The organism is Gemmatimonadota bacterium (assembly GCA_041390125.1).
Lineage (GTDB): Bacteria > Gemmatimonadota > Gemmatimonadetes > Longimicrobiales > Gaopeijiaceae > JAGQIF01.
This window is the reverse complement of sequence record JAWKQN010000011.1, coordinates 1-114,932: the sequence shown is the minus strand read 5'-3', so window position 1 is coordinate 114,932 and position 114,932 is coordinate 1. Positions and strand designations below refer to the sequence as shown.

The window sequence follows — 114,932 nt, the reverse complement described above, 5'->3', positions numbered from 1 at the left end:
AGCGTCTGGGCGAGCAGTTCGGCACGCTGAGCGTCATCCGTGAAGTGGACCGGGCGGCGCTCGGCGAGGCGGAGGGCCGGGATCTGATCGACCCGCTCCTGCGCGGGATGCGTTCCGTGGTCCGGACCGACCTCATCTCCGTCTGTCTGCTCGACACGGAGGATCCCACCCAGGGCACCGTGTACACGGTGCTCGGCGGGGAGGGCGAAGCGCTGGTGGATGCGATCGGGCTGGCCCGTTCCGACCTGCAGTCCCTGGAGCGCAGCCCCGAGCACATCGAGACCCCGGCGGGAGCCGTCCGGCCTTCATGGCTCATGGCCCCGGTCCTCCTGGAAGCGCCCGACCACGGCTTCGTATCGTTGCCGCTGGTCCTCAAGGGCGGGCCGGCCGGCGTGGTGTCCTTCGCGGCCGCGGGCGAGATGCCTGCAGGCAGCGCGCATCTGCTGCGCGCCCGCCAGGTGGCCGACCAGTTGGCGCTCGCGCTCTCCAACGTACGACGCCTGCGCGCGCTCGACCGCTTCAACTGGGGAGCGCTCACCGCGCTCGCGCGCACCATCGACGCGAACTCGCCGTGGACGGCCGGTCACTCCGAGCGCGTGTGCGAGCTGGCGCTGCGGATCGCCGGGAAGCTTCAGCTCGGCGAGACGGACATGGAGATCCTGCGCCGCGGCGCGCTCCTGCACGACATCGGCAAGATCGGCGTGCCGGTGGAGATCCTGAACAAGCCGGGCCCGCTCTCCGAGGAGGAGATGGCCGCGGTGCGCGAGCACACGGTCATCGGCGCACGCATCCTGGAGCCGATCGCCGAATACGCGGAGCTGCTGCCGATCGTGCTGCACCACCACGAGCGCGTGGATGGCCGCGGATATCCTGGTGGCCTGCGCGCCGATGCGATCGATCTCAAGGCGCGCATCCTCGCGGTCGCCGACACCTTCGACGCCTTGACGTCCGACCGGCCCTACCGGCGCGGTCTGCCCCCGCGCACCGCGGTCGAGGTGGTGCGCAACGCGGCGGGGACGCAGCTGGATCCGCGCGTGGTGGAGGCGTTCCTGGCGCTCCATGATGCGGGCGCCCTGGACGACCTCACCACGAAGGAGAAGCGCTCCCGGAAGAGCGCGAACGCCGAGCCGCTGCTGGCCGCGGCCCGCGCCTGACGCGCGGGACCGCGCGGGCTCAGGGTTGGAGCAGCACCTTGATGGCGCCGCTCGTGCGCCGATCCTCCGCCGCGGCCAACGCCTCACGGACCTGCTTCAGCGGATAGACGTCGGTCACCATGCGCTGTACCGGCGCGGCCGACTCCAGCAGGAGCCGCTGCGTGACCTCGAAGGTGTGCAGCACCTCCCCCCGCCACTGCTCGGCCCCGTACCCGACGAAGCCGTGCACCTCCAGCTCGTGCGCCCACAGCAGGGTGAGATCCACCTTCTTGATCTCCGCCACGCACCCGAGCATCACCACGCGTCCGCGCGCCGACGCGTACGACAGCGACTGGGCGAGGGTGGCCCCGCTCCCCACGCAGTCGAAGATCACCGGGAAGCCGCCCCCGGCGTACACCTCGGGTCCCACGATCGGCTGGTAGGCCTGCGCGCCCGTGGCGATCAGGGCGTCGCGCGCCTCGTCTCCGGGCCGGACCACGCTGCTCGCCCCCAGCGCGCGCGCCAGCTCCACCTCGGGCGCGCGCTTGGCCTGCGCCACCAGCTCACCGCCGTACCCGGCCGCGCGCAGCGCCCAGATCGTCGCGAAGGCGATGGGTCCGCTGCCGATCACGAGGACGGGCCCGGAGCCGACGGGCGTGTTGAGCACGGCGTGCATGCCGATGGACAGCGGCTCGATGAGCGCGGCGACCCGGTCGTCGATGGCCTCGTCCACGGGGAAGAGCTGCGACTCGTGCGCGATCATCCGCTCCCCCCACCCCCCGGGCAGGTCGGCGTGGTAGCCGATGGTGAGCCCCCGCGCGAGCGGGGTGCCGTCCACGAGCGTGCGTCCCTCCTCCCCCGCGTTGCCACACGTGGAGTGACGGCCGACCGCACAGGAGCCACAGACCTCGGTGCCCGTGAACCCCCGGACGCCACACGACAGCATGGGATCGACCGCCACCCGGTCGCCCGGCCGCACACGTGTGACGGCGGACCCGACCTCGTCCACGCGCGCCACGATCTCGTGGCCCAGCACGGCGGGGAAGGAGCCGAACGGCTCCATCAGGGGGCTGCTGGTGAAGGACAGGTTGCCCAGATCGCTCCCGCAGATCCCCCCGTAGAGCACGGAGAGCTTCACCCAATCCGGACCGGGGAGCACCGGCTCGGGCCAGTCCCGCAGGCGGAGACCGCTCAGGACCCCGTGGGTGGCCGACCGGCTGACCCGCCCCACGGAGCGCGCCAGCAGGAAGCCCGGAACGGTGACCCCGAAGACGACGGCGCGCATGGCTCCCGGGAGCGGGCGGATCGGAATGGCCGCCGCGGATCGCCGGGGCCGGATGCGGCCGGAACGTTACGGGAAGGCCGGAGGTAGGTCCAGCGCGCGCCGGGGGCGCTCCGCCCGCGGGGGACCGAGGGGTGCGGGTCCGCCACGGCACGCACCACCCGAGGGGGAGGACCGCATGAGAACCGCCATCGTGGCCGGCGTACGCACGCCCTTCGCGCGCTCGGGCACCGTCTTCGCCGACCTGACCGCCATCGAGCTGGGCAAGACCGCGGTGCGGGAGCTGGTGGCGCGCTCCGGTGTCGATCCCGACCAGGTGGACCACCTGATCTATGGCACCGTGGTGCACGATACGCAGGCCCCCAACATCGCGCGCGAGGTGGGGCTCGGCACGCTCCCCAAGACCGTGCCGGCGGTGACGGTCTCACGGGCCTGCAGCTCCTCCAACCAGGCCATCGCGGACGGCGTCAACCTGATCGGGCAGGGATACGCGGGCCTCGTGGTGGCGGGCGGTGCCGAGTCCCTCTCCCATGTGCCCATCACCGTGAGCGACCGCCTCTCCAAGCGGCTGGTCCAGGCCTCCAAGGCGCGCTCGCTCGGGGCGCGGGTCGCGGCGTTCAAGGGACTGAGCCCCAAGGAGCTGATCCCGGTCCAGCCCGCCATCGCCGAGCCCACCACGGGCGAGACCATGGGCCAATCCGCCGAGCGCATGGCCAAGGAGAACGGGATCTCGCGCGAGGATCAGGACCGCTGGGCGCTGCGCTCGCACCAGCTGGCCCAGGCGGGCACCGAGGACGGGCGGCTCCTGGAGGAGATCGCGCCGGTCTACGTCGGCAAGTCCTTCGAGACGGTCGTCGACCGCGACAACGGCATCCGGGCGGATACGAGCCTGGAGGCGTTGGCCAAGCTCAAGCCGGTGTTCGACCGGAAGTTCGGCTCGGTCACGGCCGGGAACGCCTCTCCGCTCACGGACGGCGCCTCCGCCGTGCTCCTGATGTCGGAGGAGGCCGTGAAGGCCCACGGGGTCACGCCGCTCGGCTGGGTGAGGAGCTATGCCTTCACCGCGTTGGACCCGTCCCAACAGCTCCTGCAGGGCCCCTACTACGCCGCGCCGATCGCGCTCGAACGGGCGGGGGTCACCATGGCGGACATCCAGCTCTTGGAGATGCACGAGGCCTTCGCGGCCCAGGTGCTGTCCAACCTGCGCTGGTGGGAATCGGACGAGATCGCCGAGCGCGAGCTCGGTCGCTCGCAGGCGGTGGGGCACCCGCCCGAGGACGTCATCAACGTGATGGGGGGCTCCATCGCCATCGGTCACCCGTTCGGCGCCACGGGCGCGCGGGTGACCACGACGCTGCTGAACGAGATGCGGCGCCGCGACCTGGAGCTGGGTCTGGTCACCGTCTGCGCCGCGGGCGGGCTCGGCTTCGCGATGGTGCTCGAGCGGGCCTGAGCCGCACGCGCGCCGGCAGTGACCCCTGACCGCCGGGCTTCTCGCCACCTGGGGTGGGACGTTCCCAGGTCGGGCGCACCCGCGCGCACGCGCCGCCACCCACCCCGTTCGGGAGGCACCCATGTCGGTCACACGCACCCGCTCCCCCGCCGAGATCTACCAGGAGGACTTCGTTCCGGGGTTCTTCGGTCCCTGGGCGATGCAGATGGCCGGTCTGGCGCGCGTCACGGCCGGACAACGCGTGCTGGACGTGGCGTGTGGCACGGGCGCGCTGGCACGCGCGGTGGCCGAGCGCGTGCATCCGGGCGGCACCGTGGTCGGGGTCGACCTGAATCCCGAGATGCTCGAGGTGGCCGCCCGGGTGTCCCCGGGTCTGGAGTGGACGGAGGGAGCCGCGGAGTCGCTGCCGTTCGCGGACGCCGGCTTCGACGCGGTGGTGAGTCAGTTCGGCTTCATGTTCTTCGAGGACCAGGCGCAGGCGCTGCGCGAGATGATGCGGGTGCTCCGACCCGGCGGTCGCCTGACCGTCGCGGTCTGTGACGCCCTCGACCATTCGCCCGGCTATGCCGTGCTCACCGTCCTCTTGCAGCGGCTGTTCGGCGACGACGTGGCCCGGGCCTTCGCCGCACCGTTCGCGAGCGGTGATCGCGCCCTCTTGCGTCGGCGCTGCGCCGAGGCGGGGATCGCCGACGCCGACGTGCGACGCGTGGAAGGCTCGGTGCGCTTCGCCTCCATTGCGGACCTGATCTCCACCGAGCGCGCGTGCGCCTGGACCTTGGGGGGCGTGCTCGACGACCGGCAGTTCGAGGTGTTGCTGGAGGAGGCGGAGGAGTCTCTGCGTCCGTTCGTGACCGGCGACGGGCGTCTGGCGCTGGACCTGCCCTGCCTGGTGATCACGGCGCGCAAGGCGGAGTAGGAGGGCAGGCGCGGGACCGCCCGCGCCGCCCTGCCCACGCCGTCAGCGCAGCGCGGCCACCGCCTCGGCGATCTCGTCGAACGGCGGCATGATGGACGAATCCTCCTCCATCCATGCGTAGCGGATGATCCCGTCCCGGTCGACGACGAACGCGGAGCGCTTGGAGACGCCCCTCATCCCGAAGAAGTCGTCGTAGAGCACGCCGTAGGCCGTGCTCACGTCCTTGTTGAAGTCCGACAGGATGGGGAACGCCGCGCCCGTCTCCTCCGCGAACTTCGCGTTGACCCACGGCGAATCGATGCTGATCCCGAGGATCTCGGCGTTCAGGCCGGTCCAGCGCGAGTAGTCCTCCGCCACCTGACACATCTCGGCCGTGCAGACGCCGGAGAACGCCAGGGGAAAGAACAACAGGACCACGGTGCGCTCACCGCGGAAGTCGGACAACCGGACGGGCGCTTCGCGCACGCGGCGGGTCAAGGAGAAGTCGGGTGCTTCGGTGCCCACGGACAGCATGTGGCGGGATTCCTTTCGTGTAGGGGTTGGATCGTGCCGGGCAGTCGCGGAAACGGTTCCGACCTCGAGGCCTTTCGCACGCGTTCGCACCCGATCGAGGGGTCGCTGCCGTCGGACGCGCAGGGGGATCGGCGGCGACGGACGCACGCCGACCCACGCACGAACCCGACGGACGCGCCCGCTCCGTCAATCTTCGCGATGTTCCTCCGCGGCCAACGCCTGCCGTACCTCGCGCCGGCGGCGGGCCTCGGCCCAGCGCTGACGCTCCTCCGGCGTATGGGGCTCCAGAGGGGGTACGGCCTGCGGGCGTCCGTGGTCGTCGATGGCCACGAACGTGAGGAAGCACGTGTTGGTGTGCCGCTTGGAGCCCGTGAGCAGGTTCTCGGCCTCCACACGCACGCCCACCTCCATGGACGAACGGCCTACGTAGTTCACGCGGGCTTTGCACGTCACGAGCTCGCCGGCGTAGATGGGCTCGCGGAAGTCCACCCGGTCGATCGAGACGGTGACACAGGTCTGGCCCGCGTGCCGCATGGCGGCCACCGCGGCCGCCCGGTCTACCATGGACAGGATGGCTCCGCCGAACACGTTGCCCAGGTTGTTCACGTCCTGGGGCATCATCAGCTCGGAGACTTGGGACTCCGATGCCGCGGGGGAGCGTGGCGTGTTGTGCAGCGGGGTCCGCGGGCGGCTCACGGCACGACTCCGGACGGCGTGGCCCATTCCGGCACCGTCGTGGGATCCATGTCGAAGACCACCGGCCCGATCGCATAGAAGAGACTGGCCACGATGACGACTCCGATCAGATTCAGCACGATCCCCGCCCGTGCCATCTCGGCGATGCGGACGCGTTCACTCCCGAACACGATGGCGTTGGGCGGCGTGGCCACCGGCATCATGAACGCACAGGACGCGGAGAGCGTCGCCGGGACCATGAGGAGCAGGGGGTGCAGTCCGGCCGCCACCGACACCGAGGCCAGGATGGGCAGGATCATCTCGGTGGTGGCGAGGTTGGAGGTCAGCTCGGTCAGGAAGGTGATCACCAGGCAGATGAGCAGCACGATCAACAGGGGCGGCGCCTCCGAGAGGCCCGCGAAGCGCCCCCCGATGACGTCGGACAACCCGGTGACGCGGAAGCCGTAGGCCAGCGCGAAGCCGCCGCCGAACAGCAGCACGATGTCCCACGGCAAACGCCGGATGACGGTCGCGTCCAGGATCATGCCCTTGCCTTCGCCCCGGTCCCGGGCCGGGATCAGGAACAGCAGCGCGGACAGGGCGATGGCGACGGTGCCGTCGTCGAAGAGGCTCGGGTCGGGGAAGAACTCGGACCAGCCCGGGATCTCGAGGAACCCCAGGCTGATGCGGACCCGGAACACCCACAGCAGCGCGGTGGTGGCGAAGATCGCCATCACCACCTTCTCCTCGAAGGAAGGGCTTCCCAGCCGCGCCCGCTCGTCGGCGACCACGCTCGGATCGGCATGCACGTGGTCGGGGGTGCGGAAGAACACCCGCGTCAGCACGATCCAGGTCACGAACAGCATCGTGGCCCCGATGGGGAGGCCGAGCAGGAACCACTGGCCGAAGCCGATCGGGGGGGCGTCCGGGTAGGTGACGGCGAAGATGCGCGAGAAGGACAGGTTGGGCGGCGTCCCCACCAGCGTGGAGATCCCGCCCATGGAGCACGCGTAGGCGATGCCCAGCATGACGGCCACGGTGAAGGGGTGCGTGTCCTCCGTGCCGAACGTCTCCTCCATGGTGACCACGATGGCCAGCCCGATGGGGACCATCATGATGGCGGTGGCGGTGTTCGAGATCCACATGGACAGGAAGCCCGCGGCCAGCATGAAGCCCAGCACCAACCGGTTGGGCGTCCCGCCCACGCGCTGGATGATGCCCAGCGCGATCCGGCGGTGCAGGTTCCAGCGCTGCATGGCCAGCGCGATCAGGAAGCCGCCCAGATACAGCACGATGGTGCTGTTGAAGTACTGCGTGGCCGTCTCTCCACCCCCGGAAAGGCCCAGCAGGGGGAAGAGGGCCAACGGGAGCAGCGCGGTGGCGAACAACGGGACCGCGTCGGTGATCCACCAGGTGGCCATGAGCAGCGCCACGGCGGCCATGCGGCTGGCGGCGGGCTGATCGGGCGCCACCTGGACCACCAGCAGCAGGAAGAAGAAGACGGGGCCCAGCACGAGTCCGATCCGACGGAGGCGGTCTCCTCCGCGCGGGGTGTGTTCCAAAGCGGTCCTCCCGGAAAGCGGGTCGCCCGCCAACCTTCACCTCGGCGGCCGGTCCCGAAAGGGGCGGCGGGGGTTCGTCAGAGCGCCGCGCGCGTCACGTCGGCGAGGAGACCCACCACCGCCTGATGCACCGGAGGGCGCTCCAGCAGGCCCATGTGATCCGCATCCTCGATCCGGAGCACGGGAAGATCCAGGATGCGCGCGAGCCGCTCCGCGTGCTCCGGAGGCACCCGCCGGTCCTGACCTCCCTGCACGATCACGGTGGGCACGCCCACGTCGCCCAGCCGGCTCTCGGGCCTCAGGCGCAGGCCCGGCTCCCCGGTCTGGAGGCGCCAGAACGGCACCAGGAGGGGGATCAGGAACTGGCCGGGCAGGCCCTTGTCCCGCATCCACCCCCGGGTGACCTCCAGCACGTCCGCGGGGCAGGCCAGGAGGGCCAGACCCTGGACGGGGTGGCCGTCGGCGGCGACCAGCGCAGCGGCCGCGGCCCCCATGGAGTGGCCCACCAGGACGGTCGGGCGGCCGGGATGGCGCTCCCCGGCGTGGCGGACGGCCGCCGCGACGTCGTCCCGGTAGTGCCGGACCGTGCACACCGGGGTCGGGTCGCTCCGGCCGTGGGCGCGCACGTCGAAGGCCAGCACGGGGTGACCGGCCTCGGCCAGCGCGGCCGCCAGCGGGAGCATCATCCCGGCATTGGCGGTCCAGCCGTGCGTCAGGACGGCCAGGGCGTCGCGGGCCGGCCCCACCGGCTCGATCCACCAGCCCCGCAGCGTCAGCTCCCCGGAGGCGAACTCCACGTCCTCGTGCTGCAGTCCCAGGTCGGTGGGGGTCCGCTCCACGGGCCGGGAGGGCGGCCGCAGCGTGGCCAGGGCCACCCGGTTGAGCGCCCACGCGCCACCGCCCAGGGTGCCCACGACCGCGCCCGTGAGCGGCAGGATCATGCGCGCGCGTCCTCCACCCAGGCCTTCCACTCGCGGGGCGCATCGCCCACGGTCAGCCGGTTCTGGTTGCGCACCAGGGGCTGCTTCAACAACAGCGGCTCGTCCACCAGCCGCTCCAGCCAGCGCTCATCGGAGTAGGCGGCCGACCCCAGGCCCAACTCGGAGAAGCGCTTGGACCCCTCGTCCACCAGCGCCCGGGCTCCGAACTTCTGGGCGAAGCGGGAGAGCTCTCCCTTCGAGGGCCCCTTCACGGCGAAGTCCACGAAGTGCACGGCGATCCGCCGGTCGGAGAAGAACCGCAGCGCGGCCCGGGTCTCCTTGCTCTTCTTCGTGCCGAAGATCTGGATGTTCATGGGTCCGGGGTCGAGGGATCCTGCCTTCCAGTATCGACGGGCCGGGCGGGCGTCGGAAGGGCATGGATCAAGCCGTCGGGCCGGCGAGCCGATACTCCGGGTATGGACGCGCAGCCCGATCCCACGGGTCCGGCCATCCCCCACGCGGCTGATGGTCCCCCTGAGACCCTTCTTCAGCTCGTCTACGTGAGCGCTGCGCGGCAGCACTTCGAGCAGTCCGAGCTCGAGACCCTGCTGGAGGGGGCGCGCGCCACCAACACCCGCCTGGGGGTGACGGGTCTGCTCCTGTTCCACGAAGGCTCGTTCATCCAGGTGCTGGAGGGCCCGCCGGACGTGGTGGAGGCGCTGTATGCGCGGATCGAGACGGACCCGCGCCATGGCGGGGCCCTGGTCCTCAGCCGCGGCCTGGTGGAGGAGCGCTCGTTCGGCGAGTGGCGCATGGGTTTCGTGCGTCCGGACCCGTCCCTGTACGCCCGCCTGGGAGGGCTGAGCGACTTCCTGCGGACGGGGCAAGCGGACGAGAGCACGTCCGAACGGGTGCTTCGCATCCTGCTCCAGTTCCGCGAGGGCCGCTGGCGGCGGTACGTGAACGGAGGCCGCTGAGGCGTCCTCGCTCTGGCGGCGCTACGTGACCGGAGGCGGCTCAGGGGTCCTCACGCCGCCGTCGCGCGATCGGCGTCGCCGGCAGCCTCCCGCACCTGCGCCTCTCCCGCGCGCCGCCTCCGCTGGCCGCCCGCCCGCTTCCCGCCCATGATGGTCGGCATCGTCGACCGCCTGCAGGGGAAGCCTCATGCGCCGCCTCGTCCCAGCCCTCCTCCTCACCCTGATCTGCGTCCCCGCGCCCGCGCTCCGGGCGCAGGCCCCGTCGGCCGCGCAGACCCTCCGCGCCGAGGGGCTCACGGCGCCGGTCGAGATCCTGCGCGACCGGTGGGGCATCAACCACATCTATGCGGAGAACCAGGCGGACCTGTTCTTCGCCCAGGGCTACGCGGCCGCACGTGACCGGCTCTTCCAGTTCGAGCTCTGGCGCCGGCAGGCCACGGGCACGGTGGCTGAGATCCTGGGCCCGGACGAGGTGGACCGGGACCGCGGCACGCGGCTGTTCCTGTTCCGGGGCGACCTGGAGCGGGAGCTCGCCTACTACCACCCGGACGGCGTGGAGATCTTCGAAGCCTACGTGGCCGGGGTGAACGCCTGGATCGCCGAGACGGAGCGCGATCCCTCCCTGCTGCCCATCGAGTTCGAGCTGCTGGGCATCGAGCCCGGCCGCTGGACCCCCGACGTGGTGATCTCCCGCCACCAGGGCCTGCTGGGCAACATCGGCGCGGAGCTCAGCTACGGTCGGGCGGTGCACGCGATCGGCGCGGACCGGGTGCGGGCGCTCGAGTACTTCCACCCCGTCCAGCCCGGAGATCCGGACCTCACGCTCGATCCCGCGATCGACGGGTCGCTGCTCTCCCAGGACATCCTGCGCCTCTACAACGCGTTTCGGCGCGGCGTGCAGTTCCGGCCCGAGCACATCGTGGATCCCGCGCTGCGCAACCGGGCGGACGCGGACGCCGAGGACGGGTTCGAGCAGCTCGCGGCCGTGCAGAGCGCCGAGCGCCTGCACCTGGAGACCGAGGCGCGGGCCGACATCGGCAGCAACAACTGGATCGTGGACGGCACGCGCAGCCTGTCCGGCTTCCCCATGATGGCCAACGATCCGCACCGCGCGCAGGGCGCGCCGTCGCTCCGGTACTGGGTACACCTGGTGGCGCCGGGCTGGGACGTGATCGGCGGCGGGGAGCCTACCATCCCGGGCGTGTCCATCGGCCACAACCAGCACGGCGCCTGGGGTCTGACCGTCTTCAGCACGGACGGCGAGGATCTCTACGTCTACGAAACCAACCCGTCCGATCCGGATCAGTACCGCTATCAGGGCCGCTGGGAGGACATGCGCGTCATCGTGGACACCATCCGCGTGAAGGGCGCCGCTCCTGAAGTGGTGGAGCTCAAGTACACGCGGCACGGCCCGGTGGTGCATGAAGACCCCTCCAACCAGGTCGCGTACGCGGTGCGCGCCGCCTGGATGGAGATCGGCGGCGCCCCGTACATGGCCAGCCTGCGCATGGACCAGGCCCGCACGTGGGAGGAGTTCGTCGAAGCCAGCAACTACCTGAACATCCCGGGCGAGAATATGATCTGGGCCGGGCGCGACGGCACCATCGGCTGGCAGGCGGTGGGGATCGCGCCCATCCGCCGCACGTGGAGCGGGCTGGTGCCCGTCCCCGGAGACGGCCGCTACGAGTGGGACGGCTATCTGCCCATCAAGTCCAAACCGCACGTCGTCAATCCACCGGAGGGCTACTTCGGCACCGCCAACTCCAACCTCACGGCGCTCGACTATCCGCATCGGCGCGAGGCGATCGGCTGGGAGTGGGCCGATCCCTTCCGCTGGGCGCGCGTGAACGAGGTGTTGGACGGCGGACGCAAGTTCTCCATCGGCGACATGATGCTCCTGCAGACGGACTACACGTCGATCCCGGCGCGTACGCTGGTGCCGCTGCTGCGCGAGGTGTCCTCCAGCAACGCCACGGCCGAGACGGCCCGCCGGATGCTGCTCAACTGGGGATCGAGCACCACGCGGGATCCCGAATCCACCGGTCCGTTCGTGCTCGATCCCACGTCCATCGAGGCGGGCATCTACGTGGCCTGGGAGCGTGCGCTGCGTGACGCCGTGCGAGAGGTCATGACACGGCCGGCGGAGCGCGAGCACGTGGGCTCGCTTTCGCTCAAACGCACCATCGACTGGCTGATCGCGCCTCCGGGCGAGTTCGGCCGCAGGGACCCGGCCGTCGCGGCCGGTCGCACCGGGATGGGGGATCCGATCGCGGGCCGGGACGCGGTGCTCGTGGGCGCGCTGGAGGAGGCCGTCGCCAGCCTGCGCAACACGCTCGGCTCCGACATGAAGGGATGGCGCTACGGACAGGAGCGCTACAAGCACGCGCTGATCCGCCACCCCCTGTCGGCCGCGGTCAACGCGGACCTGCGCGCGCGCCTGGACGTGGGTCCGGCGCCGCGCGGCGGGGACGGCTCCACGGTGGGCGCCACCGGCGGGGGCAACAACCAGACGTCCGGCGCGTCCTTCCGCATCATCGTGGACACCGAGAACTGGGACAACGCGGTCGGCACCAACACGCCCGGCCAGGCCGGAGACCCCGACGATCCCCACTACCGCGACCTGTTCCCGCTGTGGGCCGCGGACCGCTACTTCCCGGTGGCCTACAGCCGGGAGCGCGTGGAGTCGGTGACGGAGCGCCGGGAGCGGTTGGTGCCACGCTGAGTTGGGTCTGCGCGCCGTCCGGCGAGCCCGATGCCGCCCCGCCGCCCGCGGCCGGGCGCCGCCCTACCTACGGGCGGGTTCCGCACCCGACACCGTGACGCAACGCGTCGGTCCGGGACCCGCAACGGTCACGGCCATGTGACCTGGACGTCACACACGCCCCGCACGTTGTCCTCCGAGTGGCGGCGAGCCCGAACCCGGGCGCCGCCTTCCCCTGCCTCGGAGATCCGCCATGCGACGTTCCGCTCTCGCCTGCCTGACCCTCGTCGCGCTCGCCGCCTGTTCGGACGAGATGTCCTCTCCCTCCGCGCTCGACTCGGCCCCCGCGCTCGAGTCGTCCGCCAGCTCCGTGGTGAGGGTGGTGGACGCGGACGAAGCGTCGTTGCGTGACGCGCTGGCCCAGGCCAGCGTGGATGCCGGCATCACGCGCATTCGCATCAAGGGGCCCGACCTCATCGCGGTGAGCGAGTCACTCGTCTTCACCGGCACCCAGGCGCTCGAGATCGTGGGGGATGGGGTGATCCTGGACGGGACCGGCTCCACCGGGGACGGGCTGGTCTTCACGGGCGGCGGCGACGTGCGCCTCCGCAAGCTCACCGTGCAGAACTTCCCCGGCACCGGTGTCGTGGTGGCGATCCCCGCCGCCGCCACCGGCACCGTGCATGTGGACGTGCGGGACGTGCAGATCCTGGACAACGGGCTGCACGGTCTGTGGGTGGATGATCAGCTCACCAACTCCGATGCCAGCCTGGACGTGGAGGTGCTGCGCTCGGCGGTGCTGCGCAACGGATTCGGCGGCGTGAGCGACTTCGACGGCATCCGCGTGAACGAAGGCGGAGTGGGCAGCATCACCTACCGGATGCGGAACTCGGACGCCAACGAGAACGGTGCGGACGGGCTGGAGTTGGACGAGACCGGCGACGGCGACGTGCTCTTCGACATCGCCCAGAGCCATCTGGATCGCAACGGCCCGCAGGACCCGAACGACCTGGATGACGGCTTCGATGCGGACGAGATCGGTGCGGGCAGCCTGCGCGGGCGGATCGTCCAGACCACGCTGAACGGCAACTACGATCAGGGCCTCGACCTCGACGAGGACGACGACGGCGACATCGACGTGGAGCTGCGCAACGTCACGGCGATCGGAAACATCGGCGAGAACGTGAAGTTCTCGGAGACCGGCACCGGCAGCATCCTTACGCGGATGGTGCTCGTGGATGGATCGGGCAGCGTGGAGGAAGAGGGCATGGTCCTGGAAGAGGAGGATGATGGGGATCTGCACGCCCGGATCACCCGCTCCGAGTTCAGCAACAATGACAAGGAGGGCGTCCAGCTCGATCAGTTGGATGCCGGCATGGGCGAGGCGACCCTGATCCGCGTGGAGCTGAAGAACAACGGCGGCGGTCCGCTGGACACGGATGGGGTGAGCGTCACGCAGAAGCCCTGAGCGGCGAACGGGGGGGCGACGCTTCTTCTCCGTCGTCATCGCAGCGAGAAGCGGGGCCCGGTCCGATTGGACCGGGCCCCGCGTGTCTCCCACCGCGGGCCTGCGAGCAGGAGCGGAGCCGGCGTCTACCGGCCGGCTCGGCCCCTCAGAACGACAACCGGTACGCCAACCGCACCTCGCGGCCCGGCATCGGGGCCAGGTCCTTGAGCAGCGACGTATGCACGCGCGCCTCCTCGTCCGTCAGGTTGCTCGCGCTGAGCGTGAGGTCGTGGGCCACGGCGCCCTGGATCAGCCGATACGAAACCGAGCCGTCCAGCAGCGTGTAGCCGTCCGTCTCCGTCTCGAACGCCGCCACGCGGTCCTGGCGTGCGACGTGGCGCGCCTCCAAGCCGGCGCGCAGCGGGCCTGCGTCGAACTCGAAGCCGCCGCGGAGCGACAGCGGCGGGATGCGCGGTAGCGGCTGATCCGTCTCAGTGAGGGTGGCCCGCACGTAGTCGGCCCCGAAGAGCAGCGCCAGATGCTGCGCGCCGACGTGGTACAGCTCGATGTTGCCGTCCAGCTCGAAGCCGACGTACCGGGCATCGGCCTGCGAATACACCACCTCCTGCAGGCCGTCCACCTCCACGCCGGTGAAGCGCGGGAAGATGAACCCGTTGAACGCGTTGACGAACCCCGTGAGACCGCCCTGCACCCGCCCCATGGTCAGCCGCGCGGACGCGTCCAGGCTGAGCGCGGTCTCGGTGTCCAGATCCGGATTGCCCACCTCGAACGAGCTCGTGGCCAGGTGCGGTCCGTTCGAGTACAGCTCTTCGGGCGTCGGCATCTTCACCGAGCGCGATGCCGACAGCGCCAGCGTCAGCCGTTCGCCCACCGGCACGTTGAGCCCCGCGGAGAGCGACAATCCGTTGTGGACGCGCTCCGTGTCGTCTGCACGCTCGGTGGAGCGCTGACGCTCGAAGCGGGCGCCGAGCTGCACGCGCGCCGCGTCGAGATCCATCTCCTCGAATGCGAAGAACCCGAACTGCGTGGTCTCCGAGCGCGGGACGAAGGCCTCCTCGCCGATCGCCTCGAAGTCGCGGCTGGAGAACTGGAGCCCCATGGCACCGCGGGACGGCCCGAACTCACGGTGGTGTGCCTCCAGGCGACCCTCCCACTGGTTGTTCAGGAACCGGGTGCCGACATCCTCGCCCTCCAGCTCCACGTGCTCGTAGTCGGCCAACCCGAAGCGGGCGCGCAGGTGCTCGACCGCGCGGCCCATCCGCAACGATCCGCCCATGTCCAACCGGCGCTGCTGCAGGTCGATCCGGACGGGCGCCTCCTCTTCCTCCTCACCCGGGAGCGGCTCCTCGGCGCCCTCTTCGTGATGATGGCCGGGCACGCCGTACTTCGAATCGTACCCACCCACGGAGAGGCCGAAGTAGCCCTGCTCACCCACCAGGGACGCGCCCACCGCGCCGCTCGTGGTCTCGAGCGAGGAGTTCTCGAGCACCCCCGACTCCTCACCCGGATCGGGATCGATCTCGGCGAAGCCCGGGATGGTGTAGTCGCCCGTGGTGCGCCGTTGGCCGCTCACGTGGAAGGCCAGCCCGCGGAGGTGGCCGTTGACCGCGCCCGACACGTTGCGCTCGTCGGCCACCGTACCTCCCAGGGCCTGCAGGTAGCCGCCCACCGGGGAGCCGCCCACCTCGGTCGGGATACGCTCGTCCACGACGTTGACCACGCCGCCGATCGCGGAGCTGCCGTAGAGGAGTGTGGCCGGTCCGCGCACGACCTCGATCTGGCTCGCGGAGCCCGGGTCGATGGAGACAGCGTGGTCGGGGCTGGTGTTGGACGCGTCGCCCACGCCCACACCGCTTTCGAGGATGCGCACGCGATCGCCCCCCAACCCGCGGATGAGGGGACGGCTCGCGCCGGGCCCGAAGTAGGTGCTGCTGACACCGGGCTCGCCGGCGAGCGTCTCGCCCAGGGTGGGCTCGGCCTTGCGCGCGAGCTCGCGGCCGCCGAGCACGTCCGCGGCCTGATACAACTCGGAGGTGCGGAGCGCTTCCGGACCGGCCGTGACCACCAGCGCCTCCATGTGGTACAGCGGGTCCAGCGTGAGCGTGACCTCGACGGTGCCACCGGCCGTGACCTGGACGCGCGTCAGCGCACCCGCGCCCGCGACGCTCTCGGCCTCGACCAGGTAGGCGCCCGTGGGCACCCGTTCGAAGACGAAGGTGCCGTCGGGGTTGGCCTCCAGGGCGCGGCCCAGCGTGACGATGTGGACGTGGGCGGCGGGCGCGGGCTCGCCGGCCGACGTGACGACCCGGCCGCGGATGGTGCCGGTCTGGGCCGCGAGGGGCGTGAGGGCCGCGGTGCCGGCGATCAGTGCCAGCAGCAAGGCCCGAACGAATCGGTTCATGACAACTCCCCCACGCACGGCCGCGCGCGGACGCGCGGGCTGGCGATGGTTGCTCAGGGATCGACGTGTGGACGGAAATCCCGGGCGGACGGCCCGGGCAGGTCGATCAGGCGTGGGGTGGTGCGCGCGCGCCGTGGAGGGGGGCCGGATCGGCGTACGCCGGAGCGGCCGCCGGTGCGCCGAGCAGCCGGGCCCGCGACTCCGGAGCCAGGGGCTCCTGGGGCGCCAGACCCGGCAGATGAAGCGCCATGGTCCGCCCCACCACGCACAGGAAGTGGTTGTGGGCGGGGGCGCAGGTGGGGTCGCCCTCCACCTCCAGGTGGGCCCGGGGCGCCTCGCGGGCCTCCAGGCGTGCCTCGGCCAGCGGCCCGGCGGCGCCCAGGACCAGGTGGAGCAGCAGGAGCAGGCGCGCGGCGTGACCCTGGATGCCGGTCAGACCGGCATCGGATCGGGCGCGCAACGCGGCTCTGTCCATGGGCAGCTCCCGGGCTGGAGCGGATTCGGGCGAACCCTGGAATCTCCCCGGCTCGGCGGGGGCAGGGCAAGGGGGGGCGGGCGGGGGATCCCCGCCCGCCCCGCTCCCGGCCTCGCAGCTACATGGTCAGGCGCCGGAGCTGGAGCACCTTGGCCATGTACTTCTCGAAGAAGAACTTCTGGATGTCCATCATGTCGATCTCGCGGCCCTGGATGTAGGCCTGCTCGATATCGCTGGTCATGTCCAGCGGGGTGCCCGTGGTGATGAGCAGCGTGGCCTGCTTCCCTGGCTCCAGGGAGCCCACCTTGTCGGAGATCCCCATGAACTGGGCGGCGTTGATGGTCACGGCCTTCAACGCCTCCTCCTCGGGCAGCCCGAACGCCACCGCCACACCGGCCTCCCACGGGAGGCGGTTCGAGTAGAGCGCGCCGGCACCGCCGGAGATCGCGAACTTCACGCCAGCCTCATGCAGCTGCGCCGGACGGCGGTAGGCGCCGTCGTAGCCGTCGTAGTCGCGCTCAGGCGCCGCCATCGTGGACGTGAGGATCACCGGGATGTCGTTGGCCACCAGCCGGTCGGCCACATGGATCGCGTCGCGACCGCCGCGGATGACGATCTGGATGCCCTCCTCCTCGGCCCAGGTGATGGCGTCGTTGATCTGCGCCACGCCGTCCGCGGCCACGATCACCGGGATCTCCCCGTCCAGCGCGGGGATCATCGCGCCGTAGCGCGAGTCGCTGCGCACCTCCTCCCCGGCCGCCACGGCGTCCCGGTAGGCGCGCGCCTCCGCGAAGAAGTCCTTGATCTGCTGGACCTGCTCCTCGTAGCTCGGCGGGTCCTCCTGCGGGCCGCCGAATCCGCCGAAGCGCCGGCGACGCGGATGCGGATCCGGCCAGTTCACGTTGAGCGCCGCGGAGGATTCCATCGACATCTCCTCCCACGTCCACCCCTCGAGGCTCATCGCGGACGACATGCCGGAGATGAGCCCGCCGCCGGGCGTGGTCATGGCCACGAGCACACCCGCGGAACGGGTGGTCCCGATGTGGCGGCTCTCGGCGTTGACCGCCACGTCCGCGTGCACGTTCGGGTTGAAGTCACCGAGCTCGTTGACGTCGTTGGAGACGTCCACCGCGCCGATCTCGCTGATGCCCACCGTGCTGTAGGCGTCCACGAGGCCCGGGTAGATGTGCTTGCCGGCCGCGTCCACCACACGTGCCCCGGCCGGGATCTGGACCTGCCCGGCGGCGCCCACGGCCGTGATCAGGCCGTTCTCGAAGACGATCACGCCGTTCTCGATCACCCCGTTGGTCACGGTGTGGATCGTCGCGCCCTGGAGCGCGATCGGCTCCGACTGCGGCGGCACCGTCATCCGCACCTGCGCCGCCGAGGGCGCCGGTGCGAACGTCAGCGACAGCGCCGCGGCCAGCGTCAGGGCACCCAGGCTCGTGCGCACGGGGTTGCTCATGCGGCCTCGCATCGTCGTGGTCATGGTCAGTTCCTCCCCCGCCGCGCGCCTGCGGCGTTCCCGTTCCCGTTCCCCTGTACCGCCAGGATGGCCTGGATCAGTTGGGTGCGCTCGCGCTGGATCTGTTCGCGCATCGCCTCGTCCTCCTCCAGCGAGAAGTACCGGCGCCCATCGATCCAGGTCTGCTCGGCCCGCGTGAACTGCGAGAGCGGATCGCCGCTCCAGATCACGAAGTCCCCGTCCTTCCCGGGCTCCAGCGAGCCCACCTTGTCGTCGATGGCCACGGCCTTGGCGGCCTGGTTGGTGACGGTGGACAACGCCTGCTCTTCGCCCACGCCGGTGCGCAGCAGCTTGCCCGCCTCCCAGTTCATGCGGCTGGCGATCTCGGCGTCGTCGGAGTGCAGGGACGTGACCACCCCCGCCTCCATCAGGATGCGCGCGTTGTACGCCGTGGCGTCGTAGGCCTCCATCTTGAACGCGCCCCAGTCGCTCCACACCACGGCGGCCACACCGGATGCGGCCAGCTCGGAGGCGATCTTGTAGGCCTCCACACCATGCTGGAGCGTCTGGACGCGGAAGCCGAACTCCTCGGCCAGTCGAATGAGCGCCAGGAACTCGTCGGCGCGGTACCCGTGGGACGAGATCAGCAACTCCTGGTTCAGGATGTCCAGGATGGCCTCCATGCGGAGGTCACGGCGGGGCGGGATCCCCTCCTGCGTCTCTTCCCACCGCTTCCATTCGCGCTCGTAGTCGCGCGCGGCCATGAAGTGGTCGCGGATGATCTCCTGCACGCCCATGCGGGTGTCGGGGTATCGACCCTGACGCCGCTTCGGGTTCTCTCCCAGCGCGAACTTCACCGTGCGCGGCGCGCCCTGCAGCTTCAGGTCCTCGGGCAACGCACCCCAGCGCATCTTCACGAACACGTTCTCGCCCCCGATGGGGTTGGCGGAGCCGTGCTTGACGTGTGCGGTGGTGAGGCCGCCGGCCAGTTGGCGGTACATCCAGATGTTGTTGTGCGTGAGCACCTCGCCCATCTGCACCTCGGGCACGATCGCGAAGCCGCTCTCGTTGACCGCGCTCACGCCCGAGTGGATGTGCGGGTCGATCAGGCCCGGCGTCACGTGCTTGCCGGACGCGTCGATCTCCACCGCGCCGCGAGGCGCGTTCAGGTCTACACCCACCTCCGCCACCTTGCCCGCGCGGATCAGCAGGTCCGCGTTCTCCATCCGGCCCTGCGGGCCCTGCGTCCAGACGGTGGCATTGCGCACCACCACGGCCGCGGGCTGCTCCGGGATGGACGTGCGGCCGTACTCCATCATCGGCCGGATGAACGGCAGGTCGAGCTGCGGCACGTTCATCGCCACCGTCCCACGGGCCGCGCCCTCGAAGGCGGCCACGCGCGTGCCCTGGAAGGATGGATCGGCTCCGTTGGGGAGCGACGTCCAGCCGAAGAACTCGTCCCCCTGGACCGAGCCGGCCAGGAGCACGGTGCCCTCGTAGCCCAACGGCTCGCCGTCGAAGCGCACCTCGATGCGTCCCGTCTCGGCCACCACGCTGGCGGAGGCCAGGTCGATGCTGGCGCCTTCGCCGCCACCGCTCGCGACGTCGATGCTGCCGCTCAAGCGGTTGAGCGGCCCTTCCAGCCGGAGCTCGGCCTCGAAGCCCCACTCGTCGTCGGAGGCGATCCGCCACGTCCCGCGCGGATCCACCTGCGCGGGTCGGGTCACGCCGTACACGCGTCCCTGCACCCACACGTCGCGGACGGTGGCCTCCTCCGTGAAGAGGTCGCCTTCGCTGACGACCAGGTTGGCGACCTTGCCGCGCTCGATGGTGCCATGCGTGCGCTCGAGGCCCAGCCAGCCCGCGGGCGTGGTGGTCAGGGCCGCCAGCGCGGCCTCGGTGGACAGACCCCGCGCGACCGCGATGCGCAGGTTGGGCAGGAACTGGTTGAGCGAGGACAGTCCGTCCGACGTGATGGCGAAGCGGATGCCGGCTCGCGCGAGCTGGCCCGGGCTCGTGGGCGCGAGATACCAGTGGCGCAGCTCGCCCAGGCTGGCGTTCAGCGCCGCTTCCGGATCGTCGACGTCGGGCGCGTCCGGGAAGGCCAGCGGGACGATGAGCGGCTCGCTCCGGCCCGTGAGCACATCCAGGATGCGGTACTCCTGGCCGCTGCCCCGGTACCAGGCGTCCAGCTTGAACTCGCTCGCCAGCCTCTGCGCCCGCAGGTACTCCTCCTCACTCCCGACCTCGAAGAGCACCGGCTGCTCGCTCTGGACCACGGGCTCCAGGGCGGCCAGCGCCTCGCTGGTCTCGGGCGGCAGGAAGGCCCGTCCGCTCTGCTCGTAGGCGTCCCAGGCGCGGATGTACCAGTCCGCGTCCATGAACGTCTGCTCCATCAGGGCGATGACGCCCATCGCGGAGTTCGGGTAGGACCCGCCGAGCGCGAAGGAGCGCTCGAACCCGATCGACTGGACCAGGTTGGGGCGCAGCACGCGGTCCCGGACCCCGGCGTCCCCGAGGTTCACCACCGAGGCCGTGCCGCGGAAGATCCCCTGCTTGGGCACCGCCAGGGCGGTGCCGAAGCCCTGCGAGCGCAGCGCCGAGCGCCGGTCGGCGTCGTCCTGGAGGTTGGCCGTGGTGCTGAACCAGGCCCGCACCTGGGGATTCCAGTGCGTGGGGCCCACGTCCCCGCCTTCGGGCACGTCGTCCATGCCCAGGTCGGCGTGGGCGTCGATGAAGCCCGGATAGACGGTCAGGCCGCTCAGGTCCCAGACCCGGGCGCCGGCGGGCGCCTGGACGTTCCGGCCCACCTGCTGGATGAGGCCGTCCCGGATGACGATGGTGGCGTTGTCCAGGACCTGGCCCGGGGCCGTGACGACCCGGGCGCCCACCAGGGCGTGGTAGCCGGTCCCGTTGTCGCGGAGGCCCGTGACGGGCTCCGTACGGGTGGCCTGCTGGGCCCCGAGCCCACCCGCCAGGGCGAGGGTGAGGCCGAGAACGGTAACAGTAGCTCGCACGAGGTCCCCCAGGATGGTGAAGGGAAGGAGCGCGCACAGGTGTCGCGTGTGTCGCCGGGGCCCCGGCGTTCGCCGGCGGGCCGCGGGGGAGACCATGACTATATCGCGTGTGGGGGGCTGGTCGGCGACGGGTGGGGGGGGGGCGGGGGGTCGGCTGACCCGGGTCGGGCTCCGGGTGGGAGATGAAGCGATCGCTTCATCTTGGGGAAGTCAACAAGCGAATGCTGCGCAGAACTGACTGCAAAGAAGCGATCCTTCGCAACACTTGCCGACACGAAGCGATCGTTTATTCTCGGGTGACCACTGTATTGCGCCTCGATCCGCTCCGCTGGATGATGGCCCGGAAGTCACGGGAACCTACGAACGCAGCACGGTCGCCGGAGAGGCGGTCGACGCCTTCGTGCCTCGTCCGCTCCCCCTCCGACCCCCGCTCCAGCTCGGCGGTGAGCTGGCCCGCCAACTCGCCCGGGCCGATGAGCGTCTGCGCCTGCTGGGTGGCGGGTGATCTGGTCTCCTCCGTCGAGTGGTTCGTCTACGCGTTCGTCCGGAAGGAAGCCGTGCTTTCGGCGCAGATCGAAGGCACGCAGGCGACCCTGGTGGACCTGTTGAGTCGAGGCCTCCGGAGAGGAAGCCGATGCACACCTGGAAGAGGTCTGCTCCTATCTCGAAGCGCTCGACCACGGATTGGACCAGCTCGAGCGACCGGATGGACTGCCGTTGTCGATGCGGCTCCTATCGGAGATGCACGGCCGGCTGATGCGCGGTGCGCGAGGCGCGACGAAGCAGCCCGGTGCGGTACGGCGGTCGCAGAACTGGATCAGGGGCACCCGTCAGGGAAGCAGCCTTCGTGCCACCCCACCCATCGCCTGAACGAGGTGCTGGGCCAACTGGAGCACGCGATCCACGACGAGAGCGACCTCCCTCCTCTCGTCCGGGTGGGGCTCATCCACGCTCAGTTCGAGACCGTACATCCGTACCTGGACGGCAACGGCCGTCTGGGCCGTCTCCTGATCACGTTGTTGCTTCGGGAGTGGGGGCTGCTCACGCGGCCGCTGCTCTACCTGAGCCTCTACCTGAAGATGCACCGGCAGGAGTACGACCAGCGGCTGGGTGCGATCCGGGAGAGCGGCGACTGGGAGGATGGATCGCCTTCTTTCTCGAAGGTGTCGCGTTTGCTGCGGAGGAAGCGGTCGACGCCGCGCGCCGACCCTGCCATCGTCACGGAGAAGCGCGAGCGGTGCTTCCTCGAGGACGCCGGTGTTGAGTCTCCGCCTCTTCGAGGCTCTGCCCGAGCACCCGATCCTGACCCGTGAAATCGGGTCGTCGATCTGCTGGACTGCTCCCGCCCAGCCGCCTCGAAGGCGATCCGGGTGTTGGAGACGGCCGACGTGGTCCGCCCAAAGACCAGCGGACGGAACCGGACGATGGTGTTCGAAGTACGTGAGCGAGCTCGGACAGGGGACGGGTTGCGGGGGTGAGGGCGTGTGTTGTCTGGCCTGCTCAGTCCAGAGACGTCCCGCTGAGTCCCGTAGCGGCACGTCCGCAGTTCCGGCGGACCTGCCAAGAGAAGACACCCGGCCCCTCCGAAGAAGGGCCCGGCACTCGTCAACCAGGTCTCAGCTAGTCTGGAGCAAACCCCATCGTCCCACCTACGGTCTGACGTCGCTCACGACGCGCGAGCCGTCGGCTACGCTGCTGATCCGCTCTTCTTCGGATAGGATTCGTACGTCGGCCAAAGACACCCCTCGATGTCTTCGGACGGGCGCTGGTCTTGGACCTGGCCTGGTCACGTCTGTCTTCCGCGAAAGGCGAACCTCGCCAACGCTGGGATGGCGAAGAGAGCCAGGAGACCCACAGTACCCCTGCCCAACTCCACCCACCTGATGGACGGAACCGTTAGTCCCGACACGACCAGGAGTCCTAAGCACCTGGCAGCGAGGCCACGAGCGCGCGCACGGAGGCCCATCGGAAGAGCCAGAACCGCCAACAGCACGCCAACGACCGCGACTATTGCCCTCACGGAGTTGGTCCTCTCATCGAGAGGATCCGCAAACAGCCACGGTAGGAGCAGGTTGGCGATTGACGCGAGCAGGTATACCGCCAGGCCCCAGCTGACTTGATCCTCCCAGGGGCGGTTCTCAACGTGTGCTTCACCTGACGAACCGCTCGTCATCGTTTCCTCTCACGGAGTGCCTGCAACCCTTGACGATGATAGGTGCTCTGCCCTCGGCGCTACCCGTCCCTTGCCGACCCCCGCCCCCACCTGCACCCTCCCCCATCCATCCGCCACCCCGGCCCGTTCGAGCGATCCATGCGACGCCTCCTCCTGCTGCTCCTCCTTCTGGCGACGCCCCGCCTCGCGGCGCAGACCTCCGTCCCCACTCCGCCCCTCACGCGGGACTCTGTCGTGGCGCGGCTGGCGGACCTGCACCGCATCCACACGCCGGAGGGCATCGAGGTCCTGGAGCCGGTGGAGGTCAACGGGTCCACCCAGTGGATCTCCATCCGCGGCCTCAATCGAGCCAACCCCATCCTGCTCTTCGTCCACGGCGGCCCGGCCTCCCCGATGCTCGGCAGCACGTGGGCGTACCAGAAGCCGTGGGAGGACTTCTTCACCGTGGTCAACTGGGACCAACGGGGGATCGGGAAGAACTACTCGGCCGCGGATACCGCCCGGCTCGGGCCGACCATGACCCGGCAGCAGCACGTGCGGGACGCCGAGGTCGTGGTGCGCCACGTCCTGGAGCGGCTCGGTCAGGACAAGCTCATCCTGATGGGATACTCGTGGGGGACGGCGTTCACCCCGCAACTGGTGCAGGAGCGGCCGGAGCTCTTCCACGCCTGGGTGGGCGTCGGCGTGGTCGCGTCCGGCGGAGGCGAGGCGGCGCTCTACGCCCGGGTCCTGGAGCTGGCCCGCAAGGCCAACGACTCAACGGCGCTGCGCGAGCTCGAAGCCATGGCACCCTACCCCGGTCCGGGCCCCATGAACGTGGAACGCGCGCTCGCGGTCCGGCGCTGGGTGCGCAGGTACGACGGCGGATGGTACGGCAAGCCGGACTTCGACCTGCTCTTCTCCCTGAACGAATGGGGGGACGCCTACACCGCGGAGGAGCTCTCCCTCCTGTCCGAAGGCTCGCGGTGGGGAACCCGGCGGATCACCGGGTCAGGGGCGATGGGCGGCGCCGCGCAGGCCGGCGACGACTTTCCGGTCCCGGTCGTCTTCCTGATGGGTCGCTACGACCTGCACACGCCGTACGAATCCGCGCGGGCGCGGTTCGAGAGGATCCGTGCGCCGAGCAAACGCTTCGTGGCGTTCGAGCGCTCCTCCCACGTGGTCATGATGGAGGAGCCGGGACGGTTCCTGCTCACCCTCGTCAACGAGGTGTTGCCGCTCGCGGGCGGCGCGGCGGAGTTCGAGCCCCGTCCGGATCCGGTGCCGCGGCGGTGAAGGGGCGGGCACGGATCGATGGCCGACTCGTAGGAGCTTCCACATCCGGTCCCACCCGATCCTTGGGTCTCGCCACACCGGGCATGCTGGTTGCCTACCAGGGGGGATATGTAGGTCGATCGACGGCATGCACCGTAGCCGCGTCCCAGGAATCTGTGCGATGAAACGCCCAAGAGCTCGGACGGTAGCACTTCCAGTTGTGGCAGCCCTGCTGCGCCTGCTGGGGGGATGCGACACGGGCGACACGCCATCTGAACCGCTTGATGGGGTCGTAGAAGTGCCCGTTGAGCTCCGGCTGTCCGTTGAGTCGGTACTGCTGGAATACTTCGGGCAGCGCGCGGAAGTCACTGTCGAAGTCCTCGACGCCCGCGGTGAGCCGGTATCGACGCCCGTGAGTTGGAGGAGCTTCGATGAGAGGGTCGTCCGACTCGACGCGCCCGGTGTCCTCGTCGCCGTTGGAAGCGGACGCACAGAGGTCACCGCAAGAGCGGGTTCGATCGCTGACACCCTCTTCGTCGCGGTGGAGCAGGCGTCGGACTCCCTGATCGTCGCTCCGACTGTGGTACGGATCTCCGCTTTGGGCGATACGGCACGCCTCGAAGCATACGTACTGGACCGTGGCGGAGCGGAGGTGGCCGATGCACGCGTGGAGTGGTCATCGGCCGATTCCGCCGTCGCTGTCGACTCCACCGGACTGGTACGCGCGCTCGCACCCGGAGAAGCGGACGTGCGTGCTGTCTCTGGCGACCTGGTCGCTGTGGCACGAGTGACGGTCGAGCAGCGCGCCGCTGCACTCGACGTCAGTCAGAGCGTCGTGTCGTTGGATGCGCTCGGTGCCGTCGTCGCGGTCGAGGCGACGGTTGTGGACGCCTTGGGTGTGCCGATCGATGCTGCGCGCGTCTCATGGCGGTCGCTGCAATCCGGAGTAGCCGACGTGAGCTCGCTCGGCGTCATCCGTGCCCGGAGCAATGGAACGACCACGGTGATCGCGTCGTTCGAGGAGCTCGAGGACTCGATCCAGGTAACGGTGTCCCAGGTCGTCTCGGCTCTGGTGCTTCAACCGGCCGTGGACACATTGCTGACGCTCGGTTCTACTCGGCAGTTCTCGACCCGCGCGACCGACCGGCTCGGCAGCGAGGTTCACAATCGCACCACCACGTGGACGGTGGAGCCTGCAGGGATCGTATCTGTATCCTCTTCAGGTCTCGTGACGGCGCTGTCCGATGGGTCAGCGGTGCTACGTGCGACGGTCGAATCTCTCTCGGCGGTAGCCGATGTCGTGGTTCATACGGGGCCGCTGCCGCCACCCACCGCTGGCGATCTGATCTACTCGTTGGGCGGAGTCCAACGGATCACGCCGGACGGGCGGGGATCCGTGTCCATCTACTATGAACCACCCTCTGCCATCCGGATCGCCCAGTGGTCCCCCGATGGATCCAAGGTGTCGTTTGTACGGCGGGACGAGCCGTTGTTCCGGAGCTTCGTGATCAATACGGACGGGACGGGGCTGGTGGAGATCCTTCCCAATCTGCCTCGGGTGCTGAGGGAGCACGGGTGGTCCCCGGACTCGCGCTCGCTGGCGGTGTGGCTGTATCCGTTCGACCTGTGGGTGGTCGGCGCCGACGGCCAAGGCGCGCGGTTGATCCACTCGAACACCAATACCGCTGGACCGTACACGCCGCGCTGGTCGCCGACCGGCGAGTGGATCGTCTTCAGGGGGGACATCCAGGGCGCTCGGGGATTGGTGCTCATCCGCCCTGACGGCTCCGATGCCCACCTCGTCGCGTCGGGGTCGAACGACATCGATGTGGATTGGTCGCCGGACGGTCGAAGGCTGGCGTTCCGATGCGACTCGTTCGACATCTGTGTCATCAACGTCGATGGCACCGGGAGAAGGAAGCTCATCGAGACCCCGTTCGGCGAGGAGCAGCCGCGTTGGTCCCCGGACGGGACCCGACTGGCCGTGCGAGCCAGTCGAAGCACCGGGTGGGACATCCTGATCGTGGATGCCGAGACCGGGCAGGAGATGGTGCTCCTCGATTCCCGGTGGGACGCCTCCGATCCCACCTGGTCGGCGGACGGCACGTGGATCGCGTGGGATACGCGCCTGAACATCATGGCAGCGCCGTCCGACGGATCTCGCGCCCCGTTCCACTTTCCACTGTCGGGGGCGTACCCGGATTGGAAGCGGTAGCGGGTCGAGCTGACGCGAGCGGTCAGATCGGGCGGACCCCCTACCCTCCCCCGCTCACCACCTCCACGCCGGCTTCGCGCATCTCCTGCACCGCCCGCGCCCCGTCGCCAGGTGAGAGCTCCACTGCCCGGCACCCCTCCGCGATCAGCCAGGTGCGGAAGCCCTGCTCCATCGCATCCAGGGCGCTGGCCCGGACACAGTAGTCGGTGGCCAGCCCCATGACCCACAGGTCGGTGACGCCGCGGTCCTTGAGGTAGCCGGTCAGGCCGGTGCGCTTGCGGCGGGCGTTGTCGAAGAAGGCGGAGTAGGAGTCGATGGCGGGATCGGTGCCTTTGCGGACGATCGCCTCGATGGAGCCCGTCTCCAGGTCCGGGTGCAGCTCGGCCCCCGGGCTGCCCTGGACGCAGTGGTCCGGCCAGAGCACCTGGTCCAGGCCGTGGAGCGGGATGACGTCCCCTGGGGAGCGCCCCGGGTGGGCGGACGCGAAGCTCTCGTGACCCGGCGGGTGCCAGTCCTGGGTGGCCACGACCAGCGGGAAGCGCGGCAGCAGACCGTTGGCCACGGCCACCACCGCATCGCCGTCCCGCACCGCCAGGGCCCCACCGGGACAGAAGTCCACCTGCAGGTCCACCAGGAGCAGCGCCGACCCCGGCCGCGGCTGCGGGATCACCGCGGGCGGCTCACGAGGCCAGACGCTCGAGCGCCCGGCGGACCTGGACGGGGACCATCGCGCGCCGCCACTCGGGGTCCACGATGAGGTTCTCGAGCGGGTGGCACTGGGCGTGGGCCCGCTCGGCCAGGTGCTCGATCAGGTCGGCGTCCAGGCGCTGCCCGGCGGCCGCCTCCCATCCGGTCAGGCGCCGGGGCCGGCTCCCGAGCGCGGTCATCACACCGTCCAGGGATTCGACGGCCCCGCTCTCCTCGAAGCGGGCGGACACGGCCACGGTCAGCAGCGGGAAGTCGATGGCGTTCCGTTGACGGAGCTTCGCGTAGGCGCTGCGGCGGGCCGGGTCGATGGGGATGCGGATCCGGGTGAGGATCTCGTCGGGGGCCCGCCGTTGATTCTGGATGCCGTCGGCCACGAAGAAGTCGTCGATCGACGACGTGCGGCCGCCCCTCGCCCCCACGAAGTCGAGCTCCGCGCCCAGGGTCATCAGGACGGGCGGGGTGTCGGCCGAGTGGGCAGCCACGCACTTCTTCCCGACCTTGGTGACGTGGCAGACGTCTCCGTCCTTCTTGAGACAGAAGCCCAGGGCCTGCCGCCAGAAGAAGGTCTGGTTGTAGTAGGTGCAGCGGGTGTCCAGGCAGACGTTCCCGCCCAGGGTGCCCATGTTGCGGAGCTGGGGGCCCGCCACGTGGGCGGCCGCCTCGGCCAGGGCAGGGGCGTGACGGCGGACGTCCGCGTGGGCGGCCACCGCGGTGAGCGACTCACCCGCGCCGATCGACAGCCACCCGTTTTCCACACGGATTCCACGGAGCTCCGGCAGACTCCGCAGAGCCACCAGCCGCGCCGGTGTGAACAACCGGTGCTTCATGTTGGGGACGAGGTCCGTCCCGCCGGCGATCGCCATGGTTTCGGCGGGGGCCTCCGCCAGCAGCGCGGCCGCCTCGGCCGCAGAGCCAGGCCGAAGCCAGCGGTACGGCGTCAGCCGAAGCACCGGCGGGCTCCCCGGAAGTCGTGGCGGCTCATGACGTTCGGATCGGCGTCCATTTCGGAACCACAATTCGCGTTCAAAAACATCTGACGTCCATCACTCATCGGGGCTCCAGCGGCCTGGCCACCATGATCCCGTCCTGCCCGCGGATCCCGCGGATGCGCTCGGCGAGCGGCAGCTCGGAGATCTCCACAGACTTTCCCACAAGGGGGGCATGCATGAGGTGGAGTCTTCCGTCCACATGCAGCGCGATCCCGGTGTGGGCAACGTCGAGACCCTCCACGGTGGAGGTGGCCGCGATGACGTCTCCGTCCTTGATCCGCTCCTCGATGCCCGCGATCCGGTCCTGGGGAATCCAGGTCCGCTCGCCCAAGGACGACTCGATGCGTACGATCGCCTCCCGAACCTCCGGGTCGGCCATCTGTCGGTAGGCATCCGGATGGGTGGACATGAACCGAACCGGCTCGGGGTCCACCACGCCGCCCAGCTCGGCGGTCAGGGGCACCAGGTGGCCGCGGGCCGCGTTGTCGGCGATCCACTCCGAGAAGTAATGCAGGCGCGACGGGTAACCGTTCAGCGACCCGCCCCGGTAGCGTAGCCCCGCGAGCTCTCCCACGAAGGTCCGCTTCAGCACCTCCGGGTCGGTCGAGTCGGTCAGGCGCAGCGTGCGGGCGATGGCCAGCGTGTTCTCCACGAACGTCACGCAGTCGAACTCGCGCAGGTTCACCACCAGGGCCTCGCGGTCCCCCACCTCGAGCGTCCCGGGCGTGTACGGCTCGCCGACGAAGGTCCGGCCGATGGCTGCCACGGCGTCGCCCATCGGGACCGTATCGAGGCCGGCGGCACGGGCCTGCCGCACCGTCTCCAGCAGGATGCGCCAGTCCTCCTCGGTCTCGGTGCCGGAGAGGGCGATGCGGGCTTGCTGAACGGGCGCCTGGGGAGCGGAGCCGGCCGCTGTAGCGCGACCCGCCCGGTCCCCCCCGGCGCCGCTGGGGGAGGCGGCACCCTCGGATCCGGTCGCGCCCGCCTCGGCGTGGGCCGTCTCCACGACCCCACTGTCCGCCGGCCGGGCGTCCGCCTCCGGTCCAGCGCATCCACCGAGCGCGAACAACCCCGCTCCGACCGAGACGGCAGCGATCCTGAATCGACGTTCTGCTTCCAGAACGGTGCGTCCCCGGCGCCACCACGCGCCCCCGCCCCTCACCGCACCCCCACGCCAGCCGGTGCGGCCGGCTTGGCCAGGGACCCCGCTTCGCGGGCAGCCTGGATGGCCCGCCAGACCTTGGGCGGCGAGAAGGGCAGGCGGTCCATGCGGACACCGATGGCGTCGTGGATGGCGTTGGCGATGGCCGGGATGGACGGGTGCAGCGGACCTTCGCCCGCCTCCTTGGCGCCGTACGGCCCCTCGGGATCGTTCGACTCGATGATGAGGGCCTCGAGACCGGGCGTGTCCAGGCTGGTCGGGATCCGGTAGTCCAGGAGGGACGGCGCATTGTGGAGGCCCGCCCGACCGTGCTCCGCGTCCTTGAAGATCTGCTCCTCCATCAGGGCCTCGGCGAAGCCCATGTAGGCGGAGCCCTCCATCTGGCCCTCCACCAGCACCGGATTCAGCGCCTTCCCGCAGTCGTGGGCCACCCAGATCTTCTCGACCCGCACGAAGCCGGTCTCGACGTCCACCTCCACCTCGGCCACGTGGGCGGTGAAGGAGTAGGCGGGCGAGGCTCCGATGGTCCCACCCCGGTAGCTCCCGTGCACGTCCTTGGGCGTGTTGTAGGACCCGGTGGCCCCCAACGTCCCGAACTTCGCCTCCGCCAGGTTGAAGGCCTCGCGGATGGGGAGGGTGCGCGCCGCGTCCGTCAGGTGGCGCGCCTGCCCGGCGGCCAGGACCACGTCGTCCGCGGCCACCTCCCAGGCTTCGGCCACGGCGCTCCGCACCTGGTCGCGGAGCTTCCGGGCCGCCTGGATGCAGGCGTTGCCCAGCATGAACGTGACCCGGGAGGAATACGCCCCCAGGTCCACCGGCACGAAGTCGGTGTCTCCGCGCAGGACCCGCACGTGATCGACCGGCACGCCCAGCTCCTCGGCGGCGATGTAGGCCACCACGGAGTCACAGCCCTGCCCGATCTCCGAGCCTCCGCTGAAGACCGAGACCCGCCCCGAGCGATCGATCTGGATCTGCACGCCCGACTGGGGCATGTCGTTGGGGTAGATCGGGTAGTTGGTCCCGGAGATGTACGTGGAGCCCGCCACGCCCAGGCCCCGCCCGAAGGGCAGCTTCCGGAAGCGCTCCTTCCAGCCGCTGGCGCGCTCGACCGCCTCCAGGCACTCCAGGAAGCCGTTGGAGGTGACGCGTAGCTCGTTGACCGTCCGCGTGTCGGAGCCGATGAAGTTGATGCGCCGGAGCTCGATCGGGTCGAACCCCGCCTTCTCCGCGAGCTTGTCCAACTGGACCTCGAAGGCGAAGCGGGGCTGGACCGAGCCGTGCCCCCGCTTGGGTCCACAGGCCGGCTTGTTGGTGTAGACCCGGGTGGAGTCGAAGCGGTACGCGGGGAAGCGGTAGGGCGCACAGAGCAACTGGCCCGAGTAGTACGTGGTGACGAGCCCGAAGGAGGCGTAGGCCCCGCCGTCCAGCAGGATCTTGGCATCCACCGACGTGATGCGGCCGTCGCGGGTCAGACCCGTCCGGTAGCGCATGTGGAAGGGATGCCGACCCCGGTGGGCGTAGAAGACCTCTTCGCGCGTGTAGAGGATCTTGACCGGCCGGCCCGCCTTCATGGCCAGCCGGGCCACGCAGAACTCGAGGTCGAACGGCTCGGACTTCCCGCCGAAGGCGCCGCCCACCAGCGGCTGGATGACCCGCACCTTGGCGGGATCCAGCTCCAGCACGCGGGCCAGCTCGCGGTGCAGGTAGTGGGGCACCTGGGTGGAGGACCAGACCGTGAGCTTTCCGTCCGGCTCCATCTGCCCGATGGCGCAGTGGGGCTCGATGGGCGCGTGGGTGGTCCCCTCGAAGAAGTACTCGCCCTCCACGAGGTGGTCGGCTGCCTCCATGCCGGCCTCCACCTCCCCGAACTCCAGCCGGACCACCTTGGTCACGTTGCCGTTGCGGCCGGGCTTGGCGGGCTCGTGGATCCAGTCGCCGGTGGCGGCCAGGGCGGCCTCGGGCGTCAGGTAGGCCGGCAACGGCCGGTACTCGACCTCGATCAGGTCGAGCGCGCGCAGCGCGGTGTCCTCGTCCACCGCCGCCACGGCCGCGACGCCGTCCCCGATGAACCGCACCCGGTCCACGCACAGGGGATACTCGTCCGGGGTCCACGGGATGATGCCGTAGAGCACCGGCATGTCCCGTCCGGTCACCACGGCGTGCACGCCCTCCAGCGCCTCGGCCTTCGACGTATCGATGGAGACGATCTCGGCGTGGGGGTGGGGCGAGCGCAGGATCTTCCCGTGCAGCATTCCGGGCAGGACGATGTCGTCCGTATAGACGGCCCGCCCGCTGGACTTCTGCAGGCCCTCGATCTTGCGCTGGGGCTTCCCGACGATGTGCAGGTCCGACTTGGACTTATGGCCTCTGCGTCCGCTGTTGTACACCGGCGTCTCCTCGCTCATCCGTCCCCCCGGACGCGGGCGCCGAAGCGCTGCTGCAGGTCGGCGGACGCCTCCAGGCGGGCCCCGGCCCGCTCCACGGCATCGTAGATCTTGGTGTAGCCGGTGCAGCGGCAGAGGTTGCCGGAGAGCGCCTCCTGGATCTCGCTCCGGCTGGGCGCGGGGCGCACGGCCAGCAGCGCCGCCGCCGAGCAGAGGATGCCGGGCGTGCAGAACCCGCACTGGGCGGCACCGTTCAGGTCGAACTCGTCCTGGAGGGGATGGGGCTCGGGGCCGTCGGCCAGGCCTTCGACCGTCAGGACCCGGCGCCCCTCGGCCTCGAAGACCGGGGTCAGGCAGGCCAGGACGGGCGTGCCGTCCAGGAGCACCGTGCAGGCGCCGCAGTCGCCCTTGTCGCAGCCCTGCTTGGAGCCGGTCAGGCCCAGCACGTAGCGGAGCGTCTCCAGCAGCGTGAAGTGGGCGGGCACGCCGGTTTCGACGCTCTCCCCGTTCACGTGCAGGCGGACGATGTCGGTGGCGGAAGGCAACGGCAGGTCCGGGATGATGGAGGCCGGGGCGGGCCGGAAGGCGCACCGGCGATCGTTCCGGCCCCTCTGCGGAGTCCGGACGTCGGTTCTACCCCGAAGATGTCCGACGGGCGGAGCGACCGTCAACGAAGGGGGCGCGGTCCGCGCCCCCGCGGGTCCGCCGGCGGGTGGAGGGCGCCCGGCCCGCTCCGTACGCCGACCTCGGCCTCGGCCCGCGTCGGGACGCCGGGCCCATCGCCCGCCGCCGGCGGCTCAGTACGCCAGCGCCCCGTACACCGCGAAGCCCACCAGCCCGGTGGGATTGGGGCTGGTGTTGCGGAAGGTGACCGCTCGGGACGTGTACGGCCACGGCCAGGCCCCGGTGACCACGAAGTGCAGGTGGGGATAGCCGGCCAGCCCCGTGGCGCCACTCAGCCCGATCGAATCGCCGGGCTGGACGGTATCACCGATCTGGACCAGGGCGCCGTCGCGGGTGAGGTGCATGTACTGGGCGAAGGTGCCGTCCCCGTGGTCGACCACGACCAGGTTGTTGGGGAAGTCGAAGTCCCGTCCCGACTCCTCCACGTGCACGACCACCCCCTCGCGGCTCGCCGTGATCAGCGAGCGCAGGTCCATGTCGAAGTCGGTCGCGAACGCGTCGGGCAGGCCCTGGCTGTGGTAGGAGCCGCCGCAGTTGGTGAGCCCCGTCCGCCAGGACTGCCCCACTGGAAACGGCAGCACGTACGGGGAGGTCGACCAGTCCGGGTAGCTCCCTCCGGGACACCCGTCGACCGGGGGGGCCGCGGTGGGGCCACTCAGGCAGCCGACGGACGTGACAAGGACGAGCGCGGAGAGCGCCGAACGGGAGCGGTTCATGCAGAGGTCCTTGATATGGAAGCCGGCGGAAGCGTCCGGGCTGTTCTACGCGAGGGAGCGCCCGCGGCTTTCAGCGCCGGAACCCGACCGGCGGTCCGGGCCTATATGTCCGACCGCGACCCGCCGCGGCCCCGAAGGACCTGGAGCCGCACAACGGCACCCGGTCCCGACCCCTGAGGAGTGAGAGCATGCCCTATCCGGAGATGATGGTGGCGCCCATGCGCCAGGATCTCGTCCGTTTCGGTTTCCACGAGCTTCGCACGCCGGATGACGTGGACGCCCTGCTGGCCGGAGAGAAGCGCACCCTCCTGCTGGCCGTGAACTCGGTCTGTGGCTGCGCCGCCGGCTCCATGCGCCCCGCCGTGGCCATGGCCATCGAGGAGGGCGCCAAGCCCGAGGTGCTCACCACGGTCTTCGCCGGCCAGGACCTGGACGCCACCGAGCGCGCCCGCGAGTACATCACGGGCTATCCGCCGTCGTCTCCGTCGGTCGCGCTGTTCAAGGACGGCGAGCTCGTCTACATGATGGAGCGCCACCAGATCGAGGGGCGCAGCCCGTATCAGATCGCCGACGACCTCAAGGCGGCGTTCGCCGAGCACTGCGGCTGAGCCGGTCTCGACTCCGCTGAAGCAGGAAGGCGCCCGGCCGTTCGCGGCCGGGCGCCTTCTTCATTCCGGGAATGCTCTCTCCCTCACCGCCGTCTCTTCCTCCACCCGTCTATCCCGTACCGCCCCCCGCCCACCACGGCCAGGTACAGGAAGATGAAGCAGAAGAGCACGGCCGGCTCCCCACCGTTCTGGATGGGCCAGACCCCGTTGGGGTAGTGGCGCCACCAGAACGCCACCGCCATCTGCCCGGCCAGGATGAACGCGACGGGGCGGGTGAACAGGCCGATGAGGATCAGGATCCCCCCGAAGAACTCCAGCAGGCCGGCCACGCCCAGCGGGAACGCGAACCAGCTGGCGACGGCGTTGCCCCCGAACCAGCCGAAGAGCTTCTGCGCGCCGTGTTGCATGAACAGGAGCCCCGCGACGATGCGCAGCAGGCTGCGGAAGAGCTCGACCATGATGCGTGCCTCATCGGGACGTGTGAGGAAAACGGAGCCGAGCGGTGTCGGCGGAAGGGTCGGTCGGTACGCGGGCGCCACCGGGCCGTGACGCCGTGATCGGATGCGCGCGAGCGTCTACAGGATGGTCTTCCCCATCGCGCTGGCGATCAACCCTACGGCGAGATGGGCGGATCGGTTCTCGGAGTCCAGCACGGGGTTCAGCTCGACCATGTCCATGGAGAGGATGCCGCCCGTGCGCGCCGCCTTCTCGCACATGAGGTGCGCCTCCCGGTAGGTGATCCCGCCTCGGACGGGCGTTCCCACGCCGGGCGCGATCTGGGGATCGATGGCATCCAGATCGAACGAGAGATGGAAGCCCGCCGTACCGGACGTCGCCCGCGCGATGGCCTCCTCCGCACAGGCACCCATGCCGCGGTCGTCGATCTCCGACATGGTGAACACCCGCACGCCCGAGGCGCGCACGATCTCCGCCTCGGTGGCGTCGATGTCGCGTGCGCCCACGATGCTCGTGTGCTCGGCGCGCAGCGCCGGGGCTCCGCCGGCCATCCGCGTGAGCGCCGGCGCACCCTGGCCCAGCAGCACGGACAGCGCCATCCCGTGGATGTTGCCGCTCGGCGTCGAGTCGGGCGTGTTCATGTCGGCGTGCGCGTCGAACCAGATGAGCCCGATGGGCTGCCCCTGCGCCCGGTAGTGCGCGGCCACGCCCGCCACGGAGCCGATGGACAGCGAGTGGTCGCCGCCCAGGACCAGCGGGACCTGCCCACGCTCCAGTACCGCCGCGACCAGGTCGCGCGTGCGCTCGCACACGTCGGTGATCTCGGGCAGGTACTTGGCGTCAGGATCGCTCTCGCCCACCAGCTCCTGCGAAGGCACTTCCACCCGGCCCGCCTCGCGCACGGTATGTCCCAGCGATTCGAGCGTCTCCTGCAGGCCGGCGATGCGGATGGCGGAGGGTCCCATGTCGACGCCGCGCCGGCCGGCCCCCAGATCCATGGGCACGGACACGATCCCGATCTCACGCCGCTTCATGGATGCGCTCCTCTCCAGGTGCATGCGGAAGCGTGGGCCGCCGGGGTCTCCGACGCGTCCGCCCCACCCTTCAGCTCCGGTCGTCCTCGCGCTCGGCGCGCCGGAGAGCGCGACGCCGCTGGCGGGCCTGGCGCTGCGTCTCCCCGGGGTAGCGCGTCTTGATCTCCACGCCGCCCATCAACGCGAACCCGTTCACCTTGAGGATGGGGGCGTCGGGATCGTGCGTGGGCGGCTCCTCGGAACGGTGATCGAAGCCGCCCATGATGGCCAGGCCACTCACGTCCACGATCACGTGCGGGGGCACGATGATCTCCACCCCGCCCATCACGGCGATCGCGGTCACTTCGGTCACACCCGGCGGGAGGTCCGCTTCGCGGTAGTCCAGCTTGGCGCCGCCCATGATCCCGATGGCCACACTCTTCCGCGCCGGGAACCAGTGCCCCACCCGGCTGGTCCCGCCGAAGATGCCCACCATGATCTCGTGCTCTTTGGTGCGCCCCGCCGGAGAGATCCGGGGTGGACGCTCGACGGCGCCGGCCGGGCCGGGCCGGGTCAGCGCTGTCTGGGCCTTGGGCAGGTCGTCCAGCAGGGCTCGCAGGTCCGCCATGCTCTGGGCCTGGTGGGCCAGGTCCACGCGCCGCTCGAAGTCGGTGACCGTGATCTGGTCCTGCGCGAACGTCTCGCACAGGGCGTCGATCGCCTTCTGCCTCAGCGGCTCCAGCCCCGCCACCGGGGTGTTGTCGTTGTCCGCCACCGTCGCTCCCGTGCTGTCCGGCGCTCCCTGAGCGCGAAACCTACCTACGGCGGTATGCCGCCGTTCCTTCGACCAGCGTCAGATCCACGTCCAGGGTCTCCGCGATCCGCTCGGGAGGGGTCCCGAAGAGGTCTCCGGAGAGCACCACCAGGTCCGCCGCCTTCCCCGGCTCCAGGCTGCCGGTCTCGGCGTCGCGGTAGCCCGCGTGCGCCGCACCGGACGTATAGGCCCGGAGCGTGGTTTCCAGGTCGATCCTCTGCTCCGGCACCCACCCCTCCGGATGCGCGCCGTCCAGCGTCTGGCGGGTGACCGCGGCCTGGATGCCCAGGAGCGGATCCAGAGGCGCCACGGTCCAATCGGAGCCGAAGGCCAGGGCGGCGCCGGCCTCCGCCAGGGAGCGGAAGGCGTACGTGGTGCGGATGCGCTCGGCGCCGATGCGCTTCTCGGCCCAACGTCCATCGTCCGCCGCATGGTACGGCTGCATGGAGGGGATCACGCCCTGCGCGCCGAAGCGCGCGATGGCCTCCGCCGTGAGGTGCTGGGCGTGCTCGATCCGGGGACGGCGCTCCCGCGCGGGGGCGCGCGCCGCCGCCTCCGCGAAGACGTCCAGCAACCAGTCGTTGGCGCGGTCTCCGATCGCGTGCACGATGGTCTGGAGCCCGGCCGCGTCCGCCTCGAGGATCCGGGCGCGCAGCTCGGTGGGGTCGGTGACGACCAGACCGGAAGTGCCGGGTTCGTCCGTGTAGGGCTCGTGGAACCACGCGGTGGTCGAGCCGAGCGAGCCATCCACGAACGCCTTGAGCCCGCCCCACCACAGGCGGGGGTCGCCCCTCCCTTCCTGCGACACCAGGTCGGCCAGGCGCGGCCCCGTGCTCATGGGCACCACGGCGTAGACGCGTAGCGGAAGCCGCCCGGCCTGGTGGGCCCGCCGGTAGGTGTCGAAGTGCGCCCAGGTGCCCATGTCGTGCACCTGCGTGACGCCGAGCGAGAGCGCGTGCTGCGCCGCGGCGGCCAGCGCGCGATCGAGCTGCGCGTCGGTGGGCGCGGGGATGGCCCGATCGATCAACGCCATCGCCTCGTCCTTGAACACGCCGGTGAGGCGACCCTCCACGTCGCGCACGAGGGTGCCGCCCGGTGGATCGACGGCGTCGGCCTCCACGCCGGCCCGCTCCAACGCACGCGTGTTGGCGACCGCCATGTGCAGATCGAGCCGGCTGACGAAGACCGGATGCTCCGGTGTGACGGAATCGATCCACGAACGATCGGGAAGCATGCCCCCCCAGGCCTCATGATCCCAGCTGCCGCCGGTGATCCAGGTGCCGGGCTCCACGGTGGCCGCGAACGCTGCGATCCGTCGCGAGAACTCCTCGGGGGAGCGCGCGCCGCGCAGATCCACGCTCGCCAGTTGGAAGCCGCCCGTGATGAAGTGCACGTGCGCGTCGATGAAGCCGGGAAGGACCGTGCGCCCTTCGAGCTCGAGGACCTCGGTGGTGGGACCGACGAGGGGGGCCAGCTCGGCCGCGGAGCCGACCGCGAGGATGCGGCCGCCCAGGATGGCGAGCGCCTCGGCGCGACCCGCGTCGGCGGCACCCGTCCAGACGGTCCCGCCGCGCAGGAGGAGGTCGGCCGTCGGGGATGGCGCAGTGCAACCGGTCATGCAGAACGCGAGCAGGAGGAGGCGGGCGCGAGCCATGAGATCCAGGGCGTCGATCTCCGCGGGCGTCGGAAACGGTACGCCCGGTTCGCGGGCGGGCGCCAGTCGCAGCCTGTGCGCCATGGCAGCCGCGCGGCGGAGCGTGGCGCCCGCACGGCGCCTTCAGGTTTCCGAACCGGGCCGACGGGAATCCCGGTCGCCCGTCCGCTCCGCGTCCGCCGTGGACACCGTTCGACCCGCAATCGGGCGGACCCGGCCCGCTTCCGACGGGGCACGCTTCCTGCTTGCCCGGAGATCAGAGGACCCCTACACGAGTCGCAGGGAATCATGTTTCGACGGCTGACTTTCGGACTGCTGGGCGCGGCGGCGCTGGCCGCAAGCGTGTTCGTCATCCGCGCGCAGCGCCAGCCTCGCCCCGACGAGCTGGACGTGGTACCGCCGGGTGAGGACGTGCCTGGCCAGATCCGCCTCGACCGGTTGAGAGAGCTCGGGATCTGATCCCGATCGGCCCGCGCGTCCCAGCCGGATGCGCGTGCTGCAGGCGCCAGCCCACCCTGGCGTCGCTCCGGCTGTTCCTCCCCTCCTCCCGGGCGCTCTGCCCGAGCGCCCCCGGACGTTCGCTCCGCACCGTCCCCACGCCCTCCCGGCCCCCCAAAGCGAAAGCGGACACGAACCGAAGGGTCCGTGTCCGCCGCTGCGATCCGCGCGCCGCGCTCAGAAGTGCTTCGCGTTCTTCTCGATGTAGTTCGTCCACTCCGGCGGGACGTCCGTATCGGGGAAGATGGCCTGCACCGGACACTCCGGCTCGCAGGCGCCGCAGTCGATGCACTCGTCGGGGTGGATGTAGTACTGATCCTCCCCTTCGTAGATGCAGTCGACCGGGCATACCTCGACGCAGCTGGCGTCCTTGGTCCCGATGCAGGGCTCGGCAATGATATACGTCATGGACGGGAATCCTCTCGTATCGACGGGCGGTCCGGGCCGTATCTTCGTGGAACCCCCAGGGGCTCGCAAGCCCCGCGCCGCGCCATTTCCGGCCTCCGGCGGAGGGGGTGCGGCAGCGGCGCTGTAGCGCAACCGCCCACGGCGTCGTACCTAGGGATACAGGCCACCGGGCCTCGGGCGGGGCACCCGCCGGACGCCGGCGGCCATTGGCTTCGACCCGACTCCCGACGACATGCGACGTCTGCTCCTCCCGTCCCTGCTGACCCTGGCGCTGGCCGCCCCTGCGGCCGGGGCCCAGGAGCCGCTCGGCCGGCTGACGGGCTTCGTCTGGGACAGCACCACCGGGGAGACGCTCGCGGGTGCCCAGGTCGTGCTGTGGGGCACCTCGCATCAGGCCCGCACCAACGAGGCGGGCACGTTCCGCTTCGAAGACCTGCCCCCCGGCTCCTACTCCGTGGTCTTCTTCCACTCCCGCCTCGCGCACCTCGGCATCTCGTCGGGCTCGCAGACCGTGGCGGTCGGCGCGGAAGAGGCCGAGCCGATCGTGCTCAGCACGCCGAGCATGACGACCATCATGGCCAACCTGTGCCTGCTCGACACCGGAGACCCCGGCTCCGCGGGTGCCACCGGCCAGATCGTCGACGCCTCCGCGGGCGTGGGAATGCCCCGCGCGCGTGTGACGCTGCGCTGGATGGACGACAACCGACCCCGCGAGCTGCCGATCGAGGCCGATGCCGAGGGCTGGTTCCGCGCGTGTGATCTCCCGCGTGCGGTCCCCATCAGCGCCGTCGCGTCCTTCCTGGGGATGGCGAGCCCGCGCCGCGAGTTCGAGCTCGGCGCCTCCGAGATGCACCGCGTGGACTTCGCGCTCGGCTCACTCGATGAGTCCGACGTGGTGGGGACCGTAAGGGACCTGGACACGGAGGCGGGCATCGAAGGCGCGGAGGTGCGCCTGCGGGGGACGGACCACTTCACCGTCACGAACGAGTTCGGGGACTTCTCCTTCCGCGACGTGGACCCCGGCGAGTACACGCTCCAGGTGGATCACATCGCCCATGCCTCCCGCACGGAGGTCATCAACGTCGGCAGCGGCGTGGGTGTGCGGCTCGGCATCATCATGGCCGAGGACGCCATCGAGCTGGACCCGGTGGTGGTGGACATCGAAGCCCGCAGCACGGCCGAACGCTTCGCGACCGGGGGTCAGCTCATCACGGCGGAGGAGCTCGAGCCCATCAAGGAGCGCGTCAACACCCTGATGGACCTGCTCTTCCAGACCACCATCCCGGGTCTGGTGGTGCGCCGCGCCGAAACGGACGTGTGCATCCACTTCGGTTCGGGTCAGGTCCGCTTCATGAAGTCGGGATGCGAGTCGGCGGCCTTCTATCTGGACGGCGCCCGGCAGGTGGACGCCCAGGTGCTGATGAACCTGCCCGACGACATCGTCGACCGGATCGTGGTCTATCGTCCCGTGGAAGCCGGCGCGCTCTTCGGGACCGGGGGGTCGCGCGGCGTGATCATGATCTATACGAAAGGTGGTGTTCCCCGATCCCTGCGCCGCTGATCGCTCCTCAGCCGCTCCACTCCACGTCTGCGATCCCCTCCCGCCGGTTCGCGAGGCGGGCCCAGACGAACAACAGGTCGCCCAGGCGGTTGAGGTAGCGCAGCAGGACCGGGTCGACCGCCTCCTCGTTCGCGAGGCCCGTGACCCGACGCTCGGCCCGACGGCACACGGTGCGCGCCACGTGCAGCGCGCAGGCTGCCGCACCCCCTCCTGGGAGGACGAAGTGCTCCAGCGCGGGCAGCTCCTCATCCGCCGCGTCCATCCAGGCCTCCATGGCCTCGATCCGGTCGCCGGGCAGAGGGGGGAGAGACGGACGGGGTCTGCGCTCGTCCGTCTCCGGCGTGGCCAGATGGGCCCCCACGACGAACAGGTCCGCCTGGAGGATCCGCACGCGATCCCCGATCTCCCGGTCCAGGTGCAGGCGGGCCTGACCCAGCACCGCGTTCAGCTCGTCAACGGAGCCGTAGGCCTCCACCCGCAGGTGCGCCTTGGAGACGCGGCCGCCGCCGAAGAGGCCGGTCATGCCGGTATCTCCCGTGCGCGTGTAGATCTTCATGGAGCGTTCCTGCGGGTTGTCACCGATGGACGGGGATCTGGAAGGGGCGCGGTGGCACGGGGAGGAACCGGGAGGGCGCTCACCGCAGCCGGGTGAGGCGGCGGAGCGCCTGGGCCTTGTCCAGGAGCGAGGATCCGGGGGTACCGGAGCTATCCGTCTCCGTGGGCAGGGCGCTGAGCAGGTCCCTGAGGTCCAGGAGCGCCTCCAGGAAGATCTGGTCCCGCTGGAAGCCGAAGTCCAACTCCGCCATGCGGGCCGGCTCCTCGCCGGTGTTGGCGCGCTCGAACTCCCCGCGATAGAGCTCCTCCAGGTTGGCCAGGATCCGGTCCCGCCCCCGCATGGCCTCCTCCGGCACTTTGGCTGCCCCCCGACGCGCCGCTACCTTGCGGCTCGCAACGTCTGGTGCGGCGTTTCCGTAAGGTAGCGCACTTCCCGGAGGAATCGCATGGACGAATCGGCCGCCGATCCGACCGCCGAAGCGAACCGTCTCTACTGGACCTCCGATCGCGGCGTCAACCAGATCGCCGACGAGCTCGGGATGTCCAAGGGCATGCTCTACGCGGCCATCCGGCCCCTGCCCGCCGAGCTCGCCTGTCCGGAGTGTGGCGCGGAGCTGGTGTACGCCAACCGCACGGCCCACGAACGCGGGCTGCTGAGCTGTGCCTCCTGTGGCAACGAGTTCGACGCCGACCACTCCGACCTGGAGCCGCTCGCTCCGGGCGCCACCGGCGATCGGGATGACGCTGCGTCCGTCCGCCTCGACCTCCGGCGGGCGCGCGCGGCACAGTCGGATACGAGCCCCAACGCCGCCCGGACCCTGCTGGGCGCGGCCGCGCTGTGCGTCGGCGTGGGCGTCTTGATCGGACGCTGGCTGGAGCGCCGCTGAGGCTCGGCATGCGCGCGGACCGACCGGCACTGCGGATCCAGCCATGGCGGTGACCACGGATCCACGCACCCACGTCACCCCCGACGCCTTCAAGCTGTCCCAGGAGATCCTCGGGCTGCCCCTGGCCGGAGCGGGGCGGCGGCTGGCGGCGCTGGCGCTGGACGGCGTGCTGGTCGGCATCGTCTCGCAGCTCTCCTGGCAGATCCTGGGCGTGCTGGCCGGCGTCGCCTTCTTCCGCGGGGCCACCCGCAGGAGCAAGGACGTCACACGTGTGGGCCGCGCGTTCCAGCTCTCCCTGGGCTGTCTGGGCGCCGTGATCCTGCTGGTCACGATCGTCGTTTCCACCGGTGCCCTGCAGCGCATGCTGACCCGAGGCGCGGAGGAGCTCACACCCCCGGGCGCGCCCGTGAGCCTGGGCGAGGCCGTGGCCGCGGGCGGGGCCGCGATCGCGCTGCGCAGCGTGGAGACGGAGGACGAGGCGGTGACGCTGGGGATGGAGTTGGCGCAGCTGGCGCTGCGGACGTCGGACGCGGACCCCGACGCCGCGCTGGAGCTGGTGCGCGCACGCTTCCCGGACGATCCGGAGTTCGATGCCGACGCGGCCATGGCACGCATCGCGGCGGCACTGGACGCGGAGTCGGCTCCACCGGAGGCAGCGGTCAGCGCGCAGGCGACCGACTCCATCCCGCTCGACGAAGCCTGGACGCGCATGCGCGCGCTCGAGGCCGCCGACTCGCTGGACGCCGAGGACGAGCGGGCGCTGACCCGCTTGCGCGCCCGTCTCGGACGCGAGCTTGCCGCCGATTCCCTCGGCGTGCTCAACGAACGGCTGAGCGACGCGCGCGATGAGGCGAGCGACCTGGAAGACGATCTGACCGCCGCCCGCCGCGCGCTGCGGGAGCAGGAGGAGGAAGGCGGCCTCTTCGGGTGGCTGCTCAGCACCGTGGACGAGCTGGGGCTCACCTTCGGGTGGGGCGCGCTCTATTTCGCGTCGCTCACGACCTTGATGAAGGGCCAGACGCCGGGGAAGCGCGCGCTGGGCATCCGGGTGATCCGGCTGGACGGGCAGCCCATCGGCTGGTTCCACGCCTTCGAGCGGGCGGGCGGCTACGCGGCCGGGGTGGCCACCGGGTTGCTCGGCTTCGCGCAGATCCTGTGGGATCCCAACCGGCAGGGCATCCACGACAAGATCGTGGGCACGGTCGTGGTGCGCGAAGGCGCGCCCCGGGCGCCCGGGCGCTGGCAGGGACAGGCCTGACGGCCCGCGCGGCCGCTCTCGCTTTCGCGATGGACTTCGGCGTCTCCTTCCCGCTCGCCTTCCTGGCCGGCCTGGTCTCGTTCCTGTCCCCGTGCGTCTTCCCGCTCGTGCCCAGCTACCTGGCCGTGGTGTCGGGGCTCACGTTCGAGGAGCTGTCCGAAGGGGAGGCGGCGGCCACCCGCACCGCCCTGCTTTCCTCCCTGATGTTCGTGCTGGGGTTCGCGCTGGTGTTCATGTCCCTGGGCGCGGCGGCCACCGCGGCCGGGCAGGCCCTGGGCCGCGCCCTGCCGTGGATCCAGCGGGTGGGCGGGGTGGTGGTGATCGTCATGGGGCTCCACATGCTGGGGGCGTTCCGGTCCCTGTTCCTGTCCCGGGAGCGCCGCTTCCATGCGGCCGCCCGGCCCACGGGGCCGCTCGGCGCGCTGCTGGCGGGGATCGTCTTCGGAGCCGGGTGGTCGCCCTGCATCGGCCCGGTGCTGGCCACCATCCTGTTCATGGCCGGCATGGAGGGCTCGATCGGGCGGGGGAGCCTGCTGCTCGGGACCTACGCGATCGGTCTGGGCGTCCCCTTCGTGGCGGCCGCGCTCGGTCTGCGCCGGTTCCTGCGCTCCTCGCAGGGGCTCCGGCGGTGGAGCGGGCCCCTGCAGCGCGTGGCCGGAACCTTCCTCGTGCTCGTGGGGCTTCTACTCGTGACCGGGCGCTTCGCCGCGCTCACCGCCACGCTGGCCCAGATGGGACAGCTCATCACCCTGGAACCCTGATGGCCCGCATCCCCGTCCGTACCGCCCTGGTGGCGCTCCTGGCCGCTCCGCTCCTCGCCGCCTGCAGCGGCGCCGAGGCCGAGTCGGGTGCGGCCCTGACCACGGCCCAGGCCGGCATCCCGGCCCCGGTGCTCGCGGAGCCGCTCCGCCCGGCCGAGCCCCAGGTGGTCGACGTCTCCGGCCTCGGGCACGCGCAAGGGGACCCGGAGGCACCGATCCAGGTGGTCGAGTTCACCGACTTCGGGTGCGGCTACTGCAAGAAGTTCCACGACGAGACCTGGTCCACGCTGCGCTCCAAGTACGTGGCGGAGGGGCAGATCTTCTGGCGGACCGTGCATTTCAACGTGGGGATGTTCCCGAACGCCCAGGAAGCGGCGCTGGCGGGCGAGTGCGCGTTCGCGCAGGACCGCTGGGACGCCATGCGCGCGGGTCTCTTCGCGGCCCAGCGCGACTGGAAGGGCACCGGGGACGCGGCGGCCGTCTTCCAGCGGGTGGCCCGCGAGGCCGGTCTGGACGTGGCCGCCTTCGATGCCTGCATGAGCGCGCGCGAGCCCGAGCCCGGCGTGGACCAGGCCAACGAGGCCGCGCGCAAGCTGGGCGTGCGCGGGACGCCCACGTTCTACGTGGACGGCTATCCCGTCCAAGGCGCGGCCCCGCTCGAGCTCTTCGAGGAGTTCTTCGATCGCCTGATCGAGGCGAAGGCGCAGGCAGGCGCGGATTGATCCTGCACGCCGCCGACCTGGGGGGCGCGGGCCGGCCACCGCTGGTCGTGCTGCACGGACTGCTCGGCTCGTCCCGGAACTGGACCAGCACCGGGAAGCGCCTGGCCGAGCACCACCACGTCCTGGCGCTGGATCTGCCCAACCACGGCGCCTCGCCGGCCCTGGAGCCGGCGGACTATCCCGCCATGGTGGCGGCCGTGCTCGACACCCTGGACGCCCACGGCCTGGAGCGCGTGACGCTGATGGGGCACAGCCTGGGCGGGAAGGTGGCCATGTGCCTGGCCTGCTGGCACCCGGAGCGGGTGGAGCGGCTGTTCGTGCTGGACATCGCGCCCCGCGCCTACACCCCGGACTACCGCTCGCTGGACGCCATGCTGGGCGTGGATCTGTCCCGCGTGTCGCAGCGCAAGGACGCCGAGGACCAGATGGCGGAGGCCATCCCGAGCTGGTCCCACCGTCTGTTCCTGCTCACCAACCTCGATCGCACGGACGAGGGCGCCTACCGCTGGCAGGTGGACCTGGAGCTGCTGAAGCGTCAGCTGCCGCTGTTCACCGCGCCGCCGCTCCGCCCCGAGGACCGCTTCGACGGCCCCACCCGCCTGATCGTGGGGGGTGGCTCGAACTATGTCCGGGAGGGAGATTTCGAGCAGATGGTCCGCCATTTTCCCCGGGCCGACCTCGAGGTCGTGCCCAAGGCCGGCCACAACGTCCATGTCGAAGGCGGTGAGCGGTTCGTCACCGCCGTGTTGAAGGCGTGACCGCCACCCCGGTCCGCCGCTGCCTCGCCGGCGCTCCGCCGCCGCCGTCCCAGGGAGACTCCATGACCGCCGCCTCGCGTCCCGCCCGCCTCCACGCCGGGCTCGTCCTTCCTGTGCTGTTCGTGCTCGGGTCCTGCGCGAGCGGGCCCGCCGCCGAACCGCGCAGCGCCCCCATGCCGGCCCCGGTCGCGACGGACCAGCCCGACACGGCCGTGGTGTCCGCGCCCGAGCCCGCCGGCACACCCGCGCCCGCGGTGCAGGCCGTGCCCGGTCTGGACACGGTGCGCGCCGGGGTCTTCGACAACGGTCGCATGTGGACGTTCGACTTCCCGCCCAGCGAGTACTTCGCGCGCACCTACGGCTTCCAGCCGGATTCGGCCTGGTTCGCGCGCGCCCGTCTGGGCGCGCTGCGCATCCCGGGCTGCTCGGCCTCGTTCGTGTCGCCGAACGGGCTGGTCATGACCAACCACCACTGCGCGCGCGATCACGTCTCGGCCGTCACCGAGGAGGGGGAAACGCTCCTGGACGACGGCTTCCTCGCGCGCCGTCAGCAGGACGAGCGGCCCATCGAGGACTTCGAGGCCGATCAGCTCGTCGAGATCCGCGACGTGACGGGCGAGATCCGCGCGGCCGAGCAGGGCATCACGGACGACGAGGCCCGCGGCGAGGCCCGCCAGGCGCGCATCGAGGAGCTGGAGGAGAGCCTGCTGGAGGAGCGGGGCGGGGAGGACGGCGGCTACCACGTGGAGATCGTCACGCTCTACGACGGCGGCCGCTATTCGGCGTACATCTTCCGCCGCTACACGGACGTGCGGCTGGTGATGGCGCCGGAGCTCCAGATCGGCTTCTTCGGCGGCGACCCCGACAACTTCACGTACCCGCGCTACAACCTCGACATGAGCTTCCTGCGCGTGTACGACAACGGGCAGCCGCTCGACACACGTGACGTCTACTTCCGCTGGAGCACCGACGGCATCTCCGAAGGCGACGCCGTGTTTGTCATCGGCAACCCTGGCTCCACGTCGCGCATCCAGACCGTGGCCGAGCTCGAGTTCCGCCGCGACGTCGGCGACAAGAAGGTGCTCGAGTTCATCGATTCCCGGATCGAGGCGCTGGAGGCGTACTACGCGCGTGATCCAGAGACGGCCGAGGCGCTCGACCTGCGGAACGAGATCTTCAGCCTGCAGAACTCGCAGAAGTCCTATCGGGGCGTGATCGAGGGCTTGCACGACCCGGTCATCCTCGCCAAGCGCCGCGACTACGAGCAGAGCTTCCTGGATTCCATCCAGTCCGACCCCGAGCTGCGCGCGGAGTACGGTGGCCTGGTGGAGCGCATGGCGGAGATCCAGGAGGCCAAAGGCGATTATGCTGCGGGCTTCGGCTCCTTCCTGGGCTTCAACGTTCCCGCCTACGGCTCCGCCACGCTCGCCCGCGTGCTGCCAGCCTTCCAGGTCCTGGGGGCGCGCGCACAGGGCGCACCGGCGGAGGCGGTGCAGGAGGCGCTGGACGAGTTCATGGCGGTGCCCGACTACCCGCAGGAGCTGGACGAGCTGCTGCTGGAGGCGCGCTTCGAGGATCTGATCCGCAACTACGGGGAGGACGATCCCCAGGTGCAGGCGCTGCTGCAGGGGCGTTCACCCGAAGGCGCGGCGGCGATGATCATCCAGGGGTCGGCGCTCTCAGACTCCGCGTCGGCGGTCGAGGCGCTCGAGTCCGGCACGCTGAATCCCGGCGATCCGGCCATGCAGCTCGTGCAGCGCATGTTCGGGTTGATCGGACCCTTCCAGGAGGGCATCGGACCGCTCAGCGCCACCGAGGAGGAGCTGCGCGTGCAGCTCGGTCAGGCCCGCTTCGACGTGTACGGCACGAACGTGCCGCCCGACGCGACCTTCTCTCTCCGCATCGCGGACGGCGTGGTGTCGGGCTACCGCTACAACGGCACGCTGGCACCCCCGCACACCACGTTCTACGGGCTCTACGACCGCTATTACTCCTTCAACGGCGCCGAAGGCGGCACCAATCCCTGGGCGCTGCCGGACCGGTGGGTGAAGCCGCCGTCGTCGTTCGATCTGTCCACCGCGCTCAACTTCGTGTCGACCGCGGACATCATCGGCGGCAACTCGGGCTCGCCCGTGGTGGACCAGGATCTGCGGGTGGTCGGGCTGGTCTTCGACGGCAACATCGAGAGCCTGACGGGCGACTACATCTACCTGACCGAGACGGCGCGCTCGGTGGCCGTCGATGCGCGCGGCATCCTGGAAGCGCTGCGCGACCTGTACGGCCTGGCGCGCATCGCGGACGAGCTGGAAGCGGGAGCCCGGGCCGGAGCGCGCTGACGCGCGCTCCGGTTCAGCGGACGGTGCGGAAGAGGCGGTCGGCCAGGGTGGCGACGGCCGGCACCCCCACCAGGAGGAACGCGCCACCCGCCCAGGACGCCCCCCCGAAGGCATCCTCGCCGCCCGAAGCGGCGAGGATGTAGCCCGGGACCCCGACCAGCGCGGCGCCCAGGAGGGTGTGGGCCCAGCGGCCGCGGGACAGGTCGGTGTCCCCCGACCAGCGCGCGCCCAAGGTGGTGCCCAGCAGCGGGAAGCCCACCAGGGCCAGACGCGCTCCCGCCGTGGCCAACGAGCCGCACTCGGATTCGAAGAAGTGGTTGGACAGCCCGTCGAACGACAGGCAGCTCCGCCCGGCCACGACGCCCAGCGCCAGCCCCGCCGCATTCGCGACGGCGGCGGTCAGGAAGACCTTCTCCCACCCGTAGTCCTGGCCTTCCAGCGACCAGTCGTACGCGCGGTCCGTGCCGCGGAAGGCGACGCGTCCCTCGGGCTCTCCGCGGATGCTCGCGGCCGTGCGCGTGGTGATCAGCAGGACACCGAAGCGGGAGTCCGCCCCGTAGCCCACGCCGGCTTCGCCGGGCGGGATCATCTCCATGCGCTCGACTTCCTCCAGCGGGAGCGAGGCATACAGGAAGCGCGGGGCGGAGACGCGCACGCCGTCGAGGAAGACCATGGGCTCGTTGCAGCCGGCGCTCGGGTCCAGCGTGCGCGCGCCCCGGAACTCGATGCAGATGGGTGCGCCCATCGTGGGGGCCTGCCGGAGCTGCACGCCCGGAACGCTGCGCGCCAGCACGCGGCCCAGATCGGTGCCGGTGCCCTGGGACTGGGCGATCTCCTCGCGGGTGACCACATTGCGCTGGCTACCGCTGCTGCGGGCACGCTGCTCGTCCCGGCCGAGCGCGGTGACCACGACGGGGTCGAGCTGGATGGCGGTGGCCGAGATGCGGATGCGGAGCGAGATCGTGGGCGGCACCAGGTCCACGGCCTCCTCGAAGGTGCCGAAGCCCAGGTGCTCGACGCTCACCAGGTAGCGGCCCGCCGGCACGGCCTCGAAGGAGAAGAGGCCCTGGGCGTCGGTGACGGAGAGCGCCTCGCCCAGCCGGACCTCCGCGTCGGGGACGGCGCGACCCGTCTCGGCGTCGGTGACCCGGCCGTACAGGACGACGCGCGCCTCCGCTTCCTGGGCGAAGGCGGCGCTGGGGGGGCCCAAAGCCAGGGCGACCAGGAACAGGAAGCAGAGACGGGGCATGGGTCCGGAGCCACGGGGTGTGCCGCAGGAAAGCATACGCGGGGCTGCCCGGGCCGTGTCAACCGCGGGAGCGAGCGAAGGAAGGGCCCCCGGGGCCCGGATTGACCCCGGGATGGCGCCGCCGCACTCTGCCGGATGCCTGAGTCCCCCCCTCCCTCCGACGCCGCTGCCGGGGACGTCGGTCCCGACGCCCAGCCCGACCCCGGGGGGGTGACCCGTCTGCTCCGGGACTTCCAGTCCGGCGATCCCCATGCGGGAGACCAGCTCTATCCCCTGATCTACCGCGAGCTGCGCCGCCTGGCCGGGTCGTTCATGGCGCGCGAGCGCCCAGGCCACACGCTGCAGGCGACCGTGCTGGTGCACGAGGCGTTCATCCGCCTGGCGGGACAACGGCGCTCCGAATGGCAGAATCGGTCCCACTTCATGTCGATCGCCGCATCCGCCATGCGACGGATCCTGGTGGACCATGCCCGATCCCGCGGCGCGGAGAAGCGGGGTGGGGGCAGAGACCCGCTCACCCTGCACGAGGATCTGTCCCTCTCTCCCACCGGGGACGTCGACGTGCTGGCGCTCCACGCAGCCCTCGAGCGGCTGACCGAGCTCGATGCGCGCCAGGGACGCGTGGTGGAGCTGCGCTTCTTCGCGGGGCTGAGCGTGGAGGAGGTCGCCGACCTGCTCGGGATCTCCACGCCGACCGTGAAGCGGGACTGGCGCCACGCCCGGGCCTGGCTGAAGCGCGAACTGGAACGCTGACACGTCCCCGGCCCCGCGCCGAGCGCGGGCCCGCCGGCGACCCCCATGATCCCATCTCGGCCGCCACCCCGCGTCCTGGACGATCCACCGATCGGGCCCGGCCGCGCGGCCGGCGAGTCACAGGCGCGGGCACCCCTCGCAGGCGCGACTCGAACGTCACCGATCGCACGACAACGGTGAGCCTGGAGTGGCGTCATGCCGACCTCATTGCAGCGGGTCGCGACAACCGTTCGCCCGCATCTTCGCTGGGTGTTTGCCTCGATGGTCTGTGTCCTGGTGCTCGGGGCCTGCTCCGGGGACAGCACCGGCCCGGGGGATGCGCCGAATCAATCCCCCACGGCGAGCTTCACGTTCACCTGCACGGACCTGACCTGCTCGTTCGACGGTGCGGCGTCCTCCGACTCCGACGGCACCGTGGCCTCGTATGCCTGGACCTTCGGGGACGGCACGTCGGCGGCCGGCGCGACGGCGACGCACGTCTACGCCGCCGCGGGCTCGTTCGATGTCGTGCTCACCGTGACCGACAACGGCGGCGCCTCGGGGTCCACGAGCCGCCAGGTCAACCCGACCGCCGCCGCCGCCGGCCCACTCGGGTCGACGATCCTGGGTGAGGCGGTGAACGACCAGTTCGGCCGCGCGCTCGCCATCTCCGACGACGGCACGCGGATCGTCGCGGGGGCGCCGACCAACAGCGGCAACCTCAACCAGTCCGGGCACGTGCGTGTCTTCGAATGGAGCGGCACGTCCTGGGACCAGCTCGGTGCCGACTTCGACGGCGGCTCGGCGGGCCAGCTCATCGGTGAGGAGAACACCATCGCCATCTCGGGCGATGGAAACCGGATCGCCATCGGGCGTCACCGGGCCAACGGCAACGGCGGCACCGTCCAGGTCTACGAATACGTGGGAAGCGGCTGGAACCAGGTGGGCTCGACCATCTCCGGCAACACCGGCCGGCAGCTGGGCTACTCGGTCGCACTGTCGACGACCGGGGACCGCGTTGCGGTGGGTGTCCCCAACGCCGGCACGGTAGGCAACGCCGAAGGTGCGGTGCGGGTGTATGCGCTGAGCGGAGGTGCCTGGTCGCAACTCGGCACCGACATCATGGGCGAAGCACCGGGGGACAGATCGGGCGTCTCGGTCGACCTCTCGGGAGGTGGCGACCGCGTGGCCGTCGGCGCACAAGGGAATGACGGCGCGGGCTCCGGGGCGGGTCAGGTGCGCGTCCACGCGTGGAGCGGCTCGGCGTGGGTTCAGGTGGGGCAGGACATGGACGGGAACGGCAACGGCAGCAACGAGCTGTTCGGAATGGCGGTCTCGATCTCCCGGGACGGCACCCGCGTCGCGGGCTGGGGCGCCCAGTCGGGAGATTACGCCAAGGTGTTCGAGCTGGTGGCCGGCACCTGGGTGCAGATGGGGCCGGACTTCAGCGTACCGGCGGCGTTCAACCTGCACATGCCCATCTCGCTCTCGGCGGACGGCAGCCGGATCGCCATCGGTCGTCCCTTCGCGGGCACCAACACCAACGGAACCCTGACGCTCTACGACTGGACCGGTTCGGCGTGGATCCAGGCGGGCATGGAGATCATGGGTGACCAGCCGACCGACAACCTGGGTTGGGCCGTGGCGCTGTCGGCGGACGGCCATACCGTTGCGACCGGCCTGCGGGGCTACCCCCAAGGCGGTCTGCGCGGCGCGGTGCGCGTCTACACCGTGCCCTGACGCCGGAATGCTCTTCCGAGGAATCGCGTGCCGGCCCGGTCCGAACCTGCCATGTTCGGCCGGGCCGGCCGTACCCCGGCATCGCACGAGGAGGAGATGACGGACGACCTGTTCAGACGTGCTCGGGAGGTCTTCCAGGCCAGCTTCGAGGTCAGCGACGAGGAGCGGCCTGCGCTGCTCACGGAGCTGTGCGCGGGCGACGAGTTGTTGCGCGCGGAGGTCGAGTCCCTCCTGGCCTACGACCGGGACGCGACGGTCGCCTTCTCGGTGGATGGGGTGGACCTGTCCGCGCCGCTGGACCCGGCCCCCTGGCTGGGGCGCCGCATCGGCCCGTGGACCATCGATGGAATCGTGGGGCGGGGCGGGATGGGGACGGTGTACTCCGCACACCGGACCGACGGCACCTTCGATCAGCGGGTGGCCATCAAGACGCTCGGGCTGGGCTCCCTCGATGATCGGGGCGTGGAGCGCTTCACGTTGGAGCGTCGGTTTCTCGCCCGCCTGGAGCACCCGAACATCGCGCGCATCCTGGACGGGGGCACCGCGGAGGACGGGCTGCCCTATCTGGTCATGGAGTACGTGGACGGAGTGCCGATCCACACGTGGTGCGAAGCGCGGGGCCTCTCCATCGAGGACCGGATCTGGCTGTTCCGGGAGGTGTGCGCTGCGGTCGAGCACGCCCACAGTCGTCTGGTCCTGCACCGGGACATCAAGCCCTCCAACATCCTCGTCACCGAGGACGGGCGACCCAAGCTGTTGGACTTCGGCGTCGCGAAGGCGCTGAGTCCGGAGCCGGAGGAGGGCCTCACCCGGATGGGCGGGGCCCCTCTGACTCCGGACTATGCCGCACCGGAGCAGTTCAAGGGCGAGCCGCTGACCACGGCCACGGACGTCTATCAGCTCGGCGCGCTCCTCTACCTGCTCCTCGCGGGCCGCCCTCCATTCGCGGGAACCGACGGCGTCGGCGCCCTGATGGCTCGCGTGCTTCGAGACGATCCGATGACCCCCGGAGAGGCGCGTCGGTCCACGCGGACGGGCACGAACGCGCCCGTCGGGTCCGCGCCGGGGCCCGGCCCCGACCTTCCGCAGGGCGCGCGGCTTCCCCGCGAGCTCGACGACATCGTGATGATGGCGCTCCGGAAGGAGCCCGAACGACGCTATGCGTCGGTGGCCGAGCTCTCCGGAGACCTGGGCAATCATCTCACGGGGTTACCGGTCCGGGCCCACGGCGAGGACCGCGGGTACCGGATGCGCAAGTTCGTGCAACGGAATCGCGCAGCGGTCGCCCTCTCGGTCTTGGTCATCGTGTCGCTGGTCGCTGGAATGGCGGCCACGCTGCATCAGGGTCGGCGGGCCACCGACCAGGCGCGGCTGGCTCGATTGGAGGCGCGCAAGGCCAGCGCGATCAATCGGTTCATGCAGGAGACGCTCTCGTCGGCCGATCCGTTCCGGCTGGGCGCGGACGTGGGCCTGCAGGAGGTGTTGCGCGCGTCGGTGGGGGCGCTCGATACCGCGATGGCGGAGGAACCCGAGATCCGGGCCGGGCTGTTGGCCGCGATCGGGCAGACCTACGTGAACCAGGGGCTGGTCGACCTCGGCCTCGCCATCGCCGACTCCGCCGTCGCCACCTACGCGCGTCTGGGCCAACGGTACTCGCACGAGGCCTACCCGGCCCACTTCGCCCGGGTGTTCGGCCTCAATCGTCAGGGCCGCTTCGCGGAGCTGGTTCCCACCATCCGCGAGATCATCGCTGGATATGTCGCCACCCACGGCGCCAGCGACCCGACCGTGCTGGCGCTCTGGGGACCCCTCGGCCACGCCCGGTTCCAGCTCGGAGAGGTCTCGGAGGCCATCTCGGGTCTGGACTCCGCCACCGCCCGCGCCGAGTCGGTGCTGGGACCGGACGACCCGACCACCCATGTCCTCATGGCATTCCAGGGAAACCTCCTGGTCCTGGAATCGCAGCGTGTGCGCGAAGGGATCGATCTCGCCCGTCGGGGAGCGGAGGGCCTGCTCGCGGGCGGCGTCCGGAGCCCACTCGAGGTCGATGCGCTGTCCGCCGCGGTTGGTGGCCTCGCACGCGGAGGGGAGGTCGACACGGCCGAGCGGATCGCGCGAGCCTTGCTGGAGCGGACCGAAGCCGCGTTCGGGGTCGGCACGCCCGCAACGATCCCTCCGCGCGGGATGCTCACGGTGGCACTGAGCGCCGCACACCGATTCGACGAAGCGCTTCCGTTGGCGCGCGAGGCCCATGAGGACGCCGAACGGCTCCTGGGGCCCGATCACCTGCTCACGGACGAGACGAAAGGCTATTACGCGACCCTCTTGGCGATGACGGGACGTGCCGAGGAGGCCGAAGCCCACCAGAGACAGGTCTATGACGCATACGCTGCGCGCTACGGCGAGGGTGCACCGACCACGCTGGTGGCCCTGCAGAACGTCGCGTTCACGGTGGGTCGCTTGGGACGCATGCAGGAGGCGCGGTCGTTGTTGGAGCGTGCAACCGAGCTGGCAACCCCGAGCGGCGGCCTTCCCTACTACTTCGCGCTGACCAACCTGCTGATCGCGCTGGGCGCGGACGACCCCGAGCACGCGCTCGCGCTCGCGGACGAGCGGCTTCCGCAGGCTCGGATGGAGCTCGCGACCGGATCGCAGACGCTCAACAACCTGCTCATCGCGTACGCCCGGGTCCGGTTCCTCAACGGGGACGTGGACGGTGCGGAGACGACGCTGATGGAGGTCCGCGCGAACTACCTGGAGGCGAGCGCAGGGGACACGACCCACCCCAACGTCCGCTATGCGGTCCAGCAACTGATCACCTTCAGTCAGGCGGCGGGTCGGCCTGCGGAGGTGGCCCGTTGGACGGCCGAGCTGGAACGGAACGGTTCCTGACGTCGCGCAGCGTTGCGCCTCGGCTGTCCTACGCGTCAGGGGTCGGCAGGGCCGCGAGTGCCTCCCGCGCCCGCTCGTTGCCCGGATCCAGCGCCAGCGCCCGCTCCAGCTCCCGCCGGGCGGCCAGCGTCATCCCGTGCGAGGCATACGCCCGGCCGAGGGCGAACGCGGCCGGGCTCGACTCCGGGTGGTCGCGCGCGTTGGCCTCCAGCAACCGCACCGCCACTCCGGTGTCCCCCATCTTCTGCATCTGGTAGCCGATGAAGGCGACCCCGGGCTCGGTGTCCATGTCCGGGTGTGCACGCCGGAACTCGGCATAGGTCCACAGCACGGCGTCTTCGTCGGCTCGCTCCGCGTAGAGCCCCTCGAGGAAGCGCTGCATCGGCGTGCGCTCGAACCCTGGCGGCGTGAAGCGCTCGAGCGGGAGGTCGACATTCGCCTCCACGTCGCCCCACTGCATCTCGTTCAGGAGCGCCCCCGTCTCCAGGTCCACCTCCCGGAAGCGGAAGGCGAAGAGCACCCCGGCGACGCGGCGGTAGTCGCCGACGCGCACCTCGGAGCGCACCGGCGCGCCGAAGGCATGGACCGGAGCCACGTAGCGCTCGGCCACAATCAGCGCGGTCTCCGCGTCCAGGAAGTAGTCCCTCCGGAAGCCGTCCCGGGTGGTCAGCGTGAGGCGGTGGGCAGGACGGCCATCGATCACGGACGGCTCGCCCAGGACCACGGTCGAGCCCTTGGCCCGGTAGTCCACCAGGCGGCCCTCGAAGTCCGCCCCCCGCCGCGCGGCACCGGCCGCGGCACCCACCGTGCGCACCACCACACCGGGGTCGGCGTACCACTCCCAGGCGCTCCCGTCGTAGCCCTCCAGGTACGCGCCCGGCCGGTCGGGATCGCCCACCACCCGGTAGTAGGGGCGCATGAAGCTCATGGTGGACCGGCCGTTGCCCTCGAAGCCCGGCTCGCGGTAGCGGCCGTTGCGGTAGACCAGTGTGCGGATGGCGGCGATGGCCGCGGCGCCACCGCGCGCTTCGACGTGACGGCGAACGAGCTCGTCGACGTCGGGGTCCTCGGCCTGCCGGGCCGCGAGCGCAGCCGGGGCGGCCAGCAGCAGGATCAGGCTCAGGGCACGGACGGTCAGGGTGGGCGGCATCTCGGCTCCGGAAGAGGGTCCCTCAGGGTCCGACACCCTTCGCCCCCGGCCGGTTGCGGCCGTGGCCGGCTCCCACCTCCGCGGTTCCCGCACACCCAGGTGGACCTCACGACCGCGCTCCGCCGTATCAGCACCCCCGATTCGAGCGTGCGGCCCGCGACCGGGTGCGGCTCCACCGCGTCCGGCTCCGGCCCGCGCGACCCGTGCTCCGTCCCGGAGGTCCGATGTTGGCACGCCTGAAGGGCGTCCTCCCGATCGCCGTCCTGACGTCCGCCTGTGCGGGCGGGCAGGGCACCCCCGCCGGGCCGCCCCGGCCGGACACGGCCGCAGCGGACGCCTCGGCACCGCTGTTCCCCGATCCCTTCCCGTCCACGTACGCGCCGTTCCCGTCGCGGCCCACGCTGATCCGGAACGCGACCGTCGTGACGGCGGAGGGCCCCATCCTCCGGAACGCCTCGGTCCTGCTCCGCGACGGGGAGATCGTGGAGGTGGGCACCGCCGTGAGCGCCCCGGCCGACGCGACCGTGATCGACGGGGCGGGCAAGTGGGTCACGCCCGGGCTGATCGACACGCACTCCCACCTGGGGGTCTATCCCTCGCCGGGTGTGGCGGGCGTGTCCGACGGGAACGAGGCCACCAACCCGGTGACGGCGGAGGTGTGGGCGGAGCATTCCATCTGGCCACAGGATCCCGGATTCGGGCACGCGGTGGCGGGGGGTGTCACCGCCCTGCAGGTGCTGCCGGGCTCGGCCAACCTGATCGGCGGACGGGGCGTCACCGTGAAGCCGATCCCCGCGCGCACCTACCAGGCCATGAAGTTCCCGGGCGCTCCCCACGGCCTCAAGATGGCGTGCGGCGAGAACCCCAAGCGCGTGTACGCGAACCGCGGACCGTCCACGCGGATGGGGAACGTCGCCGGATACCGGGCCGCCTGGATCCGCGCCGAGCGCTATCTGCGGGACTGGAAGCAGTGGCGGGACAACGGCGCCGATCCCGCGGCGCAGCCCAACCGCGACCTGCAGCTCGAGACGCTGGCCGCCGTCCTCAACGGCGACATCCTGGTGCACAACCACTGCTACCGGGCGGACGAGATGGCCACGATGATCGACGTGGCCCACGAGTTCGGCTACGACATCGCGTCCTTCCACCACGCCGTGGAGGCCTACAAGGTCCGCGACCTGCTGGCGGAGGAAGGCATCTGCGGCAGCATGTGGTCGGACTGGTGGGGCTTCAAGATGGAGGCCTACGACGGCATCAAGGAGAACATCGCCCTGGTGGATGAAGCGGGCGCCTGCGCCATCGTGCACTCGGACGACGGGCACGGCATCCAGCGCCTCAACCAGGACGCCGCCAAGGCCATGGCGGCCGGGCAGAGAGCGGGCGTGGACGTGGACCACGAGGACGCGATCCAGTGGATCACCATCAATCCCGCGCGCGCGCTCGGGATCGACGACGTGACCGGCTCGCTCACGCCCGGGAAGCACGCGGACGTGGTGGTGTGGTCGGGCGATCCATTCAGCGTCTACGCCAAAGCGGAGCTGGTCTTCATCGACGGCGCGCTGATCTACGATCGCAGCAGTCCCGATCCCCTGCTGAACGGAGACTTCATGACCGGCATCCTGCCGCGGGGAGGTGCGCGATGATCCGCTGGAATGAAGGCCTCGGGCGCGGGTTGGGCTCCGCGTACGCGGGGGCGCTTCTCCTCGCGTCGCTGTGTGCGGCGCCGCTCGCGGCGCAGACCATCGCCATCACCGGCGGCCAGGTGCACACCGGCACGGGCGAGGTGATCGAGAACGGCACCGTGGTGCTGGTGGACGGCCGGATCGCGGCCGTCGGTGCCAATGCCACGGTGCCCACCGGCGCCACGCGCGTCGACGCGACCGGCAAGGTGGTGACGGCCGGCTTCTTCGACGCGTTCACCGGACTGGGCGTGACGGAGGTGGACGCCGAATCCAACACGGTGGACCGGGGCGAGAGCAACGACCACATCTCGGCCGCGTTCCAGCTCCGCGACGCGCTGAATCCCTTCGCCACCAACGTGGCGGTCACTCGCGTGGACGGCATCACGCGCGCCATCGTCGCGCCGCAGTCGTTCGGCAGCGTGCTGCAGGGCCAGGGCATGTACATCAATCTGGGAGGAGCCAGCGCGTCGGCGATGGTCGAGCGCTCCCCCGTGGCCATGTACGCCACGCTCGGGGAGTCCGGCGCGGCAGCCGCGGGTGGGTCGCGCGCGGCGGCGATGCTGCTTCTGCGCGAGGCCCTGGACGACGCACGCGACTACGCGCGCAACCGCGAGGCGTACGAAGGCAACCGACGGCGTCCGTACGCGCTCGGGCGGCTGGACCTGGAGGCCCTCGTGCCCGTCGTGCGGGGCGATCTGCCACTCGTCGTGAGCGCCCATCGCGCCAGCGACATCCTGGCGGCGCTCCAGCTCAAGGACGAATACGGGCTGCAGCTCGTGATCGCCGGGGCGGGCGAGGGATGGATGGTGGCGGACGAGCTGCGCGCCGCCCGGGTGCCGGTGATCACCAACGCCACCGTGAACCTGCCCACCTTCGAGACACTGGCCATCTCCTACGAGAATGCCGCCCGCATGGCCGAGGCGGGGGTGGAGGTGGTGCTCTCCACGTTCGATGTGGCCAACGTACGCAACCTGCGTCAGGAGGCCGGGATGGCCGTCTCGTACGGCATGGACTACGAGACCGCGCTCCGCGCCGTGACGGTCACGCCCGCACGCGTGTTCGGTCTGGCGAGCAGCTACGGTGTGCTCGAGAGCGGCAACGTGGGGGACGTCGTGGTCTGGTCGGGCGACCCCTTCGAGGTGACCACCGCGGCCGAGCGGGTCTTCATCGACGGTCAGGAGGTCCCGCCGGACACCCGGCAGAGGGCGTTGCTGGAGCGGTACCGGTCGTTGAGCGGGTATCCGCCGCGGTAGGGGGGGCCGGCCCTCCCGGGCGCGGGTCCTTCGAGGTCGCGGAGGATCCCCGTCCGAAACCCACCCCCCACCCCTTCCCGTAGGTCCCCCCGAGGGACGGCCGCGGCGCGGCCGCCCGGCCGGACGGTCCAAACCCTTCCGCCCCGGCCAGCATCCAACCAGGCACAGATCGCCACCGGACAACGCGGGGCGGCCAGCGCAGGAGGAGGACGGGACATGTGGGGATGTGAGGGCAGGACCCTGGCGATGGCCGCCCTGCTGGTGGGCGCGCTCGCGGCGCCCGCCGCGGCACAGGAAGGAAGCGCCTTCGAGTGGGCGGGATCGATCTCCCGCGGAGACGAGCTCGAGGTGCGGGGGATCTCGGGAGACATCCGGGTCGTGTTGGCCCGGGGAGACCGCGCCGAGGTCACCGCCACCAAGCACGGCCGTAGCCGCGACTTCGAGGACGTGGAGATCGTCGCGGTGGAGACGCGCGACGGCATCCGCGTCTGCGCCATCTACTTCCCGCGCGGGAGGGCCGAGGACCGCTGCGAGGATCGCGAGCACGGCAACAACGGTCGTTGGAACGACGACATCGACGTCGAGGTCGACTTCGAGGTGGCGCTTCCGGCCGGCGTGGACTTCCGCGGCGTGACGGTGGCGGGCCGGATCGACGTCGAGGACGTGCGGTCGGACGTGCGCGTCAACACGGTGAGCGGCGACATCACCGTCTCCACCAGTGAGATCGCCCAGGCCAACACGGTCAACGGCGAGATGGACATCGAGATCGGCAGCACCGACTGGGACGAGCTGGACTTCGCCACCGTCTCGGGGGACATCACGCTGACCCTGCCGGCCAGCGCCGAGACCGAAGTGCGCTTCGCTTCGCTCTCCGGGGACTTCGACTCCGACTTCGACGTGCGCTACACCCGCAAGCGGGATCGCTGGGTGGGCGCCAACATCGAAGGCGTCATCGGCGACGACCGTCGGAGCGTGGCGTTCAAGACGGTCAGCGGGGACGTGCGGTTGCGGCGCGGGAGCTGACGCGGCGACGCGACGCCGCCATCCTCAGGATGTTCGTCGGGCCGGTCCGCACGAGGCGGGCCGGCCCGATGTGCGTCTGGGATGGGACGCCCTCGAGCGCCCTACGCCGTCCCCAGATGCTGATGGATGAATGTGACGGCCATCGCACCCTCGCCCACCGCAGACGACACGCGCTTGATGGAGCCGCTGCGCACGTCGCCCGCAGCGAAGACGCCGGGTAGGCTGGTCTCCAGCAGGAACGGCGATCGGCGGATGCCGCTCCACGCCGCACCACGCAGGGTGGAGCGGGGGATCTGCGGACCCGTCATCACGAATCCCTTCCGGTCAAGCTTCACGCAGCCGTCCAGCCAGTCGGTGTGCGGCTCGGCGCCGATGAACACGAACACCGCCTTCAGGTCCAGTCGCTCCTGTCCCTCCGGCGTCTCGAGGTCCACCGCCTCCAGGTGCTCGTCCCCGTGCAGCGCCCGCACTTCGGTCTGCGTGCGCACGCGGATGTTCTCGGAGCGCTGGATGCGGTCCACCAGGTAGCGGGACATGCTCTTGCCCAGATCGTCCCCGCGCAGGATCAGGTGCACCGTGCGGGCCAGCCCCGACAGGTACACCGCAGCCTGCCCCGCCGAGTTGCCGCCGCCGACCACGGCCAGGTCGTCGTCGGTGCACAGGCGCGCTTCGTTCTCGGTGGCCGCGTAGTAGACGCCCGCCCCCTCGAAGCGCTCCAGATCCGGTACGCCCAGTTGTCGGTACTCCGCCCCCGAGGAGACGAGGACACAGCGTCCCATGATCTCGGACCCGTCCTCCAGCTCGACCACCCGGTATCCGCCCTCCAGGCGCAGCCGCGCGGCCTGATGCGGCACCGACATGGAAGCCCCGAACTTCTGCGCCTGGAGCATGGCGTTCTGGGTGAGCTCGGCACCGGAGATCCCGGCGGGGAAGCCCAGGTAGTTCTCGATGCGGGTGCTGGTGCCGGCCTGGCCCCCCACCGCGACCGCCTCCACCACCAACGTGCGCAGCCCTTCGGACGCGGCGTACACCGCGGCGCCGAGGCCCGCCGGCCCGCCGCCCACCACCACCAGGTCGAAGAGCTCGTCCGTATCCGCCTGGGCGTCCAAGCCCATGGCTTTGCCCAGCTCGGCCAGCGATGGGTTGCGAAGCAGCTCCCCGCCGCGGCCGATCACCACCGGCGTCTCCTCGGGCCGGACACCGAAGTGGTCCAGCAGCTCGTCTGCGGCGGGCTCGCGCTCCAGGTCCAGCCAGGTGAACGGCAGCGCATTGCGGGTGGCGAAGTCGCGCAGCCGATGTGCCTCGGGCGAGAAGCGCGAGCCGATGATCTTGAGGCCTTCGTAGCCCTGGTCCAGGAGCAGCGTGCGCCGCATGAGGAAGGCCTGGAGCAGGGTCTCGCTCACCTCGGAGACCTGGCCCACGATGGTGCGGAGTCCTTCCGCGGAGATGGCCAGGACCTCGCCTGGCTCCTCCACGCGGGCCGTGACCAGGGCCGCCCGGCCGGTGAGCATGTCCACGTCCCCCGTGAACTCGCCGGGCCCGTGGACGGTCACCCGGTTCGGGCTGCCGCTCGCGGTCTCCAGGATCTCCACGGCGCCGTCCAGCACCACGAAGAAGTCGAAGCCGCGGTCCCCCTCGGAGAAGAGGACCTGGTCCTTCTCGGTCCTGCGTACCTCCCCGAACTCGCGCAGCCGGTCCACCAGGTCCGGCTCCAGCGTGGGGAAGGCGATCTGGTCGTCCCGTTCCCGGGTCATGGGGCCTCCAGGGCCCCGCGAGAAGATCCGCCTAGGCGCCCGCGCTCAGCGTGTCGGGCCGCTCGTCCACGTCGGACCCATCGTCCCATACGTCGAAGGGGTCCACGGAGGTCCGGGGCTTGGTGACCGCCGCCTGTGCGGCGGGGTGCAGGAGCGCGTCCAGGTGGGTGCATTCGATGCCGGAGAGGAGCGCCGCGTACGGCGCGCGACCTTCGGTGGCGGCCTCCACCGTCAGGAAGAGGCAGGCGGCGACGATCCGAGCCGTGCGTTCGGGATCGGTGGCGCCCAGCCCGGCAGCCCGGGCCTGCAGGGCGCTGCGGACCAGATCGGAGAGGCGGTCGGCGAGCGGAGGCTCACCGGGCAGGAGCCGCTCCCGGTCCAGGTAGTCCCGCAGGTGACGGAGCCGGGTGCCGCGCTCGAGCTCGGCGGTCTTCAGCAGATCGCTCAGCCGGCAGACGAGATCCTCGGAGTCCACCTCCACGCCGGCGACGCGACGCTCCCATTCGGCGACGGCGGCCTGGTTCTCGTACGACCACAGGTCGACGAGGAATTCGTCCTTGCCCTGGAAGCGCTGGTAGAAGGAGCCCACCGAAGAGCGCGCCTCCTTCGCCACCTGCTGCACCGTCAATCCGTCGGGGCCCGTCTCGTCGATCAACCGCAGGCCGGCCTGCCTCAGCCGCTCCAGGGTTCGCTGACTCCGCCGCTGCTTCGGCTCCTTCATGGCGCGCCTCCGGGAGATTCCGAGGGTTCTGGAACCAAGATACCGTTTCTGGAGGCGTTGCAGCCAGTCCGGACGGTGCACGGATGCGCCCCGCTCATCCTCCGGCCCTGATATCGCGCTGATAGGCCCGCCCTACCCTCCGTCGTCCGCGACCGCACCGTCGCGAGTGCGCTCACCGCCAGAGCATGGAGGGACACGATGGAAAAGGGACAGTTCTTCTGGCTTCAGCCGCCGTATGCACGCCTGGAGACGTGGACCGAGGAAGCCCAGGAGGATCCGACCCTGACGCCCGGTGCTTGCCTCGTCTGGCGTCTCGGGCTCGCGGACACTCCACGGCGTGCGGAGCAGGCGCGCACCCGACCGGCCGGCGTGCCGCTCGTCGTGATGCTGCCGCCGAGCTCCAGCGTGCTCGACCAGGACGTGGTGCTCGACGTCGTCGAACGGTGCCGGCCGCAAAGCATCCTCCCGCATCATCCACGGATCGAGATCGAGGAGATCATCACCCTGCTCCGGCGCCCGCCGGACGATCTTCCGGGGGACGTCACGGAGTACCTCCGCTGGCGGGGGTATGCCGTGGACCTGGAGATGCGCCGCACGGTGCGCCGCATCATCGAGCTGTCGTCGGACGTGCGTACCGTCTCTGCGCTGGCCCGCGGACTCTACGTCTCGCGCCGCGCGCTGGGGCGGCGCTTCCTGAGCCTGGGCCTGCCGGCGCCGTCCCACTGGCTCCAGATCGGCCGGCTGCTGCGGGCGACCATCCAACTCCAGAACGCACCCGACAACCTGTTCTCGATCGCGTGCGGGCTCGGCTATCCGGACGGCTTCGCGCTCAGCAACCAGATGAAACGGCTGACGGGCGTCCGGCCGTCCACGGCGCGCGATGCGCTCGGGTGGGAGTGGTTCTTCGAGGCCTGGCTCCAGCAGGAGCGGCAGACCGGCAGCCTGACCCATCCGGTCAGCCTGGTGGGGCAGCATTGACCGCGCGACGCTCGCCGGCCAATTCTGCTCGGAGCAGGGCCCGCTCGCAGGAAAGGAGCCGCATGAGCGCTGCCGGCATGAAGCTGTTCGGCCGCCCGGCATTCCTGGTGGACGGCCAGGAGTGCTCGCTCACGCCCCAGCATCTCGCGCTGCTGGGGCTGCTGTACGGCCACGAGCGTGAGGGGCTGGGGCGTGGTGAGGTGACCACGCTCCTGTGGGCCGGGGGCGCCGACGATTCGGTGCGTCGGCGCCTGAGCCAACTGCTCTACAGCCTCGTCTCCCGGTGCGGTGAGTCGGTGCTGCTGCGCGCGGGGGACACGCTCGCCCGGCCGCCGCACATGCCCAGCGACCTGCGCGACTTCAGCGAGCATCTGGAACAGGGCCGCTACGATGAGGCCGCTGCTCTGGTGGGGCTCGGATTCCTGGACGTGTTGCCGGTCGTGCCGACGACGGAGTACCAGGATTGGCTGGACCGGCGGCGTCTATCCTTGCGCGAGTCCCTGCGCAAGGCGGCTGCCCGGCAATGGTCGGCTGCGGAGGCGCAGGGACAGTGGGGGCCGCGGTCGCTGGCGGCAGCGCAGGCCCTTCGGTTGCTCGATCCGCGCAACGAGATGGCGGTGCGGAACGTCATGTGGGCGCAGGCGCTCTGCAGCTCACCGGCGGAGGCGATCGCCACGTACGAGAGCTTCGTCGAGACGCTGGGGCCCGGCCAGGGCGCTGCCGATGAGACCCGGACGCTGCTCCAGCGCATCCGGTCGCTGGCGCGCCAGAAGCGGGGTTCCGCGCCGACCCTCCGCTCGCCCCGCTCGGAGCCGCGGATGTACGGGCGCGAGGCCGAGGTGGCGCGGCTCCGCCCACTGCTGGCGGAGCCGCGCGCCGATCACTTCGAGACCGTCGCGATCGTTGGGGAAGCCGGGTTCGGGAAGACGCGGCTCCTGCAGGAGAGCCTGGCTGCGGCGGCGCTCCAGGGAAGACTGGTCCTCGAGGCCCGCCTGGCAGAGCTGGAGAAGGACGTGGCGCTGAACGCGTTGACCGAGGCGCTCTCCACGCGGGAGGTGGCCGAGGCGCTGACCCGGGTCGAGGACCCGTGGCGGAGCGTGGTGCTGACGTTCCTGCCCGAAGCCGCCCAGGTCGCGGGTGCGCCCATCGAGGTCCCCGAGATCCAGCGGAGCAGCCTGCATCGACGGTTGCTCGAGTCCCTCCGCCAGCTCTTCGACGCGCTGGCGGCGAATCACTCCATCGTGGTGGTGCTCGACGACGCCCACTGGATCGACGATTCGTCCCTGGCGGCGCTCGAGTACATCCGACGCCGGTGGCGGACGGGCTCGGCCACGCTGGTGCTCACGTACCGACCGGAGCACGTCCAGCGAGGCTCCAAGCTGCATGCGTTCCTGGCGGAGGCCGAGTGCCAGGAGCTCGCGCTCGGCCCGCTCGACGAGGCGAGCCAGAAGCAGCTCACCGCCGAGTTCGGGGGCGCGGACCTGGGAGCCGAGGCGGCGCGGTGGATCCAGGACCTGGCGAAGGGCAACCCCTTGTTCCTGATCGAGCTGATCCGTCAGTGCCTCTCGGGCGACCTGGTCCTGCCGCCGAGCGGCCCGGACGAGATCAACCTGCCCAGCTCCATCCAGCAGCTCTTCGATCGGCGGCTCGCCGGCCTCACCCCGGACGACCGACGCACCCTGGAGGCGTTGGCGGTCTGGGGCCGCGTCGCGTCGCTGACCGACCTTCTGGCCCTGACCGGGCTCGACGAGGAGGCCATCGTCGCCTCCCTGGAACGCCTCGACGCGGCAGGGCTGGTGCGGTGGGGGGAGGAGGGCACGGAGCTGTGGCACGAGCTGCTGAGGCAGAGTGTGCTCCAGGGGGCCGTGGGGGCGCGGAGGCAGTTGCTGCATAGGCGGGCCGGTCGTTTGCTCATGGACGTGCGTCCCCAGCCGCGAGGCGAGATCGCGCTTCACTGTTACCGTGCCGGTGATCGGACAACCGCGTTCATGTTTGCCCGAGCCGCCGCGGCGGCCGCCGAGCGCGGCGGAGCCGTCTCCGAAGCCATTGGCCTACTCCGCGTCGCCTATAACACCGCGGAGCCCCCTATTGAGCGTTCAGCGGTTCGGCTTCGCTTGGGTGAGTTGCTCTTGCAGCGATGTGATCATGAAGAGGCACGGCGCCTCCTGGCAACCGTACGATCGCTCTCGTCGGCGGGAGACCCGAACGAGCACGACCGATGGGCGCAACTGCGACTGTTAGAAGCTGAGTCACGAAGCGGCTTGGACGGGGAAGTTGCCGAGGCGCTCGAGCACCTCTGGTCATCTGCTGCCCAACGCGCGGACAGCCGTCTAATGGTTGAGATCGCCGAGCAGACGCTGCGACATCATGAGAGACGCGGGCGATTCGCGGCCAACGCGGCCCTTGCTCTGGAGCGGGTAGACCGCTGCCTCAGTTCGGATGATCAACACACGCTCTGCACCGCCCTCCGATTGGGAGTCATCCGGGTCTTTCTCAACGACATCGAGAGAGCGGACGCGCACACAGCCAAGAGTCTGGAACTGGCGCGCACCACGAAGGCACGGCCGGAAGTGATGCTGGCGACTCTCGCTGCGCGGATCGCGTTCTTGGCCATGGTGACCCGACTGAACGCCGCAGAAGGGCGTGAGCTATGCGAAGCGGGGTTGAGCCTCGCGAAGAGGTTGGGAGACATTCCGAGGACCTTCAGTATCACTAGCAATGCTGGAGCACATGCATTGGAGGCGGGCGATGTGGACCGCGCACGAGCGCTGTTTGACCAATGCAGCAGCATCATATCGGGTGCGGTCCTATTTCCCGAAAGGCAGCGACTGCTCATCAACTATGGCGAACTCTACGTTGAGCAGGGCAACCTTCCGGCGGCGCGCCTGTCATTCTCATCAGCCCTTCAGCTGGCGCCGTCTCCCGAGGATGAATGTGGAACCGCAGCACGTGTTGGCCTTGCGCTGTGCGACGCTTTGGAGGGAGCGCTCCGCAGCGCACGCAGGGGGCGCGACTCCATTGCCGACCGCTTCTCAGGCCCCCTCACGCCACTTCTTGATAGCGGCCTGTTTGCCAAACTCGAGTTCGTGCTAGCTCGGCGCACAGGTGGTCCGCTAGCAGCGATCCAATGCGCTGAGCGACATACGGCCGCGCTCGATGCGCAACGCCCGGGCCGCTGGATCTCCCTCACGCTCGATGTGTTGCCTCTACTTCGGGTACATGACCCCCACGAAGCAAATAAGCGGGTGGAAAGGGGGGTTCAGTTGGCCGTGGCGCTGGACCTGCCAGAAAGGCTGCGACGGTTCCGAGCCGTGGTGGCTAGCCGTGACTAGCAAGCCTGAGCGACGAGGACGGCTCGTCCGCAATTTGCTTCGCTGCAACCTCTTCCAGTGAAGCCCGAATTGCCGCCGAGTGGCGCTCAAGCACCTCATCGGATAGGAACAGGGTGACGAGCTGCGGATCGAACTCGCGATCGGCGAAGATCAGCAACTGTTCACGCACATCAGGAATCGCGAGTGCCTTTCGGTATGGGCGATCTGACAGCATCGCGTCCACGGCATCACAGATCTTGATGATGCGCGCGCCGAGCGGAATGTCGATGCCCGATAGACCATCAGGGTAGCCGGTTCCGTCGAAGCGCTCGTGATGGTGCCGAACCGCGGCGATCACCTCGGAGCGGAAGGAGGAGAGAGACGTAAGAAGCTCCACCCCCTTCTCGACGTGAGACTTGATTATCTCCATCTCCTCATGCGAAAGGCTACCCTTCTTCATCAGGATCTCAGAGTAGATGGCATCGATCTTTCCCACGTCATGCAAGAGCGCGGCGGTTTCGATATCCTCGATGCGGCTCGTCTTCAAGTTCAGCGATCGCGCAGCCCGACTCGCCAGCTCCGCTACCCTGACAGAGTGCCCGGAGGTGTACGGGTCTCGCGTCTCGATGGCCTTTACCAGGGCTTTCAATAGGTCGCGATTCGCTTGCTGCAGCTGATGGCTCACCAGATACGAACGTCGAACCCAGAGCAGTAGGAAGGAAGTACCCAGTAGACCCGGTGCCCCCAGGCGTGCGTATACGACAGCGATGACAACGGCGAACGGCGCTACAAGTACGTCGTAGAGAACCGTGATTCCCCGCTTGCCAACGAGGCGCCCCACCACCTCCCGAACACTGAGACCCTGATCCAGCGAAAGGACAACCGAGACGGCGGCAAGGTTGACGAGAACCACCGTCAAGCCAAACCCCAAGAAGGGAGCAAAGGAGAAGGTGAAGTCCGAAGGAACCGCGCGGCCCCCGAGGGCGGTGAAGGCGAGTCCCCCAAGGCCGGTCGCAAGTGTGTACTGCGCAGGATTGAAAATTCCGCGAAGCAACCCGCGCCTGGCCACGAGTTCAGCGACGCCCGAGCTTATTGCCGCAACCAGTGTAGCAGCGGCCGGGCCCAGGACCAGAACGCAGGCAAACTGGAGGATGAAGCTAATCGATTGGCTGCTCCGGCTCCTGCCAACCACCAGCGGCAACGAAAGGTAGTCGGAGAACACGTCCAGCAGGATGAATACAGCCAGCCCCGCCCAACTGGACGCACTGAACGTGGTCAGTGTCGGCCAATCAAGTTGTACAGCGACGCCGAGCGCGGAAAGCGCGACGAAGCCAATGTAGAGAGCGAGTGCGTTACTTCGCATCAGTCGAAGAAGGACCCCCACGGAAGCCTATGCTACCACTTCCAACCGCCGAGCATGGCCAGCAGAGCTTGGCCCAACGTGTCAAAGAGCCTATCGAAGACCACTTTGCCTCACCTCCCCAAGGGAACGTGTGGACAATTGAGTCCGCTTGCGCGGGCAGGATCGTGGCTTCGCTATCCGCTCTAAAGCTCAGCTTCGCTCCAGGTCGACCGAGGGGGTCCTCCTCATTCCAGGTTGGTCTGCATCGGTGTCAGCCGCGTAACTGCCCACGAACCCATCGGTCCGTAGCCTGTAACGTGGCGAGCACCGCAGCTCGGTTCGCGTTGTCGGCGACGCCTACGGCGCCGGCGAGTGTCTGCGTTTCCCGACCCCGAACCGCGTGGACGGACACCAGGACCGAGGGGCGCTCGGCCCCTGGGACCACCGCGGTGCCCTCCAGATCCAGATGAACGCGGTCCCTTCCATCATCCCGGCCGGACCAGGCAGCGGACTCGACCGCCCGCAGCGTGGCCGAAGCCAGGATGTCCATTTGCGCGTGTGCAACATCCGAGCCACTGGCCGCCCCCTCGAAACGCCTGTCTTTCCAGGCGATTCGTACGGTCGCGGAGGCCCGGCCCTGGGCCGCCGACAGCAGGTGATGGCCGATCAGCACGAGCCGCCCTCGCGTGAGGGGAGGCTGGCCCGGACCCCTGCCACCCGGCAATCCGTTCCGATCCGGGAACCGGAACGGAGCCACCTGGACGTCGAGCCGGTGCGCGGGGAGCCCGAAGTGGATGAAGAGGGCAGCGCGGACGCGGTCCGGGAGGGAAGCCGCCGATCGGCCTGGCGCGGCGACAAGCCGCACCTCCACGCCATCGGAGCTGGACCGGATCTCACTTTCGACCACCCCTCCAAGGCGCCGGATCGCCATCTGGGCGTGCTCGAGCGACCAGGGCCCGAGCTCACACGACGGGATCGCGCTCAAGGTTCAGCGCTGCGCCGCACGGCTCCTCGCCCGGGTCCGCGCACGCAGGCGGGGATGGGCAGGGCTCGGTCCCGGCGACCCTCTCTCAATGGATGGACAGCACCCGGGGTCAAAAAGTCACCCGGGCGCGGTCCCTTGAAAGGGATGCGCACGTGATCGAGCATGCGGCTGGGGGGTTAGCCGTCAGATGTTTCGATAACGCGGCCCAGGTTAGATCTGGGCCAAGTCGATGTCAACCAGGGGATTACCCCCAGACCTCGAACGGATCGGCGGCGTCCGGTGGCGTCAGCGGTCCCCCGGGACGGGAGGGCAGCTTCTCGACGCCTTCGAGGAATGCGCGTACCCGGCGGTCCGTCGCCTGCAGGGTGGCCAGGATCACCGCCCGCTCCGGGCTGTCCTGGACGGACCCCGCGCCGGTGAGCACGAGGATCTTCCGGTCGAACAGGGCGTTCACGGCCACCAGCACGAAGTCCCGGTCGAAGGCCTCCACGACCTTGACGCCTTCGAGACTGAGGGCGAGCGACTCGGCCTCCTCCGGCGAGACCGAGCTGCTCAGGATCTGTTCGAGCGCGCGCAGGGTCGCGTTGGCGAACCCTTCGATCCGGCTCCGCGGCACGTCGGCCCCGGCGGCCTCACCGACATAACGGCGGTCGAGCCACTCCAGGGCCACGCGCATGCGCAGGCGCTGGGAGCGGAGGCTCTCGACCGAATGGCCCACGAAGAGGATCCGCTTCTCCAGCCCCTCCTCGTCGGGGAGCGCGGGCGCGGCCGGCTGCGGGCGGAGCGCTTCGGTCTCCCGCAGGGGTGGCCGAGCCGGCTCCGGGAAACCCCGCTCGCGCCGCACGGCAGGCTCGCCGGGCACGACCTTGATCTCCCTGCGTGTGGTCTGGGCCACCGAGATCTTCCGGTGGTCGATGCTGAGGCCGAACTGCGCCTGCAACGCCGACTCGACGTTGCGCACGGTCTGCTTCGGCTGGATCTCGTCCGTGGTGAGGAGATGCACCTCCTCGACCGGCCCACCGGGACGCGCGACGACACGGGCAGACAGCACCCCGTTCAGCGTCTCCAGCAGGGACTCGGCTCTCCGGAACCAACCCGGGTCGTTCGTCGCGGTGCTTCGCTGCATGTCCGACACGCGCGTTTCCGGCGGAAGATCATCGGGCCCGCCCCCGATGACGCCTAGCAGGAACGTATCCTCCGGCGGTCCCGCGCTGGGACCCTCCCGCCGAAGCCGACACGTCCCGCTGCACCATCGATCACGATGAGCGGGGAGGGGAAAAGGGGGGTATTCATGCGACTCGTGGTGACGTGCTGTCAAGGTCGAGTGCGCACGATTCGCGTACGCGCGCCGACCGGAACCACGAGCGGATCGGGGCACACGGCACGCCCCGAACGGCCCCTGGAGCGTGGCGTGCGCGCTACGCACGTCCTAAGCGTAGTGCGCGGTGTGCGTTAGGAGTGCGTGTCGCACACCTGCCCCGCAGCCTTGACGCAGAGGAGCGACGGGCGCGGCTGTTGCGCCCGGGCAACTTCGCACGGGCGATCGTCGCTAGCGCGACACGGGCAACGGGCGGCCGTCCAGATCTGCGGGAGTGGGGATGCCGGCGAGCGCAGCCAGCGTCGGGGCGAAATCGACCGTGCGCGCCGGCTCGTCCGACGAGCCGGCCCTGACGCCGGCGCCGAGGAAGACCAACGGGACGCTCCGGTCGTAGAGGTACGGGGACCCGTGGGTGGTCCCACGCAGGTCCGTGGTCCACAGCCAGTGCTCGGTCAGCAGGACCTCCAGGCCTTCGGCGGCCAACGGACCCGTGGCGCGACCCGGAAACCAGGAATTCTCCCACAGGCGCTGGAACGTATCGGCCGCCTGCTCGGTGTCCGCCACGTACCCGAGGATCGGAGCGGACACGATGAACGGCAGACGCGGCAGCGCGGCCGAGAGGTCGCGCACGCGCTGCGCACCCGTGGGGGTCGAGACGCTGTCCAGGATCTTCCGGACCTCGTCGAGCTGGGCGCGGTTCAGCCGGCCCGCGTCCACGCCGAGTGACGCGAGGTACTCGGGTACGTCCACGACGCCATGGTCCGCGGACAACCCGAGGACCCAGTGCTCCGGACCCACCGTGCGGTCGAGGAACGCCAGGAAGTCGCCGAGCTCCTGGTCCAGCCGGAGCAGGTTGTCGAGTTGCTCGCGACTCAGCGGGCCGTAGTCATGGCCCACCGCGTCCGTCTGCGACAGCGACACGGACAGGTAGTCGGGAACCGAGTCCTGCCCCAACGCCAACTCCGTGAGTGCGGCACGAGCCAACGCCAACGTGGCCGCGTCGATCACGGGCGTCTCGGCGATCCAGAGATTGAACCCGCGCGTATCCTGTCGCCGCGACTCGTCCGTGAAGCGGTGGGGGAAGTAGCTGTGCACCCCATCGCCTTCGTATGCGGCCGTGTCCCCTCGCGGCGTGGCGAACCGCTTCTCCGGCCACTTCTGCTCCCACACCGAATCCGCATAGAAGACCGGCAGTGTGTCGCGGTTGAATCGATCCAACCATTCGGGATAGGCGTCGGTGTAGAACGCCGACGTGACGAAGCGGCCACTTCCGGGCGACAGCCAGTACACCTCCCCGCGCTGCCGGGCCGCCATGGTGATCGCAGCCCGGTCCTTGCGCGAGACCGACGCCACCCTGGCTTCCGGTCGGTGCGCGCGCATCCAATCCGCAAGGCCGTCCCGCTCAAGGTTCGCAGGCGAGCGGCCTTCGAGGTCGGGCTCACCCAGCACGGGGCTCGACGGATCCTCCACGGCGTAGACCGCGGTCCAGGTGCCGTCGCGCTCCTCGTACCACGTGTTGGACACGATGCCGTGCTTCGAAGGCACGACACCCGTCGACAGCGTGGCGTGGCCGGCCGCGGTCTCGGTGACGGCATGGTCCTGGGTCGCGTTGGTGTAGCGGAAGCCCTGGTCGGCCAGGCGGCGGAAGCCGCCCGTGAACAGGGTGTCGTAGCGCGTGAGCAGGTCCGCGCGGAGCTGATCCACGACCAGGGCCACGACCAGCCGGACGTCGGGATCGGGTGCGGGGGCGGGAGTGGCCGCACAACCGGCGCCGCCCAGCAGGGCGAGCAGGGAGGCCACGCGCAGCGCAGCGGGCGCGAGGTGGTGGCGGGGGCCCCTCGGAGTCGACATACGATGTGGGTGGCTGACGAGGACGTGGGGCACGGCGCCCGCAGGGGAGCCCGCCCTGTGGAACGTGCTGTCCCGGCCGCGACGGGCCAACCGGGAGAAGGTGACGGATCGGCTTCGATCCGGCTACGGGCGCGGGACGGGCCGGCGGGAACCGGCCTACCGGGGCCGGGGCCCCCGCCCTACCGTAGTAGCCATGTACCTGGGCAATCAGGACGGATGGATCGAGGTGGTCGCCGGCGTGATGTTCTCCGGAAAGTCGGAGGAGTTGCTCCGGCGGGTCCGGCGGGCGTTGATCGCCGGCCGGACCGTGCAGGTATTCAAGTCCCACCTGGACGATCGCTACGGCGGCATCCAGCGGATCTCTTCACACGATGGCCGCACCATCGAGGCCGAGCCCGTCTCCTCCTCGGCGCACATCGCCGAGCGGGTCCGGCCCGGGACCCGCGTGGTGGCCATCGACGAAGCCCAGTTCCTCGATCCGGGGATCATCCCGGTGGTCAACGCCCTGGCCGGACGGGGCATCCGCGTGATCGTGGCCGGGACCGACATGGACTTCCGGGGCGAGCCCTTCGGGCCGATGCCGCAGCTCCTGGCCGTGGCCGAGAAGATCGACAAGCTGCACGCCATCTGCGTGAAGTGCGGGGACGTGGCCACCCGGAATCAGCGCCTGATCGACGGCAAGCCGGCCCCGGCCGAGGGCCCGACCATCCAGGTGGGGGGACTCGAGAGCTACGAGGCACGGTGCCGGCGCTGCCACGAGGTACCGGCCACGGATCGCTCGCAGACGCGGTTGCCCATCGGAGCCTGAAGCATCCGGGATCATCCGCCGATGCTCCAATGGCACGCCCGCGCCAGGGAACGCCGGGCGGTCGGAGCTGGGGCCGGATTCCGTTGACCCCCCCGACCGGTGCGGATACCTTTGTTTCCCCTCTCCAGAGGGGTTCTTCCCGCGTAGCTCAGTTGGTTAGAGCACCTGACTGTTAATCAGGGTGTCGCTGGTTCGAGTCCAGCCGCGGGAGCTGCCGTCCGGATCCCGGATCGGTGCGCGATCCGAGAGCCCCGTCAGCTCGATGCTGACGGGGCTTCTTGCATCCCCCGGCGTCGTGCGGTGGCGGACCCGACCCGGCTCGGCGTGCTCGTCCGGACGGAGGGGGCGAGCGTCAGAAGGCGGTCGGCGGCCTCAACGGCAGCACGGCGGTCGGGCCGGTCGTGTCGAAGTGGATGAGGACGTCGAAGAGGGCCGGCACGTCCATGTCTCCCCAGTAGTTCCAGGGCCGGTTCGAATCGTAGCAGCACCCGATCAGACGGGTCTGGCGGGGGACGGCCAACCATCCGGCACCCGATTCGCCGGTGTCCACGTCGCGCAGATCCAGGACGTATCGTGGTGCCTCGGCCGTCTCCAGATGCGCTTCATACGACAGCGGCGCCACAGCATCGAGCCTCATGGGCTGACGGCCCAGGAACTCGATCCCGTTCTGCCAGACCGCCGTGAACTCGCCGGCCGCGTGCGTGAAGCCCACGACGACCATGTCGTCCCCGAAACGCCTCCTCAGGTAGTACCCCTGCTGGCCCAGCAGGTCGGCCACGTGGAAGTTGTGCGCCCAGACCACGATGCGCGCGTCGGCACCGAGATGGTCCGCCAACCAGATCGTGTTCTCCGCCATGGACTGGTCACGGAACTGGAGACCTTCGACCTCTTCGTGATACTGCACCGCCACGCGTAAGCTGTGCACGGCCCGCTGGTAGACCTCTGCGTCGGTGGCCGCTTCGTAGGTGGTCCGACCGTCCTCCAGGAGGGCGCCCACCGCGTCGAGTCGATTTCCGCACGCCACACGGTCCACCCGGTCCAACGTCTCGTAGCGTGCCGCGGGGAAGCGCCCATCGGGCCCGTTGGCGAAGTCCGACAGACAGGCGAGCAGCTCCGCAACCTGCTCGGCCCGATCCGGATCCACGGCTTCGAAGAACTCCCGTACGTTGTGCAGGGCCATACCCGGGTACTGCATGTCGACGCCGTAGAAGCCGATGTCGCCGCCCGACGCGTTGTGCGCCCGCATCCACTCGATCATCTCGAGCACCGATTCGGTGTTCCACGTCCAGAAGTAGAGGCCCGACAGCAGAGCGACGGGATCGCCCTCTCCCGTGCGCACGTAGTGGTCCAATCTCCAGGCCTCGGGCCACGTGGCCTCGATGGCGAATGCGTTGAAGCCGTGCTCTTCGACGAGGTAGCGCAGGATGCGCGCTTTCATCTCGAAGAAGTCCCGGGTGCCGTGGGTGTTCTCGCCGAGGGAGACGATGCGCGCGTCCCCGACGATGGCGTCGAGGAAACGGAGCTCCTCGGTGTCGAGCCCGATGTGGGTGCCTTCGAACGGGTGGCCGCGCGCATCCAGCCAGGCGGCGACCTCGGGGGCGATGGGGGGAAGCGCTGGAGGCGGTGTCGCGGGCGGCGTGACCGCCTCGTCACCGCAGGCGGTCACGGTGCAGACGAAAGCGAGAAGCCCGAGAAGGAGCCGCGCGGTTCTCATGCCGACCAAAGGGACCACGGTGCGCTCCTGTGGGGGCGGATGGCCTACCCTTGCATACGTCCAAGCCTCGGACCGGGGTCCGATGGCCCCATCGGGTCGGGTCACGATGGGCGCCGGACCCGGGCAGGTGCGCGCGACCGTGGCACCTCCCCATCTTGGGTCGTGCCACCGCTCCTTCCCGCCCCCCGGTCGCCCATGTCCGCTCGCATCCGAACCGTCCTCCTGCTGTGCCTGGCCGCCGTGCTGACCCCGGTCGGCGTACAGGCCCAGACCGCCCCCTACAAGCTCGGCATGTTCCGGCTGGACGGGCGGGCCTTCGTGGGAGTGGTGCTCGACGATGCCATGGTCGTGGACCTGTCCCGGGCGGACCCGTCCGCCCCGGCCACGCTGCGCGGGCTCATCGAGCAGTGGGACGCGGCGCGCGCCGGGCAGATCGCGGACCTCGCCGCCCAGGCGCGTCGCGATCCCCCGGCCTACGCCTTTCCGCTGGTCACGCTGACCACGCTGCCGCCGCTGGACGATCCCGACGTGCTGCTCATGGCCGCGCGCAACTACGAGGAGCACGCGCGCGAGATGGCCGCCGTGGGCCGCACCGGGGGCACCACCACCGTGGTGGATGAGAGCGTGCGCGTGGGCCTGCCGGCGGTGTGGACCCGGGACCCGGCAGACGACCGCCCCAACCCCTACCTCTTCCCCAAGCTCAAGACGGCCATCTCGGCCACAGGGGACGCCATCGTGCTGCCCACGGGCCGGCCCATGATCGACTACGAGTGCGAGCTGGTGGCGGTGATCGGCCGCACGGCCCGGCGGGTCTCCGTGGCGGACGCGCTCGACCACGTCTTCGGCTACATGGCCATGGTGGACGTGTCGGACCGTCAGGAGCGCGACGACGGCCGCTACGGCTCCGACTGGTTCATGGGCAAGAGCCACGACACCTTCGCGCCGAGCGGTCCGTTCGTGGTGCCAGCCGAGTTCGTGGGCGATCCGCAGGCGCTGGCCGTCCGCTACACGCTGAACGGCCAGGTCATGCAGGATGCCAGCACTGCGCTGATGGTGCACACCGTGCGCGACCTGGTCTCCTTCGCGTCCCACATCGTCACACTGGGACCGGGGGACCTGATCGGGACGGGCACGCCGGGGGGCGTGGGCGAGGGCCGCACCCCGCCGGTGTACCTGAAGCCCGGGGACACGAGCGTCTGCTCGATCGAGCGGGTCGGCACGCTCACCAATCCCGTGGTGGCGGCTCCGGAGGGACACTGATCCGCCCGCGGGAAGAGCCGCTCCGCGGTTCGGGGAGCCGCATCCGCCGCTCCGGGGGCACCGTGTGAGCGACTGGCCCTGGCCCGCGCCCCCCGACGACGGGGCCGCCGCCCACCTGGTGCCGGGGCTGGCCCTACCGGCGGTCGTGCTCCCCTCCACGAAGGGCGAGCCGGTCGCGTTGGCCACGCGCCCCGGGCGCACGCTCCTGGCCGTCTACCCCTGGACGGGTCGGCCCGGGATGGACAATCCACCCGGCTGGGACGACATCCCCGGCGCGCACGGCTCCACGCCCGAGCTGGAGGGCTTCCGCGACCTGCACCCCCGGTTCCGGGCGGTGGGGGTGACCGTCTACGGCGTGAGCGGCCAGAGCGCCGAGTGGCAGACCGAGCTGGCCACCCGTCTGGCGCTGCCCTTTCCCCTGCTGAGCGACGCCGCCGGCGAGCTCCGGGCAACGCTTTCCCTCCCGGCGTTCACGGTCCACGGCGTCACGTACCTCAGACGCCTGACGTTGCTGCTGGACGCCGGCAGGATCATCCGCTGCCTGTACCCGGTGCATCCGCCGGACATGCACGCCGCCGAGGTGCTGACGTGGCTGGAGGCGGGCCCGGGATCGCTGTGAGGAAGGGCGCCGAGGCCCCGCGAGGAAGGGCCGCGCCCAGCCAGCCCGGGACCGGCCCCCCGGTGTGCATCCAGCCCCGTCCGTGCTACTGTCGACGATCGTCCGCCGGGGCCCGGGGGGCGCATGGAACCCACCCGCATCGGCGTCGATCGCCGCGGGTCGACCCTCAGGCGCGGACCCGGTGTATAGGCGACGAATGGCTGCCCGAACCCTCCCCCTGGTCCTGGCGCTGTCGCTTCTGGCCGCCGGGCCCGTGGCGGCCCGGCAGACCGAGCCCTCCGCTCCGGTCGCGGACACGCTCGTGCGCCCCGAGCCCGGCTCCGAGCTGACCGTCTCGTTGCTGACGTTCGGGCCCGGCTCCGCGGTCTGGGAGCTCTTCGGCCACAACGCGCTCCGCATCCAGAACGCGCTCACGGGCCGCGACGATGTCTTCCACTGGGGCGTCTTCTCCTTCAACCAGGTGGACTTCATCCCGCGCTTCCTGAAGGGCGAGATGCTCTACTCGATGGGGCATCAGACCTTCCAGGGCATGGTGGCCGAATACCAGGCCCGCGACCGCTCGGTCTGGTCCCAGGAGCTGAACCTCACGCCGGCCGAGCGTCTGCAGCTGCTGCAGGCCATCCTGGTCAACCTGCAGAACCCCGAGTACCGCTACGACTACTTCGTGGACAACTGCTCCACGCGCGTGCGGGATCTGCTGGACCGCGTGACCGGGGGTCGCCTCAAGCCCGTGGCCACCGCGCTGGACGGGGAGACGTATCGCTTCCACACGCGCCGCCTGACGCGGCCGAGCCCGCTCATCTGGGCCGGCCTGGACCTGCTGCTGGGTCCCAGGGGAGACCGGCCCGTCACCGGGTGGGAGAGCGCGTTCGTGCCCATGGTGCTGCGCGACGAGGTGCGCCGCGTCGAGCTGCCCGGCGAGGAAGGACGGCCCGTACCTCTGGTGGCTTCCGAGACGGAGCTCTTCGTGGCAGGCCGGCCACCGACCGCCGAGGCGCCGGCCCGCTTCAACTGGCCGCTCCCGGCGGTGGGGATCGGCCTGGCCGTCCTGCTGGCCCTGGCCGGTCAGGGCGCGGGCGAAGGCATCCGCGCGGGCCGCACCGGCCTCGCGCTGCTGGGCGGGGTGTGGAGCCTGCTGGCCGGGGTGCTCGGCACCATCCTGGTCCTGGTCTGGTTCACGGACCACATCTGGATGTACTGGAACGAGAACGTGCTGCAGTTCACGCCCCTGTCGCTCCTGCTGGCCGTGCTGGTCCCGCTGGCGGCCGTGCGCGGCCGTCCCTCCCCGTGGGCCGCACGCATCGCGCTGGCCGCGCTGGTCTTCAGCCTGCTCGGTCTGATCGTCCAGGTGCTGCCCGGTGTCGATCAGGGCAATGGCGAGCTGATCGGCTTCGCGCTGCCGCTGCACGCCGGGCTGTTCCTCGCGCTGCGTTCGCTCAACCGATCAACGCCTTGAAGCGCGCCACGCCGACGCGCAGCGCCACCACCGCCATCAGCGCCAGGGCACCGAGCTCGAGCACGAGATCCGAGGGCCCGGCCCCCTTCAGGAAGATCGCCCGCACCACCCGGATGAAGTACAGCAACGGGTTGAAGGCGGCGATGCCCTGGAAGAAGTCCGGCATGCTGTCCACCGGGTAGAGGAAGCCGGACAGGATGATGGCGGGGAAGAGGGTGAGGAAGATCGTGAGGAAGGCCTCCTGCTGGGTCTTCGAGAACGTGGAGAGCAGCAGGCCGAGCGACAGGCCGGACAGGACGTAGAGCAACGCGCTCAGGATCAGCAGCAGGACGGATCCGCGGAACGGGATGCCGAACCAGAGCAGCGCCACCGTGGTGACGAGGGTCAGCTGCACCATGGCCACTCCCGCCACGGGCAACGTCTTGCCCAGCATGAGCTCCTGGGGCGACAGCGGAGAGACCAGCAGCTGGTCGAACGTGCCCACCTCGCGCTCGCGCGCGACGGACAGGCCCGTGAGCATCAGGGACATCAGGAACATGATGGTCCCGATCACGGCGGGAACGTTGTACACCCGACTGGCCAGCGCCGGATTGAACCAGGCCCGCGATTCCACCTGGAGCGGAGCGTCCACTCCGCCACCCCGCAGCGACGAGACCGCCTCCACGCCGAACTGGCGCAGCACCCGCCCGGCGTAGCCCTGCACCACGGTGGCGGTGTTGGAGCTGGTGCCGTCCACCAGCACCTGCACGGACGCACCCTGACCGCTTTCGAGGTCGGCCGTGAAGCCGGGCGGGATCACCACCGCCGTGACGACCCGACCCTCATCCAGGGCGTCCCGCACGTCCCCCGCCCGGTCGGTCCGTTCGGTGACCTGGAAGTATTCGGAGTTCACGAGCGCGTCCACGACCGCACGGGAGGTGGCCGTACGATCGTGGTCGGCCACGATCGTGCGGACGTGGCGCACGTCCGTGTTGACCGCGTAGCCGAACAGGATGAGCTGGATGATCGGGGACAGGAAGATGATCCGGCGGCTGCGCGGGTCGCGCAGGAGCTGACGCAGCTCCTTCCGGATCAGATGCTTCACGCGTGCAGGGCGGATGGGGATGCTCATGCCAGTCGCTTCTTGAACGAGCGCGTGGCCATGGTCAGCCCCAGCACCGCGAAGCCGACCATGAACAGCGCCTCGGGCCACAGCACGTCGATGCCCACCCCTTTCAGGAAGATCCCGCGCGTGACCGTGATGAAGTAGCGCGCGGGCACCAGGTAGGAGACGGCCTTGAGCACCAGGGGCATCCCGTCGATGTCGTACAGGAAGCCGGAGAGGAGCAGCGCTGGAAGCATGGTGCCCAGCAGCGCCGCCTGCAGCGCAGTGAGCTGGTTGCGGAGCGCGGCCGAGACGAAGATCCCGAAGCCCAGCGCGCCGGTCAGGAACACCACCGTGAGGACGGCGAGCAGCGCGACGCTGCCCCGGAGCGGCGCGTCGAAGAGCAGCACACCGCACACCACCGTGAAGGCCACGTCCAGCAGGCCGATCACCAGGTAGGGCAGCAGCTTGCCCAGGATCACCTCCAGCCGCTGTACCGGGGTGGCGATCAGCTGCTCCATGGTGCCGCGCTCCCATTCGCGCGCGATGGTCAGCGCCGTGAGCAGACCCGCGATCACGGACATGATCACCGCGACGAGCCCCGGCACGATCATGTTGCGGCTCTCGAGCGTCGGGTTGTACCAGACCCGCACCGCCGGCTCGATCCCGACCGCACCCACCCCGCTGCGCGCGCGTACGAACTCGGTCGCCAATGCCTCCGCGTAGGTGAGCGCGAGGGTCGCGGTGTTGGCGTCGCTGCCGTCCAGGAGGAGCTGGACCGACGCCTCGCCCCGCCCCAGGTCCCGCGCGAAGTCCGGGGGGATCTGCAGCACCGCGCGCACGTCTCCTCGGGTCAGGGCATCCTCGATCTCCCGGTCGGACGCCATCCGCGCAGCCACGTCGAAGAGGTCGCTGGCCTCGAACGACTCGAGGAGCTGTCGGCTCTCCTGGGAGCGGCTCCGGTCCAGCACGCCCAGCTGGATGTCCTCCACATCCAACTGGATGGCGTAGCCGAAGAAGATCAGCAGGAAGAGCGGTAGCCCGAACGCGAGCGCGAGCGAGCGCGTGTCGCGCCGGATCTGGATCCACTCCTTCCGGGCCACGGCCAGCAGCCGACGCGGCGACATGCTCACCCCGCCACCACGCCGCCGGCCTTGCGGACGGCGGCCACGAAGACGTCCTCGAGCGACGGCGGGATGCGCTCGATGCCGGTGAGGCCGAGCGCGGGATCGTCCAGCAGGGCCCGCGCGCGGGTCTCGGCATCGGCGTCGTCCCGCAGCAACACGTGCACAGCTCGCCCGTAGAGCGCCGCCTCCACCACGCGTTCGTCGGCGGTCAGGGCCTGCACGGTGCTGGCGGGGTCGTGTGCGGTCGCGCGGAACAACGGCTCGGTCATGGCGCGCCGGAGCGCGCGCGGTGTGTCCAGCGCGATCAAACGCCCTCGGTTCATGAGCGCCAGACGGTTGCAGTACTCGGCTTCCTCCATGTAGTGCGTGCTCACGATCACCGTCGTGCCCGCGGCGGCCAGCTCGGCGATCAGGTCCCAGAAGCGGCGGCGCGCCAGCGGATCGACCCCGGAGGTGGGCTCGTCCAGGAACAGGACCTGTGGCTCGTGCAGGACCGCGCAGCCCAGCGCCAGACGCTGCTTCCATCCGAGCGGCAGCTCGCCGGCGGGCTGACCGCCCGGGGGCACGAGCCCGGCCTGTTCGATCCAGGCACGCCGGTCGCGGAGACGCGCGCCGGCCACCCCATAGAGGCCGGCGAAGAGCTCGATGTTCTCCTCCACCGTGAGGTCGCCGTACAGCGAGAAGCGCTGCGACATGTAGCCGATGCGGTCGCGGATGCGCGCCCGCTCGTGCGTGATGTCCAGCCCGGCCACCCAGCCCTGCCCCTCGCTGGGCTCCACGAGCCCCGTCAGCATCTTGAGGGTCGTGGTCTTGCCGGCTCCGTTCGGCCCCAGGAAGCCGAACACCTCCCCCCGGCGCACGTCGAAGGTCACGGCATCCACGGCCGTGAAGTCCCCGAACCGGCGCGTAAGGGCTTGCACCCGCACGGCCGGATCCGTCGCGTCCGGGCGCGACACGCGGGCCGCGTCCTCCCGCGCACGCGCCGCCTCGGAAAGACGGGCGTTCACGCGCCGGCTCCCACGCGCTCGCTCTCCTCCACGAGCGCCACGAACACGTTCTCCAGGGTCGGCTCGTGGGTGGAGCGCTCGAGCACCCGGATCCCGTCGGCGGCCAGGAGGCCCTCCAGGTCCGGGTCGGTGGCGCCTGCGTCGAGCAGGACGTGCACCGCCTCGCCGAAGAGCGTGGCCGAGACCACACCGGGGGCCCCGCGCAGCACGTCACGGGCCTGCCGCGGTGCATCGGTCACGAGCGCGCGCACCGGCCCGCGCACACGGGTGCGCAACGCGTCCGGCGTGTCCAGCGCCAGGGTGCGGCCTTCCGCCAGGAGCGCGACCCGGTCGCAGCGCTCGGCCTCGTCCAGGTAGGCGGTGGACACGACGATCGTCACCCCTTCGGCGATCATCTCGTGCAGGATGAGCCAGAGGTCGCGGCGGGAGATGGGATCGACGCCGAACGTGGGTTCATCCAGGAGCAGCAGACGCGGGTGGTGCACCAGACAGCAGGAGAGCGCCAGCTTCTGCTTCATCCCGCCCGACAGCGCACCCGCGAGCCGGTCCTCGAACGGGCCCAATCCCGAGAAGCGGTGCAGGCGCGCGATCCGCTCCTGCTTGTCGCGTCGCGGGACGCCGTAGAGATCCGCGTAGAAGTCCAGGTTCTCGCGCACCGTGAGGTCCTCGTAGAGCCCGAAGCGCTGCGCCATGTATGCCAGGTGGGTCTTCACACCCTCGGGGTCGGAGACGACGCTGGTGCCGTCGATCCAGGCCTCCCCGCCGCTCGGCGGAAGTACGCCCGCGAGCATGCGCAGCAGCGTGGTCTTCCCGGCACCGTCGGGGCCCACGATCCCGAAGAGCTCGCCCGCCTGCACGTCGAAGGAGAGGGCATCGACCGCCACGTGTGTCCCGAAGCGCCGCGTCAGTGCCTCCACCCGCACCGCGCTCATGGCGTGTCCGCCGCCGCGCGCTCCAGGGTCACGTCTGCGGGCAGGCCCGCCTTGAGCGCATCCTCGCCGTCGCCCAGCACACGCACCTTGACCGCGTAGACGAGGTTGCTGCGCTCCTCGGTCGTCTGGACCGTGCGCGGCGTGAACTCCGCTTCGCTGGCGATGAACTCCACCTGCCCCTCGAAGACGCGGTCCGGCCAGCTGTCGGTGCGGATCTCCGCGGGCTGCCCCACCCGCACGGTCCCCACGCGGTCCTCCGGGACGTAGATGCGGACCCAGCGATCCCCGGGATCGCGCAGCGCCACGACCGGCAGCCCGGGTGTAGCCGACTCTCCGGGCTCGCGGTAGCGCACGCTGACCACCCCGTCGAAGGGCGCTTCAATGGTGGCGTGCGCGAGCACCGCGTCCGCTCGCGCCAATGTGGCCTCCGCCTGCGCGAGGGTCGCGCGCGCGGCGTCGATGTCCTCGCTGCGCGGCCCTTCCCGCACGAGCGCGAGGCGCTCACGCGCCTGCTCCAACCCGGCCGCACCCACCCGTTCCGCCGTGCGCGCCCGCTCCAGCGCCTGCGCGCTCACGGCCCCGCCTTCGTGCAGGCGCTCGGCCCGGGCGCGCTCACGCACGGCTTCGGTGTGTTGCTCCTCCGCGGCCTGCGCCACGGCCTCCGCCTGCCGGATCTCGGCCGAGCGCGACCCGCGCTCCAGGGCGCGCAGCCGCGCCCGCGCCGCTTCCACCCCGGCCTCTGCCAGGCGGCGTTGCGCGGCCAGCTCGGTGGTGTCGAGCTGCGCCAGGACCTGACCGGCGCGCACGGCGTCGCCTTCGCGCACGGATACCCGGGCGATGCGACCCGCAGCCTGGAACGCGAGCTGCGCCTCCGTGGCCTCCACGGTGCCCGACGCGACGATGGCGCCGTCGGCGACGCCGTCGCGCCGGAACCACCACACCGAGAAGGCTGCGATCAGGAGGACGGGGATGAGGATGCGGACGGGCGGCTTCATCGGGCTCCCTCGAGGTGTGCGTCCACCCACGCGCGGTCCAGACGACCGTCGGCACGGGCCAGGGCGATCCATTGCGTGAGCAGCGCAGCGCGTGCGCGCGCGAGGTCGGCGCGCACGCGAAAGAGCTGGGCCTCGGCAGCGAGCAGGTCGCGCTGCACGCCGGCGCCCTCCGCGAGGGCGAGCGCCTCCACGCGCGCGACCTCCGTGAACTGCGCCTCGGCGGACTCGAGGGCCGCCACGCGACCCTCGGCCTCGGCAACGCCACTCGCGATCCGGTCGCGCGCGGTGGCCAGGTCGAGCGCGAGGCGATCCGCGTCGGCGTGTGCCTGGCGCGCCTCCGCGCTGCGCTGCCGCACCTCCGCGAAGCGCGCTCCGCCGAGGAAGAGCGGCAGGGAGACCTGCAGGCCCGCCTGCCATTCGTTGGTGAAGCGCCGTCCGGTGGCGCCGTACTGATCCACGCTGGAGGCCAAGGCCACCCGCGGCAGGAAGGCGGCGCGGGCGCCGCGCGCCCGCGCGTCCGCGGCGTCGGCGCTGGCGCGCGCGGCGACCAGCTCCGGCGGCGCGCTGGCGGACGACGCGTCGCTGGAGAGCGTGGCTGCGCGCGGTGCCGTCAGACCGTCGGGAACGTCCCGGCCGGTCAGGCGCGTCAGGATGCTGCGGGCGGCCGCCAGCGCAGCGACGGCGGAGGCGTGGTCGGCCTCGGCCTGCGCCGCCTCGGCCTGGGCCCGCAGGAGCTCGACCTGCGGAGCGCTGCCCGCCTCCAGGAGGCGGCGGGCACGTGTGACCTCGGCCTCCAATGCGGTGCGGCGGCGATCGCTCGCCTCGAGCACGGCCTCGGCGGTCACGACGCCGAGCCATGCCTGCGCGGTGGCTTCGATCACCTGCGCTTCGGAAGAGGCCAGGCCGGCCGTGGCCGCCGCGCGGGCGGAGCGGGCCGCCGAGAGCCCGGCGGAGCGTCCCCCACCGTCGAAGAGGGTGTAGCCGAGCGCCACCTGGCTGCGCACCAGCGCGTCGTCGAAGGTCGGCGGCCGGGTGGGATCGAACCCGTGCAGAGGGGCAACGACCATCGGCTCCTCGAACCGGATCGCCGAGCCGGACGCCGTCAGCGAAGGCAGGAAGGCCGCGCGCGCGCCACCCACCCGCGCGGAGGCGGCATCCTCGGCCGCGCGCGCGCCTTCGACGGCCGGATGACGGGCCAGCGCGTCGCGGACCGCATCCGCGAGCGACCATTCCTGGGCCTGCAGGGGCGCCGGCCCCACCAGGAGGAGGATCGACCCCGCCGCCCGGAGGGCCGCGAGGCGAGGACGGAGGCTCATGACGGATCTCCCGCTTCCGGAGCCAGGCCCCGGCGGACGAAGGTGACCGCGTGCTCGACGACGCGCTCCGGGTCGTCCTGGAGGGCGAGGTCGAGCACGGGAGAGGTGAGGCGGCGGACGAGGCTCAGATAGACCGGCTGGGCCACCGCGGAGAGGGCCAGCAGCGCCGGATCGCCCGGCCGGATGGTGCCGTCCGTCTGACCCTGGCGGACCAACCCGGCCACGGTGCCGAAGACGGAGCGGATGATGTCCCGGGCGGGATCGGGTGGGACGCGGCCCGACGCGATCTCCTGGAGCATGAGGCCGGGCTGATCGGGGTTGGCGGCCAGATGCGCGAAGAAGGCCCGCACCACCCCGGTGACCCGCTCGAGTCCGCTGCCGGAAGCGGCGGCCGCGGCCAGGACCCGTTCGCGCAGCGGGCCCAGCACCGCCACCAGCACCTCCGCGTAGAGCTGCCGCTTGGACCCGAAGTAGTAGGTGACGGCCCCCAGGTTGGCGCCCGCCTCGGACGTGATGCGGCGGATGGAGGCGCCCGTGTAGCCCTCGGAGGCGAACGCCCGCCGCGCGTGTGCGATCAGCGCGGCCCGGGTGTCGGCGGTGGGCTGCGCCTCGGCGTCCTGGGGATCGGCGGCCTGCGCCTCGGTGCCCTGCGCCGCGGTGCCCTGCGCCGCGGTGCCCTGCGGATCGGCGATCCGGGGATCGGACATTGAATCATTCATACGTTCGTATGATACGGGACCCCTGGGGGGTGGTCAAGAAGGGAGGCCGACCGGCGGCCCGCCCGCGCCGCGCCGCGCCGCGCCAGGCGGCCAGCACCGCACCGTCCGCGCCGGTCGTTCGGGTCACCGGGCGGGCGTCGATCGGCTGACCGGGCGGGCGTCCATCCGCTGACCGGGCGCGCGTCGATCGGCTGACCGGGCGGGCCCGCACCCAGCCCCCGGGGCCGCTCAGCCCATGGCGAAGGTCCCGAGCGCCACCAGGAACGCATCCAGGGCGGGCGCCTCGATCACCCGCCAGCCGTCCGCTGCCCGGCGCAGCGTGACCACCTCCACGGACGACGCCGTGGAGCCGTTCGTGTACGGGGTGGTCCGGACCAGCACGTGCACCAGGTCCTCCCCCTCCCGCACCTCGCCCAGGGGCGCGTAGGTGTTGGTGGCCAGGACCCCGAGCAGCATGGGCACGTCTGCATGCAGCGACTCCACCAGGCGGGCGAAGAAGCGCTCGTCGGTCCAGCCCGCCGCCTCGGCCGCCTCCGCCCCTCCCAGCGCCCGCCGGGCGGTCCGGCCGGTCGGGTCGTGCTCGGCCATGGAGCGGATGTGCTCGCGGAAGACCGCCACCGTCTCCCCATCCACGGTGGTGGCCAGCGTCTCCCAGCGCAGGCGCTGAAGCGAGCCCAGGAAGACGGCCGCCACCGAGGCCGGATCCGATCGTTCCAGCCGCTGCGCGCAGAGCGGCGACGCCGTTCCGGCGAGCGTCAGGAGCGCCGCGCCGAGAAGCAGCGCCGTGAACCTTCGCGGCGGCGGCTTTCGTCGGAAGGGCAGGGCGAGGGGGTGCGCGGTGACGTCCATCGCAGGCCGCCAGAGGGCATGAGGGAACGCGGCGTCTTCTGCCGATGCCGTTTCTACCCCGGGCGCACCGGACGCGCTCCCGGCGCGGATGCAACGGATGCGCGACGCGCCTGGTGGTCCGCACCGTCCCGACCCGCGACATTGTCCGCTTCCCCACGCACGCAAGGACGCCGCCCGTGATGCCCATCCGTCGGCTCGCTTCCGCTTCGGTCCTGTTCCTGATCGCGGCCACGCGCTTCGCACCCGCCCTGACGGCGCAGGCTGTGACGTCGCCGCCCGACACCGCCGCCCTGCTCCAAGCCGCCTTCGACACCGTTCCGGCAGCCGACAGCCGTCCCGACTCCGTCCGCATCGCCACCTGGCTCGATGCCTGGTTGGAGGCGCGCATGGACGCCGACGACATCACGGGCGCCACCGTGGCGGTGGTGCGCGATGGCGCGCTGCTGTTCGCGAAGGGCTACGGATGGGCGGACGCGGAAGCGCACACGCCGGTGGTCGCGGACCGCACGCTCTTCCGGATCGGCTCCATCTCCAAGCTGTTCGTCTGGACGTCGGTGATGCAGCTCGTGGAGCAGGGCCGCGTGGAGCTGGACGCGGACGTCAACACGTACCTGGACACCGTGGAGGTACCCGCCGCGTTCGATCGCCCGATCACGCTCGCGGATCTGATGACGCACTCGGCGGGCTTCGAGGACCACGTCGTCGGCTTGTTCGCGAGCGACACCGCCGCGCTACGCCCGAGCGCCGACATCCTCACGGAGCAGATGCCGCAGCGTGTGCGCCCTCCGGGCGACGTCACGTCCTACTCGAATCACGGGACCGCCCTGGCCATGCAGGTGGTCGAGGATGTCTCCGGCATGCCATGGATGCAGTACATCGAACGCAACATCCTGCAACCGCTGCGGATGTCGCACACCACGTTCCGGCAACCGCTGCCGGCGGCCCTGGCGGACGACATGTCGGAAGGGTACGCGTCCGGGGGCGGCGAGGCCGAGGACTTCGAGCTCGTACCGCTCGGCGCGGTGGGCGCGGCCAGCGCCACCGCGACCGACATGGCGCGCTTCATGATCGCGCACCTGCAGTTGGGCGCGTACGACGGCGCCCGCATCCTGGAGGAGGAGACCGCGCGCGAGATGCAGAGCGAGCTCTTCCGCAATGCGCCCGGCGTCAACCCGTTCCTGCACGGATTTGCGGACCTGAGCACGCACGGTCTGCACATGCTCGGCCACGGCGGGGACACGTTCTGGTTCCATTCGCAGCTCTCCCTGCTGCCCGAGCACGACCTCGGCATCTTCGTCTCGTACAACACGGCCGGCTCCGGGCCGCAGGCGCTCGTATCCGACTTCGTGCGCTGGTACTTCGACGTCGAGGACGCCGGGCGGCTGACTCCACCCGCCGACTTCGGCGAGCGCGTCGGCCGCTTCACCGGTCGCTTCCGTGCGAATCGCTTCGCGCATGACGATCTCACCAAGGTCATGGCCGCCCTGGGGACCATGAAGGTCGAGCGCTCCGGGGACACCGCGCTCGCGATCGACCTGGGCGACGACAAGGTCTGGATCGAGACCGCGCCGCTCACGTTCCGCGCCGCCTGGAGCGACCGCACGCTCGCGTTCCGCGAGAACCAGGACGGACGGATCACCCACATGTTCGTGGGGGACGTGCCCTATGTGTCCTTCGAGCGCGTGCCGTGGAGCGAGAGTCCGGGTGTCCAGCTGCCGATCCTGGTCTTCGCGCTGGTGATGATGGCGCTCACGGTCGTCGCGTTGCCCGTGACGGCGTTCTATCGCTACCGCCACGGGTACGAGCCCGCGGATCCGGTCCCCGGGATCGGCCGCTTCTTCGGGTGGATGGCCTCGGCGCTGTTCCTGGTGTTCGCGGTGGGCTTGGCCGTGCTGGCGTCCGGCAACGCCATTCCCCTCGGTGAGGTGGGCGGGATCCGCCGCCTGCTCTGGCTGCCCGTGGGCGGCGTGGTCTTCGCCGGCTTCACCGTGGTGTTCGCGGTCATCGCCTGGGGCGGCGGCCGGGGCACGCGCGCGGCCCGGATCGCCTTCACGCTCCTGGCCCTGGCGCTCGTGCTCCACGTCTGGCAGCTCAACGTCTGGAACCTGCTGGGCTGGAACCTGGGCTGACCGGCTCGGGACGCCGCCTCGGGCGGTGGCGCGACGGTCGGGCTGAACGAGCGGGTGGCCTCCCGGGGCTCGCGCGGACCCTCCGGAGCGAGCCTGCGGCCCGGTCCTACGTCATCGGGGGCCTCTACGTACGTCGTCGTACGCGGACCGGGGCGGCCCCCGGGGTCGTATCGTGATAGGACCGACTCCCGAGCCGACCCGAGCCATCATGACGCCAGACCGCTCGCATCTCCTGGAGACCCGCCGCGTGGCCCGCACCGAGCTGCCGTCCGCCCAGACCATGCTGATCGTGCCCGCCGGGCGCGGCCTGGAGCGGCTGGTGACGGTCTCGGCGGACCGCCCGCGCCGCATCTGGCCGTTCGTCTCCAAGGTGCCCGACCGGACGCAGCCGTCCGACCCCGTCAACCTGGTCTTCCATGGCACGGACGCCCGCGGGGTGCGGGCGGCGCTCATGGGCCTGGACGGCGCTCGGGCTCCGGGAGCGCTGATGCCGGGGATCCCCGCGGACGCCTGCTGGCGGGACGCCATGGGTGCCGTCCAGATCGGCTTCTCCGAGGCGGCGGGGTGGACGGGGGGCGTGGTCCAGCTCGAGCTGGGAAGCTACGACGGGGTGCGGGTCCACGTGCGCCTGTTCGACCTGGGAGACTTCACGGTCGGGAACGCCCACCTGGACTTCCTGGTGCCCGGAACGGCCGAGCACGCCGTCCTGGCCTGGGACGCGGCCGCCGAGGTCGTCCGCTCGGAGCTCGTCCGGTCGGGCTGTCTGGCGGGTCCGGTCTCCGTCTCGGAGCGCATCACGCCCTCGCCCTACCGCGACATCCCGGGGCCCGTCCTCGCGGCCGCCCCCGCCGATCTGCGCGAATGGCTGGCGCTACCGGGCGCGGGAGACCGTCACCCCATCCGCTCCAGCGGACGGGCCCTGGTCTTCGAGCTGGCCCATGTGCCCCACCCCTCGCCCGGGATCTGGACGCGCGAGCTGGAGCTGCCGGTGGACTGCACGCTGCTCAAGCCGTTCTGCCGCTCCACGGACGACGAGTGGGTCTACCTCAACGGCACGCTGCGACTCAGTCACCGGGTCATCCAGGGCTCGGGGCGGTTCTCCACCAGCTTCACGGCGCAGGGCCTCCTGCGCGTGACGCCGGTGGACGGCACCCACAAGAACCCGGCCGGCGTACCCTACGCGGCCCGCGTTTCCGAGCGGTCGCTCGGCTTCATCGACGACGGAGGCCCGCGCGCCTCCCTGGTCCGGGAGCACTCGGAGTTCCTGGGGGACGGCGGGCCCGGCGAGGCCCGGCAAGCCACCGAGCGGCTGCTGATCGAACCCGGGCGCGAACCCGAGCACTGGGTCCGCCACGACTGTTGACCGGGAGGCCTCTCCGGGCGCACTAGTCGTAGCAGGCGGTCCTGTCGTCGGGAGCGGTCCCGGCCCGGGATCGTCCGTCCTCTCCCCACACCCGAGCGGATGCACTCCACCCTCCCGGACGAGCTCGCGCTCGTCGGTCGCAAGGAAGAGCTGGCGGGCCTGCGGCGGCGCCTCGAACGCGCCGCGCAGGCGGAGCCGCGCGCGGCCTTCATCCGCGGCGAGAGCGGCGTCGGGAAGTCCCGCCTCGTGCGCGCCGTGGCCGACGACGCCCGCCGGCGGGAGTGGACCGTGGCGGTGGGGCGCGCCTACCCGGTAGGGGCCGGCGTGCCCTACGGCATCTTCACGGACGCCCTCCAGCCGGTCATCGCGCAGCTCGAGCCGGGCGCCGTCTCGGTGCTCACGCGCGGCGGGGAAGGCGATCTGGGGCAGATCTTCCCGGCGCTGCGGGCGCGCGGCGACGGAGCGGAGCGGACGGGAGGTTCCCCCAGCGAGCTGAAGACCCGACTCTTCTGGAACTTCACCGAGCTGCTCAAGGGACTCGCGGGTCGGGCGCCGCTCCTGGTGGTCCTCGAGGATCTCCAGTGGGCCGACGAGCCGTCGCTGGAGCTCCTGCACTTCATCGTGCGCGAGACGCGCGCGTTTCCCGTGCAGATCCTGGGCACGTACAACGAGACGCACCGTGAGCGCGGCGATGCCCTCTCGGTGACCGAGCAGTCGCTGCTGCGTCTCGATCACCTGGACGTGCTGCGGCTGGAGCCGCTCGCGCCCAGCGATACGGCGGAGCTGATCACCGAGTCCTTCCGCGTCGACCCTTCGGTGACCCGTGAGTTCGCGGCGCTCGTGCACGGCTGGACCCGCGGCAATCCATTCTATCTGACCGAGACGCTCAAGTCGCTCGTGGAATCCGGCCGGCTCCACGACCGGGAAGGCACCTGGCTGGGCTGGGAGACCGATGCGCTCGACCTCCCGCAGTCCGTGCGCGACGCGGTGCTGGTCCGCATCGGACGCCTGTCGGAATCGGCTGCCGAGACCGCGCGGCTCGCGGCCGTGCTGGGGACGCGCACCCGGTACGAAGTGCTGCTCGTGGCATCCACGGTGGACGAGCACGATCTGCTGGCCGGCCTGGACGAGTTGCGCCGCCGCGGCGTGCTCTCCGAGGAGAGCGAGGGCGCCAGCCTCTTCTACACCTTCCAGCATCCCCTCGTGCGCGAGACGCTCTATGCGGAGCTGGGTCGGGCGCGCTCGCGCGTCTACCACGCGCGCATCGCGGAAGCGTTGGAGCGGCACCATGGCAAGGCGGCGCTGGAGCACGCGGAAGAGCTGGCCTTCCACTTCAGCCGTGCGGAGAGCCCGCGACTGGCGGACCGCGCGATCCGCTACCGTGCCGTCGCGGGTCGTCGTGCGCTCGGCCGCTTCGCCTGGTCGCCTGCCGCCGACCATCTGGGCGATGCGCTGGAGCGTCTCGCCCGTCTCGACGAGGCCGAACGGGTCGGCCTGATCCAGGAGCTGGGGCCACTGGAAGAGGACCTCGCCCACGCTTGTCAGGCCCTGGGCGACGGCGAGCGCGCCCTGGCGCTGCTGGAGTCCGCGCGCGCCCAGGCCCGTGCCAGCGGGGATGCCCGTCGGCTGCTGCGCGTCGCGCGGCGGCTCGGTCACCTGCACTTCTGGGCCGCCCGCTACGCGGAGGCGCTCGACGAGCTGGATGGCGCGTTGGACCTGTTGGGGGAGGCGGGGGCGTTACGCGAGCGTGCGTCCATCCGCCTGGTGCGCGGCATCTGCCTCGAGCAGGTGGGACGCGCGGACGACGCGGAGCGCGAGCTGTCCGCCGCGTTGGACACCGCCGCCGAGCTCGGCGACGCGGCCTTGCTGGCCAAGGTGCACCGCGCGTTGGCCCTCAACCACCTGTGGCGGGGCGCGACGGAGCGCGTGCGTGAGCATGGCGAGCAGGCGGTCGCCCTCGCGCGCGAAGCCGGCCGCGGGTCCGTGCTCTTCTGGAGCCACTGGCTGATGGCGGTGCTGGAGGGCCTGACGGGAAATGCCCAGGCCATGGCCCCCCGGATCGACGAAGCGATGGGCGTCGCCACGCGTCTGCGCTCGCCCCACCTCCGGCTGTGGGCTGCCGAGCTCTCCATCGAGCATGCCTCGGCCACGGGGGACTGGGAGCGGGGCATGGCGCTGGGGGAGCAGTCCGTGGTGCTGGCCCGCAGCCTCGACCAGCGCACGTTGCTGCCCCGGCTGCTCGTGTGGACCGCGCTGATCCATCTGGGACGAGGCGACCTCGAGCGCGCCCGCACCCTGGTGGACGAGGCATGGGAGGTGTCGGGCGCCGGAGGCGACCTCGAGGAATGTGACGTGAACACCGTGGTGCCCGCGCACACCGGTCGCGCCGCCTGCGCGCTGGCCGAAGGGGACTACGACACCGCGATCGCGTTCGGAGAGGCCGCCCTGCGCCTGACCGACCGCAGCGGCTACTTCGTGTGGGCGGTGCACCGCCTGCTGCCCATCATGGCGGAGGCGTGCCTGCTCAAGCGCGACCTGGACGGTGCCCTCCGCATCGCCACCCGGTTGAAGCGCGACTCGGAGCGGCTCTCCCACCGGCTGGGGCTCGCGTGGTCGGATGCCTGCACGGCGCTGGTCACCTGGTTGGGCGGAGACGCCGAGAACGGCGCCCGCGGGCTGCGTGACGCCGCCGCCCAGCTCGAGGCCATCCCGTTCGTGTGGGACGCGGCGCGGGTGCGCCGTCAGCTGGCGGGCCGCCTGGCCGACTTCGGCGATCGCGAGGGAGCGCTCCAGGAGCTCCGTGGCGTCCACGAGACCTTCGCGCGGTTGGGGGCCGAGCTGGAGCTGACCCGGACCCGGGAGATGTTCCGCGAGATCGACGCGCGCCCTCCGGCCCGCGGCGTGGTCGTGGGCGCCGGTGCGTCGGCGCTCACCAGCCGGGAGATCGAGATCGCCCGGCTGGTCGCGGACGGCAAGTCCAACAAGGCCATCGGGAAGGCGCTCGACATCGCTCCCCGCACCGTCTCGACGCACCTCAGCAACATCTACCGCAAGGTGGAGGTCGGCTCCCGCGCCGAGCTCACGGAGCTGGTGCGGACCAGCCAGCTCCCGGAAGGCTGACGCCGCGGGGGCGGACGACCGGCGGTCCCGCGCTCCCCCGGTTCGCCTGCTCCAACGAATCAGGGGGCGCCCCGCGCTGCGGGACGCCCCCTCAGGGCTCCGGCCGCTCGGGCCGGTCAGCCACCGACCACGGTGCCCGACAGGGCCAGGTGGTTCTGGACGTGCCACTCGATCTCATCCCCGGCGTTCAGGGTGAGGAGCTCGGTGATCACGCCGCGCGCGCCCCCGATCGGGTCGGCATAGAACTGGATCGGGAAGATCTCCGCGTTGAGATGGGACGGGAGGACGAACTCCTGCGCGGTGCCGGTCACCACCGTGCCGAGCCGGAAGCGCGTCCCGCGCGTGACCGCGTAGACCGCGATGTCCGACCAGTTGAAGTTGCGCACGGTGACGCGAACGGGCTCCCGCTCCGCGAACTGCGCCGCCTGCTCGGGCTGCGTCTCCTGCCCCTGCGTGACCGTGGGCGCGAGCAGCATGGCGGTGGCGGCCAGGGCGGCCGCGACCAGGCGGTCCGTGCGGCTCTTGCGACCGAGCGCGTGCGATCGGGTTCTCATGGTCCTCCTCCCTCCGTCGTCGTTTCGGTCACGCGCCGACACCGGGGCGGTCCCGGGTCGGGCGGGCCCCTGCCCGCGTCTCCGCTGCGACCTGTGTGTGTTGAACGAGCGGAGAAGCAGGAAGGTTCCCCGACCGGACCTCCGACGGGGCGGGGACCGGCCGAAGGAGGGGGCACCCGGGAGAAGGGAGGTCAGACCATCTGGGCCGGCTCGCAGAGCGTGCGCCAGGCGTGCTCGGCAATGGCCGCGTCCTGGGCACCGACCCCGGTGAGGTCGCAGACGATCATCTCGTCGCCCTCACGACCACTGCGCTCACCTGTCAGCACCTTGCCCAGCTCGGAGTGGATGCGGTTCAACTCGAGCGCATGGGCGACGATGGCGTGATGGATCTCACCCATGCGGATGCACTGGCTCCAGTCGTCCGCGATGACCTTGTCCGCTCGTTTGAGGACGCTGGTCTCGATCTCGTGCTTGTGCGAACCGTCCGCGCCCACGGCGATCAGCGTGACGTGCGGCACCAGCCACTCGAGCTTCACGATGGGGGCCCGCGTCGGTGTCGTCGTGACCACCACGTCCGCGTTGCGCAGCGCTGCTTCCGCGCTCGGCGCGCCCGTGACGGGGAGCGAGAGCTCGGCGCTCATCTCCTCGCAGAACGCCGACAGTCGTTCCGCGGTGGGGCTCCACACGTTGACCTGCTCGAGCGTGCGCACCCGCGCCATCGCTCGCAGCTGATGCCGTCCCTGACGCCCGGTGCCGAGCAGCCCCAGCCGACGCACGCGCGGCGGTGCCAGCAGATCCAGCGCAAGCGCTCCGGCGGCTCCCGTGCGCAGGTCGGTGAGGTAGCCGTTGTCGGCGAGGATGGCGAGCGGTGCGCCGGTGCGCGCGTCGTGCACGACCAGGAGTCCCGAGCCGGAGTCGATCCCTTCGTCCGTGTTGGCCAGGAAGCCCGACGCGACCTTGATCGCAAACACGGGCGAGCCCTCGATGAAGGCGGCTTTCACGTGCACTTCACCCCGACGCTCCGGAAAATCCAGGGCCATCGGAGCGGGCTGACGCACCTTGCCGTTCGCGAGGGCCCGGAACGCCCGCTTGACCGCCGCAAACGCCTGATCTTCGCCGATCCGTTGGCGAAGCACTTCCTCTGGAATGACCTGCATGCGTACCCCGACGAACGACACCCGTACGGGGCCCCGTCGCCCGTGGGGGGACGGCCGGGGGGCCTGCGTGATGACCAGCGGAAGACTAGTCGATGGCAATCCCGATGCCAACGTCGGGCAGCGCTTCGCGCTGCACCCACCGCCTCACCCACGGGCTCTCGAAGGCGTAGCTGCCGTCCCGCGGCGAGCGCTCGACCAGGCCCTTCTCCGTGAGCAGCTCCAGCGTGCGGGCCACCGAGGCCGTGGAGCGCAGCCCGAAGCGCGCGCGGCTCCGTGCCGCGAAGAGCTGCTGTTCGCCCGCAGCGAGCGCGCGCAGCAGGTTCTGCTGGAGGGGGGACAGCGTTTCCCAGACGCGCAGGACCAGGTGGGCGGTGCGCCCCACCAGCCGATCGAGCGCACGGTCCACGTGCGCGGACTTGATCCGCTTCTTCCCTGCCCCGATCCGGTACACCTCACCGGCGAGCGTCAGCACATCCTCGCTGCGAGGCCCCGCGTGCGCGCAGATCCGCGCGCAGACCCCGGATTTGAGCGGGGTTTCCTGCTCCGCGAAGCGCGCCTCCAACCACTCGGTGAGTAGTTCGTCGGGCGGCGGCAGGACCCGCACCCGCTCCCAGTGCCGAGGGGCCACGCCATCGACCGGCTCGACGCACGTCGCCAGCACCAGAAGCACGCTGCGATCCAGGAGTCCCACCAGCGGCTCCAGCACGCCGCCGTGCCGGAGCCCGAGGAACGCCACCCGCTCGCACCCGTTCCGGCCCGCGTCGCGGAGCGCCCGACGCAGGTGATCGGTCTGGACGTCCACCGGCGCGCCGCGCAGGTCCGGCTCCGGGCTCCCCAGATGGGCGGCGAGGTCCACGAGCACCGTGGCCGTGGCGGCGGGGACGACGCGCCCCCGTCCGTCCCCGCGGCTGCCGGCCCAGCGGCGCGCGGCGGCCTCCTCGCCGAGGCGGGAGCACCCGATCAGCAGGCGCGGCCGACCCGCACGCACGGGCTCCGCGAGGGTCGGGGGCCCGTGTGCGTCCAACAGCTCCAGGATCGCTTCAGGAGCGAACGGATTCGGTTTGGCTCTGGCCACGGGCGTAACCTATGGGTGAGGCGGCCGGGCTGCACAAGTCCATACGCCTGCGCAACGTGCGGGATTCCGCCCCACCGGGTCGCATGATGCGCCCGAGCCTCACCGGTGCACGCGCGCCTCGCTGCGGAAAGGCCGTTGACGCAGGCCTCGGGTCCTGATAGTCAACGGTGGTGAACTGAGCCGTCCAGCAGGCAAGGAGGGAGTGCAGTGGCGAAGATCACGACCATCGAAGGCATCGGCCCGGACATCGCTCGCAAGCTCGGCGAAGCCGGAGTCTCCTCCGTGGAGGCGCTGCTCAAGCGCGGCGCGACCAAGGAGGGGCGGCAGGCCCTGGCCGCCGCCGCCGGCCTTTCCGAGGAACGGGTGCTCCGCTGGGTCAACAACGCGGACCTGATGCGCGTGCGGGGTGTGGGCGAAGAGTACGCCGAGCTGCTCGAGGCAGCGGGTGTCGATTCCGTGCCCGAGCTCGCGCAGCGGAATCCGAAGAACCTGCACGAAGCGATGGCCAAGGCCAACGCGGAGCGCAAGCTGGTTCGGTTGCTCCCGTCCGACAAGCTGGTCGGCCGGTGGGTCGAGCACGCCCGGACGCTGCCGCGGGTCGTGACGCACTGACCGCCCGCGTACCGCTGGGCTGCGTTCGGTCCGACAAAGCGGGAACCCGGCCCCGACGGCGCGTCCGTCGGGGCCGTTCGCCTTCCGGCACCCGGACCCCCTGCGTTCCGTCGACGCGGCGAGGCCGCCGCGGTCCTTGACGCCTCGACGCGCGCCGCCCGATTCTCCGGGTCCGCTTCCTCCCCGGGATCCGGCTCCGTCTGCGCCCAAGGAGACGCCGTGCCTCGTCGAACCGTCGCTCTCGCCACCCTGGCGTGCGCCTTTGCCTGCGCCCCTGCACCCGACGCGGGCCCGGACGAGCCGTCCGTGCCGGCCGCCGATGGGCTCGCCTGTGCGCCGGACAACGATGGGCTGACGCTCCCACCCGGCTTCTGCGCCGTGGTCGTCGCGGACTCGACCGGCGGCGCCCGTCACCTGCAGGTGTCGGCCGCCGGCGACGTGTACGTGGCCCTGCGCGACGTGCGCAGACCCGACCGCAGCGTGGAGACGGGTGGGATCGTCGCGCTGCGCGACACGGATGGGGACGGGCGCGTCGACGTCCGCGAGCGCTGGGGGCACGCCGGCGGCAACGGCGTGGTGCTGCACGACGGCTTCCTCTACCTGGCTCCGGACGACGCCGTGTTGCGTTACCGGTTGCCCCAGGGCGCCCTCACCCCCACCAGCGGTCCGGACACGTTGGTCTCGGGCCTGCCCGCCGATCGCAATCACACCGCCAAGAGCATCGCCGTCGGGGACGACGGCAGCCTGTACGTGAACATCGGCTCGCCGTCGAACGCCTGTCAGCAGGAGACCCGCACCGCCGGCTCTCCCGGGCTCGATCCGTGTCCCCAGCTCGAGACGCGCGCCGGCATCTGGCGCTTCCGCGCCGACCGCGTCGGACAGACCCAGGAGGACGGCACGCGCTTCGCCACCGGGCTGCGCAACGTGGTCGCATTGCGCCTGCACCCGGAATCGGGAGCGCTGTACGGAGCGGTGCACGGCCGTGATCAGCTGTCCACCCTCTGGCCGGAGCTCTACACCGAGATCGAAAGCGCCGAGAAGCCCGCCGAGGAGTTCGTGCGCATCGACAACGGCAGCGACTTCGGTTGGCCGTACTGCTACTACGACCAGGAGCTGGAGCGGAAGGTGCTGGCGCCCGAATACGGTGGAGACGGCAGTGAGGTCGGCCGCTGCGCCGACGCCGCCGATCCGCTGGTCGGCTTTCCCGGTCACTGGGCTCCCAACGCGCTCGCCTTCAACACGGGCAACCAGTTCCCCGCGGCCTATCGCGGAGGCGCGTTCATCGCATTCCACGGGTCCTGGAATCGTGCACCCCGCCCGCAGCAGGGATACCTGGTCGCATTCGTGCCCATGCGTGACGGTGAGGTCAGCGGTGACTGGCAGATCTTCGCGGACGGCTTCGCCGGCGACGAAGTGACGCCCGGGGGCTCACGCGCGCGCCCGACCGGACTCGCGTTCGGACCGGACGGCTCGCTCTACATCTCGGACAGCAAGAAGGGACGGATCTGGAGGATCGTGTACCGGGGCGCCTGAGCGTGCCCGTGAGCCTCGCCCCCGCGAGCACCGGTCGGCTGCTCGTGGGCAATGACGTGGTGCTGGTCCGGGACGCCCGCTGCGTGGGCAAGTCCCGGGACCTGCGCTTCGCGAAGCGCGTGCTCGCGCCGGAGGAGTTGTCCAATGTGCTCGCATCGGAAGACCCGGACGAGTCGCTCTGGCTGCACTGGGCCGCCAAGGAGGCGGCCTTCAAGGTCGTCACCAAGATCGAGGGGCATCCACCCGTCTTCGCGCACGCCCGCTTCGTGGTGGACGTACAGCGGGGTCCCAGCCGGCATACCGAGTGGAGCTTCGAGGCCTCCGGCACCGTCACCTTCGCCGGCGTGCGGCTGCCCTTCCGGGCCTCGGTCACCCGCGACCGCATCCACGCCCTGAGCTGGTCGGGTGAGGATCCGCAGCGCGAAGCCCCCGAGATCGAGATCCGCACCGGCGAGGCGTCCGTGGGTCGGAGCCGGGGCCGCGTCGACGCCGGCATCCAACCGTTCGCGCTGTTGCTGAACGAGCGCTTCTCGTTCCACGAGCGTCGGTCCATCCACAGCCCGCCGTCCGCCTACGTCCGGCTGTTCGCGCGGGCGTCCATCGCGGAGGCGCTCGACGTGGACGAGCGCCGGCTCGAGATCGTGAGCGGCACCGAGGCCACCGGGCGTGTGCCTCCGCGCGTGCTCCTGGACGGTCTGCCCGCGCCCGTGGATCTGTCGCTGTCGCATCACGGGGCGCTGGTGGCGTGGGCCTTCGCGGTGGAGGATCCGCGCGCCTGACGTCCGGTCCGGGCACGGCGGCCGGGCGTGTGCGATGCACTCCGACGCGGATCAGGCCGGGTCCTTCTCCGCCACCAGCAGGTAGAGGGATCCGCCGAAGAGTTCCTCGTAGTGCACTTCGCGTAGCGTGCGCCGGATCACCATCCACGGCTCACGCGCGTGCAACCCCAGCGTGACGCCGTAGCCGCGATTGAGTCGCGCCCCCATCCGGACCAGCCACGGGGGCCAGCGGGCCGGGAGCTTGAGGTCCAGCACCGCGAGTCGGCCGCCGGGGAGGAGCGCTGCGGCCGCGCGCTCGACGACGCGCTCGTAGGACGCCACGAGGGACAGCGCCAGCGTGCTCACGATCCCGTGCGCCGGCGGTGGGCTCCAGTGGGCGAGGTCCTCCTCCAGCAGCGTGACGTTCTGCCACCCTGCACGCGCCACGCGGTGCCCGGCGCGCGCGAGCATCGCGTCCGTCAGGTCCACACCCACGATCCGGCCCGACGGACCCACCCGCGCCTGCAGGGCCGGGAAGTTGAGGCCGGTGCCGCAGGCCAGATCGAGCGCGGTGTTCCCGGGCTCCAGGGCCAACCAGCCCGCCGCGCGCTCCCGCCAGTGCGTGTCGCGGAAGCCGAAGCGGCGGTAGATGCGCGTCACGAGGTCGTAGGCCCGAGCACGCTTGCGGTACAGATCCCGAAGCTCGGCGGTGGCGAACGGAGGGTCGGCCGTGTGCGGAGGCCGCGCTGCGGTCGGCTCGCGAGCCGACCCACCCGTCGCGTGGCGATCCCCCCGGGTGGCCGCATACCGCTCCGTCCCACGCACGGGGGCCACCCTCAGGTCCCGATGGCGTCGAGCAGAGCAGGCACGCCTTCCTGCTCCAGCAGGTGCAGACCCAGGCGCTGTCGCGAGACCCCCTCGCGCAGCTCGAAGCCGTAGCGGGCCTGACCGTCCACGATGTCGCCTTCGAAGTGCGCGAAGCGCACGCCGGCGTCCGGTCCCAGCTGGTCTGCCAGCTCCACCAGGTGGGAGGACACGATGAACCCGCTGCCACTCGCGCGGGCAAAGCCATGGATCACCGTCTTCGACGCCTCGAGCGCATCATGCACGTTGGTCCCACGGAAGATCTCGTCGAAGAGCACGAAGGCGCGACCACCCGTGGCCAGGTGCGCGGCCACCTCGCGCACGCGCCGCACCTCCGCCATGAAGAAGGACAGGCCGGCGCGCAGGTCGTCCTCGGGACGCAGACTCGTGTAGAGCGCGTCCACGCACGTGACGTCGAGCGCCTCCGCCGGGACCGCCATGCCGCAGTGCGCCAGGTGCACGGCCACACCGACCGCCTTCAGGTAGGTGGTCTTCCCGGCCATGTTGGGGCCGGTGAGGAACACCAGGGTCTCTCCGCCTTCGACGCGTACGGGATTGGTGACGGCATCCGGCAGGAAGGGGTGCCAGAGCTTCCGTCCTTCCAGCCGGAACGCCGGGGCGTCGTGGACGCGGGGCAGGTGCAGGCCCAGCCGCCGGGTCGCGTCGCCCATGGAGGCCAGGGCATCCAGCTCGCCCAGCACGTCGAGGAGCGCGGAGAGCGCGTCCCGTCCCTGCGCGCGGAAGAAGCGGTCGTCCGCGAGCGGGCTGCCCGCACCCGAACCCTGCTCCAGCCGGTCGCAGAGCTCCTCGATGCCGTCCAGCAGCTCGGCGACCGGCCTGGGCGGCGACGCCTCGCGCAGCCGCCGGACACCGATGGCCGTGCGCTCCACCAGGGCGCGGGCGCTCCCTGTGCCTTCCCGGGCGTGCTTGACGAAGTCGCGGTAGCGCAGGCCGGCCCAGCGGGACTCGAGCGCCACGCCCAGCCGGCTGCGGCTGCTCAGGACGTCGAAGGACGAATCGAGGTAGCGCGTCACGCGTTCGACGAGGCGCGCGTCCAGGAGGGGATCCCGGCCGGGGTGCGCGAAGAACCGCACGGCGTCCTGCACGTCCGCGATGGCGGCCGGGTCGGACAGCGGCCGGGTCAGCCGACGCCGGAGCGCCTGTGCGCCCCGGCGTGTACGCGTGGTGTCCAGCAAATCGCAGACGTTTGCGCCCCCGTCCGACGACCCGATCAGGTCCAGGTCGCGCAAGGTGCGGACGTCGACCTCCATGCCGATCTCCGGCCGCCGGCCTCAGCCGTGCCGGTCGTGGCTCTCCTCGTAGCGGAGGCGCTCGTACATCCGGTCCCGCGCCTGCACGGAGTCCCGCTTCTTGGCGGCACGCATGGCCAGGTCGTGGGTGGTCTCCGACTTGACCCGGGGGAGGGAGAGCTGACGCTCGATCGACGCGCTGTCGCACTCCGGACAGGCGACGGATTGTTCGCCGCGCACGAGCGCCTCGAAGTCGTGTCCACAGTCCGTGCAGCGGTATTCGTAGATGGGCATCGGTGGAGCCTCCTCGATCGAACCCGGTGTGACCAACCCCGGCGCGGCTCGCGCGCCCCGGCTGCTACCCGCCCGGGACCCGGAAGTGCGCCCGCGTCAGCCGACGGTCAGCGCCGGCTCGGCGAGGGCGATCCGCAGTCCATCCAGGAACATCTGCACGGCCAGGGCCACGAGGATCATGCCCATCAGGCGCTCCAGCGCCACCAGCCCGCGCCGGCCCAGGAAGCGCGAGAGCCGGCTCCCCAGCAGCAGGAGGGCCGCCCCGGCCAGCCAGGCCCCGGTCAGGGCCGCCAGCCAGGCCGGCCAGCGGGCGGGCTCTCGCGACATCAGCAGGAGCACGGTCGCCAGCGCGGACGGCCCCGCCACGTAGGGGATGGCCAGCGGCACGATGAAGGGCTCCCCGTCCAGGGTCTCCTCTCCCGAGCCCGCGTGGGACGGGAAGACCATGCGGAGCGCGATCAGGAAGAGCACCAGACCGCCCGCGATGGTCAGCGCCGGCTCGGAGATGTGCAGAACGTCCAGGAACCGCCCGCCCGCGAAGAGGAACAGCAGCAGGGCGGCGTACGCGATGAGCAGCTCGCGCACGACCACCCGGGTCTGCCGTTCGGGCCGGACCGCGCGCAGCGCGGAGACGAAGAGCGGGATGTTCCCCACCGGGTCCATGACCAGGAAGAGGAGGATCGCCGCCGACAGCGCGGTCACCGCGCCGCCCCCGGGCGTGGATTCACGAGCGGCGCGCCACCAGCTCGATCTCGACCCGGGCGCCGAGCGGAAGCGCGGCCACCCCGATGGTCGTGCGGGCGGGATAGGGCGCCTCGAAGCGACGCTGGTAGGCCTCGTTCATGGCGGCGAAGTCGTTCATGTCGGTGAGGTACACGTTCACCTTCACCACGTCCGCCGGGCCGAGCCCGCCATCCGCGAGCACCGCGAACAGGTTGTCGAAGCACTGGTCGGTCTGATCGCCTACGGACCCCGCGCGCAACACACCCGTGGCGGGATCGATCGGCGTCTGGCCGGAGCAGAAGACGTGGTCCCCGGTGTCGATGGCGTGCGAGTAGGGACCGACGGCGGTGGCGGTGGGGCTGGACAGAGGCGTGCGGCTCATGGGCTCCGGAGCGGTCAGGGACGCAGAGACGGGCGGAGCGCGACAAGTGGCCGGGTGGGAGCGCGACCGGCAAGGGCGCGCTGCGCCCAGCTCCGCCCTGCGCTCAGCTCCCGATGCCGGTCACGAAGTCCACGAACGCCTGCTGTTCCCCCGCCACCACCCGCTCGGGCCCGTGCATCTGCACGTAGAGATTCCCGCGCGGGGTCTCCACCACGGCCGACAGGAGCCGCTGACCCGGCACGCCCGGCTGATCGCCGCCCATCCCGATCTGACGGGCATAGGTGCCGCTCAGGCGCACGAGCGTGGTGGGGAACGGCGTGTCCTCCAGGCGCTCGATCTCGGGCTCGACGGGCCCGCCGTCGGGCCCGCTGAACTGGGCGGTCCAGCGCTGGAGATTGTCCCCCACCGATCCCCCCTGGCCCTCGCCGAAGTAGTAGACGACCACCTCCGCCGGATCGGGCTCGCTACCGATGCGGTATTCGGCCAGACGCATCTCGCTGCTCGGAGCGCCCGCCACCCACGACTCCGGCGCCGTGGTGGTCCACTCGAGCAGGGTGACGTCCTGCCGGGCGTCCGCGCAGGCCGTGGCCAACAGGGAGAGCAGGAGCGCGGCGGGCAGGGGCAGGGCACGGCGAAGGCGGACCATGGTGGGTCTCCGGATGAAGCGGCGTGGAGGCGGAAGCTCGCGAGCGTCCGGGAGCGCGCGCAACCGCGGAGCCCACGCCGGAGGCGCCTCGTCCCGGCTCCTCGGGTCCGCGCGCGACCCGCAGCGGCGTGTCCTCCCCACGCTGGCCGGGCTCCGAAGCCGCGTCTATCTTGCCCGTCCCCCCGTCTCCGCCCAAACGACCCGCCGTGCACGCCCGAGGAGCGACCATGTCCGACGAACCGCGTCTCAAGGCCAGCGACTTCCCGCAGGAAGTGCTCGACCTCTTCGACCGCTACGTGCACGGCCTCATCGATCGGCGCGCGTTCCTGGACGGAGCGGCGCGCTTCGCGGCCGGTGGGGTCACGGCGGCGGCGCTGCTGGACATGCTCAAGCCGCGTTACGCGTGGGCCCAGCAGGTCGCACCCGACGACGCGCGCATCCAGGCCGAGTACGTGGAGTATCCCTCGCCCGACGGCTCGGGCACCATGCGGGGCTACCTCGCGCAGCCGAGTGGTGGGGGCAGGAAGCCCGCGGTGCTCGTGATCCACGAGAACCGTGGTCTCAATCCGTACATCGAGGACGTGGTGCGGCGCTTCGCTGCAGCGGACTTCCTGGCGCTGGGTCCAGACGCGCTCACTCCGCTCGGTGGCTACCCCGGCAACGACGACGAAGGCCGCGAGATGCAGCGACGCCTGGAGCGCTCCACCATGGAGGAGGACTTCGTGGCCGGTGCGCGGTGGTTGATGAACCACCCGTCCTCCACGGGTCGGGTGGGTGCCGTGGGCTTCTGTTTCGGCGGCGGCATGGTCAACACGTTGGCCGTACGGCTCCCGGACCTCGGCGCCGCCGTTCCCTTCTACGGGTCCGCGCCTCCATCCGAGGACGTCTCCCGCATCCAGGCACCGCTGCTCATCCATTACGCGGGATTGGACGAGCGCGTCAACGCCGGGTGGCCGGACTACAAGGCCGCCCTGGACGCCGCCGGCAAGACGTACACGATGCACATGTACGAGGGCGCCAACCACGGCTTCCACAACGACACGACGCCGCGGTACGACGAAGAGGCCGCGAAGCTGGCGCAGACGCGCACGATCGAGTTCTTCAACGAGCACCTGCGGTAGCTCCGCCGGCAGGGCGCGGAGGAACGGCTAGGACACCACGTCGTACAGGAGCCGATAGAACGTGCGGCGCGCCGGATCGGGTGCCGCGCCGTACGTGTCCAGGAAGAGCGTCTCGTAGCCTGGACCCAGGTTCCAGTCCAGGCTCCAGGTGGCGACGGCCAGATCCCACCACGGGTCGGCGACGCCCAGCTCGCCCAGATCCACGAAGCCCGCGTCACCCCATTCGGTCAGCACCACGTTGGGCAGACAGAAATCGCCGTGGCAGACGACGGCCGCCTCGGTCGCGGGCCGTGTGCGCCACAGGCGCTCCAGCGCGTCCGCGGCGCTCAGGTGCGCGAACTCGGGATGGAAGTCACGCCCCGGTACGATGGCCCCGCTCCGCAGGCGCGCCCGCGCGTGCGCCAACGCGTCATCGAGCGTGAAGCGGAACGGGCAGGCGGATGCCGGGGCCTCGTGGAAGCGCCGGAGCGCGCGCGCCAGGCGCTGCACGGTCTCCTGCGGACGGGCCGTCCACGTCGGATCGGTCGCCGGCCGCCCGGGCAGAGCGCGGGTCAACATCCACTCCACGTCCGACCCACGACCTGCGGCCAGGACCTCCGGGACGTTGAGGAACGTCCGGGCCCACCGCGTGCGCTCCGCTTCATCCCGTACCGCCGGCCACCCGTCGGGCCGCGCCAGCTTGAGGTAGCGCGCCTCACCGTCCGGCTGGGCCAACCGCCAGGTGGCGACCTCCGGCACTTCGTTGTGGATCAGGTCCCACCGCCACCCGGCGTGCGTACGCCGAAGCGCCTCCGGGATCCTCAGCGCTGGATCCAGGGCCACGCGCGCACCCGGGTCGGCGGCGAGGGTCATCGGGTCACGGCAGAGCCGTCCCCCAGCGCAGCCAGTAGTCGTCGATGCTCTCGTCGTCGGTGCCCAGCTCTTCCGAGCCGGGGGGGAGACCGTTCAACTGGAAGATGTACGTGACCACGTCGGTCACGGTCTGCCGCGGGAGCGAATACGGCGGAGAGCCGTGCGGCATGCGCTCGTAGATGAAGTACCAGAACCGGAAGACGGACTCGCCGTCCCAACGCGCGAGGAAGCGGTCCTCCGTCCACTCCTCCGTCTGATGGCACTCGGAGCAGATGTTCTGGAAGACCTCGAGACCCCGCTCGGCCTGGGCGACCGTGTAGACGCCATCCAGCGTGGAGGGCTCGTCGGAGGGCGTGGCCGCGGGCGGGGCGGCCGGAGTGTCCGACGGTGAAGGCGCGGGCGCCGTTCCCGGGTCGGGAGTGCCGCCGCCGCAGGCGGCGAGCGCGAAACAGAAAAGCAGGCCGTAGCCTGGCCGGTTCCTGGACATGGGACTCCGAGGGTGCGGGTCGAGGCTGCGGGAGACGCTTCAAGGATAGACGGCCCGATGGGTGCAGTACAAGACATGCTTCGGGTCACCGAGCCGGACCCCTCCCCCGGATCGGTCAACCCAACCTGTTGTCGGACCGATACTTCGAGGGGATCGCCCCCGCCTGCTGCGAGAGGAAACGGATGCCGAGCCCAGTCTCCCTGGACCGCGCGATGGAATTGCACCGGAGTGGCGCGCTGCTCGAGGCGCGCGGCGCCTACGAAGCGCTGCTGGCCGAGACGCCGACGCGCGCCGATGCGGTGGGCCTGCTCGGAGTGGTGGAGAGCCAGCTCGGTCACCACGAGAGGGCCGTTCGCCTGCTGCGCGACGCCGAGCGCCTCGCGCCGAAGAGCGCCTCCATCCTGACCAATCTCGGAGAGGCGCTCTCGGCCGCGGGCCGACCGGCGGACGCGGAGGAGGTCCTGCGCCGTTCGATCGCGCTCGACCCGCGGGTCCCCGAGACCCACGCGAATCTGGCCAACGTGCTGGAGCAGCTCGACCGGCCGGAGGAGGCGGCGCGGCAGTGGGAGCGGGTGCTGGGGCTCCGCGACGGCGCGGAGGCGCGCTACCGCCTGGGCACGCTGTGGCTGGGACTGGGCCGAAGCGACGAAGCGCGTGCGGCGCTGGAGCGCGCGGTGACCCTGGATCCGGACATGATCGGCGCATGGCAGAACCTGGCCGTGCTTGCGTACCGCCGAGGCGACATGTCCGGGTCGGAGCGCTGCTACTCCCGCATGCTGGAGCTGGAGCCGGGGTCGGCCATCGCGCTCCGCGGTCTCGGTCAGATCCTGCGCGACCGGGGAGACGCCACCGGATCGGTAGCGCTGCTGTGGGAGGCCGTCCGTCGCGATGTGGACGACGGGCCGGCCTGGTCGGGCTTCGCAGAGACGTTCGGTCAGGTGATCCTCACGGACGAGGGCGAGCTCGAGACCGCCGAGCGCATCCTGGAGGCCTGCCTCCAGCATCCGGCCGTCAATCCGCAGGACGTGGCGGGCCAGGCGGTGCGGGTGCTCTCCGGCGGGGGCGCGCTGGGGCCGTTGCTGGCCGCAACCGGGGATTCCACCTCCCTGGACGCGCTCCTCGATCGGCCCGAGACGTGGAGCGCGCTTTCCCGCCCGGTCCTGCTCCACGCGCTCTGCGCCGTGGTGCTCCCGGACCTGGGGATGGAGCGCCTGCTGCGCGCCGTGCGCCGACGCCTCCTCGCCGCCGTCGCGGCGGGTCGGATGGACGATCCTGCGCTGGCGGAGCCGGCGCTGCTCGAAGCGATCGCCCGGCAGGCCTTCCTGAACGGCTACGTGTGGACGCACGAGGCCGACGAGGTGGCCGCCGTGGAGCAGCTGGTCGCACGCATGGCCGGTCGTGCGCTGGGCTCCGACCCGGCGGACGTGCCCTCCATCCTGGCTTTGGCGGCCTATGTGCCGCTGCTCGAGTGGGAGCGGGCCGAGGAGGTCTACGCGCTCGCGCAGGAGGGCGCGCACGCGGGCGTGATCGGCGTGGTGGTGCAACAAATCCTCGAACCCCTCCAGGAAGAGGAGCTGCGGGACACGCTGCCCGTGTTCGCTGCGCCGGAAGACGCCGTGTCCCAGCAGGTCCGCGCCATGTACGAGGAGTCGCCGTACCCGCGCTGGACGCGGTACGGGCACCGGCGCGCCCGCCCCCTGCACGCGGTGCTCACCGAGCTGTTCCCCGGACGCGAGTTCGCGTCCGCCGCCGCGCTGCAGCGTCCGCGCGTGCTGGTGGCCGGATGCGGCACCGGGCTGCACCTGATCGAGGTGGCGCAGCGCTACGCCGACGCGCACGTGACCGGCATCGACCTCTCCCTTTCCTCCCTGGCCTTCGCGGCGCGCAAGCTGCGCGAGTCCGGACTGGAGCGGGTGGATCTGATGCAGGCGGACATCCTCGCGCTGCACCGATGGGAGGAGACGTTCGATCTGATCGAGTCCGTGGGCGTCCTGCATCACATGGCGGATCCGATCGCGGGCTGGCGCGCGCTCACGGGGCGTCTGCGCCCCGGTGGCTTCATGCGCATCGGCCTCTACAGCGAGCTCGCGCGCGCCTCCGTGGTCGCCGCCCGTGAGCTCATCGCGCGCGAGGGCTTCCCCGACGACGCCGACGGCATCCGCGCCGCGCGCCACGCGCTGATGCGCACGCTCGGAGACGAGCACGCCCAGCTCTTCCGCTGGCGGGACTTCTATTCGCTACAGGAAGTGCGGGACCTCGTCTTCCACGTGCAGGAGCACCGGTTCACGATCCCGCAGATCCAGGACGCGCTTCGCACGCTCGGCCTCGAGTTCGTGGGCTTCGACCTGCGCGGGCCGGCGCTGTTGAACGGATTCCGCGAGCGCTTCCCGGAGCCCGGCTCCGAGTCGGACCTGGCGGCCTGGGCGGTCTACGAAGCGGAGAACCCCGGCGCCTTCGCGGCCATGTACCAGTTCTGGGTGCGGAAGGCGTAGCGCGCCCTCTCTCCTTCCCGGACGTCCGGTCGGGATGCGGCCTCTCAGCCCCCGCCCACCCGCACGAACTTCTGGACGCGCCGTCCGGTGGAGGCCTCTCCGACGTAGAGATTGCCCTGCGCGTCCACGCTCATGCCGTGGGGCCGTAGGAACTGCCCCACCTGACGGCCGCCCCGGCCGAAGTCCCCCACGACCTCCAGGTCGCTCCGGCGCAGGATCCACACCTTGTGGTTGGTCCCGTCCGCGAGGTACAGCCAGGTCTGATCGGCATCCGGCGACAGGACGGGCACGAACGCGGACCCCGAGGCCAGCGTGGCCGGCGCCACCGTCTTCTCGGCCACGAAGGTGCCGTCCTGTCGGAAGACCTGGATGCGGTTGCCGCGGCGGTCCGCGACGTAGATCAGTCCGTCGTTGGAGCCGGTGATGCCGTGCACGGTGGAGAACTGCCGGGGCGGCTCGGCGTCCGCGCTGCGCTCGCCGGCCTCGTAGGCGTCATCGGGCGTCTCGCCGTAGGCGCCCCAATGCCGCTTGTAGGCTCCCGTCTCCCCGTCGTAGACGATCACGCGTCGATTGGTGTAGCCGTCCGCGATGAACACCTCGTTGGTGGTCGGGTCCACCCAGATCCCGGCCGGGCCGCCGAGCAGCTCCGGGTCGTTGCTGCCCCCGTTCTCGTCGTAGCGTCCGATCGTCAGCACCAGCTCCCCGCCGCGCGTGAACTTCTGCACGCGGTGGTGGCGGTAGGTGCCGATCCACACGTAGTCGTTGTGGTCGACGAAGATGCCATGGGGATTGCGGGGATAAACGGAGATGTCCTGCGACGGATCGCCCCAGCCCTGCAGCACATTGCCTTCCGGGTCGAGCTCGATCACGGACGGCGCGGGCCGGCAGCACGTGCCGATGGGCGGCTCCTGCACCGCCGAGGTCTCCTCGGGGGTGAGCGTCTCGGGAAGGTGCGTGATCCAGACGTGGTTGCGGGCGTCCACGAACACGCCGGTGACCGAGCCCATGATCCACAGGTCGGGGAACTCCTGCGGCCAGCTCGGATCCACCTCGAACCGGGGTGCGCCCGATGGATCGGATGCATCCGCCGCCGGAGCGGCTTCCGATCCGCCCGCACACGCGGCCAGGGCCGCCAGCAGCGTCGTCAGCGACGCGCGCCCACCTGTGACCGTCCAGGACCGCCCACCGCGCTGCATCTGCATATCGCTGCCTCTCCGCTGGAACGCGACGCCCCCCGCGTCGTCGTCCGCAAAGTGCGCCGCGTCCCGACCCGCTGCAATCCGGACCGGTCGGAGGTCAGGCGGGGCGGCGACCCACGAAGGCGAGGAGCGGGTAGTCCACCTCGCTGTGATCGACGCGCACCACCTCGGGCGTGAAGCCGATCTCACGCAGCGTCGCCTCCCACGCGGCCTGGGGAAAGAGCCCCTCCTCGTGGCGATCGTGCACCACGCGCGTGCCGCCCTCCGGGTCCCGGAGCAGGTACGCATAGTCCACCAGGAACGTGGTGTCGGCGGGATCCGGGTCCCAGCTCCAGGCCAGGTAGCGCAGCGCGCGGTCCTCCCCATCGTGGCCCCCGCTGGACGTGTCGGGCCGGAACGTCTCGGCCACGTAGTCCGGGACGAAGAGCGCCACGCCACCGGGCCGGCAATGGACCCAGGCGGTCTCGACGGCGCGCCGCAGATCCTCGACGGTGGTCATGTAGCAGATCGCGTCGTGGATGAAGACGCAATCGAACATCTCGCCCAGCCGGACCGAGCGCATGTCGCCCACGTGATGCTCGCACTCCGGGTTGAGGGCGCGACTCACCTCCACCATGCCGGGTGCGACGTCCACGAGCGTGACGCGTTCGAAGGCCACCTTCATGTGGGACGCGTTGTTTCCGCCTCCGCTCCCCAGCTCGAGAAGCGAACGGCGGTCCGGAACACGCTCCGCCAGGATCCCACCGAACAGGCCCGCCTCCTCCTCGTAGTCCGCCGGGGACGACATGAGCGGCCACCACCCGGCCAGCGCGTGGTAGAGCGCGGGTCCCGCCTCGTGTGCGGCGCTCATCGCCGCACCGCGCGATCCCGGGACGGTCGGGTCTCCACGTCGATCGCGACCTCCGCGGTCTGATGGGCCCACACCCGCACCGGCTGCGAGAGGAGTACGCGCCCGTCCTCGAGCACCTCCACCCGGTAGCGGCCCGGTCGCAGCCCGGGCAGGTGGAAGCGGCCGTCTGTCACCGGCACCGGCAGGGAGCCCACCTGCGTGAGGCGCACCGCGTCCACGCGGCTGGCGCCGTTGCCCGTGAGCCGGCCGTCCACCGCGCCCCGGAAGGCGCGCTCGGGCCGCGATCGCCGCTCGGCCCACAGGAGCAGCACGCCGCATCCGTCGGGGGCCAGCGCCGGCCCGTCGCTCCCCGCATATGCCTCCAGCGCGTCCAGCGACGCGAGCGGGACGAGCGTGCCCAGCGGTTTCCGATCGCCGCGCTGCATCAGCCGCTCCCCGTTCAGGTAGACCGTGAGCGGACAGCTCGTGCCACCCTGGACCAACCACACGCCCAGGTCAGCCACGCCGACCGGACGGACCTCCAGGGCAGGCTGTTCGTCCAGCAGGCGATCGAGCCCGGGCCGCGGGGGGATGTCCGTCCGGGCGCGGTGGAACAGGACGCCCGGCCAGTGGGCTCGCTCGGGGAAGCCCGTGTCCTCGAGCCAGAGGTCGGGCACGGCCGTGGTCCCCCCGTAGGTGGCGGGTGCGCACGCCGCCAGCAGGACGGCGGCGAGCACACCGCGCGCGCGCCGAGCCGGTGCACGGGTGGCGGCCGCCCCTATCGATGCACCGCTTCTATCGCTCATGCGCGGGGCTCCTCTCCCAGGTGGAGCTTCAGTCCGTGGTGCGTGTGCTGGAAGCCCAGGGCCTCGTAGAAGGCCAGCGCCTCGGGCCGACGCGCGTCGGTGGTGAGCTGCACCAGGTGGCAGCCCCGAGCCCGGGCCCGGGCGATCACCTCGTTGAACAGCAGGCGACCGATGCCGCGGCCGCGAACCGACGGATCCACGCGCACCCCCTCGACCTGGGCCCGCCATCCGCCCTCGTACGTGAGATGGGGCAGGAACGAGACCTGGAGGCAGCCACACACCACACGGTCGACCTCCGCCACCAGGAGCTCGTGTGCGGGGTCGGCGTCGATGGCGGCGAACGCGCGGAGATATCGCTCCGACGGCTCCTGCGTGGGCCGCTCCCGCGTGGCGCCGAGGGGATCGTTCGCGAGCAGCCGGACCAGCGCCGGCAGATCCTCCGACCGGGCGCTCCGCACCGTGACCCCGTCCATCAGGCCGGGCCCCAGGCCGCGCGGGGGAGGCGGCCGATCACCGCCGCCTGCACCAGCCCCAGCAGGATCCCGCCCGACAGCACCACCGCGAGGTACCGCGCCGCGCCGACCAGACCGGGGATGCGCGGCAGGCCGTCCGCGACCGGAACGGTGGCCGCGGCCAGACCCCAGGCCAGCGTGGAGGTGACCACCCAGAGCAGACGTGCCCTCCGGGTGGGGGCGACGAGCGGGGCCTGCAGCAGGCCGACGACGATCCCGCCCACCAGCACACAGGCCGCGAGGGAGTACGGAACGGTCGGATCGATCCGTTGGGCGACGTCGACCACCGCGAACGGCAGCGCGAGCCCGAACGCCGTGCGGAGGGTCCACGAGCGACGATGCTCGCCGAGTCGTCGGCCCTGCAGGAACCCGACACCGGCCCCCATCCCCAGTCCCAGCGAGCTCTGCAAATCTCCCAGTCCGATGGCCCCCGGGAGGATCAGCAAGGGCACCAGCAAGACGAACCCGAGCCACCAGCCCAGAGCGCTGGCCCGGATCCACGAGCCCGCGGTGGGGCCCACGAAAGGAGGCACCGAGCGGTCCACGGAGGCCTCAGCGCGTCAGGACCGGGAGGTAGGCCGTCCAGGGACCGACCGCGGTGCGGTACTGCTTGGCGAGCACGCGCGCGATCTGGGCGATGTGTCCCAGGTCGTGCGCCACCCAGGTGGCCAGCAGCTGCGCCAGGGTCACCTCGCCGAACTCGGGATGGATGCCCGTGCGCGCGAGGTCGGCGGGACCCAGCTCGAGCGCCGTCAGGGCCCGCAGGTTCTCCGCCCGGAGCGTCGCAAAGGCGTCGAGCAGCTCCGGGAGCGTGCGGTCGCGGTTGCGCGCCAGGTGCCGGAAGCGGTCGTAGGGCTTGAAGCGGCGCTCCTCGGGCGGACCCAGGATGCGGTGCACCCGTGTCATCCAGTCCGTCTCGTCCCCGTCCAGGAGATGCCCCACGACGGCGAACGCACTCCACGTCTCGGGGCCTTCGTCGGCGCGGATCCATGCCTCCGGCAGACCCGACAACCACGTGCGGAGCAGGGCGGGTGTGCGCTCCAGGATGCGGACGGCATCGTCGAGATCGAAGTCCACGGGATCGCATCTCCTTGCCATCCAGGCAGGCACGAGGCACCGGCGGGTCCTGTCCCCGTCCGCGCGTGCCGCGGAGGTGGAGCGGCCACGCCTCCTCAGCATGGCTTCTGGACCGGGGTCCGGGCCAGCCCGCGAGCGGGTGGTCGCGCCCGCGCGCGGCGCTCCCCACCTTCCGGCGCCCGATCCACGCTTCCCCAGGGAATGTCCATGAAGACCCAGTACTACGGCGCCTCGACCCTCGACGGCTTCATCGCCGACGAGAACCACTCGCTCGACTGGCTGATGCAGATGGGCGATCCGGTCGAGACGAGCTATCCCGGGTTCATCCGTGACGTGGGCGCGCTGGCGATGGGTGCCCACACCTACGAGTGGGTGGTCCGCTATCTGTCACAGGACGATACGCCTCAGCCCTGGATGTACGAGCAGCCCACGTGGGTCTTCACGCACCGGGATCTGCCCGTGCACCCGGGTGCGGATGTGCGCTTCGTGCGCGGAGACGTGCGGCCCGTGCACGCGGAGATGGCCGAGGTGGCCGGCGGGAAGAACGTGTGGGTCGTCGGCGGCGGCGAGCTGGCGGGGCAGTTCCATGACGCGGGTCTCCTGGACGAGCTGATCATCCAGATCGTGCCGGTCACGCTGGGCCGCGGAGCGCCGCTGCTGCCGCGCCGCATCGCCATCCCCCCGCTCCAGCTCACGGACGTGCGGCAGTACGGGGCGATGGTGGAGGTGCGCTACACGGTGCCGGGCCGCGAGGGATGAGCGCAGGGAGAGAGCGGCCGCGCATTTCTGGAATGGCTTTCGAGCGTCGCCACGCGGCCGCGCCGGGCCCGATTCAGGACCCGCCGACCGCAGGCGGTAGCAGCGCATGCGCGAGCGCGCGATGGTGGGTGAACCGCTCCAGGAGTGCGGGCGTCCCCGTCTCGTAGTCCTCGTACGCGAAGCCCGGCGCCATGGTGGTGCCGAGGAGGGCCCAGCGGCCGCCGGCCACGAGCCGGGAGCCCTGCCACGTGCCACCCGGCACGACGTGTTGCAGCGTCATCGACGGAACGTCCGGACCGAGCACGGTCAGCCGTTCCCGTCCATCGGGGAGCAGCTCCAGCATCTCGACCGGATCTCCGAGGTAGAAATGGAAGACCTCGTCGCCGGGCAGTCGGTGCAGGGAGGAGAAGGTCGCCGGCGTGAGGAGGTAGTAGATCGCGGTGGACCAGGAGCGGGGGCCGGAGAAGGGTGCGCCCGGCTCGGACTCGCCGCCGCTCCGGTAGGTCTCCCGGAAGTAGCCGCCCTCCGCGGGATGGGGGCGCAGATCCAGCAGCGCGATGATCTCGTCGGCAGTCATGGATTCCGTGGCTCGAGGGGCGGGTAGGATGCGGATGGGCCGGCGGTCCCCGGCCGCTGTGCGCGCGTCCCGGTCCGTCGGTCAGCGCAGGCGGAGGCCCAGCGCCACCGAGATCATGTGGAACGAATCGCCATCGTAGGACGGGACGACGAGGCCGCGCCCGGCGAGAAGCACGGCCAGGCGACCGATCATGGGACGCGTGACATCGACGCGGCCCTGGAGGCCCAGACGGATGTCGTCCCAGTCGCCGTACGCGCGCACGGCCGCGGGTCCCCCGAGGACGCGGAGGTCGGTGCTCGCCGTCTCCCAGCCCACGAGCACGGCCGCGATCTCGAACTCCGGGAACGAGGGGACGCAGCCCCCGCTGGAGGCGGGGAGACATACCAGGTCCGTCTCTCCCGCTCCCTGCACGCCTACGCCCACGGCGGCGGCCAGCGCGCCCCGCGCCGTCGGACGCAGTCGCAGCCCCACCAACAGGTCCCCGGCCAGGCCACTGTCGTTGCTCCGGTACTCACCGCGGGTGCGGCCTGCGCCCACGCCGAGTGTCGCTTCGATGGAAACGGGCCAGGGCGATTGTGCCGACAGCAGCCCGGGAGCCGCGAGGGCCGCGAGGATCAGCGTGGACCGCGCTGCGCGCGCGAAGGTGTGCGCGAGCGAGCGTCTCGAGGCGGAGCAGGTTCGCACGAGCAGCCTCGTGGAGGACCCGGGTGCGAGGGAACCGTGGAGACCCCATGGGGAGCAGGGCGCACGGGGCGGGCCGGTCTACCCGGCCGCATCGTAGCGTCCCGCCCGCACCGGGTCTAGCTTCCCGTCGCAACCAGCGGGCCCGCTCGATGGGAACGGAACGCGTGGAGAGTCTCAAGGGAAAGCTGCTCATCTCCAGTGGTGGATTGTACGACCCCAACTTCCGCCACACCGTCGTGCTGATCGGAGAGCACAACGAGGAAGGAGCCCTCGGGGTGATCCTGAACCGACCGCGCGACGTGACGGTCGCACAGGCGGTGCCTGCGCTCGAGAGGCTCGTGCCGGACGGCGCCTTGCTCTACCAGGGCGGACCCGTGCAGCCGAGCGGTCCGGTGTTGTTGGTGGAGCTGTCCCGACCCGAGCTCGCCGACATCCTGGTCTTCGACGCGGTGGGGTTCCTGGTGGGCAACGTCTCCGAGGACGTCGCACCGTTCCTGGTGCGCGCCCGCGTGTACGCCGGCTACGCCGGGTGGGGAGCGGGCCAGTTGGAGGCGGAGATGGACCAGGACAGCTGGCTGGTCGAGCCCGCGCGAGCGGACGACGTCTTCACCGATGCGCCCGACTTGTTGTGGAGTCGGGTCGTGGCCCGTAAGGGACCGGAGTACCGGCTGCTGTCGCGCATGCCCTACGATCCGCGCATGAACTGAGACGCCCTGCCCCGCCACGTTGCGCACCGACCTGAGCATGCCCTTCGCATCCACGGAGCTCGCAGCGCGCATCGAGCGCGCGGAGTGTGCACTTCTGCGGGAGGCCGTGGCCGCGGTCGCCGAAGCGCACCCGGAGCATGGCGCCACCATCCTTCCGCTCGGCGGTGGCGTCGCGAGCTGGTCGGGCGACGGATCTCCTCTCAACAAGGTGGCCGGGGTGGGCTTCGCCGGAGCGCTGGAGCCCGAGCCGCTGGCGGCGGTCGAGCGCTTCTACGCGGAGCGGGGGTGCTCCGTGCAGGTGGAGCTCGCCACGCTCGCGCACCCCGGCATCGCGCCGATGCTCACCGGACGCGGCTACCACCTCGTGGGCTTCGAGAACGTCCTGGGTCTCGACCCCAGGGAGGACCTCCCGGCCGATCGGACGCCGTCCGGCGTCCCCATCCAGGTGGTCGAGAGCGGGGAGGAGGACTTCCGGGTCTGGCTCGACACCCTTGTGGCCGGATTCCTCACGCCGGACGGTGCGGGTGTGCCCGCCCACGAGGAATTCGCCCGCGCCACCCTGGAGGAGATCCTGGGAGACCTGGCGCGAGCGCCCGGTTTCGTGCGCTATCTGGCGTGGGTCGACGGTCGGCCCGCAGGCGCCGCCAGCATGCGAGCGGTGGACGGCGTGGCGCAGCTGACAGGCGCTGCCACCGTGCCGGCGCTTCGGCGCCGGGGCGTCCAGGCCGCGCTGCTGACGCGGCGTCTGACCGATGCGCGGCGCGTAGACTGCGACGTAGCCACGGTCACCACCCAGCCCGGCTCCACGTCCCACGAGAACGCGCGGCGCAACGGATTCGAGTTGCTCTACGTACGCGCCCTCCTGGTCGCGACGCCCGCGGGCGAGGGCGGCGTGGAGTGAACCGCCCTCTGTACGCGGACGCCATCGTGGTGGGCGCCGGGTTGGCCGGTCTCGCAGCCACGGTGGAGCT

General features: G+C 70.9%; 99 protein-coding genes, 1 tRNA gene and 1 pseudogene (1 of these 101 running past the window's edge). 43 read left to right on the top strand and 58 right to left on the bottom strand.

Annotated elements, in window-relative coordinates:
• Positions 1-1,154, top strand: the 3' portion of a protein-coding gene (locus tag R3E98_13330) for an HD domain-containing protein (protein ID MEZ4424387.1). It extends 1,021 nt beyond the left edge of the window; only the last 1,154 of its 2,175 coding nucleotides appear in the window; the start codon falls outside the window, past its left edge; the stop codon is at positions 1,152-1,154.
• Between the two features lie 19 nt (positions 1,155-1,173).
• Here R3E98_13330 and R3E98_13325 read toward each other — a convergent pair whose 3' ends face one another.
• On the bottom strand, positions 1,174-2,418 hold the full coding sequence (locus R3E98_13325; GenBank protein MEZ4424386.1) for an alcohol dehydrogenase catalytic domain-containing protein: 1,245 nt from the start codon (positions 2,416-2,418) through the stop codon (positions 1,174-1,176).
• A gap of 175 nt (positions 2,419-2,593) precedes the next feature.
• On the opposite strand from R3E98_13325, the gene fadI reads away from it, so the two are divergent.
• On the top strand, positions 2,594-3,868 hold the full coding sequence (fadI, locus tag R3E98_13320) for an acetyl-CoA C-acyltransferase FadI (protein MEZ4424385.1): 1,275 nt from the start codon (positions 2,594-2,596) through the stop codon (positions 3,866-3,868).
• A gap of 121 nt (positions 3,869-3,989) precedes the next feature.
• Complete coding sequence (locus tag R3E98_13315; protein ID MEZ4424384.1) at positions 3,990-4,784, top strand: methyltransferase domain-containing protein; 795 nt, start codon at positions 3,990-3,992, stop codon at positions 4,782-4,784.
• 42 nt (positions 4,785-4,826) lie between these two features.
• Here R3E98_13315 and R3E98_13310 read toward each other — a convergent pair whose 3' ends face one another.
• From R3E98_13310 to R3E98_13290, 5 genes are all read right to left on the bottom strand, one after another.
• Positions 4,827-5,297 carry a redoxin domain-containing protein gene (locus tag R3E98_13310; GenBank protein ID MEZ4424383.1) on the bottom strand — a complete coding sequence of 157 codons (471 nt, stop codon included), beginning with the start codon at positions 5,295-5,297 and terminating at the stop codon, positions 4,827-4,829.
• 186 nt (positions 5,298-5,483) lie between these two features.
• Positions 5,484-5,993, bottom strand: coding sequence for an acyl-CoA thioesterase (locus R3E98_13305; GenBank protein MEZ4424382.1), 510 nt, complete (start codon positions 5,991-5,993; stop codon positions 5,484-5,486).
• On the bottom strand, positions 5,990-7,486 hold the full coding sequence (locus tag R3E98_13300; protein ID MEZ4424381.1) for a DASS family sodium-coupled anion symporter: 1,497 nt from the start codon (positions 7,484-7,486) through the stop codon (positions 5,990-5,992). Before R3E98_13300 ends, R3E98_13305 begins: the two co-directional genes overlap by 4 nt.
• A gap of 125 nt (positions 7,487-7,611) precedes the next feature.
• On the bottom strand, positions 7,612-8,475 hold the full coding sequence (locus tag R3E98_13295; GenBank protein MEZ4424380.1) for an alpha/beta fold hydrolase: 864 nt from the start codon (positions 8,473-8,475) through the stop codon (positions 7,612-7,614).
• Positions 8,472-8,828 (bottom strand): arsenate reductase family protein, encoded by a 357-nt coding sequence (locus tag R3E98_13290; GenBank protein ID MEZ4424379.1) that lies wholly within the window; start codon positions 8,826-8,828, stop codon positions 8,472-8,474. Before R3E98_13290 ends, R3E98_13295 begins: the two co-directional genes overlap by 4 nt.
• Before the next feature lie 102 nt (positions 8,829-8,930).
• Between R3E98_13290 and R3E98_13285 the strand changes: the two genes are divergently transcribed.
• The 3 genes from R3E98_13285 to R3E98_13275 all read left to right on the top strand — a co-directional run bounded on the left by R3E98_13285 (position 8,931) and on the right by R3E98_13275 (position 13,600).
• Positions 8,931-9,431 (top strand): BLUF domain-containing protein, encoded by a 501-nt coding sequence (locus tag R3E98_13285; GenBank protein MEZ4424378.1) that lies wholly within the window; start codon positions 8,931-8,933, stop codon positions 9,429-9,431.
• A gap of 187 nt (positions 9,432-9,618) precedes the next feature.
• Positions 9,619-12,153 carry a penicillin acylase family protein gene (locus R3E98_13280; protein MEZ4424377.1) on the top strand — a complete coding sequence of 845 codons (2,535 nt, stop codon included), beginning with the start codon at positions 9,619-9,621 and terminating at the stop codon, positions 12,151-12,153.
• 232 nt (positions 12,154-12,385) lie between these two features.
• A complete protein-coding gene (locus R3E98_13275) occupies positions 12,386-13,600 on the top strand; it encodes a hypothetical protein (protein MEZ4424376.1) in 1,215 nt (404 codons plus the stop codon).
• A gap of 145 nt (positions 13,601-13,745) precedes the next feature.
• On the opposite strand, the gene R3E98_13270 is transcribed toward R3E98_13275, so the two are convergent.
• From R3E98_13270 to R3E98_13255, 4 genes are all read right to left on the bottom strand, one after another.
• Positions 13,746-16,001, bottom strand: a complete 2,256-nt coding sequence (locus tag R3E98_13270) for a TonB-dependent receptor (protein MEZ4424375.1) — start codon at positions 15,999-16,001, stop codon at positions 13,746-13,748.
• 106 nt (positions 16,002-16,107) lie between these two features.
• Positions 16,108-16,476 carry a hypothetical protein gene (locus R3E98_13265; GenBank protein MEZ4424374.1) on the bottom strand — a complete coding sequence of 123 codons (369 nt, stop codon included), beginning with the start codon at positions 16,474-16,476 and terminating at the stop codon, positions 16,108-16,110.
• A 118-nt stretch (positions 16,477-16,594) separates the two neighbouring features.
• A complete protein-coding gene (locus R3E98_13260; protein ID MEZ4424373.1) occupies positions 16,595-17,965 on the bottom strand; it encodes an amidohydrolase family protein in 1,371 nt (456 codons plus the stop codon).
• Positions 17,966-17,967: 2 nt separating this feature from the next.
• Complete coding sequence (locus tag R3E98_13255) at positions 17,968-20,958, bottom strand: amidohydrolase family protein (GenBank protein MEZ4424372.1); 2,991 nt, start codon at positions 20,956-20,958, stop codon at positions 17,968-17,970.
• Positions 20,959-21,431: 473 nt separating this feature from the next.
• Here R3E98_13255 and R3E98_13250 point away from each other — a divergent pair.
• The 4 genes and pseudogenes from R3E98_13250 to R3E98_13235 all read left to right on the top strand — a co-directional run bounded on the left by R3E98_13250 (position 21,432) and on the right by R3E98_13235 (position 26,600).
• Positions 21,432-21,521 (top strand): annotated as a pseudogene (locus R3E98_13250) (hypothetical protein).
• A gap of 312 nt (positions 21,522-21,833) precedes the next feature.
• Positions 21,834-22,271, top strand: a complete 438-nt coding sequence (locus tag R3E98_13245; protein ID MEZ4424371.1) for a Fic family protein — start codon at positions 21,834-21,836, stop codon at positions 22,269-22,271.
• Positions 22,272-23,269: 998 nt separating this feature from the next.
• The gene (locus tag R3E98_13240) at positions 23,270-24,406 is read left to right on the top strand and encodes an alpha/beta hydrolase (GenBank protein ID MEZ4424370.1); all 1,137 of its coding nucleotides are present in this window, start codon (positions 23,270-23,272) and stop codon (positions 24,404-24,406) included.
• Between the two features lie 199 nt (positions 24,407-24,605).
• Positions 24,606-26,600 carry an Ig-like domain-containing protein gene (locus tag R3E98_13235; protein ID MEZ4424369.1) on the top strand — a complete coding sequence of 665 codons (1,995 nt, stop codon included), beginning with the start codon at positions 24,606-24,608 and terminating at the stop codon, positions 26,598-26,600.
• Between the two features lie 40 nt (positions 26,601-26,640).
• Here R3E98_13235 and pncA read toward each other — a convergent pair whose 3' ends face one another.
• From pncA to R3E98_13205, 6 genes are all read right to left on the bottom strand, one after another.
• A complete protein-coding gene (pncA, locus tag R3E98_13230) occupies positions 26,641-27,270 on the bottom strand; it encodes a bifunctional nicotinamidase/pyrazinamidase (protein ID MEZ4424368.1) in 630 nt (209 codons plus the stop codon).
• Positions 27,271-27,280: 10 nt separating this feature from the next.
• Positions 27,281-28,258 carry an FAD binding domain-containing protein gene (locus tag R3E98_13225; GenBank protein ID MEZ4424367.1) on the bottom strand — a complete coding sequence of 326 codons (978 nt, stop codon included), beginning with the start codon at positions 28,256-28,258 and terminating at the stop codon, positions 27,281-27,283.
• A gap of 97 nt (positions 28,259-28,355) precedes the next feature.
• On the bottom strand, positions 28,356-29,303 hold the full coding sequence (locus R3E98_13220; GenBank protein ID MEZ4424366.1) for a DUF1460 domain-containing protein: 948 nt from the start codon (positions 29,301-29,303) through the stop codon (positions 28,356-28,358).
• 152 nt (positions 29,304-29,455) lie between these two features.
• Positions 29,456-31,864 (bottom strand): xanthine dehydrogenase family protein molybdopterin-binding subunit, encoded by a 2,409-nt coding sequence (locus tag R3E98_13215; GenBank protein ID MEZ4424365.1) that lies wholly within the window; start codon positions 31,862-31,864, stop codon positions 29,456-29,458.
• The gene (locus R3E98_13210) at positions 31,861-32,388 is read right to left on the bottom strand and encodes a (2Fe-2S)-binding protein (protein ID MEZ4424364.1); all 528 of its coding nucleotides are present in this window, start codon (positions 32,386-32,388) and stop codon (positions 31,861-31,863) included. The genes R3E98_13215 and R3E98_13210 overlap by 4 nt, the downstream gene beginning before the upstream one ends.
• Before the next feature lie 252 nt (positions 32,389-32,640).
• On the bottom strand, positions 32,641-33,243 hold the full coding sequence (locus R3E98_13205) for a M23 family metallopeptidase (GenBank protein ID MEZ4424363.1): 603 nt from the start codon (positions 33,241-33,243) through the stop codon (positions 32,641-32,643).
• A 188-nt stretch (positions 33,244-33,431) separates the two neighbouring features.
• Here R3E98_13205 and R3E98_13200 point away from each other — a divergent pair, with 188 nt between their 5' ends.
• On the top strand, positions 33,432-33,851 hold the full coding sequence (locus R3E98_13200; GenBank protein MEZ4424362.1) for a BrxA/BrxB family bacilliredoxin: 420 nt from the start codon (positions 33,432-33,434) through the stop codon (positions 33,849-33,851).
• Between the two features lie 83 nt (positions 33,852-33,934).
• Here the strand turns inward: R3E98_13200 and R3E98_13195 are convergent, their stop codons facing one another.
• The 4 genes from R3E98_13195 to R3E98_13180 form a co-directional block, all read right to left on the bottom strand.
• Positions 33,935-34,309 carry a DoxX family protein gene (locus tag R3E98_13195; protein MEZ4424361.1) on the bottom strand — a complete coding sequence of 125 codons (375 nt, stop codon included), beginning with the start codon at positions 34,307-34,309 and terminating at the stop codon, positions 33,935-33,937.
• Positions 34,310-34,426: 117 nt separating this feature from the next.
• Positions 34,427-35,341, bottom strand: coding sequence for an arginase (gene rocF / locus R3E98_13190; GenBank protein ID MEZ4424360.1), 915 nt, complete (start codon positions 35,339-35,341; stop codon positions 34,427-34,429).
• Positions 35,342-35,411: 70 nt separating this feature from the next.
• The gene (locus tag R3E98_13185) at positions 35,412-36,095 is read right to left on the bottom strand and encodes a DUF1707 domain-containing protein (protein ID MEZ4424359.1); all 684 of its coding nucleotides are present in this window, start codon (positions 36,093-36,095) and stop codon (positions 35,412-35,414) included.
• Between the two features lie 40 nt (positions 36,096-36,135).
• Positions 36,136-37,872, bottom strand: coding sequence for an amidohydrolase family protein (locus R3E98_13180; GenBank protein ID MEZ4424358.1), 1,737 nt, complete (start codon positions 37,870-37,872; stop codon positions 36,136-36,138).
• Positions 37,873-38,076: 204 nt separating this feature from the next.
• Between R3E98_13180 and R3E98_13175 the strand changes: the two genes are divergently transcribed.
• Positions 38,077-38,247, top strand: coding sequence for a hypothetical protein (locus R3E98_13175; GenBank protein ID MEZ4424357.1), 171 nt, complete (start codon positions 38,077-38,079; stop codon positions 38,245-38,247).
• A gap of 216 nt (positions 38,248-38,463) precedes the next feature.
• Here the strand turns inward: R3E98_13175 and R3E98_13170 are convergent, their stop codons facing one another.
• The gene (locus R3E98_13170) at positions 38,464-38,694 is read right to left on the bottom strand and encodes a ferredoxin family protein (protein ID MEZ4424356.1); all 231 of its coding nucleotides are present in this window, start codon (positions 38,692-38,694) and stop codon (positions 38,464-38,466) included.
• A 232-nt stretch (positions 38,695-38,926) separates the two neighbouring features.
• Here R3E98_13170 and R3E98_13165 point away from each other — a divergent pair, with 232 nt between their 5' ends.
• Positions 38,927-40,255: a carboxypeptidase regulatory-like domain-containing protein gene (locus R3E98_13165; protein ID MEZ4424355.1), complete on the top strand. Its 1,329-nt coding sequence runs from the start codon at positions 38,927-38,929 to the stop codon at positions 40,253-40,255.
• A 7-nt stretch (positions 40,256-40,262) separates the two neighbouring features.
• Here R3E98_13165 and R3E98_13160 read toward each other — a convergent pair whose 3' ends face one another.
• Positions 40,263-40,811 carry a cob(I)yrinic acid a,c-diamide adenosyltransferase gene (locus R3E98_13160; protein MEZ4424354.1) on the bottom strand — a complete coding sequence of 183 codons (549 nt, stop codon included), beginning with the start codon at positions 40,809-40,811 and terminating at the stop codon, positions 40,263-40,265.
• Between the two features lie 79 nt (positions 40,812-40,890).
• Positions 40,891-41,151, bottom strand: coding sequence for a hypothetical protein (locus R3E98_13155; protein ID MEZ4424353.1), 261 nt, complete (start codon positions 41,149-41,151; stop codon positions 40,891-40,893).
• Positions 41,152-41,256: 105 nt separating this feature from the next.
• Between R3E98_13155 and R3E98_13150 the strand changes: the two genes are divergently transcribed.
• The 6 genes from R3E98_13150 (at position 41,257) to R3E98_13125 (ending at position 47,532) form a co-directional block, all read left to right on the top strand.
• Positions 41,257-41,697 (top strand): hypothetical protein, encoded by a 441-nt coding sequence (locus R3E98_13150; protein MEZ4424352.1) that lies wholly within the window; start codon positions 41,257-41,259, stop codon positions 41,695-41,697.
• Between the two features lie 43 nt (positions 41,698-41,740).
• Positions 41,741-42,955, top strand: coding sequence for an RDD family protein (locus tag R3E98_13145; GenBank protein MEZ4424351.1), 1,215 nt, complete (start codon positions 41,741-41,743; stop codon positions 42,953-42,955).
• A 29-nt stretch (positions 42,956-42,984) separates the two neighbouring features.
• On the top strand, positions 42,985-43,716 hold the full coding sequence (locus R3E98_13140; GenBank protein ID MEZ4424350.1) for a cytochrome c biogenesis protein CcdA: 732 nt from the start codon (positions 42,985-42,987) through the stop codon (positions 43,714-43,716).
• Positions 43,716-44,438: a thioredoxin domain-containing protein gene (locus R3E98_13135; GenBank protein MEZ4424349.1), complete on the top strand. Its 723-nt coding sequence runs from the start codon at positions 43,716-43,718 to the stop codon at positions 44,436-44,438. Before R3E98_13140 ends, R3E98_13135 begins: the two co-directional genes overlap by 1 nt.
• Entirely contained in the window at positions 44,435-45,196 is a 762-nt protein-coding gene (locus tag R3E98_13130) for an alpha/beta fold hydrolase (GenBank protein ID MEZ4424348.1), read from the top strand. The genes R3E98_13135 and R3E98_13130 overlap by 4 nt, the downstream gene beginning before the upstream one ends.
• A 62-nt stretch (positions 45,197-45,258) precedes the next feature.
• Positions 45,259-47,532, top strand: coding sequence for a S46 family peptidase (locus R3E98_13125; GenBank protein ID MEZ4424347.1), 2,274 nt, complete (start codon positions 45,259-45,261; stop codon positions 47,530-47,532).
• A 13-nt stretch (positions 47,533-47,545) separates the two neighbouring features.
• On the opposite strand, the gene R3E98_13120 is transcribed toward R3E98_13125, so the two are convergent.
• Positions 47,546-48,781, bottom strand: coding sequence for a carboxypeptidase regulatory-like domain-containing protein (locus R3E98_13120; protein ID MEZ4424346.1), 1,236 nt, complete (start codon positions 48,779-48,781; stop codon positions 47,546-47,548).
• Positions 48,782-48,991: 210 nt separating this feature from the next.
• On the opposite strand from R3E98_13120, the gene R3E98_13115 reads away from it, so the two are divergent.
• From R3E98_13115 to R3E98_13105, 3 genes are all read left to right on the top strand, one after another.
• The gene (locus tag R3E98_13115) at positions 48,992-49,534 is read left to right on the top strand and encodes a sigma-70 family RNA polymerase sigma factor (GenBank protein MEZ4424345.1); all 543 of its coding nucleotides are present in this window, start codon (positions 48,992-48,994) and stop codon (positions 49,532-49,534) included.
• A gap of 261 nt (positions 49,535-49,795) precedes the next feature.
• Entirely contained in the window at positions 49,796-51,253 is a 1,458-nt protein-coding gene (locus R3E98_13110; GenBank protein MEZ4424344.1) for a PKD domain-containing protein, read from the top strand.
• Between the two features lie 96 nt (positions 51,254-51,349).
• Positions 51,350-54,145 carry a serine/threonine-protein kinase gene (locus R3E98_13105; protein ID MEZ4424343.1) on the top strand — a complete coding sequence of 932 codons (2,796 nt, stop codon included), beginning with the start codon at positions 51,350-51,352 and terminating at the stop codon, positions 54,143-54,145.
• Between the two features lie 28 nt (positions 54,146-54,173).
• Here the strand turns inward: R3E98_13105 and R3E98_13100 are convergent, their stop codons facing one another.
• Complete coding sequence (locus R3E98_13100; protein MEZ4424342.1) at positions 54,174-55,295, bottom strand: hypothetical protein; 1,122 nt, start codon at positions 55,293-55,295, stop codon at positions 54,174-54,176.
• A 224-nt stretch (positions 55,296-55,519) separates the two neighbouring features.
• Here R3E98_13100 and R3E98_13095 point away from each other — a divergent pair, with 224 nt between their 5' ends.
• The 3 genes from R3E98_13095 to R3E98_13085 all read left to right on the top strand — a co-directional run bounded on the left by R3E98_13095 (position 55,520) and on the right by R3E98_13085 (position 59,253).
• Positions 55,520-56,938: an amidohydrolase gene (locus R3E98_13095; GenBank protein ID MEZ4424341.1), complete on the top strand. Its 1,419-nt coding sequence runs from the start codon at positions 55,520-55,522 to the stop codon at positions 56,936-56,938.
• A complete protein-coding gene (locus tag R3E98_13090; GenBank protein MEZ4424340.1) occupies positions 56,935-58,230 on the top strand; it encodes an amidohydrolase family protein in 1,296 nt (431 codons plus the stop codon). Before R3E98_13095 ends, R3E98_13090 begins: the two co-directional genes overlap by 4 nt.
• Positions 58,231-58,476: 246 nt before the next feature.
• Complete coding sequence (locus tag R3E98_13085; protein ID MEZ4424339.1) at positions 58,477-59,253, top strand: DUF4097 family beta strand repeat-containing protein; 777 nt, start codon at positions 58,477-58,479, stop codon at positions 59,251-59,253.
• Between the two features lie 101 nt (positions 59,254-59,354).
• Here the strand turns inward: R3E98_13085 and R3E98_13080 are convergent, their stop codons facing one another.
• Positions 59,355-61,007: an FAD-dependent oxidoreductase gene (locus R3E98_13080; GenBank protein ID MEZ4424338.1), complete on the bottom strand. Its 1,653-nt coding sequence runs from the start codon at positions 61,005-61,007 to the stop codon at positions 59,355-59,357.
• A gap of 31 nt (positions 61,008-61,038) precedes the next feature.
• Positions 61,039-61,728, bottom strand: a complete 690-nt coding sequence (locus R3E98_13075) for a TetR/AcrR family transcriptional regulator (GenBank protein ID MEZ4424337.1) — start codon at positions 61,726-61,728, stop codon at positions 61,039-61,041.
• Positions 61,729-61,926: 198 nt separating this feature from the next.
• Between R3E98_13075 and R3E98_13070 the strand changes: the two genes are divergently transcribed.
• Together R3E98_13070 and R3E98_13065 are read left to right on the top strand one after the other, a co-directional pair.
• Positions 61,927-62,706, top strand: coding sequence for an AraC family transcriptional regulator (locus R3E98_13070; protein ID MEZ4424336.1), 780 nt, complete (start codon positions 61,927-61,929; stop codon positions 62,704-62,706).
• A gap of 62 nt (positions 62,707-62,768) precedes the next feature.
• On the top strand, positions 62,769-66,038 hold the full coding sequence (locus tag R3E98_13065; GenBank protein MEZ4424335.1) for an AAA family ATPase: 3,270 nt from the start codon (positions 62,769-62,771) through the stop codon (positions 66,036-66,038).
• On the opposite strand, the gene R3E98_13060 is transcribed toward R3E98_13065, so the two are convergent.
• From R3E98_13060 to R3E98_13050, 3 genes are all read right to left on the bottom strand, one after another.
• Positions 66,025-67,380 carry an HD-GYP domain-containing protein gene (locus R3E98_13060; protein ID MEZ4424334.1) on the bottom strand — a complete coding sequence of 452 codons (1,356 nt, stop codon included), beginning with the start codon at positions 67,378-67,380 and terminating at the stop codon, positions 66,025-66,027. The two genes, R3E98_13065 and R3E98_13060, sit on opposite strands and share 14 nt — an antisense overlap.
• Positions 67,381-68,588: 1,208 nt before the next feature.
• Entirely contained in the window at positions 68,589-69,470 is an 882-nt protein-coding gene (locus tag R3E98_13055; GenBank protein MEZ4424333.1) for a hypothetical protein, read from the bottom strand.
• Positions 69,471-69,893: 423 nt separating this feature from the next.
• On the bottom strand, positions 69,894-71,513 hold the full coding sequence (locus R3E98_13050) for an alkaline phosphatase family protein (protein ID MEZ4424332.1): 1,620 nt from the start codon (positions 71,511-71,513) through the stop codon (positions 69,894-69,896).
• A gap of 193 nt (positions 71,514-71,706) precedes the next feature.
• Here R3E98_13050 and R3E98_13045 point away from each other — a divergent pair, with 193 nt between their 5' ends.
• A complete protein-coding gene (locus R3E98_13045) occupies positions 71,707-72,321 on the top strand; it encodes a thymidine kinase (GenBank protein ID MEZ4424331.1) in 615 nt (204 codons plus the stop codon).
• 137 nt (positions 72,322-72,458) lie between these two features.
• Positions 72,459-72,532: transfer RNA gene (locus R3E98_13040), tRNA-Asn, on the top strand.
• 141 nt (positions 72,533-72,673) lie between these two features.
• On the opposite strand, the gene R3E98_13035 is transcribed toward R3E98_13040, so the two are convergent.
• Positions 72,674-74,035: an erythromycin esterase family protein gene (locus R3E98_13035; GenBank protein ID MEZ4424330.1), complete on the bottom strand. Its 1,362-nt coding sequence runs from the start codon at positions 74,033-74,035 to the stop codon at positions 72,674-72,676.
• Positions 74,036-74,230: 195 nt separating this feature from the next.
• Here R3E98_13035 and R3E98_13030 point away from each other — a divergent pair, with 195 nt between their 5' ends.
• The 3 genes from R3E98_13030 to R3E98_13020 all read left to right on the top strand — a co-directional run bounded on the left by R3E98_13030 (position 74,231) and on the right by R3E98_13020 (position 77,370).
• Positions 74,231-75,295 carry a fumarylacetoacetate hydrolase family protein gene (locus tag R3E98_13030; GenBank protein MEZ4424329.1) on the top strand — a complete coding sequence of 355 codons (1,065 nt, stop codon included), beginning with the start codon at positions 74,231-74,233 and terminating at the stop codon, positions 75,293-75,295.
• 64 nt (positions 75,296-75,359) lie between these two features.
• Positions 75,360-75,914, top strand: coding sequence for a redoxin family protein (locus R3E98_13025; GenBank protein ID MEZ4424328.1), 555 nt, complete (start codon positions 75,360-75,362; stop codon positions 75,912-75,914).
• 196 nt (positions 75,915-76,110) lie between these two features.
• Entirely contained in the window at positions 76,111-77,370 is a 1,260-nt protein-coding gene (locus R3E98_13020; GenBank protein MEZ4424327.1) for a DUF4105 domain-containing protein, read from the top strand.
• Here R3E98_13020 and R3E98_13015 read toward each other — a convergent pair.
• The 8 genes from R3E98_13015 to R3E98_12980 form a co-directional block, all read right to left on the bottom strand.
• Positions 77,351-78,481: an ABC transporter permease gene (locus tag R3E98_13015; protein ID MEZ4424326.1), complete on the bottom strand. Its 1,131-nt coding sequence runs from the start codon at positions 78,479-78,481 to the stop codon at positions 77,351-77,353. The two genes, R3E98_13020 and R3E98_13015, sit on opposite strands and share 20 nt — an antisense overlap.
• The gene (locus tag R3E98_13010) at positions 78,478-79,581 is read right to left on the bottom strand and encodes an ABC transporter permease (protein ID MEZ4424325.1); all 1,104 of its coding nucleotides are present in this window, start codon (positions 79,579-79,581) and stop codon (positions 78,478-78,480) included. Before R3E98_13010 ends, R3E98_13015 begins: the two co-directional genes overlap by 4 nt.
• A 2-nt stretch (positions 79,582-79,583) precedes the next feature.
• The gene (locus R3E98_13005) at positions 79,584-80,588 is read right to left on the bottom strand and encodes an ABC transporter ATP-binding protein (protein ID MEZ4424324.1); all 1,005 of its coding nucleotides are present in this window, start codon (positions 80,586-80,588) and stop codon (positions 79,584-79,586) included.
• Entirely contained in the window at positions 80,585-81,520 is a 936-nt protein-coding gene (locus R3E98_13000) for an ABC transporter ATP-binding protein (GenBank protein ID MEZ4424323.1), read from the bottom strand. Before R3E98_13000 ends, R3E98_13005 begins: the two co-directional genes overlap by 4 nt.
• On the bottom strand, positions 81,517-82,515 hold the full coding sequence (locus R3E98_12995; GenBank protein MEZ4424322.1) for an efflux RND transporter periplasmic adaptor subunit: 999 nt from the start codon (positions 82,513-82,515) through the stop codon (positions 81,517-81,519). Before R3E98_12995 ends, R3E98_13000 begins: the two co-directional genes overlap by 4 nt.
• A complete protein-coding gene (locus R3E98_12990; GenBank protein MEZ4424321.1) occupies positions 82,512-83,831 on the bottom strand; it encodes a TolC family protein in 1,320 nt (439 codons plus the stop codon). The genes R3E98_12995 and R3E98_12990 overlap by 4 nt, the downstream gene beginning before the upstream one ends.
• Positions 83,828-84,550 (bottom strand): TetR/AcrR family transcriptional regulator, encoded by a 723-nt coding sequence (locus R3E98_12985; GenBank protein ID MEZ4424320.1) that lies wholly within the window; start codon positions 84,548-84,550, stop codon positions 83,828-83,830. The genes R3E98_12990 and R3E98_12985 overlap by 4 nt, the downstream gene beginning before the upstream one ends.
• A gap of 228 nt (positions 84,551-84,778) precedes the next feature.
• Positions 84,779-85,399, bottom strand: coding sequence for a hypothetical protein (locus tag R3E98_12980; protein ID MEZ4424319.1), 621 nt, complete (start codon positions 85,397-85,399; stop codon positions 84,779-84,781).
• Between the two features lie 179 nt (positions 85,400-85,578).
• Between R3E98_12980 and R3E98_12975 the strand changes: the two genes are divergently transcribed.
• The 3 genes from R3E98_12975 to R3E98_12965 all read left to right on the top strand — a co-directional run bounded on the left by R3E98_12975 (position 85,579) and on the right by R3E98_12965 (position 92,011).
• Positions 85,579-87,528, top strand: a complete 1,950-nt coding sequence (locus R3E98_12975; protein ID MEZ4424318.1) for a serine hydrolase domain-containing protein — start codon at positions 85,579-85,581, stop codon at positions 87,526-87,528.
• Positions 87,529-87,736: 208 nt separating this feature from the next.
• Entirely contained in the window at positions 87,737-88,891 is a 1,155-nt protein-coding gene (locus R3E98_12970) for a hypothetical protein (GenBank protein ID MEZ4424317.1), read from the top strand.
• 99 nt (positions 88,892-88,990) lie between these two features.
• Positions 88,991-92,011, top strand: coding sequence for an AAA family ATPase (locus R3E98_12965; protein ID MEZ4424316.1), 3,021 nt, complete (start codon positions 88,991-88,993; stop codon positions 92,009-92,011).
• A gap of 116 nt (positions 92,012-92,127) precedes the next feature.
• Here the strand turns inward: R3E98_12965 and R3E98_12960 are convergent, their stop codons facing one another.
• From R3E98_12960 to R3E98_12950, 3 genes are all read right to left on the bottom strand, one after another.
• Entirely contained in the window at positions 92,128-92,565 is a 438-nt protein-coding gene (locus tag R3E98_12960; protein ID MEZ4424315.1) for a hypothetical protein, read from the bottom strand.
• Positions 92,566-92,756: 191 nt separating this feature from the next.
• Positions 92,757-93,722 carry an ornithine cyclodeaminase family protein gene (locus tag R3E98_12955; GenBank protein MEZ4424314.1) on the bottom strand — a complete coding sequence of 322 codons (966 nt, stop codon included), beginning with the start codon at positions 93,720-93,722 and terminating at the stop codon, positions 92,757-92,759.
• Between the two features lie 85 nt (positions 93,723-93,807).
• Positions 93,808-94,797 carry a hypothetical protein gene (locus R3E98_12950; GenBank protein ID MEZ4424313.1) on the bottom strand — a complete coding sequence of 330 codons (990 nt, stop codon included), beginning with the start codon at positions 94,795-94,797 and terminating at the stop codon, positions 93,808-93,810.
• Between the two features lie 207 nt (positions 94,798-95,004).
• Between R3E98_12950 and R3E98_12945 the strand changes: the two genes are divergently transcribed.
• From R3E98_12945 to R3E98_12935, 3 genes are all read left to right on the top strand, one after another.
• The gene (locus tag R3E98_12945) at positions 95,005-95,409 is read left to right on the top strand and encodes a DUF4332 domain-containing protein (GenBank protein MEZ4424312.1); all 405 of its coding nucleotides are present in this window, start codon (positions 95,005-95,007) and stop codon (positions 95,407-95,409) included.
• A gap of 219 nt (positions 95,410-95,628) precedes the next feature.
• Positions 95,629-96,942: a PQQ-dependent sugar dehydrogenase gene (locus tag R3E98_12940; GenBank protein MEZ4424311.1), complete on the top strand. Its 1,314-nt coding sequence runs from the start codon at positions 95,629-95,631 to the stop codon at positions 96,940-96,942.
• A gap of 8 nt (positions 96,943-96,950) precedes the next feature.
• Entirely contained in the window at positions 96,951-97,721 is a 771-nt protein-coding gene (locus R3E98_12935; protein MEZ4424310.1) for a 4'-phosphopantetheinyl transferase superfamily protein, read from the top strand.
• A 51-nt stretch (positions 97,722-97,772) separates the two neighbouring features.
• Here the strand turns inward: R3E98_12935 and R3E98_12930 are convergent, their stop codons facing one another.
• The 6 genes from R3E98_12930 to R3E98_12905 all read right to left on the bottom strand — a co-directional run bounded on the left by R3E98_12930 (position 97,773) and on the right by R3E98_12905 (position 101,859).
• On the bottom strand, positions 97,773-98,534 hold the full coding sequence (locus R3E98_12930; protein ID MEZ4424309.1) for a methyltransferase domain-containing protein: 762 nt from the start codon (positions 98,532-98,534) through the stop codon (positions 97,773-97,775).
• Positions 98,535-98,536: 2 nt separating this feature from the next.
• Entirely contained in the window at positions 98,537-99,835 is a 1,299-nt protein-coding gene (locus tag R3E98_12925; protein ID MEZ4424308.1) for a hypothetical protein, read from the bottom strand.
• A 21-nt stretch (positions 99,836-99,856) separates the two neighbouring features.
• Positions 99,857-100,108 (bottom strand): zinc ribbon domain-containing protein, encoded by a 252-nt coding sequence (locus R3E98_12920; protein ID MEZ4424307.1) that lies wholly within the window; start codon positions 100,106-100,108, stop codon positions 99,857-99,859.
• A 96-nt stretch (positions 100,109-100,204) separates the two neighbouring features.
• Entirely contained in the window at positions 100,205-100,810 is a 606-nt protein-coding gene (locus tag R3E98_12915; GenBank protein ID MEZ4424306.1) for a MarC family protein, read from the bottom strand.
• 22 nt (positions 100,811-100,832) lie between these two features.
• Positions 100,833-101,213: a Rid family detoxifying hydrolase gene (locus R3E98_12910; GenBank protein MEZ4424305.1), complete on the bottom strand. Its 381-nt coding sequence runs from the start codon at positions 101,211-101,213 to the stop codon at positions 100,833-100,835.
• A gap of 103 nt (positions 101,214-101,316) precedes the next feature.
• Positions 101,317-101,859 (bottom strand): hypothetical protein, encoded by a 543-nt coding sequence (locus tag R3E98_12905; protein ID MEZ4424304.1) that lies wholly within the window; start codon positions 101,857-101,859, stop codon positions 101,317-101,319.
• A gap of 227 nt (positions 101,860-102,086) precedes the next feature.
• Here R3E98_12905 and R3E98_12900 point away from each other — a divergent pair, with 227 nt between their 5' ends.
• The gene (locus tag R3E98_12900) at positions 102,087-102,980 is read left to right on the top strand and encodes a dienelactone hydrolase family protein (protein MEZ4424303.1); all 894 of its coding nucleotides are present in this window, start codon (positions 102,087-102,089) and stop codon (positions 102,978-102,980) included.
• Between the two features lie 27 nt (positions 102,981-103,007).
• On the opposite strand, the gene R3E98_12895 is transcribed toward R3E98_12900, so the two are convergent.
• The gene (locus tag R3E98_12895) at positions 103,008-103,832 is read right to left on the bottom strand and encodes an APH(3') family aminoglycoside O-phosphotransferase (GenBank protein ID MEZ4424302.1); all 825 of its coding nucleotides are present in this window, start codon (positions 103,830-103,832) and stop codon (positions 103,008-103,010) included.
• Positions 103,833-103,836: 4 nt separating this feature from the next.
• On the bottom strand, positions 103,837-104,319 hold the full coding sequence (locus R3E98_12890) for a cytochrome c (GenBank protein MEZ4424301.1): 483 nt from the start codon (positions 104,317-104,319) through the stop codon (positions 103,837-103,839).
• 212 nt (positions 104,320-104,531) lie between these two features.
• On the opposite strand from R3E98_12890, the gene R3E98_12885 reads away from it, so the two are divergent.
• Complete coding sequence (locus R3E98_12885) at positions 104,532-106,811, top strand: tetratricopeptide repeat protein (GenBank protein ID MEZ4424300.1); 2,280 nt, start codon at positions 104,532-104,534, stop codon at positions 106,809-106,811.
• A 44-nt stretch (positions 106,812-106,855) separates the two neighbouring features.
• Here R3E98_12885 and R3E98_12880 read toward each other — a convergent pair whose 3' ends face one another.
• From R3E98_12880 to R3E98_12855, 6 genes are all read right to left on the bottom strand, one after another.
• Positions 106,856-108,013, bottom strand: a complete 1,158-nt coding sequence (locus R3E98_12880; protein MEZ4424299.1) for a hypothetical protein — start codon at positions 108,011-108,013, stop codon at positions 106,856-106,858.
• Positions 108,014-108,107: 94 nt separating this feature from the next.
• Positions 108,108-108,860, bottom strand: a complete 753-nt coding sequence (locus R3E98_12875) for a class I SAM-dependent methyltransferase (GenBank protein MEZ4424298.1) — start codon at positions 108,858-108,860, stop codon at positions 108,108-108,110.
• Entirely contained in the window at positions 108,857-109,645 is a 789-nt protein-coding gene (locus R3E98_12870; GenBank protein ID MEZ4424297.1) for a hypothetical protein, read from the bottom strand. Before R3E98_12870 ends, R3E98_12875 begins: the two co-directional genes overlap by 4 nt.
• Entirely contained in the window at positions 109,642-110,118 is a 477-nt protein-coding gene (locus R3E98_12865; protein ID MEZ4424296.1) for a GNAT family N-acetyltransferase, read from the bottom strand. The genes R3E98_12870 and R3E98_12865 overlap by 4 nt, the downstream gene beginning before the upstream one ends.
• Positions 110,118-110,702, bottom strand: coding sequence for a hypothetical protein (locus R3E98_12860; GenBank protein ID MEZ4424295.1), 585 nt, complete (start codon positions 110,700-110,702; stop codon positions 110,118-110,120). Before R3E98_12860 ends, R3E98_12865 begins: the two co-directional genes overlap by 1 nt.
• A gap of 7 nt (positions 110,703-110,709) precedes the next feature.
• Complete coding sequence (locus tag R3E98_12855) at positions 110,710-111,234, bottom strand: DinB family protein (GenBank protein MEZ4424294.1); 525 nt, start codon at positions 111,232-111,234, stop codon at positions 110,710-110,712.
• Between the two features lie 207 nt (positions 111,235-111,441).
• Between R3E98_12855 and R3E98_12850 the strand changes: the two genes are divergently transcribed.
• Positions 111,442-111,993, top strand: coding sequence for a dihydrofolate reductase family protein (locus R3E98_12850; GenBank protein MEZ4424293.1), 552 nt, complete (start codon positions 111,442-111,444; stop codon positions 111,991-111,993).
• A gap of 73 nt (positions 111,994-112,066) precedes the next feature.
• Here the strand turns inward: R3E98_12850 and R3E98_12845 are convergent, their stop codons facing one another.
• Both R3E98_12845 and R3E98_12840 read right to left on the bottom strand, forming a co-directional pair.
• Positions 112,067-112,570, bottom strand: a complete 504-nt coding sequence (locus R3E98_12845) for a cupin domain-containing protein (GenBank protein MEZ4424292.1) — start codon at positions 112,568-112,570, stop codon at positions 112,067-112,069.
• Between the two features lie 81 nt (positions 112,571-112,651).
• Positions 112,652-113,254 (bottom strand): hypothetical protein, encoded by a 603-nt coding sequence (locus tag R3E98_12840; GenBank protein MEZ4424291.1) that lies wholly within the window; start codon positions 113,252-113,254, stop codon positions 112,652-112,654.
• 164 nt (positions 113,255-113,418) lie between these two features.
• On the opposite strand from R3E98_12840, the gene R3E98_12835 reads away from it, so the two are divergent.
• Complete coding sequence (locus tag R3E98_12835; GenBank protein MEZ4424290.1) at positions 113,419-113,961, top strand: YqgE/AlgH family protein; 543 nt, start codon at positions 113,419-113,421, stop codon at positions 113,959-113,961.
• Positions 113,962-113,998: 37 nt separating this feature from the next.
• A complete protein-coding gene (locus R3E98_12830; GenBank protein MEZ4424289.1) occupies positions 113,999-114,862 on the top strand; it encodes a GNAT family N-acetyltransferase in 864 nt (287 codons plus the stop codon).
• Positions 114,863-114,932: the final 70 nt, after the last annotated feature.

Bases quoted from the DNA above. Each gene is read 5' to 3' on its own strand.
- R3E98_13325 (MEZ4424386.1), bottom strand. From the start codon at position 2,418: ATGCGCGCCGTCGTCTTCGGGGTCACCGTTCCGGGCTTCCTGCTGGCG.
- fadI (MEZ4424385.1), top strand. From the start codon at position 2,594: ATGAGAACCGCCATCGTGGCCGGCGTACGCACGCCCTTCGCGCGCTCG.
- R3E98_13315 (MEZ4424384.1), top strand. From the start codon at position 3,990: ATGTCGGTCACACGCACCCGCTCCCCCGCCGAGATCTACCAGGAGGAC.
- R3E98_13310 (MEZ4424383.1), bottom strand. From the start codon at position 5,297: ATGCTGTCCGTGGGCACCGAAGCACCCGACTTCTCCTTGACCCGCCGC.
- R3E98_13295 (MEZ4424380.1), bottom strand. From the start codon at position 8,475: ATGATCCTGCCGCTCACGGGCGCGGTCGTGGGCACCCTGGGCGGTGGC.
- R3E98_13290 (MEZ4424379.1), bottom strand. From the start codon at position 8,828: ATGAACATCCAGATCTTCGGCACGAAGAAGAGCAAGGAGACCCGGGCC.
- R3E98_13285 (MEZ4424378.1), top strand. From the start codon at position 8,931: ATGGACGCGCAGCCCGATCCCACGGGTCCGGCCATCCCCCACGCGGCT.
- R3E98_13280 (MEZ4424377.1), top strand. From the start codon at position 9,619: ATGCGCCGCCTCGTCCCAGCCCTCCTCCTCACCCTGATCTGCGTCCCC.
- R3E98_13275 (MEZ4424376.1), top strand. From the start codon at position 12,386: ATGCGACGTTCCGCTCTCGCCTGCCTGACCCTCGTCGCGCTCGCCGCC.
- R3E98_13270 (MEZ4424375.1), bottom strand. From the start codon at position 16,001: ATGAACCGATTCGTTCGGGCCTTGCTGCTGGCACTGATCGCCGGCACC.
- R3E98_13265 (MEZ4424374.1), bottom strand. From the start codon at position 16,476: ATGGACAGAGCCGCGTTGCGCGCCCGATCCGATGCCGGTCTGACCGGC.
- R3E98_13260 (MEZ4424373.1), bottom strand. From the start codon at position 17,965: ATGACCACGACGATGCGAGGCCGCATGAGCAACCCCGTGCGCACGAGC.
- R3E98_13240 (MEZ4424370.1), top strand. From the start codon at position 23,270: ATGCGACGCCTCCTCCTGCTGCTCCTCCTTCTGGCGACGCCCCGCCTC.
- R3E98_13215 (MEZ4424365.1), bottom strand. From the start codon at position 31,864: ATGAGCGAGGAGACGCCGGTGTACAACAGCGGACGCAGAGGCCATAAG.
- R3E98_13205 (MEZ4424363.1), bottom strand. From the start codon at position 33,243: ATGAACCGCTCCCGTTCGGCGCTCTCCGCGCTCGTCCTTGTCACGTCC.
- R3E98_13200 (MEZ4424362.1), top strand. From the start codon at position 33,432: ATGCCCTATCCGGAGATGATGGTGGCGCCCATGCGCCAGGATCTCGTC.
- R3E98_13195 (MEZ4424361.1), bottom strand. From the start codon at position 34,309: ATGGTCGAGCTCTTCCGCAGCCTGCTGCGCATCGTCGCGGGGCTCCTG.
- rocF (MEZ4424360.1), bottom strand. From the start codon at position 35,341: ATGAAGCGGCGTGAGATCGGGATCGTGTCCGTGCCCATGGATCTGGGG.
- R3E98_13180 (MEZ4424358.1), bottom strand. From the start codon at position 37,872: ATGGCGCACAGGCTGCGACTGGCGCCCGCCCGCGAACCGGGCGTACCG.
- R3E98_13175 (MEZ4424357.1), top strand. From the start codon at position 38,077: ATGTTTCGACGGCTGACTTTCGGACTGCTGGGCGCGGCGGCGCTGGCC.
- R3E98_13170 (MEZ4424356.1), bottom strand. From the start codon at position 38,694: ATGACGTATATCATTGCCGAGCCCTGCATCGGGACCAAGGACGCCAGC.
- R3E98_13165 (MEZ4424355.1), top strand. From the start codon at position 38,927: ATGCGACGTCTGCTCCTCCCGTCCCTGCTGACCCTGGCGCTGGCCGCC.
- R3E98_13160 (MEZ4424354.1), bottom strand. From the start codon at position 40,811: ATGAAGATCTACACGCGCACGGGAGATACCGGCATGACCGGCCTCTTC.
- R3E98_13155 (MEZ4424353.1), bottom strand. From the start codon at position 41,151: ATGCGGGGGCGGGACCGGATCCTGGCCAACCTGGAGGAGCTCTATCGC.
- R3E98_13150 (MEZ4424352.1), top strand. From the start codon at position 41,257: ATGGACGAATCGGCCGCCGATCCGACCGCCGAAGCGAACCGTCTCTAC.
- R3E98_13145 (MEZ4424351.1), top strand. From the start codon at position 41,741: ATGGCGGTGACCACGGATCCACGCACCCACGTCACCCCCGACGCCTTC.
- R3E98_13140 (MEZ4424350.1), top strand. From the start codon at position 42,985: ATGGACTTCGGCGTCTCCTTCCCGCTCGCCTTCCTGGCCGGCCTGGTC.
- R3E98_13135 (MEZ4424349.1), top strand. From the start codon at position 43,716: ATGGCCCGCATCCCCGTCCGTACCGCCCTGGTGGCGCTCCTGGCCGCT.
- R3E98_13125 (MEZ4424347.1), top strand. From the start codon at position 45,259: ATGACCGCCGCCTCGCGTCCCGCCCGCCTCCACGCCGGGCTCGTCCTT.
- R3E98_13120 (MEZ4424346.1), bottom strand. From the start codon at position 48,781: ATGCCCCGTCTCTGCTTCCTGTTCCTGGTCGCCCTGGCTTTGGGCCCC.
- R3E98_13110 (MEZ4424344.1), top strand. From the start codon at position 49,796: ATGGTCTGTGTCCTGGTGCTCGGGGCCTGCTCCGGGGACAGCACCGGC.
- R3E98_13105 (MEZ4424343.1), top strand. From the start codon at position 51,350: ATGACGGACGACCTGTTCAGACGTGCTCGGGAGGTCTTCCAGGCCAGC.
- R3E98_13100 (MEZ4424342.1), bottom strand. From the start codon at position 55,295: ATGCCGCCCACCCTGACCGTCCGTGCCCTGAGCCTGATCCTGCTGCTG.
- R3E98_13095 (MEZ4424341.1), top strand. From the start codon at position 55,520: ATGTTGGCACGCCTGAAGGGCGTCCTCCCGATCGCCGTCCTGACGTCC.
- R3E98_13090 (MEZ4424340.1), top strand. From the start codon at position 56,935: ATGATCCGCTGGAATGAAGGCCTCGGGCGCGGGTTGGGCTCCGCGTAC.
- R3E98_13085 (MEZ4424339.1), top strand. From the start codon at position 58,477: ATGGCCGCCCTGCTGGTGGGCGCGCTCGCGGCGCCCGCCGCGGCACAG.
- R3E98_13080 (MEZ4424338.1), bottom strand. From the start codon at position 61,007: ATGACCCGGGAACGGGACGACCAGATCGCCTTCCCCACGCTGGAGCCG.
- R3E98_13075 (MEZ4424337.1), bottom strand. From the start codon at position 61,728: ATGAAGGAGCCGAAGCAGCGGCGGAGTCAGCGAACCCTGGAGCGGCTG.
- R3E98_13070 (MEZ4424336.1), top strand. From the start codon at position 61,927: ATGGAAAAGGGACAGTTCTTCTGGCTTCAGCCGCCGTATGCACGCCTG.
- R3E98_13065 (MEZ4424335.1), top strand. From the start codon at position 62,769: ATGAGCGCTGCCGGCATGAAGCTGTTCGGCCGCCCGGCATTCCTGGTG.
- R3E98_13060 (MEZ4424334.1), bottom strand. From the start codon at position 67,380: ATGCGAAGTAACGCACTCGCTCTCTACATTGGCTTCGTCGCGCTTTCC.
- R3E98_13055 (MEZ4424333.1), bottom strand. From the start codon at position 69,470: ATGCAGCGAAGCACCGCGACGAACGACCCGGGTTGGTTCCGGAGAGCC.
- R3E98_13050 (MEZ4424332.1), bottom strand. From the start codon at position 71,513: ATGTCGACTCCGAGGGGCCCCCGCCACCACCTCGCGCCCGCTGCGCTG.
- R3E98_13045 (MEZ4424331.1), top strand. From the start codon at position 71,707: ATGTACCTGGGCAATCAGGACGGATGGATCGAGGTGGTCGCCGGCGTG.
- R3E98_13035 (MEZ4424330.1), bottom strand. From the start codon at position 74,035: ATGAGAACCGCGCGGCTCCTTCTCGGGCTTCTCGCTTTCGTCTGCACC.
- R3E98_13030 (MEZ4424329.1), top strand. From the start codon at position 74,231: ATGTCCGCTCGCATCCGAACCGTCCTCCTGCTGTGCCTGGCCGCCGTG.
- R3E98_13020 (MEZ4424327.1), top strand. From the start codon at position 76,111: ATGGCTGCCCGAACCCTCCCCCTGGTCCTGGCGCTGTCGCTTCTGGCC.
- R3E98_13015 (MEZ4424326.1), bottom strand. From the start codon at position 78,481: ATGAGCATCCCCATCCGCCCTGCACGCGTGAAGCATCTGATCCGGAAG.
- R3E98_13010 (MEZ4424325.1), bottom strand. From the start codon at position 79,581: ATGTCGCCGCGTCGGCTGCTGGCCGTGGCCCGGAAGGAGTGGATCCAG.
- R3E98_13000 (MEZ4424323.1), bottom strand. From the start codon at position 81,520: ATGAGCGCGGTGCGGGTGGAGGCACTGACGCGGCGCTTCGGGACACAC.
- R3E98_12995 (MEZ4424322.1), bottom strand. From the start codon at position 82,515: ATGAAGCCGCCCGTCCGCATCCTCATCCCCGTCCTCCTGATCGCAGCC.
- R3E98_12990 (MEZ4424321.1), bottom strand. From the start codon at position 83,831: ATGAGCCTCCGTCCTCGCCTCGCGGCCCTCCGGGCGGCGGGGTCGATC.
- R3E98_12985 (MEZ4424320.1), bottom strand. From the start codon at position 84,550: ATGAATGATTCAATGTCCGATCCCCGGATCGCCGATCCGCAGGGCACC.
- R3E98_12980 (MEZ4424319.1), bottom strand. From the start codon at position 85,399: ATGGACGTCACCGCGCACCCCCTCGCCCTGCCCTTCCGACGAAAGCCG.
- R3E98_12975 (MEZ4424318.1), top strand. From the start codon at position 85,579: ATGCCCATCCGTCGGCTCGCTTCCGCTTCGGTCCTGTTCCTGATCGCG.
- R3E98_12970 (MEZ4424317.1), top strand. From the start codon at position 87,737: ATGACGCCAGACCGCTCGCATCTCCTGGAGACCCGCCGCGTGGCCCGC.
- R3E98_12965 (MEZ4424316.1), top strand. From the start codon at position 88,991: ATGCACTCCACCCTCCCGGACGAGCTCGCGCTCGTCGGTCGCAAGGAA.
- R3E98_12960 (MEZ4424315.1), bottom strand. From the start codon at position 92,565: ATGAGAACCCGATCGCACGCGCTCGGTCGCAAGAGCCGCACGGACCGC.
- R3E98_12955 (MEZ4424314.1), bottom strand. From the start codon at position 93,722: ATGCAGGTCATTCCAGAGGAAGTGCTTCGCCAACGGATCGGCGAAGAT.
- R3E98_12925 (MEZ4424308.1), bottom strand. From the start codon at position 99,835: ATGGAGGTCGACGTCCGCACCTTGCGCGACCTGGACCTGATCGGGTCG.
- R3E98_12920 (MEZ4424307.1), bottom strand. From the start codon at position 100,108: ATGCCCATCTACGAATACCGCTGCACGGACTGTGGACACGACTTCGAG.
- R3E98_12910 (MEZ4424305.1), bottom strand. From the start codon at position 101,213: ATGAGCCGCACGCCTCTGTCCAGCCCCACCGCCACCGCCGTCGGTCCC.
- R3E98_12905 (MEZ4424304.1), bottom strand. From the start codon at position 101,859: ATGGTCCGCCTTCGCCGTGCCCTGCCCCTGCCCGCCGCGCTCCTGCTC.
- R3E98_12900 (MEZ4424303.1), top strand. From the start codon at position 102,087: ATGTCCGACGAACCGCGTCTCAAGGCCAGCGACTTCCCGCAGGAAGTG.
- R3E98_12895 (MEZ4424302.1), bottom strand. From the start codon at position 103,832: ATGACCCTCGCCGCCGACCCGGGTGCGCGCGTGGCCCTGGATCCAGCG.
- R3E98_12890 (MEZ4424301.1), bottom strand. From the start codon at position 104,319: ATGTCCAGGAACCGGCCAGGCTACGGCCTGCTTTTCTGTTTCGCGCTC.
- R3E98_12885 (MEZ4424300.1), top strand. From the start codon at position 104,532: ATGGAATTGCACCGGAGTGGCGCGCTGCTCGAGGCGCGCGGCGCCTAC.
- R3E98_12880 (MEZ4424299.1), bottom strand. From the start codon at position 108,013: ATGCAGATGCAGCGCGGTGGGCGGTCCTGGACGGTCACAGGTGGGCGC.
- R3E98_12875 (MEZ4424298.1), bottom strand. From the start codon at position 108,860: ATGAGCGCCGCACACGAGGCGGGACCCGCGCTCTACCACGCGCTGGCC.
- R3E98_12870 (MEZ4424297.1), bottom strand. From the start codon at position 109,645: ATGAGCGATAGAAGCGGTGCATCGATAGGGGCGGCCGCCACCCGTGCA.
- R3E98_12865 (MEZ4424296.1), bottom strand. From the start codon at position 110,118: ATGGACGGGGTCACGGTGCGGAGCGCCCGGTCGGAGGATCTGCCGGCG.
- R3E98_12850 (MEZ4424293.1), top strand. From the start codon at position 111,442: ATGAAGACCCAGTACTACGGCGCCTCGACCCTCGACGGCTTCATCGCC.
- R3E98_12845 (MEZ4424292.1), bottom strand. From the start codon at position 112,570: ATGACTGCCGACGAGATCATCGCGCTGCTGGATCTGCGCCCCCATCCC.
- R3E98_12830 (MEZ4424289.1), top strand. From the start codon at position 113,999: ATGCCCTTCGCATCCACGGAGCTCGCAGCGCGCATCGAGCGCGCGGAG.